This is a genomic window from Streptomyces sp. NRRL WC-3618, from assembly GCF_001280005.1.
In the GTDB taxonomy this organism is placed as follows: Bacteria; Actinomycetota; Actinomycetes; order Streptomycetales; family Streptomycetaceae; genus Streptomyces.
This window is the reverse complement of the sequence record NZ_LGDW01000096.1, coordinates 1-87,646: the sequence shown is the minus strand read 5'-3', so window position 1 is coordinate 87,646 and position 87,646 is coordinate 1. Positions and strand designations below refer to the sequence as shown.

The following is an 87,646-nucleotide window of genomic DNA, read 5'->3' as shown; positions in this document are numbered from 1 at the left end:
CGACGTCGACGATCAGCTTGTCGAAGTCGGTGCGCTGCTCGACACGCGTGGCCTCGACCTTGTACGTGACCTTGAGGACCGGCGAGTAGATCGAGTCGACCGGGATCCGGCCGATCTCCTGGCCGACCTGCTTGTTCTGCACCGCGGAGACATAACCGCGACCGCGCTCGACGGTCAGTTCGATCTCCAGCTTGCCCTTGCCGTTGAGCGTGGCGAGGACGAGGTCGGGGTTGTGCACCTCGACACCGGCCGGGGGCGCGATGTCGGCGGCGGTGACGAGACCCGGACCCTGCTTGCGCAGGTACATGACGACCGGCTCGTCGTGCTCGCTGCTGACGACGAGCTGCTTGATGTTGAGGATGAGGTCGGTGACGTCTTCCTTGACGCCCGGCACGGTGGTGAACTCGTGCAGAACGCCATCGACGCGGATGGACGTGACCGCCGCACCCGGGATCGAGGACAGAAGAGTCCGACGAAGTGAGTTGCCAAGTGTGTAGCCGAAGCCCGGCTCCAGGGGCTCGATGACGAACCGGGAGCGGAACTCGTCGACGACTTCTTCGGTCAGGGACGGACGCTGAGCGATCAGCACGGGGTGTTGCCTCCAGTGTTTTGGCGCCCAATATGTGACGCCGTAGACCCTTAGAAGGGTACGCGCGTTACGAACGATACGGGCGCCACGGGGTCTGAACCGACCCGAGACCTGTTGCGGCCACCTGTTCGGACCGTCGACGGTCTGCCACGACCCGACGAAAACAGTGGGGGAGCGGAGGCGTCGAGCCACGGAAACCGGTGCCGACCGTGGAGGGAAGTCACGTACGCAGGCGGACTGAGGCTGGCACCCCGCGCCTGGAGGCAGGGGGCTACCTGACGTCGACGTAGTCGGTGACCCGGGCGCTCTTCAGATACCGGTCTCCGGTCTGGCGGTCGAAGGCGACGGCCCAGGTGCCGTCCTGTCCGGCGGTCTGCATGCCGACGAGGCGACCGTGTCCGTCCGTGCCGAGGTCCGCGACGAAGTGGTACGCGGTGGAGCCGCGGGGCCGGAAGTAGAGGGCCGGGGAGTCGTGCGCGAGCGGCTTCCAGGTGGTGCCGTCCTTGTACTGCAGGAGGCCGGAGAACGTGATCGGACGCGACCTGCGGACCGGATCGGGGGACACGTGGAACCCGGTGACGCGCGTGGCATAACGGCGGAGATGTTCCGGTTTGGTGGTGCTGGTCGAAAGGTCGGGGTTGCCGTTGAAACGGGCGCGCCAGTAGGCGTTGCTGTCCGGTGTGGTGAAGGTGCGGGCGAACGTTTCCGGCAGGGAGGGCTTGTTGTGGCGGATCGTGACGGGGAGGGTTACCGCGTCCTTCCAGCCGCTCCTGCCGTCCTTGGAGTACTGGAGGGTGACCGTCGGCCTGGTGGGCCAGTGCGCGCGTGCGTCCTCGTAGTAGACGTACCCGTCGACCTTGAGGGACGCGTCGTCGTCGAGGGTCGCGCTCATCTCGATCCAGGTGGTGTAGGCGACGTGCAGGCTGAAGGGCGCGGTGGCGAACCCCTGGAAGGGCATGCCGCTGGCGCCGGCCATGAGCTCGGCGGTCGGCGCGGGGTTGTCCGAGGGGACGTGGAGTGTGTAGGAGCCCCTGCTGTCGGTGGTGGTTTCGGCGACGAGGAAGCCGGCGTGACCGTTCTGGCCGAGACCGAAGAGTGTGATCGGGGTGTGCGGCAGCGGCTGCCGGCCTGAGGCGGTCTGGATCTCCGCGCGGCCGGTGACGGTACCGGTTGTGCCCTGCTTGAGGTTCAGGGCGTGAGGGGCGGCCGAGAAGCGGACCGGCGCCTGCGTGGTGTGCAGGTCCTGCTCGGGTGTCACCACGTCGATCGCACCCGGGTAGGCGGGGGCGGCCAGCGGGGACGCGGTCAGCGTGATGTGCGGCTGGGTGGGGACGAAAGCGGTGCTGAAGCGGCCGTCGGCCGCCGTGGTCGCCGTCAGCCGGCCGAACCCGGCCCTGATGTCGACGGGCATGCCGACGGCGGGAGCGGAAGCCTCGGGATGACGGGGATCCGCGGCGAGAACGGTGCCGTTGACGGAGACCTTCTGGTGCAGGTAGTCCGCCACGCCCGGGGTCGCGGTCAGGTCGGGGATCGTGACGACGGTCCGGTACTCCAACGTGTACGGGGACAGGGCACCGGTCACCGTGGCGCCGGAGGCGTCCCGCAGGTCGACGGTCACCCGGTAGTCGCCGAGATCCGCCAGGTGGACCGGCGCCCGCCAGACGCCGGACCGCGCGTCCTGTCCGGAGTACTGGGTGAAGTCGTCCGTCGACCCGGCTTCCGGATCCCCGGCCGCTGCGTCGAGCGGATAGAAGTGCGCCGTGACGCGAGTGAGGGGACTGTCCGAGTGCGCGCTGACGAAGAGCATCCCCGGCTGGCTGTACCAGCCGTCCGCCCCGGAGAGCACGGGACCGCCCTCGGCGCCGTCCGCCTGGGCCGGGAGGAGGCCCGCGAACAGGGAGGCGGACAGAGCGGTCGCCGTGGCCGCCGCCAGGAAGGTGCTGCGTCTCATGCTGGTCCCTCGGAAAAACGGCCGACTCGGCCTGGAGAGCCGGGACGGCCAGCGGCGATGACGATGTTGGCTTCGGTACAAAAAAACACAGGGAGTGCCAAGACGGATCAGAGATTTGTCATGGAAATGGCAAACCCCTGATCCGTCTTGGGTGGGAATCCGCTGTCCGAGTGCCGGAGCGCGGTGACAGACAGCCGGAGTGCAAGAGACTCTGCTGCGCCACCTCGCGCGGGTCGCTGAACACCCGTCCCATAACCTCGTACCCGGAGACGCCGGACGTCCCGCGGATCCATGGCGAGGAGGCGAGGCGACAGTGCTCGGAAGGGTCACGCGGCTGCTCGCTGGCGCCATGACGGTGGCCTGTCTGGTGCTCGTCGGCCCCAGCGCACCGAGCGACGCCCTCTTCGGCAGGCCACTACCCGCAGGCGCCGCCAGGGACGTCGTACCGAACCGGGTCATGACGTGGAACATCTGCAACCCCTGCGAGGTGAGCGACGTCGACCGGGCGGCGGAGATCGGCGCGCTCGCGCCCCAGGTCATCGGCTTGCAGGAAGCGTGCGTACGGGACGTCGAGAGGATCCGGGGGTATCTGCGAAGGCTCCACGGGCTGGTCTACCACGTCGAGTACGGGACGGTTCTGCGGAACTGGAACCGTTGCGGGGGAGCGCCGTGGAATCCGGGAGGCTTCGGTCAGGCGATCCTCTCGGCCGCGCCGATGACGGACCGCGTCAACGTGGAATACCCCGACGGCGGATCCGAGGACCGTGGGTACCTGGCGGTCACCACCCGGGTGGGCGGCCGGACCGTACGGGTCTTCAACACGCATCTCGCCCAGCACCGTCAGGAAGCGGTCCGGGCGGGCCAGGTGGGCGTCCTCGCCGCCGAAGTCGCCCGGCACGACCGCGCGATCGTGCTCGGCGACTTCAACGCGGTGCCGGACACTCCCGAACTCGCCCCGATGTGGGCGCTCGCCGCCGACACGGATGCCCGGTGCCGTCCTTCGGCCGTCGGCACCTGTGAGCCGACCACCGACTGGCAGAGCAAGTTCGACTACGTCTTCCTGCGGGGCATCGCCCCCCTCCGGCACCGCGTGCGACCCAGCGCGTACTCGGACCACCATGTGCTGTACACCGACCTGAACATTCCCGGGCGGTAGGCCCGGCGCCGACGAACAGCGTCCCCTGCGAGCTGCCGCGCGGCGCGAAGCGCCAGCGTGACGGGGATCACGTCCGGGGGAAAACCTGCGGCCCGGACCGGGCGTCTAGTGGGTGTGAGATCAGTCAAGGCAGCGCCGCACGAGCTGGACGAGGAGCGTCTCGTCCGGCTGGTGGCACGAGGCGACCGTGCCGCGTTCGAGGAGTTGTACCGGCGTACGTCGCCGTGGCTGGCGGTGCGACTGCGCCGCCGGTGTGTGGACGAGCAGATCGTCGCGGAAGTCATGCAGGAGACCTACCTGGCGGTGTGGCGCGCGGCCGGCGCGTTCGCCGGTGCCGGCGTCGGCGGGACGGCCACGGGCTGGCTGTGGACGATCGCGGCGCGCCGCCTGGTCGACGCGTTCCGGCGCAGGGCACACCACGCCGAGCCGCCGCCGGCCGCCGCCGTGCCCGACGCGGCGCCCGCCGCGGAGGAGGAGGCACTCGCGGCGACCGTCGGCGGTGACGTCGGGGACGCGCTGCGCTGCCTCGCGCCGGAGCTACGACAGGTACTGCAGGCCATGGTGCTCGACGGACTGTCCGTCCGGGAGACCGCGGTCCTGCTCGGGCTGCCCGAGGGCACGGTCAAGACCCGTGCCCGCCGGGCCCGGATCGCGATGCGGAGGGCGCTGACATGAGTGGGGAACACGCCTCGATGCGGATCATCGAGGGTTACGCGCGCGGCGGCACGGAGCTCGCCGCCGACGAGGTGTGGGCGGTGGAGGCCCATCTGGAGGTGTGCCGGGTGTGCCGGGACCGGCTGTCCGCCGCCGTCGGTGTCCAGGCGCCCGCCGTGGCGTCGCTGGTCGACACCGTCTGGTCGGCCCTCGAACCCCAGTTGGCGACGGTTCCCACGATGCCGCCCGGTCGGCGCTGGTCGGCGCGGCTGTCGAGGTGGATGACGCCCACGATGGTGCCGTGGCTGGCCATGGTCGCGGTCGTGACGTTGCTGGCCCTGCTGCTCGACCTGGTCGACATCGATTCCGGCGAGCTGTCGTTGGTGCTGCTGCTCGCGCCGGTCCTGCCCGTGCTCGGCGTCGCGGCGTCCTGGTCGCGCGGCCTGGATCCGGCGTACGAACTGACGGCGTCGGTGCCCCGGGCCGGGCTCCAGCTGGTGCTGCGGCGCACCGCGTCCGTACTCGGCGTGGTCGTGCCCGCGCTGCTGGTGGGCGGATGGGCGACCGGCGTGATGGTGGCCCAGTGGCTGCTGCCCTGTCTGGCCTTCACGGCGACGACCCTGGCGCTGGGCGGTGTCGTCGGGGTGACCCGCGCCGCCGTCGTGCTGGCCGGCGTGTGGGCCGCCGTGGTCGTGGCACCGACGCTGGCCACTCACCGTACGACCTTCGCCCTGCAGACGGACGGCCTGCCCGTGTGGGGACTGATCCTCGCGCTCGGCACCGGTGTCGTGATCGCCCGCAGCAGCGCGTACTCCGTCCTGGGAGCCCATCGATGACCAGCGGAAAGAACACCGCGAAGAACCACGAAGAACACCGCGAAGAACACCGCGAAGAACAGCGCGAAGAGCACCGCGAAGACATCGGAAGGGAAGACGACATGACGTCCGCCTTGAGCGCGGCCGACATCGCACCGACGGCCTACGCCTGGGAGATCCAGGCCACCGGGCTGAAGGTCAGGGTCGGCAGGAATCGCATGGCCGTCGACGGGCTCGACCTGTCGCTGGGCACCGGCGTACACGGTCTGCTCGGCCCCAACGGGGCGGGCAAGACCACCCTCATCCGGACGCTGGCCACCGTGCTGCGCCCCACCGAGGGCACCCTGGAGATACTCGGCGAGTCCGTGGGCGGCATGGGCGAGCACCGGTCGGTGCGCCGCCGGATCGGTTACCTGCCGCAGGAGTTCGGGTACTACAAGCGCTTCACCGTGCGCGAGTTCATCGAGTACATGGCATGGCTGAAGGAGGTCCCGAAGGCGGAGATCCCCGGGGCAGTGCAGCGCGCCGTGGAGCGGGTGGGTCTGGCGGACCGCGCCGACGACCGGATGAAGGCCCTGTCGGGCGGCATGGTGCGCAGGGTCGGTATCGCCCAGGCCATCGTCAACGACCCGACGATCCTGCTCCTCGACGAGCCGACGGTCGGGCTGGACCCGGCACAGAGGCTGCGTTTTCGCGAACTGCTCCAGGAGTTGGGCACGGACACCTGCGTGCTCGTCTCGACGCACCTGGTGGAGGACGTCGCCGCCGCCTGCACCGACGTGGTGCTCTTCGCCGAGGGCCGGTTGGTCTTCCAGGGCCCTCCGGACGAGCTGGCCTCGGCGGGCGGCCCCGAACACGTGGGCGACAGCCCGCTGGAGCGCGGCTACTCGGCGCTGCTGCAGGGCCCCGGCCAGGGAAGGGGTTCGTGGTGAACTTCCGTGTCCTACGCATCGAGCTGAGGCGTTCCGTCGCCCCGTGGGCAGGCGTCGTGATCCTGGCGCCGGCGCTGGCGTTCCTGTACTTGCTGGACGGCGAGTGGTGGAGGGGTACCACGGCGTGGACGGCCCAGTGGACGACCCTGGCCCTGTGGACCCGCAGCCTGTTGTTCTACCTGTGGCCGCTCGCCGTGGGGCTCGGGGCGCTGCAGGGTCTGCGGGACCACCGCTCGAAGATGGTCGAGCTGCTGACGAGCACACCGAGGCCCGCCCGGCACCGCGCGGCCACGCTGGCGGGCGCGACGGCGCTCACGCTGGCCTCGGCCTTCGCGCTCCTCGTCCTCTCGGGCGGGGTCCAGGTGTTCGCCCACACCGAGTACACGCACCTCGGGTGGCTGCCGATCTCGCTGGTGGGGGCACTGTCTCTCGTCGCGGGGGCCGTGCTGGGCATGGGGGCCGGGCGGGCCCTGCCGTCCGTGCTCACCCCGCCCGCTCTGACCATGACCGCCTTCGTGTTCACGGCTCTCATGTACATGTCGTTGGGCCGAACACAGACGATCACGGCTTCGGGGATTCCGGTCACGGAGCCGAACCGGATCTCGCTGCTGTCACCGGCGGTGCAGGAGGTGCGCGACACGCTCGTCACCCTCTCCGCCTCGGTGCACGTCGGGCAGACGATCTGGCTGCTCGGCATGGCCGCGACCGGCTTCGCACTGCTGGTCGCCGCGACCCCCCGCACCCGGCTGATCGCCTTGACGCCCGTCCTGGCGGGCGCGGTGATCGCCCTGCTCGTCCTGCCCTCCGACCCGCGCCGGATCTACGTCGTCGACAAGGTCGCCGCCGAACTGGTGTGCGACGGGCCGGTGTGTGTGACGAAGACCCAGCAGGAGCGACTCGCCGACCTCGCGGGTCCCGGCAAGGAGGCGCTGCGCCTGCTGCAGGGTGCCCTGGGCGGTCAGGCGCCGGTCTCGGTCCGGGAGAACACCGCCCTGCTGCCGGAGGGCTCCACGCCGCAGTGGTCCCGTGACACCGTGCTCTTCGACTTCGACGACGACGTCATCGCCGCCGCGAAGGGCAAGGAGCTGGCCTGGGCCCTGATCGCCAAAGGCATGGTGCCGGGGTGCACTCCTGTCGGCTGGAGCGGCCTCGGGGGAGACGAGTTCGCGCAGACAGTCGCGGTGAGCTGGGTCCTCGGGGACTTCAAGCCGCTTCCCAGCACGTTGTCAGGGAAGCTGCGGCGCACGGCCGACGCCGAGACCCGTCCGGTGTGGAAGAAACTCAAGGCGCTGCCGAGGGCCGAACAGTTCTCGCGGATCAACGCGATGCGCGCCGCCGCGCTCTCCTGCAAGGGCGAGCCGTTCGAGGTGCTGTCCGGTGGTACCTCCCGATGAGATGGCTGACGCTGTACGCGCGCTCACGGCAGATACCCGCGTCGCTCGCCGCGGTGCTGATCAGCGCGGTGGCGGTGGCGGCACTCGCCCCGGACGGGGGCGCGGGACCCAGCGATCCAAAGCTGCCCGTGCTTGTTCTCGCCGCCGGGGTGATGGCGGCCTCGATCGGGCTCAGCGGACAGGACCTCGCGCTGGACCGGACGGCCGCCGTCCGCTGGGTGCCCCGCAGAGCGGCCCATGTGCTGCTGGCCGGCGCGGTCGTCGCCGCGGTGCTGCTGACCGTGCAGACCGTGGGCGAGGACATGGCCACCACCGGCTTCGTCGTCCGGGACAGCGCGGGCCTGATGGGGCTGGCCGCTCTGGGCGCGGCGCTCTCGGGCGGTCAGTACGCATGGACGCTGCCGTTCGCCTGGCTGTCGTTCTCGTTCTTCGCCCCGCCCCCGACGAGTACGCCGATGCGGGTGGCGGGCTGGATGCTGCTGCCACCCGGCACGACAGAGGCCACCTGGACGGCTACGGCCCTCGCGGTCGCCGGCACCCTGGCCTACGCCGTCGCGGGACCGAGACGGTGACCGTGGCAGGAGAGCGACGCCATCCCGAGTAAGTCACGTGCCCTGGACGCCGGTTCGGCCCACGCGTTCAGGGCCGGCCCCCGGCACGGTGGAGCGCGGCTGGGCAATGTGGTCGTCGCCGTGTCCTGCGGTCCTACGCCGCCGGGCTGATCGGCGTCTTCGGGTACGGCGCCCACCGGCCCGCCAAGTCCGCGTACGCGGGCCGGCGGAGTCGGTGACGGCCGAACTGATGTCGCACGGGGGGCATATCGGCGTGAGATCGCTCGCCGAGGCGGCCGAGGGGCGTGATCCGTGCGCCTGCGCCCGGATCACGCCTCGTCGCGTCAGCTGTCACGTCGTCACGACTCCACGGCCTCGGCCAACTTCGTGACAGCCGCCAGCTCTGGCAGACCGCGCAGCGAGGCGACGACCTGGGTGCCGGCGAACTCTCGCTGCGCGGCGGTCGCGTCCGGATCGATGGCGTACCCGGCCTGTAGGTAGAGGTAGTTCAGGTCCGTCGCGAACAGCATCGAGAACGACTGCGGGCCTTTGACGGCGGCGCGGCCTCCGGCGCTCCGATAGGACCGGACCAGTCGCCGGGCCGCGTCGGCGTCGACCTGGTTGTGGCCCGCCCATACGTACACGGCACGTGCGAGTTCGCGTTCCGGTGAGACGGGCCCCGCGTTGTCCCAGTCGAGGAGAACCGGACCGTACGGGCCGACCAGAACGTTCTGGGGCCGCAGATCGAGATGCGACGTCACCAGACCGTGCGGGTCGGCCGGAGTCACCCACTGTGCGAGCTCCGCCGCCGAGGTGGCGATGAACCGGCCAAGGGAGTCCGACCACGGGACGTCGGCCCGGCGGATCCTCTGGTGCAGGTCGGTCCAGTCGGCGTGCCGAGGGCACTGCTCGTACCAGGAGTCCGGTGTCTCGAGCGTCCCCTCTCCCGCCTTGTGGAGGAGGGCCATGGTCCGTCCGATCCAGTCCAGGATGTCCGGGTCGGACGCGTCCGCCGGGGTGCCGTCGATCCAGTCGTACAGCTTGACGGAGGACCCGCCGAGGGAGGGCGGAAGGTGTGAGACGTACGCGCCGTGCCGATTGGGGATGAGCCGCGGTGACGCGATTCCCAGACTCTCCGCGGCCTGCCGTAACGCCGCCTCCCTGCCGATCTGTGCCTCGTCGCAGCCGAAGAGGAGTTCCTTGACCGCCCACGAGGACCCGGCTCCGGACAACTTCCAGATCTGGCCCAACGCGCCACGGGCGACGGGAGTTGTCGTCCACGGCCCGGCATCGAGAGCGTACATCTCGACTATGAAGTCGGCCGCGTCGTCCATGTGGGTGCCTTTCCGAATGCCGGGGTTGTGGGGTGATCGACGTCGACGACCAGCGCGTCGAACAGCACGGCGGCGGGCGGCAGTTGGTTTTCGTCCCTCATGTCGGTGTCCCTTCGCCGGCCGACCCGCATCGTCGCATCCGCAGATGTCTGCCACAACGGCCGCCCGGTGCGCGTCCCGGCGGGCCGGGCGGGGGAGAATGAGGGCCGTACCCCACGGTCGGCCATTACGGAGGAGCGGGAAATGCAGGACGCGCGAGCGGGGCAGGTCGCCCGGCCCGAGGACCTCATCGATGTGGCCCGCCTGGTCACGGCGTACTACGCACTGCGCCCCGACCCGGCGGACCCCGGGCAACGGGTGGCATTCGGCACCTCGGGCCACCGGGGCTCGTCCCTCAACGCGGCGTTCAACGACGACCATATCGCGGCCACCAGCCAGGCCATCTGCGAATACCGCACCGCCCAGGGCACCGACGGCCCCCTCTTCCTCGGCGCCGACACCCACGCCCTGTCAGAACCCGCGCGGATCACGGCACTGGAGGTGTTCGCCGCCAACGACGTGGCCGTCCTCATCGACCAGACCGACGGCTACACGCCCACCCCGGCGGTCTCGCACGCCATCCTCACCCACAACCGCGGCCGTACGTCCGGCCTCGCCGACGGCGTGGTGGTCACCCCCTCGCACAACCCGCCCGCCGACGGCGGCTTCAAGTACAACCCGCCGAGCGGCGGCCCCGCCGGCTCCGACGCGACCTGCTGGATCCAGGACCGCGCCAACGAGATCATCACCGGCGGCCTGAAGGACGTACGGCGGATCCCCTACGCCCGTGCCCTGGCCGCGCCCGGCACCGGCCGCCACGACTTCCTCGGCGCCTATGTGGCCGACCTGCCGAGCGTGCTCGACCTGGACGCGATCCGGTCCGCCGGAGTGCGCATCGGCGCCGATCCGCTCGGTGGCGCCTCCGTCGCCTACTGGGGCCGGATCGCCGAACAGCACCGGCTCGACCTCACCGTGGTGAACCCGCTCACCGACCCCACCTGGCGCTTCATGACGCTGGACTGGGACGGCAAGATCCGCATGGACTGCTCCTCGCCGTACGCCATGGCCTCGCTCATCAAGCGGCGCGACCAGTTCGACATCGCCACCGGAAACGACGCCGACGCCGACCGGCACGGCATCGTCACCCCGGACGGCGGCCTGATGAACCCCAACCACTATCTGGCCGTGGCGATCTCGTACCTGTTCTCCCACCGGGAGCAGTGGCCCGCCGGCGCCGGGATCGGCAAGACCCTCGTGTCGTCCAGCATGATCGACCGGGTCGCGGCGGACGTCGGCCGCCAACTCGTCGAAGTCCCCGTCGGATTCAAGTGGTTCGTGGACGGCCTGTCCGACGGAACGCTCGGCTTCGGCGGCGAGGAGTCGGCCGGCGCGTCCTTCCTGCGCCGCGACGGCTCGGTGTGGACCACGGACAAGGACGGCATCATCCTGGCCCTGCTCGCCTCCGAGATCACGGCGGTCACCGACCGGACCCCGTCGCGGCACTACGCCCAGCTCACCGAGCGCTTCGGCGCCCCCGCCTACGCGCGCGTCGACGCCCCGGCCTCCCGCGAGGAGAAGGCGCTGCTCGCCAAGCTCTCGCCGCGCCAGGTCACCGCCGACACCCTCGCCGGTGAGCCGGTCACCGCGGTGCTCACCGAGGCCCCCGGCAACGGCGCCGCCCTCGGCGGCATCAAGGTCGCCACCGCCAACGCCTGGTTCGCGGCGCGTCCTTCGGGCACCGAGGACGTGTACAAGATCTACGCCGAGTCCTTCCTCGGCCCGGACCATCTGAGCCGGATCCAGGAGGAAGCCAAGTCGGTCGTGCTCACGGCACTGGGCAGCTGACGCGAGTGTGCGGGGCCGAAGCGGCCCCGCACCGACGGCCCGCAGCACAGTGACCTCCGTCACACGCCTCCGTGTCACAGGGCGTCGGGCTACCTCGTCTCAGGGGTGTAGCCACTGACGACCACGGAGGAGCACACGATGGACGCGCGACTGAACTACTTCGCCGGCCCGAACCCCAGCAAGGCCCTCAAGCACTTCATGGCGGCGGGCCGGGCGCTCAAGGAATCCCCGCTGCCGGCCACGACGCAGGAGCTGGTGGCGCTGCGCGTGAGCCAGATCAACGGCTGCGCCGCCTGCGTGGACATGCACACCAAGGACGCCGCGGCCGCCGGGGAGGCCCCGCTGCGGATGAACCTCGTGGCGGTGTGGCGGGAGGCCACGGTCTTCACCGAGGCCGAACGCGTCGCGCTCGAACTGGCCGAGCAGGGGACCCGGGTCGCGGACGCGGCCGGCGGAGTCAGCGACGAGGTCTGGGCACGCGCCGTCGAACACTACGACGAGGAGCAGCTCACCGCCCTGGTGTTCCTGGTGTCCTTCATGAACACGGCGAACCGGCTGAACATCATCACCCGCCAGCCGGCCGGCGACTACGAGGCCGGGCAGTTCCACTGAACGGTCACGACCGCCGGGCGGCTGATCACTGAAAAGGCGCCCACGCCGACGCGTACGGCTGGGCGGGAGGAGCGCGAGGGGGAGTCGCTGTGACCAACGTCGACGAGTTCGAGGAGCTGCGGCCGCTGCTGTTCTCGATCGCCTACCGGATCCTGGGCAGCGTGGGCGAGGCCGAGGACGCGGTCCAGGAGACATGGCTGCGCTTCGACGGCTCGGCCACCCGACCGACGTCGGCCAAGGCCTTCCTGTCCGCCACGGTGACGCGGATCGCGATCGACGTACTGCGCTCCGCACGGGTGCGGCGGGAGCAGTACGCGGGACCGTGGCTGCCCGAGCCGCTGCTCGCCGATCCCTATCAGGACCCGGCGCGCGCCGCGGAACTGGCCGACTCGGTGTCGATGGCGGCGCTGCTGCTCCTGGAACGGCTCAGCCCGCTCGAGCGGTCGGTGTTCGTGCTGCGGGAGGTGTTCGGCTTCGGCTTCGACGAGGTCGCCACGGCGGTGGGGCGGTCGGAGCCGGCCTGCCGGCAACTGCTGGTACGGGCACGGCGGCACATGCGGGCCGGACGGCCCCGGTTCGAAGCGGACCGTCAGGAGCGGCGGGAACTGGCGACGCGGTTCTTCGACGCGCTCCGCGACGGCGATGTCGTCGGCCTGCGGGATCTGCTCGCCGCCGACGTGTCGATGGTCGGGGACGGCGGCGGCAAGGCCCCGCAGCTGGCCAGGGCCGTCGTCGGCGCCGAGAACGTGGCCCGGCTGCTCGCCTCTGTCATCCCCTGGCTGGCCCGGGTCGATGTGACCTTCGAGCCGCACGAGATCAACGCCCAGCCGGGAGCGATCTTCCGCGACCGGGACGGCAAGGTGCTCCACATCCTGGCTCTGGACGTGCTCGACGGGCAGATCCGGACCATCCGCTCGGTGATCAACCCCGACAAGCTCGGTCACCTCGGGCCGGTCGCCGACGCCTGGGCCGTCGACCGCGAGGTGAAGCAGGCCCGTCGGCAGCGGAACTGACTCCGCGCCGGCGGGCCCGGCGGTGACCGCCGCGTCGGGTCAGCTGACCAGCAGCCGGTTGAAGAACGAACGGTAGTGGCGCAGCGCCAGCCGCAGCTCCTCGGTGTCCGCCTGTTCGCCCCTGTTCCACTGTCCTTCCAGCTCTTCCTTGTGGTCGGCGAAGGTGGCAGCCAGCTTCTGCATCACGTCGGCGACCAGGGTGTCGGCCGTGTGTACGGCGTCACGCGGGTCGTCCACGAACTCGTTCTGCACCTCCTGCCAGCGTGCGCGGAATTCCTCCTCGTCCTCCGGAGTAAGAAGCAGTGGGACCTCCTCCTCGCCGGAGGCGCCCGCGTCCGTCTCCTGGCGCCGGCTGCCGGCGTCGTCTCCCACGGGCTCGCTCGGCGTGTCCGTGCTCTCGCCGGGGAAGGTCGGCACTTCGGCCGACGTGCTCGCCGTCTCCTCCGTGGTGTGCGTGTCACGAGGATGGGCGAGGTCGTCGGTGGACAGGCCGCTAGCGGCGGCGTTGCCCGGTGTGTCTTCGCGTCGCATGTCTTCTCCGTTCCCTGAGCTGTTCAGGCCGGGGCGTGGCGGGATCCGCCGCCGTCGGAGAGCAGCTCGTCGAACAGGGTCCGGTAGTGCACCATGGCACCCCGCAGTTGTTCGGTGGTCGCCTCGTGACGTGTGCTCAGCACATTCACGTCGTGGGCGGCCTGGTAGTGCTCGAGCGTGCGGCCGTGCTCGACCGACAGGTCCTTGAGCTGTTGCTCGAAGTCCTCCGTCGGGTAACCGCGCTCGTGCAGCAAGGAGGTCACCAGACGGTCCGCGTCGTGCACGGCATCCTCCGGACGGTCCACGAACTCGTCCTGTACGCCGGTCCAGTCCCGGGAGTAGCGATCCCTGGCCCCGCTGTCCAGCGGCTTGATGTCCAGTGAGTCGTGCCGCTTCTCGCGTTCCCGCAGCTCGCGCTCCCCGGCCAAGCGGCTGTCGGCGTCCTCCATCGTGCGCCCGTACTCCGGGCCGAAGCGCTCCTGCAGTTTCTGGCGGCGCATGAGCAGCCAGAACCCCACTGCCGCCAAGACGATCACCACCGCGATGGGAATGATGATCGCTAGAAGTGTCCCTGTCGACATCGGGCAGACCTCCTGACAGATGCCCCGTATGCACCTGTCTTGGCGAGTCACCAGCTGTCCACCGGCTGAAACGGCGATTTCGGTACGAAGTGTGTTCCGCCGTCGGTGGCGGAAGCCTCCCGGGCGCCGGGCACATAAGGGGAACGGGACGGGGCATTCGTGTTCTCCCGACCAGTCACCAGTCACCAGTCAAGGGAGCCGACTCGTGATCATCGCCGCAGTTGTCGGATTGTGTGTGGTCCTGGCCGTGCTGGCCTTCCTCGCCCCGCGTCTGTCCCGCCACCCCCAGCGCGGCGCCCAGCGTTCGCTCGGCGCCGGCTCACGGGCCGGCGGCAAGGCGCCCGGCGTCCTGGGCAAGCTCTTCAGCAAGCCGTTCCGTTCGAGCTCCCGCGCCGTGGGCCGCAGTGGCGCGTCCGGCCGTCGCACCCGTGGCCGCATGCCCTTCTGACGGACCTGAGGCGGAGGAGCGCGTCCGGGCCGGGTCACTCCGGGTGGTGCGTGAGGACGAAGTCCAGCGCGGCGCTCACGTTGACCAGCCCGAACCCGGTGGCCGTGTCGGGACCGACCTTGGCCTTCTTGCCGAACCGCGGGTGACAGGTGCCGTCCGTGATGTCGGTGGCGGTCTTGGCGAGCGCCTCGGTCACCTGGGCGGGAGTAAGCCCCGGCCGGGCTCCGAGGAGCACGGCCACCGCGCCCGCGATCTGCGGTGCCGCCGCCGACGTACCCGAGAACCTCGCCCAGCCGTCCATCGCCTGAGTGGAGTCGCCGGGGTCGCCGCCCGGGTCGTGAGGGTCCGGCTGACTCTCGTCGACGTCGATCGCACAGCCGGGAGGCACCGGCAGCATCAGATACTGGGCCCTGGGCAGCAGGCCGACCAGACCGCACACCGTCGGCACCCGGACGCCGGGGACCCACGGGCTGTCGTATCCGCTCGCGTAGTTCGACGCTCGCAGCCGGTTGTCCTGCGCGGCGAACACTCCGCCCGCGGCGATCACGCCGGGCACCTGCGGTTCGATGGCGAACTGGCCGTTGCCTCCGGAGAAGACGACGACGATGCCCTGCTCCACCGCGTCCAGGATCTCCAGGGCGAAGATCACGTCAGCCTGACTCGGCCGCCCGAGCGGCGGGAACCTTCCGTCTCCGCCCCATGAGTTGGTGAGGATCTGCGGGCGGTCCGTCTTGGCGCGCACGAAACCCGCCGTGGCGGCCGTGAGGTCCCCTGCCCGGTCGCTCGCACGGTACGGGCGAAGCAGCGCGCCCGGAGCCACGGCGAAGATGTTCGCCGACTCGCCGGTGCCGTGGCCGATCGGGTCCTCCGCCGGGCTGGTGCCGGGGACCAGCGCGACGGTCGGGGCGATGTCGTAGCCGTGGGCGGTGAAGTAGGCGTGCTCGGCCTGTCCCGTGTCCACCATGGCGACCTGCACACCATGACCCACGTGCCCCGCCTCGTGCGCACGCGACGCGTTGAGCAGCCTGGCCACGTCGTCCGGAAGGCTGAGATGGAACGCGGCGACCTCCGGCGGCTTGGCGGAGGCCGCCAGGACACGCATCGGCGTGCGCGGACGCTCCAGAGCCACCGCCTCGATGGCGTCCATGCCGGGTGCGGCGCCGACGCCGAGGGCGTCGGGTTGCCGGGCGCCGACGATGTCGAGGTGCGTGACGGAACGTTCCCGGTTCATCGGCCCCAGCTGCTGCACCTCGTAGCTGGCGATCCGGCCGCCGGTGAGCTGTTCGTACGAGGCCGGGGTACCGGCGACGGTGAAGCCCAGCCGGCTCTCGGCGGTCACGCTCAGCCCCGCTGTCCTCGCGTACTCCTTGGCGCGCTCCCGGGCATCGCCCTCGGCGTGGAACGGCCGCGCCGAGTTGAAGGTGGTCGCCTCGGTCATCGGCGTCCCGCCCTGCGACCGTGCGGAGACATAGCCGTATACGGTGTCCGGAATGTTCTGCCCGTACCTGGGTGTGGTGGGGTTCGTCATCTGTCCTCCAGCAGCGGAGGCCCGGACATACGCGGCGCGGCAGCCGGTCACGAACTCCGGCCGCGGGCTCCGGGCATGGGAAGCGGGAGCACGGTGACGGACCTCGCGGTGAACGGTTCTCGAGTCGCCCGACGCCGAACGCCTCGGCGAACTCCTTCTCGGACGCGTCACCTTGCCCTGAAGCCGCTTATTTCTCCTGGTGACTCACTCATCAGCTCTATCGTCGCATTCATTGCACAACACCGCAAAAGACGCTAAAGGGTGGCGGTCTCCACGCATCCCTCTGCTCCAACAGGGCCCGGCATTCCACCGGTTGGGGACGAAGGGGCGAAATCGTGTGGTTACCATGTGCTGCCGATGATCGGAAATCATCGGTGATCCGACGGAAAGTCATGTTCCGGCACGCACTTCTGCTTCTTCTTCGCCTGGAGGGTCGAGTGGTTCACGCTCAGCACGGCAGGGATCCATGGACACACCGGATACGTAGGTTCCTCACCGTGACCGCAGTGGTGCTCGGACTGGTCGGCACCGGTCTGACCACGCACGCCGCGTCGGCCGCCGGTGACACGGCGGTGAACAACAGCATTCGTCGGTTCACCGCCGCGAACGGCACAGGAAAGTCCCCGAGCGCCACCAGGACGCCCAGGATCGTGGGCGGCTCGGAGACCACCATCAGCAAGGCTCCGTACCTGGTCCAGCTCTTCTATCTGGACGGTTCGGACCAGCTGTGGTTCTGCAACGGCGCGCTGATCGCGCCCAACAAGGTACTGACGGCTGCCCAGTGCGTTTACGGCCGCAACTGGACCAACCGGGACAGGGCCGTGATCCTGGGCGGCACGACGTACCGGGGCGATCTCGACGGCAGTACCGAGATCGGGATCAAACGTCAGTGGGTCCAGCCTTCCTACAGACCCTCGGGCGTCACGCACGACATCGCCGTGCTCACCCTCAACGGCACGCTGCCGTTCGCCACCATCAAGACCGCCGCCGCGAGCGACAGCGCGCTGTACGCGGCCGGGACCAACGCCACGGTCCAGGGCTGGGGCGTGACAGGTACCGCCCGTCTCGGGACGGGCGAGTCGGACGTACTGAAGACGGCGACCCTGCCCATGCAGGCGGACGCCACCTGTGACAGCGCGCTGAAGACCGCGCTCGGCGGCCAGGACGCGTTCGTGGAGTCGGCGATGACCTGCGCGGGCGAGCCCGCCACCGACGACGACACCAGCACCACGACACCCTGCGTGAGCGACGCGGGCGCCCCGCTGGTCGTGAACGGCCGCGTCGTGGGCGTCTTCGCCTGGGGCGTGACCAACAGCGACAAGTGGTGCGGGGTGAAGGGCACTTATCCGGTGTTCACCCAGACCAGCGCCTACGCCGCTGTGACACAGGCGCAGAGCTTCGACACGGACGCCTCCGGTGACGGCCGGGCCGACCTGTTCGCCAGGAAGTCGAGCGGCGGTGCCGCGTCCTCGTACAACGGCTCGACGCTGACGACCCACAGTTCGGCCGGGACCGGCTGGGCCGGCTACAACAAGGTGCTGCAGAGCGACCTCAACCGCGACGGTGTCCTCGACTACGTGGTGCGGGCCACGTCAGGGACGGTGTCCTGGCGGCACAAGGTCTCGGGCCAGTGGGTCAACACCCGTATCGCCGGCGGCTGGCAGGCCGTCCGGCAGATCCTGGCGCCCGGTGACGTCAACGCTGACGCCCTGCCCGACCTGCTGACGGTGGACTCGGGCGGCACCCTGTGGCGCTATCCCGGCAACGGAAAGGGCGGCTTCGGCAGCCCGACCAGGCTCGGCACGGGCTGGAACACCTACGCCCAGGTCGTCGCCCACGGCGACTTCACCGGCGACGGGCGGCCCGACCTCGTGGGCCGTACCTCGGCCGGCGCTCTGTACATCCACCCGAGCAGCACGGCGGGTACGTACACCGTCGGCAGCCGCAAACTGGTGAGCACCACGGTGTTCAGGTCGGCCACCGCTCTGGCGGCGGTCGGTGACGTCAACGGTGACGGCCGCGCCGACCTCGTCACACGGACCGGTTCCGGCACCCTGTGGCTCTACAAGGGCAACGGCAACGGCACCTTCGCGACAGCGACGAAGGGCGCCACCGGCCTCAACTCCTTCAACCTCTTCGGCTGAGCCAGGAGCGCCCGCCGCGGACTCCGTCCCGGCGGGCGCTCCCAACGGCGGTGCCCCGGTGCTCAGTTGGTCGCGGCCTGTTCGCGTCGCAGCACCGGCGGAGCCGAGGAGTCAGGGGCATCGCTCGCTTCGCCAGAGCTGAAAGCCGGCTGTGGATCCGCCTGCTGGAGTTCGGCGAGCAACTCGCGCTGGCCGGTGATCAGTTCGGTCAGGATCCGGCGAGCCGCACGCAGCAGCTCGGCCACGTCGCCCCCGGCCAGGGCGTAACTGACAGTGGAGCCCTCCCGGATGGACACCACGATCCCCGAGCGGCGCAGTACGGCGAGTTGCTGGGAGAGGTTGGACGGTTCGATCTCGATCTCGCTCAGCAGGTCCCGCACAGGGACAGGGCCGTTCTGCAGCAGTTCCAGGACCCGGATGCGTACCGGGTGTCCGAGCATGCGGAAGAACTCGGCCTTGGCCTGGTAGAGGGGGACCTGCATGGTGAATCGCTCGCTCCCTGCCGCACTCGACGGGCTGCATCCGGACGGGGTGACCCTGTCTGCGTCACCACGGACGGTCCTGCGGATCGATCCTTGTGCATCCCGCCCCGCACGCCCATGGGATTGAGCTGATCCGGATGTGCCCAGTTGAAGAAATCTTCAAGTCGTGGACGTGCGGAGCCGATGCGTACGCGGCCTGCTACACGTCGAGTTGGTTCTCGATGCTCTTGAGCTGGTGGCGGGCCATCGCGAGGTTCGATTTCCCCCGGTCGAGGACGAGGTAGAGGAACAGACCGTTGCCGCCCCGGCTCTTGAGCGGCCGGAGGATGTGGTACTGGCTGCCGAGTGTGATCAGTACGTCCTCGATCTCGCCCTTGAGCCCGAGGTGTTCCATGGTGCGGGTCTTCGCCCGGATCACGTCCGTGTTGCCCGCCGCCGCAACGTTCAGGTCGAGGTCCTTGCCGCCGCCCAGCGTGCCCAGCGCCATACCGCTGGTGTAGTCGACCAGAGCGGTCCCTAACGAGCCCTCGACCGACGTCATGATCTCCTTGAGGCAAATCTCCACATTGCTCACCGGCATCTCCTCCTAGTCGCTGCGGGGCTCGGGCCGCGCCCTTCCCGCCGATGCACGGACCCTACGTAGGGTCTGCGGCCGGCAGCTCCGTAGTGCCTGTACTGGCCGAGGAAGCCTCAAAAAGGTCGGATGACGGATATCTGTGATCGCTCGTGCTCCGCGAATGACGACCGGTGACTACCCGTCATGCCCCGTCACGTCCCCTGACCCCCGCCGCGACGGCTTCGGGGTGGTCCTCGATGTACGCCCGCACGACCGCCTCGAAGCTGTCGTCGGGACGGAGACCGAGTGCCGTGGCCCGCGCGTTGTCGAAGGCGGCGGGCCACGAGCCGACGACGGCCTCGATCGCGGGGTCGGGCGCGACCGTCACCAGACCAGCCGCTCGACGGGAGCGCCGCACAGGGTCCGCCGCGCGAGCAGGGCGTCGGCGACCAGCTGTCCCAGGAAGCCGAAGCCTCCGGTGATGACGATCCTCATCCGCGTTCCCCTCGGTAGCTCCTGAGCCGACGGCGCCTCTCGTCCGATGGTCGCACCCGCTTCGGGCGGGGGCAGTACGTTGGGCCGGTGACCGTATCCCTGCCGCCCGGTGGCGTCGTGCTCGACGCGGCCGAAGTGGACTCCCGGTGGGCGGACGCGTGGCGGCCGGAACAACTGGCACAACGGCTGGAGGGGGTCGGTGCGCCCTGGTGCGTCGCGGCCGGGTGGGCGCTGGACCTGTTCCGAGGAAGGCAGACACGACCGCACGGGGATGTGGAGATCGCGGTGCCCACGGCGGCATTCCCGCTGATTCGGGCCCGCTTTCCCGAGTACGCTTTCGACGCGGTGGGTGCGGGGCGCCTCTGGGCGGACGCGGGAGCTGAGGCACTGGCGGCCACGCGCCAGACCTGGTCGCGGGATCCGGTGAGTGGTCAGTTCCTGTTCGACGTCTTCCGGGAGCCGCACGAGGGCGGTACGTGGATCTGCCGACGGGACAAGGGACTTCGGCTGCCGTACGACGCGGTGGTCGAGCGGACGGCGGACGGAATCCCCTATCTGGTGCCGGAGTTGGTGCTGCTGTTCAAGGCCAAGGCGCCGCGTCCGAAGGACCAGGCGGACTTCGACGGCGTGCTGCCGCTGCTGGGCCGGGCACGGCGGGAGGCCCTCAGCGGGTGGCTTGAGCGTGTGCACCCCGGACATCCGTGGCTGGCCGAGCTGGCGGGGTAGCCGGCCTGGGGACGCGAACCGCCTCCCAGCCGCACGGAGTCCGGGGCACTCTCACGCGGAAGACGCGTCATTCGGCCCTGATGTTGTCCACGTAGACGACGCCCCTGGTCGCCGCGCCCTCTCCGTGGCCGAGGTACAGATTGAACTCCGTCACCTTGGCGAGATGGGCCGCGTCGAGTACGACTCCGGCGTTCGCGGTGTCCCAGGGGGCGGGCGTGAACTCGCTGAAGGGGACCTTGACTTCCTGCCCGTTCGTGTCGGCCAGCGGTATCTGGTACCAGAAGTAGACACCGCCGGCGACGATCTGGAGGGCCCCGGCGTTCGCGGAGCCGTCGCCCCGCAGCCACAGGGCGAGGGAGGTGAAGGCGGACCAGTCCGCGACGACCGGCTTGCCGATGCTCGTGTACTCGGCGCCGGTGAAGTCGTACGCGTAGGCCAGTCCGTAGGAACCCGAGGACTTGTGGTCGGCCGACAGGGCGGTGGTGTGGGAGTTGACGTGGGTGTACGCCTCGTTCAGGGCGAGGTCGTCCCCGGCGTACCCCTCGAAGTCGTCGACCCAACCGGCAGGCAGGGGTGCGACCTCACCCAGCAGGACGACGGCCGAGTCGGTGAGCGTCCGGCCGTTCACCCGCGCGTTCACGGTGAGGGTCGCCGTGCGGTCGGACGACAGGGCCGGGTCGATCGACCAGTCGCCCGAGTAGAAGCCGTCCGCGCCGAGGCACAGCCGTCTCGCGCGTCCTCCGTTCACGGAGTAGGTGACCCGGCTCGCCCTCGCGCCCGTGACCCGCACCCGGACGGTGGCCTTGGAGGCCGTCACGCGCTGTCGGTCGGTGGGGGTCACGAGGTGCATGAACGGGGCGTTTCCGACAGCGGTGGTGCGAGCGGAGTACACCCCCCGGAGATCGGCGGCGAACACGGTGTAGGGATCCTGGTGGTACTTGACGAAGTCCGGCAGCAGAACGTGCCCCGGGTACGGCACGTAAGCGCGCTTGGTGCCTCCGAAATTGGCCCAGGTGAGCATGTACGTCATCTGCCGGGCCAGCGGGTCCGCCTCGACGGCCCGCGCCAGCTTGGTGAACCACTGCGGATCGCGCACTTCGGTCCCGCTCTCCCCGAACTCGGTGAACGCCGGAACCTTGCCGCGCGCGTTCGCCAGCCGGACCACCATCGCCAGGTCCTTCACCAGACCGTCCAGCCACGGGGTCGGTCCCGCACCCTCGTCGTAGGAGTCGTAGCCGAGGACGTCGACGAAACGGTCACCCGGGTAGGTCCGCAGATAGCCGGTCGGGTCGCCTGCGAACGTCGCGTTGGGGGAGTAGGAGTAGAGCAGGTTGTGGACCCCCCGGGTGTCGCGCAGGTACTCGACGGTGTAGCGGTACAGCTCGATGTACTGGGCCGAGGTGGTGTGGCCGGCGCCCCACCAGAACCATCCTCCGTTGTTCTCGTGGAAGGGGCGGAAGATGACGGGAATCGCGGTGCCGTCCGGCCGCCGCGCGCCCTTGACCGCCTTCGCGACGCGGTCGAGGAAGGCGTTGAAGTCCGCGTGCCGCCCGCCTCCGGGAAGGATCTGACCGACCACGCCGCCCGTGGTGTCGTAGAAGTCCTTTCCGGTGACGAAGTTGGGCATGTGGGCGGTGAGGGTGTTGATCCCGCCGCGCGCGTCCCCCTGCCGGATGCACCGGCTGAGCGCGGCGATGTTCGCGGCCTGGGTGCCGCCCTCGACGCCGGGGCGTTCGGCGCCCTCGAGGATGAGGGTGTCCCAGCCGAACACCGCCGGGTAGTCACCCACCGCCGCTCTGGTGTCGGACGCCTTGCCGTCGGGTGTCGTGAAGGTGAACCCGTAGGTCAGGTCGTGCTGGTGACCGAACAGGATGCCTTTGCCCTGCTGCCGCTTCAGGTACGCGAACAGCGCGCGGGTGGCGGGGGTCGCCTTGTCGTCGACGATCCGGACCGGTGTCGGCGCGCCGTGAGCCGTACGGGACGGCGCTGCGGCGGCCACCGGGACTCCGGCGCCCGCTGCCATGGCGACCGTGGCGCTGGAAAGGATGAACGCGCGACGCTTCATGGGCGAATCGGACATGTGTATCTCCTCGGGTGGGGGGTCGAGAGAGCCCCGGAGCGCTGAACGCGCGGGAATCGGAGGCCGTGACACGGGTCGGCTGCGGGCCAACGGGGGCCGTCCTGGTCAGGGACATCCGCGAACGCACGACACACGTGTGATCCAAGTGCCGCTATTGCACTAGAGATTCAGAAGAAAGGGAAGGGTATTGCTCGGTCCCGGCCAAGTCCCTTCAATAAGAGGGCTATTGGTGATCGAACACCCTGGTTCGTTCATCAATGCGCCTAAAGGCATGACTGGTTGGACTGCCGCCCACACGACAGGCCGCCTGGCCGACAGGCCTCGGCGTGACCGCGCACCGCGCTCTGGGGGCATCGTGCCGGGCGTGCGCGATCATGCTGGGATGGATGCTCGTTTTCTCGGAATCGCCGATTTGACCGAAACCCCGTCCGTGGCGGTCGTGGTCGACGTCATGCGCGCCTTCACCGTGGCTGCCTGGGTCTTCGCCAAGGGAGCGGAAAGAATCGTGCTGGCCGAGTCGCTGGACGAAGCCCTCGCGCTCAAGGCCCTCCACCCTGATTGGGCGGTTCTGAAAGACGGTCCCCCCGCGCCCGGCTTCGACATGGTCAACTCGCCCGGCCTGCTGCGGTCTGTGGACCTGCGCGGGCGAACCGTTGTGCAGAAGACAACGGCGGGGACGGTCGGGGCCCTCGCGGTCAAGGAGGCGTCGTTGGTGCTGTGCGCGGGCTTCGTGGTCGCGGAGGCGACGGCACAACTCCTGCGGGCACGGGGGAGCGACAGAGTGACGTTCGTGGTCACGGGCGAAGACGGGCAGGCCGACGAAGATCTGGCATGCGCTCAGTACATCGCTCGCCGGACGGCCGCTGAGCCTGGCACGGACGCTACCGAGTTCCTCCGCCGCGCCGCCGAGTCACGCGCCGCCGTCGAACTGGCGGAAGGGATGCGCCAGGGGGCGCATCCCGATGACGTCGCCCTCTGCCTGGAGCTCGATCGGTTCCCCTTTGCCATGGTGGCGGCCTTGGAAGGCCCGCTGATGGTCCTGCGTCCACACACCATGGCTTCGCCCGCCGACCGCTGACCGGCCGTCGCCTCCCTGGCCGTCCGTCACACCGTCAGGCGGCGAGTGCGGTGCGGAGGGCGGTGGCCATCAGATCGATGGCTTCCTTCGCGGCCGGCACGGGGCCGGTGTGGGTGAAGTAGTGGTCCACACCCTCGAAGTCGCGGTAGGTGACCGGCACGCCTGCGGCCTCCAGGGCCTTGGCGTAGGCGGCACCTTCGTCGCGCAGGCGGTCGTGCTCCGCCGTGATGACCAGGGCGGGCGGCAGTCCCGCGAGGTCCTCGGCGAGGCCGGGCGAGACGAGAGGGTCGGTGAGCTGGGCGGGGTCCGGCACATAGGCGCCCGCGAAGATCCGCAAGAGCGAAGGCGCCAGCCGCGGCTTGGCGATCAGGGCCTGCTTGGTGGCCGGGTCGGCGAGCTGGTCGAGCCATGCCGAGTCGAGGATCTGGAGCCGAGGTGTGAACGTGCCCCGGTCGCGCGCCGTCCGGCACACCGCGGCGGTCAGGTTGGCCCCGGCGCTGTGTCCGCCCACTGCGAGTCGGGAGCCGTCCCAGCCCTGGGCGGTGCCGTTCTCGACTATCCACGCGGTGACGTCGTAGGCCTGGGTGACCGGAACGGGGAAGGGGCGCTGGGGGGCCACGGCGTAGTCCACGTTGACGACCACACAGCCGGCCGTGTCGGCCACGTACCGGCAGATGTGGTCGTCCTGCTCGGGGCGGGCGATAATGAACCCGCCGCCGTGGAAGTTGACGTACACCGGGGGAGTCGCCGTGACAGTGGCCGGCGGGCGATAGACGGTGCAGGTCACGGTTCCGGCGCCGGTCTCCACCTGAAGGGTCTCGGTGCGCTTCGGGATGTCGGTGAAGCGCAGGTCCTTGGGTACGCGGGTCATCACACGGCCGAGCAGCAGCTGCACGCCTCTGGCCTGGACTCCGGGATTGATCAGCACGGCTCTGCCACCCATCATTGCAATGATAAACAAACAGGAATCCTGATGATGGGGGCTGGATTGCGCAGTACGCAAGAGGGAAGGGCGGGCGGGCTTCGGGGCATGGTGCGGCCTCGGGCCGGTCACTCCGGGTGGGCACCCGCCGGTGAGGCGCGGCGCTGGTGGCGGGCGCGAGCTGCCCCTGGCCGGCCCGCGACGGAGTCCAGCAGTTCCGCCACCGGACGCGGCGCCCGGAGGTCGCCGCCCGGCGGCTCCGTCAGCAACGGAACCGCCCGCCGCGCCCGGCGCGCCCAGTCGTGTCACCGTGGTGAGGACGTCGAAGCTGTCCGGCGACGCGGCCAGCCACGCGTTCGCGTACAGCCTGCGCACCGTGGTTGGCGGTGATGGCCTGCTCGCCACCTCGTTCGGCCTCGGGATGTACCCGAGGGCCATGATCGGCCCCGGGCGTGGTGTCATCGAGGTCGACCAGACAGCCGGGAACGACCGTGCTGATCAACTCCCGCGACGTTGTCGCAGGCAGCGCGGCCCTTCCTTCGACCGGCCCGGCCACTGCCAACGGCCCTTGCCACGCCGCTGTCTGGGTGCCGCACCCGGCCGCGGAGTCCTGGTGAGGACCCGAAAACCCGTTGGCGGGCCATGGCGGCTACTGCTACCTTTCTGGAGGCCGTGCGAGAGAACGAGGAGGTGGTACCCGTGAACGCAGTATCGACATGGGTGCTCCCCTCCGGGGTCACGGCCGGACGATAGGTCGTCCGGGAGCGCCGTTCACGCGCACTCCCGAAAGGCACGACCATGCACTTCACCTCCGAACAGCGCCTCGACGACGGTGTCCTCGAGCGCGAATTCACTCTCGGCGAGATTCCCGGAACCCTGTGGACGCCTGAATCCGCCGCACCCCTCCCGCTGGTCCTGATGGCCCACAACAACGGCCTGCCCAAGGGGGCGGCCCGGCTGGTGGCCCGGGCCCGGCACACTGCGGCGCGCGGCTACGCGGTGGCGACCATCGACGCCGCCGGGTGCGGTGACCGTCCCCGTTCCGCCGACGACGAGCAGGCCCGCGCCGACCTCCGGCGGGCGATGCAGGCCGGTGAGCCGGTCGACGACATCTTCGAGTCCTTCGTCGGCCCGCTGGTCGAAAAAGCGGTCCCGGACTGGCAGACCACTCTGGACGCACTCCTCGAACTGCCCGAGATCGGCGGCCCGGTCGGGTACTCGGGGTGGACCGCCGTGGGCATTCGGCTGGCGGCTCTCGAGCCGCGCATCGCGGCCGCAGGCCTCTTCGCCGGGGGCTACGTGCCGCATGCCCAGCGCGAGGAGGCCCGGCAGATCACCGTTCCGCTGCTGTTCCTGCTGCAGTGGGACGACGAGGGGAACCCCCGGCAGCGGGCCCTGGACCTGTTCGACGCCTTCGGCAGCAAGGAGAAGACGCTGCACGCCAACCTGGGCGGCCACACCGGCACCCCATGGTTCGAGGCGGAGGACGGGCACCGGTTCCTCGGCCGGCACCTGAAGTGAGGCCGGGCCGTCCGGCCGACAGCCGCCGGTAGGCGCTGTCGGCCGGACGGCCGCTCATCGAGGAGGCCGGCCGCCCGCCCTCCTCGATGAGCGGGCGCCGCCATCACCCGAGGCCACCCCGGGTGGCAGGCCGCCCGTACTTTCCGGATCACTGGCCGTCCCGCCCGACGGACCGTCACCGCCGGTACGCGCAGACGGACCGATCTCATCGGTGACGGCACGGCCGATGGCGGTGTGCCGGCCGTGCTGCCGTCAGGGCTTGACCGGCTTCACCATCTTGTCCACCCCGTTCACTCGCACGGCGACCTTCCTCCGGGTCCGTGCCCGGTCGGCCACGATCTTGTAGGACGTGACCCTGCCGTTTCGCCATGCGCAGCTGACCTCGTAGCCGCCTCGGGCGCGGAGGCCGGTGAAGGAGCCCTCGGTCTTCCAGTCGTCCGGGAGGGCGGGCAGGAGGTGGACGGCACCGTCATGGCTCTGCAGGAGCATCTCCGCCACGGCCCCGGGGATGCCGAAGTTGCCGTCCATCTGGAAGGGGGGATGGTTGCAGAACAGGTTGGGCAGCGTGTTGAACGTCAACAGCCCGCGCAACATGATCTGAGCGCGCTGCCCGTCCCCGAGGCGGGCGAAGAGCGCCGCCCGCCAGGGCCACGTCCATGAGCGGCGGCTGTCGCCCGACACCGTCGCGGCCGTGAACGGGACGCCCTCCTTCTCGCCGCATCGGGCCTTGAGCGAGACGAGGGCGGCGGCCGCGAAGTCGCGTGCTCGCGGGGTGATCTGACGGCCCGGGTAGACCGCGAAGAGGTGCGAGGTGTGGCGGTGGATGTCGGTGGGGCTGTCGATGTCCTCCTGCCACTCCTGCAACTGGCCCCACTTGCCGATCCTGTTCGGCGCCAGGCGGGCCTGCATGTCCGCGACCTTGGCTCGGTAGGCGGGGTCCGCTTCGAGTGCCGCTTCGCAGTCGAGGTAGTTCTGGAACAGGTCCCAGATGATCTGCTGGTCGTACATGACGCCGTCCTCGCGCGGCCCGTGCTCGGGCGACCAGCCGTTCGGCGCGACGAGGAGACCGTCCTCGCGCTCCTTGAGGTGGTCCTCCCAGAACTCGCAGATCTCCTTGATCATCGGATGGGCCACGGCGCGGAGGTAGTCCCGGTCCTGAGTGAACGCCCAGTGCTCGTAGAGGTGTTGGGCGTACCAGGCGCTCGCGACGGTGTTCCACTCCCACGCGTTGCCGCCGAAGATGCTCTGACTGGTACGGGCGGTCCAGCCGCGGGTGTCCTTGCCGAAGGCGTTGCGGGTCGCCACGCGGCTGGGCACCGCCACCTGCTCGATGAAGGAGACGAGCGCCTCGTGGCACTCCGTGAGGTTCGTCGTCTCGGCGCCCCAGTAGTTCATCTGGATGTTGATGTTGGTGTGGTAGTCGGAGGCCCACGCGGGCTGGTTGCTGTTGTTCCACAGGCCCTGGAGGTTGGCGGGCAGGCCACCGGGGCGGGACGAACTGAGCAGCAGATAGCGGCCGTAGTCGAACATCGACTGTTCGAGGGTCGGGTCCGACCCACCGGCCGCATAACGCGCCAGCCGGGCGTTGGTGGGCAGCGCGACGACGGCGGCGTCGGTGGTGCCCCAGGCGACCGAGACGCGGTTCATGAGGGCCCGCGTCTCGGCGGTGTGCTCGGCGCGCAGCTTGCCGTAGGGCCGCCGGGCCGCCTTGTCGAGCGCCTTGGCGACGACCGGTCGCGGATCGGGGCCCCGCCACCCGGCGGCGGCGTCGAGCCGGTAGTCGGTGCGGGCGTCCAGGAGCAGGGTCAGGGTCGTGCAGTCGCTGAACCGCAGCGTCGATCCGTCGGCACTGAAGTCGCCGTCGGTCTGCATCACTTGGACGGCGGCCGTGTGCCTGAGACCGTTGCCCATGACACCGCTGAAGGTGATCCGCCGGGTGCCGGCGTCGACGGTCGTCGGGGCCTGTTCCTGTCCGGACGTCAACGCGATCGCCCCGGAGAGGCTCCGGGCGCTCTCCGACGTGTAGCGGAAGACCATGACGTCCGCGGCGCGAGAGGCGAAGGCCTCCCGGAGAACGCGCTGTCCCGGCGCGCCGAAACGGGTGACGTGGACACCGTCGACGAAGTCGAGGGTGCGCCGGTAGTCGACGACCGTGGGCAGTGCGCGCGTGTCGAAGCCCTGGCCCTCCAAGGCGATCCCCGCGATCTGGAAGCCGGTCGAAGAGGCGCCCGGGGTGAGGGTGAGCCGGTAGACGCGGAACGCCGTGCTGTTGACGATCCGGAACGTCCGGCTCTCACCACGGCCGGCGAACGGCGCCCCAGGGCTCTGGGTATCGAGAGTCACCCAGGCGCTTCCGTCCTGCGACGCCTCCAGCGCCCATTGCCGTGGGTCGTCTCGCGGCCGGTCCGGGGCCGCCGTCAGGGTGTACGAGGTGACGGCGACCGCGCGGGAAAGGTCGGCCTGCCAGACGACCGCGGGTTCGGCGCCGACGACCCGCCACACCGTGCCCGGATCGCCGTCCACCGAACGGGAGATGCCCTCGGCCCCGGTCCCGCCCGCGCCCTCGGATCCTGCTGAATGGCCGCTCGGCGACGACAGGTACATCGGACCGGCCACGCCGAGGTCGACGCCGGCCAGGCCGATCTCGCTCACCTGGAAGTGGGTGACGCCCGCCTTGGGAACGAACTCGAACCGGTAGAAGCGGTAGGCGGCGCTCGCGGCGCAGGCGAACTCCTTGGTCTGGAAGCGGCTCTCGAAGGGGGCGTCCAGCGTGCGCCTGTCGAGCGTGGTCCAGGTGGCGCCGTCGGCGGAACCGGAGAACGTCCACTCCTGCGGGTCGCGCTGCGGGACGTCGTCGGCGCTCGTCAGACGGTAGGACCCGACCTCGACGGGGCCGGGCAGCTCGACCTGCCACAACACCTTCGAACCGGGCCCCTCGACACACCACTTGGTACGTGACTCACCGTCGTACGTCTTGTCGACGCCCTCCGACGAGGAGGTCCTGTACGGTCCCCCCGGAGCCGTGACCTCGGCGTGGGACACGGAGGCGAAGGTGACGACGAGGTCGCCGAAGTTCCGGTACGAGCCGAAGCCGTTCATGCCGGTGTCGTAAGCACTGTCCGGCTCGCCCGCGAGCGCGTTGTCGTAGTTGTTGACGCCGCCCCACAGGCTCTGTTCGTTGAACTGGACGCGCTCGACGTAGGGATCGGCGAAGAGCATGGCGCCGAGCCGGCCGTTGCCTATCGGCAGGGCCTGCGACTCCCAGTCCACAGCGGGAACCGAGTACCGCAGCGCCTTGCGGGACAGGGTCGGCCACCGGACGGTCGCCGACGGGTCCGTCCCGGCGGCAACGGCCTGTCCGGCAGTACCGATGCCTGTCAGCTGAGTGGCCATAGGTGCGAAGGCTAAGGCACCGCCGAACTTGAGGATGCTTCGTCGCTGCGGTTGGGATTCATCGGTCACAGTGAGATCTCCCGGCAATTCATCGGCTCTTCCCCAGGGCAAGCGACAGCCGCCTCGGGGACCGGTCGCGGACGTGATCATCGTCGCGGGAGAATAGATCGGATGTCTAGGGGTTCGTCATCGATCCATGGACGGCCGCGGCGCCAGACCGTCCCCGTACTCGCCGGCTTCGTAGCAGCCGCTAGGCCACCGTCTACGATCAGGGAAAGCGCGACGGCGCCGCCCTCGCCGCTGTCGGCGACGTTGACCGAAGGACACGCGGAACATGACCAGGCAACCCGATCGCTGGGCGGAACTGACAGGCGGACAGGCAGGGGAGGGGTACGCCGAGCGTTTCGCGCGGCTCGCCGCGTCGGGCCACGACATCCACGGCGAGTCCAACTTCTGTGCCGCACTGCTGGAGGCCCCCGCGCGGGTACTCGACGCCGGCTGCGGCACCGGCCGCATCGCGATCCGGCTCGCCGAGATGGGCCACTCCTGCACCGGCGTCGACGTCGACCCGTCCATGCTCGCCGTCGCCCGCCGCGAGGCCCCTACGGGGGAATGGCTCCTCTGCGACCTGACCCACCTGGACACCCTCGGTCTGCAACCGGGCTTCGACCTGGCGCTCGCCGCCGGAAACGTCATTCCCCTGCTTGCCCCCGGCACCGAAGCGACCGTCGTGCGACAACTGGCTGCCGCGCTGCGTCCCGGTGGCCTGCTGGTCACCGGCATGGGACTGGACGCGGCGCATCTGCCCCTGCCGGACGCGACAGTAACCCTGCCGGACTTCGATCACTGGTGCACCGAGGCCGGACTGACCCTGCGGAACCGGTACGCCACCTGGGGCGGCGATCCCTACCGACCAGGCGGCGGCTACGCGGTCAGCGTGCACTCACGGTCCACCACCTGAGCCTGTAGAGAACCGGGCACCGTCTTCCCCGGTCCCGGACAGCCCGGCCGGCCTCGCCGAAGCGACCGTGATCGACTGCCGCAGCCCGCAGCCCGCAGCCCGCAGCCCGCAGCCCGCAGCCCGCAGCCCGCAGCCCGCAGCCCGCAGCGACCGCAACGCGGCGCCCGTCAGACGGAGTCGACGTCCGTGGTGGCGAGCCTGGCGTACACGTCGGGCCGACTGCGGCGGATCCGTACGGCAAGTGCCGCGCCGGTCGCGAAGACGACCGGAGTGAGCGCGATCAACGTCCAGTTGACGGCGGGTCCGGCACCGGTGAACAGATCGAGGCGGGAGCAGATCAGGACGGTGATCCCGGCCAGGAGGAGCGCGGCGGTCACTGGTGCGACGGTCGTGCGCAGGCGTCCCGCCGTATGCGCACCGGGGTTGCGGCGGAAGAAGACCGCCACGGAGCAGGCCGCGAGTGTCTGCAGCGTGACGATGCCGATCACGCCGGGGGTGTTCACCCACAGCAGGAACTCGTTGTAGGGGTGCGCGCCGATCGCGGCGAAGACGGCGGTGACGACGGCCGCCAGTACGGTCTGGGCGATCCCGGAGATCCAGGGCGAGCCGTGCCGGGGGTGGATGCGGCCCAGCAGGGCGGGGGCGGCGCCCTCGGCGGACAGCGCGTAGCCGTAGCGGGTGATGGCGTTGTGGAAGGCGAGCAGGGAGGCCAGGAGACTGCTGACGATCAGCACGCGCTGGAGATCGGTGGCCCAGCCGCCCACGTAGCTGGTCATGGCGGTGAAGAACAGCTCGGCGGGATTCCGGGCGGCGGCCGGGACGACGCCGTCGTCACCGAAAGCCTGGACGATGACCCAGACGACGAATGTGTAGAAGAGGCCGAGGAAACCGACGGCCAGATAGGTGGCGCGGGGCACCGTGCGGTCGGGATCGCGGGCCTCCTCGCGGTAGAGGACGGTGGCTTCGAAGCCGATGAAGGCGGCGACGGCGAGGCCGAGCGGTGCGCCCATCTGCAGGGTGAAGACATGGGAGGGGGCGAAGGAGGCAAGGCTCAGCCCGTTCGCGCCGCCCTTGACGAGGATCGCGCCGGCCAGCAGCACCAGGACGGCGGTCTCCGCGATCAGCAGCGCGGCGAGGATCTTGGCGCCCACGTGGATGGACCGGAAACCGAGGAACCACACCACGCCGATCGCGGCGAAGGCGTAGACCGGCCAGGGCAGGTCGACGCCCAGGAGGTCGTTCGCGGTGCCGGCGGCGAAGAAGCCGAAGGCTCCGTAGGTGCCGATCTGCAGGGCGTTGTAGGAGAACACCGCCAGCAGCGCGGCTCCCAGCCCGGCAGGGCGGCCCAGGCCCCGGGAGACGTACGAGTAGAAGGCGCCCGCGTTGCGGATGTACGGCGTCATGGCGGTGAAACCGACCGCGAACAGGCACAGGACGACACCGACCGTCAGATAGGCGACCGGGGCGCCGATGCCGCCGAAGACGATCGCGAGCGGGGCGACGCCGGCCATGACGGTGAGAGGCGCTGCTGCCGCCACGACGAAGAAGACGATGTCGGCGACGCCGAGCGTGGCGCGCTGCAGCCGGCCGGTCGGCCCGGCCCCGGTGACCGGCGGGGACTGCCGGGGAGCGATGGAGGTGTCGGACTCGGTCATGGAGGTCTCCGCGTGCTGCGTGAGGTCGACGGGGGAGAGGGACTGTTTCCTCGTACGCGGGCCCGGCCGTGACGACGCCGAGAGGCTACAGCCCCCCGGCCGGGAGGGGGCCGGGTGTGCCGGAGCCGTGTGTACGCCGGCCGGCGAGCCAGGTGCCCTGGACGGGCAGGTGCGCGAGGTCGCGGGGCGCGGTGCCGACAGGGTCGGCGGCGAGATGCACCAGGTCGGCGCGTGTTCCGGGGCGCAGGACGCCCCATTCCTTCTCCTCGAACGCCTGGTAGGCGCATCCGGCGGAATAGGCGGCCAGTGCGGTCGTGACGTCGATCCGCTCCTGGGGAAGCCAGCCGCCCTCGGGGATGCCCTCGGGCGTCTGGCGGGTCACCGCGGTGGCGATGCCCCGCAGCGGCTCGTAGTCGGTGACCGGCCAGTCGCTGCCGAACGCGACACGGGTGCCGGAGGCGAGCAGGGCGGCGATCTGGTACTGGCGCGCGCCGCGCTCCGGGCCGATCCTCGGCAGGATGAGGTCGGTCATCAGCCGGTCGGGCTGGGCCCACAGCGGTTGGAGATTGGCGATCACCCCGAGTTCGGCGAAGCGGGGCAGGTCGGCGGGGTCGATCAGCTGGGCGTGGGCGATGACCGGGCGGCGGTCGCGGGGGCCGTTGATGCGGGCCGCGGCCTCGATCGCGTCGAGGGAGGCCCGGACGCCGCCGTCGCCGAGCGCGTGGATGTGCGGCTGGAAACCGAGGGCGTCGACCGCGGTGACGGCCTTCGCGAGTTCGGCCGGTGACCAGGTGGCGATGCCGTGGGAGTGCGGGCAGTCGGTGTAGGGCTCCAGGAGGGCGGCCGTACCCGACTCGATGACCCCGTCGGCGAAGAACTTCACGGTGTGCGCGGTGAGCAGCCCCGGGGCGGCGCTCTCCACCCGCTTACGCTCGGCAGCGAGCCGCGGGAGCAGCTCACGCCACTGCTCCGGCCCCAGGAAGTAGCCGAGGTCGGCACGGACCGGCAGCCCCGGGCCACTGGTCGCCGCGGTGATCCAGACGTCAGCGTGATGCGGCTCCACCCAGGCGTCCTGCAACCAGGTGACCCCGGCGGCGGCGAACCGGGCGGCGGTGCGGCGCAGGGCGTCCACCTGCGCTTCGTGGGACGGCTGGGGGACGAGGGCGAGGACGGGCAGCAGGGCGCCGAACTCGCGCAGGGTGCCCAGCGGCTCGGCCGAGCCGTCCCGGCGGACGATCTCGCCGCCCTCCGGGTCGGGCGTGGCGGCGGAGAATCCGGCCCGGCGCAGCGCCTCGCTGTTCACCCACGCGGTGTGGTGGTCCATGGTGCGCAGCACCACGGGCCGGTCGGGGACGGCCGCGTCCAGCCAGTGCGCGTCGAATCGGCCGTCCGGGGCGAGCCAGGCGTCGAAGCCGTCGCCGGTGATCCACTCGGCGTCGGGGTGTTCATCGGCCCACTGCCGTACGGCCTCGACGATCGCCGCCACGGAGGCGCACTCGCGGACGGGTGCTCCGAGCAGGCCCAGCCCACCCATGACGGGGTGCACGTGCCCGTCGCCGAACGCGGGCAGCAGGGCGCCTCCTTGCAGGTCGACCACGGTGGTGCTCGGGCCGCGGGCGGCGAGCGCCTCCGCCCCGAGCGCGCTGATCCTCCCGCCGGTGACGGCGAGGGCGTCGCACACCGGGCCTTCGGCGGCCCCTGTCCTGACGGTCCCTCCGGTGAACACGATGTCGGCCTGCATGACGGCGGTGCCCTTCCGTTGCCCGGATATCGAACTGAAACTGAATCGGTTTCGGTAATGTAGGGGCGACCGTGAACGCCGGGGAAGAGTTTTACTGAAAGTCATTCGGTAAACTTCGTGTGACGCACTGCGGGCGGCCCCGACCCCGCCCCCCGACGAGACGGACTGACGAGGAGCCCACGTGCCAAGGCCGCGCACCCCTCTGCTGGATCGCAGGCGCATCGGCGCGGCGGCCCTGAGGATCGTCGACGAACTGGGCGTCCTCACCATTCCCGCCCTGGCGCGGGAACTCGGCGTCGCCCCCTCCGCGCTCTACCACCACGTGTCCGGCCGCGAGGAGATCATCTCGCTCATGCGGGAGGAACTGGTACTGGAGACAGGCCCTCACCAGGGGGACACGTCACAGCCCTGGGAACAGACTCTGGAGACGTGGGCCCGCTCCTATCGCGCCGCCTTCGCCACCCACCCCGGGGCGGTTCCCCTGCTCGCGACAGCCCCGCTGGCCGAGCCCTTCATGCACGCGCTCTACGAGAAGGTCGCCGAGCTCCTGCTGACCGCGGGCTTCACCACCGGCCAGGTGATGCCCCTGATCAACGCGCTGGAGAGCTTCATCCTCGGCTCGGCCCTCGACCTCGTCGCGCCGCCCGTGATGGTCTCCGACGTGACCCGTGAGACCGCCCCCCACCTCAGCTCCGTACTCGACGACACCCCCACCGACCACCGCCGGGCCGAACTCGCCTTCGACACCGGTCTCCGTGCCCTGCTCACCGGCTTCCGGGCGCTCCTGCCCCGGTGACCGGTTCGCACGGCCCCCGACACCCTTCACCCGAGGAGCCCCCCGCATGACCGCAGCCTTCCATGTCCTGACCACCGGCTACGCCGACGAGCGGGTGGCCGGCACCGTCACCCTGCTCATCGACGGCGAGACGGTCGCGATCGTCGACCCCGGCATGGTCGCGGACCGCCGGCTCATCCTGGACCCCCTCACGCCTCACGGGCTGAGTCCCGAGGACGTCACCGACGTGATCTTCAGTCACCACCACCCGGACCACACGCTGAACGCCGCCCTGTTCCCCGAAGCCCGCTTCCACGACCACATGGCCATCTACCAGGACGACATCTGGGAGGACCGGAGCGCCGACGGATACCGGCTCTCCCCGTCGATCACGCTCATGACGACCCCCGGCCACACGGCGGAGGACGTCAGCACCCTGGTCACGGCCACCGAGGGCCTGGTGGTCCTGACCCACCTGTGGTGGACCGCCGACGGACCGGCCGACGACCCCTTCGCCCCCGACCGCGAGCAACTGCGGGCGGCCAGGGAGAAGGTCCTGGCCCTCGGCCCGGCGCTCATCGTGCCGGGACACGGAGCACCGTTCGTCCCTTCGGCGTCGACGCCCGTCTAGGCCGGCCTCCGCCCAACTCCGTTGCGACTGCGGTGGGTTGGCTCAGCAGCCGACGTACGGTCGTCAGCGGCGGGCCCACCCGGGCCGCCGCCCGGCATCATGGCGAGGCGCGTCCCCTGGTCGGCTCACTCGGTTTCGGGCCGCGCGTCCACGGGAACGGCGGCGGGCCGCCCGCAGCCGCTGCCGACGGTGACGGCCCGCCCGTGCTCGGCCGCGGTGAGCAGGGACTCCATGATCTCCAGTATGTGGTAGGCGAGTTGGCCGTTCGCCCGGTGCGGGGTGCCGGTGGCGAGGGCGCGGGCGAGGTCCGCGATCCCGTAGCCGCGATCGGCCCCCGCGTAGCCACCCCGTACGGGAACGTCCTCCCAGTGCCCGGCCCCGGCCCGGAAGACCCGCACTGGACCGTCGAAGCCGTTGGGATCGGGGACGGACAACGAGCCGCCGGTGCCGTACACCTCGATGCGCGGCAGGACACCCGCCCAGACGTCGAACGACATCACCAGGGTGGACAGCGCCCCGCTCTCGTGTTCCAGGACGCCGGTGACGTGAGTGGCCACCTCCACCGGGAACTCGGTGCCGGCTCGCGGGCCGCTGACGATGGTGCGTACGCGGCGCGCGGTGGACGCCATGCCGACCACCGCGCGCACCGGACCGAGCAGCGTGACCAGGGTGGTGAGGTAGTACGGGCCCATGTCGAACAGTGGGCCGCCGCCCGGCCGGTAGTAGAACTCCGGGGCCGGGTGCCACGACTCGTGGCCGGGTACGACCATGAAGGCGGTGGCGGCGACGGGCGTACCTATCTCGTCGGCGTCCAGGACCGCGCGGGCCGACTGCACGCCGGTGCCGAGGACCGTATCCGGCGCGCAGCCCACGCGCACACCCGCGGCGTCGGCCGCCTCGAGGACGGCCCGCGCCTCCTCGGTGGTGGCGGCCAGCGGCTTCTCTCCGTACACGTGTTTGCCCGCGGTGATCGCGGCATGGGCCACCTCGGCGTGCGCCGCGGGGACGGTCAGGTTGAGGACGAGATCGACGTCCTCGGCCGCGTACAGCTTCTCCGGGGTGGTGACACGGGCGCCGGGGACCGTGGCGGCGACGGCGGCGGCGCGGGTCTCGTCCAGGTCGGCGACCGCGGTGACGGACAGATGCGGCAGAGCGGGCAGGGTACGCAGATACGCCCCGCTGATCTGTCCGGCGCCGACCACCCCGATGCGCAGCGGTGACCGGTCCTTCAGCGCGTCGCCCATGCCATGCCCCTCCTGATCATCGCGTCGACCTCGGGAACCTCCAGGTCGGCGAGGCTGTGTCCGACCGTGGTGACGAACACCCGGCCGACGCCCCAGAGTCGGGTCCAGGTGACCGGCACCGACGTGCCGAGGAGCTCGGGATGGTCGGGGTCGGGGCCGTACTCGGTGACGGCGAGCACCTCGATCGCCGGGTCCACGTGAAGGTAGTACTGCTCGGTGGTCACGGTGAAGGGTCCGATGCCGGACATCACCGGATGGTCGGCCTTCGCCGGTACGGGGTGCACCTGGTAAGTGGTGAACTCCCTTGGGTGGTAGACGAATTGACCGCCAGTCAGCAGCTGGTAGCGGGTCTCGGCGCGGAACGCGTCGATGATGCCGCCGTGCCAGCCGGCCAGACCGGTGCCCGCGAGGACGGCCCGGCACAGGCCCTCCGTCTGCGGGCCGGTGATCTCTCCCATGGTCCAGCACTGCACCACCAGATCGGTGGCGGCGAGCAGTTCCTCGTCGAGGTAGCTGTCGAGGGTGTCGGAGACGGTCACCACGTAGCCGTCCGCCTCGAGTGCGGAGACGTAGCGGTCGGTGGCGGCCACGGGGACGTGTCCGTCCCAGCCGCCACGGACGACCAGTGCGTGCTTGGCTGATGTCATCGGATCCCAACTGGTCACGGTCGGGCGTCGAAGCGCTTCACCTGGATAAGGAAATTAACGATAGATTTCCATGGAAACAAGGGGGCGAACACAGAGAAACTTTCTTTTCCCCAGAATATTGACGCCTACCACGGGTGATGGCAGCGTCGATGCGCTTCACCCCTCCCTCGGACATCTACCCCTCGGACATCTACCCCTCGGTCACCTACCCCTCGGTCACCTACCCATCGCCCGGCTGTGGCCAACTGGCGGCCACCACCATCGGGCCAGTGCCCTCAGGGCGGTTCACCGCCGCCGACCTCACGCACACGCCCGCAGAACGCCCACGACCCGAAAGCATGCCGCCATGCACAGCCAGACCAAGCGACACCTGCCCCCCGACCAGCTGGACGCCCTGCTGCGCGCCGGCACCGGAGTCGGATGCCGGGTGGAGAGCGAACTGTCCGACGGCTGGTTCAGCGCCGTCTACCGCGTCCTGCTCGACGACGGCCGGCCCGCAGTCGTCAAACTCGCCCCGCCGTCCGGGGCCGCTGTCCTGCGCTACGAGCGCGGCATCCTCGGGACGGAGGCCATGGTCTATCGACGCATGGCCGAGCTTCCCGACGGCGCGGTGCCGACTCCGGAACTGCTCTACGCGGGGGAGGAGTTCCTCGTCCTCTCGGTCATCGAGGGCGCCGGGTGGGACAAGGTCGCCGACCGCCTGACCCGCCCGGCTGAGGCGGCGACGCGCCGCGAACTGGGCGCGATCACCGCCCGCCTGCACACCCTGGCACCCGAGGACGGCCAATTCGGCTACCCGGCCGCGCAGTCCGGGCTCCGCACCACCGACTGGCGGACGGCGTTCACCGCGATGGTCGAGGCGCTCCTGGAGGACGCCGAGCGCTGGCGGTCCCCGCTGGATGTGCCGCCCGCCGACATCCGAAGGCTCGTCAGCGAGGGAGGCCACGCCCTCGACGAGGTCACGGAACCCAGGCTGGTCCACTTCGATCTGTGGCCGGGCAACATCTTCATCGACCCCACCGACGACGGGACGCACGCGCGGATCACCGGACTCATCGACCACGAGCGGGCGTTCTGGGGCGATCCGGCCGCCGAACTGATCTCGCTCGCCTTCGGCGGCGACGTCGGCCCGGACAGCGACCTCGTCGCCGGCTACACCGAGGCGGGCGGCAACCTCGACTTCGGCCCGGCCTTCCAGCACCGGCTGGCCCTCTACCAGCTCTACCTGGGCCTGCTGCTGGTCGTCGAGTGCGGTCCCCGCGGCTTCGGCCCCGAACACCTCGCGTTCTGCCGCCGCATGCTCGCCGAGGCCGTCACCCGGCTCCGCACGTGCGGATGACTGCGGCGAAGACCGGGGCCGACGCGGAACTCGTACATCCCTGCCACGCGAGCCTGCTCACCGCACCGTTCGAGGACCCGGCGGGCCGTACGGGGACGCCGCGCCTCCCACTTTCGGATGGTCGGCGCCGCCTGTCGGCGGGGGTGGTCCCGCCGGTCGGCGGAGTGAATGCCGCGAGCAGCCGCGATGTGATGGAGATGCCCGCCGGGACTACGGGGAGCAGGCGCAGAAGGTGAAGCGCGAGGTCAACACCCGTAGTACCAGCATCGAGCATCTGACCGTACACAGGAGAACCCAGTGAGATACCGGAAGACTCTGCCCTGGATTGCCGCCGTGGCCTGCTTCGCGACCGCCTGTGGCAGCGCGTCCGGCAGTGCCCCGGCTGACCCGTCGACCACGTCCTCCGCGGCCGGCTCGTCGTCAGCCTCCGAGGAGCGGAACAAGGCGCTCGTTCTGCGCCTGTACTCGGAGGCGTTCAACAAGGACAAGCCCGATGTGGTGAAGGAGCTCGTCGGCACCGACTTCGTGCAGCACGACAAGTCGGTGCCCGGCGGAGTCGACGGGCAGATCGAGGAGTTCGAGCACGTCAAGGCGGAGATTCCGGGTGCGGTGGCGACCGTCAGGCGCGTGGCCGCCGACCGGGACCTGGTGGCCGTGCACTGGCAGGCGTCGGCCACCCCGGCGAACGAGGCGACCGGCCAGGCGAAGGCCGACCTGTACCGGGTCAGCAACGGCAGGGTCGTCGAGCACTGGGGCATCACGCAGACCGTGCCGGCGAAGACGGCCAGCGGGAACTCGCTGTTCAGCGACGTCTACCGGTACCCGAAGGGGGCGCCGACCCCGTCCGAGGAACAGGAGGAGAAGAACCGGACGTTCGCGGTCGACGCGTATCGCAAGCTCTCCGACGGTGACGCCACGGTGATCGACAAGAGCTGGGATCCCCGGTACTACCAGCACAACCCGATGGTCGCGAACGGGACAGCTCCGCTGAAGCAGTTCCTGCAGCCGGGCGCTCAGGGCGCCCCCTCGCCGAGCAGCACCCCTGACGGAAGCGCCTCATCCACCGAGGGTGGAGGGACCCGGTTCGGCAACACCCTCGCCGACGGGGACCTGGTGTGGGTCTTCAGCTCCGACTACGTCGTCGCGGACATCTTCCGCGTGGTCGACGGAAAGATCATCGAGCACTGGGACATCGCCGCCGACGGACAGTAGCCCGGCCGGACCAGCAACCACGTCCCCGGCGGTCAGGGTGTGCCGTTCCCTCGCTGTACCGGCCGTCGTGTGGAGCGGCGAGGGTGCAGGACCGGCTGCACGAGCCGGTGGCGCTCCATGCCGCCGCGGGCGTTGATGAGAGCGATCAGCAGATCCACCGCTTCGTTGCCCACCTGGTCCGGGCGGAGGCTGAGCGTGGTGACGGGCGGCGCCGTCGTCGCGTAGTCCGAGTCCTCACTGATACACGCCACCAGAAGATCCGTCGGCACCCGAAGCCCGTGCTGCCGGGCGGTGGCGAGGATGTTGTGACCGGAGTCGGAGTAGACGCCGATGACCGCGTCCGGTCGTGGATCGCGGCTGAGCAGTCGGCCGACCGCGTCCCGTTCAGCCGTGAAGTAGTCGGGCAGCGAGGCGTACTCCTCGACGAGGACGGGCAGGTCGCGTTCGGCGCACCAGGTCGCGTAGGCGCGTTCGATCTGGTGCGGGTACTCGATGTCGTGCAGCGGCAGAGAGAGCCCGATCCGCCGGGCGCCGGCTTCGGTGAGATGGCCCAGCAGGAGGCGCAGGCCCGCGTCGTAGTCGGTGTCGACCCACGCGTCGCACCAGTGCGGCTGGGGCGGTCGGCCGTCGCAGACCATGGGGATGCCGCGTTGCCGCAGCAGGGAACGCACCGGGTCGTCGGCGCGCGGATCGACGTGGATGACGCCGTCCATCGGCGTGTTGAGCCACGTCCACGGTGACAGCGAACTCGGCATCACCATGAGCAGGTAACCGCGCTCATGGGCTGCGGCGATGCCGCTGAGCGCCAACTGCGCGTAGTACGGGATCTCGGTGTAGGCGACGGGAAGATCGCCGTACGTCGTCATGGTCAGCCCGAGTACTCCGGTGCCGCCGCGGGCCACCGCACGGGCCGTGCTGGCCGGCGTGTAGCCGAGTTCGCGTGCCGAGGTGAGCACGCGCTGCCTGGTCGTCTCGGACAGCCGCCCGGTGCCGTTGAGCGCGTTCGACACCGTGGCCGTGGAGACGCCGGCCCGCGCGGCCACGGCGTCGAGCGTGGGGCGTTGCCAGACACGCGAACTTCTCATGAATACCCCAACAGTGCCTGTTGCTTCCCAACAGCCCTGTGACGGCTTGTGGTTAAGACCTTAATCGCGGAGCGTACCCGGCATCGGCGGCCCTGGACGGCCGCCGGGTGAGGAGTTATCGGATGTCAGTTGTTCTTCCCGGCACCTCAGAGACACCCGCGGTCGGCCCCCTGCACCGCAGGACGTTCCTGGCCGCGGCCGGCGCGGGCGCCCTCACGGTGGCCGGCGCCGGTACCGCCGCCCAGGCCTCGACCGGGAGCGCGCCGGTGCGGGTGGCCACCGTCGTGCTGAACGGGCGGGTGTTCACCGGTGCCTGGGGCGACACGCCGGCGCAGGCGGTGGCCGTCGGCAGCGACGGAAAGGTTCTCGCGGTCGGTAGGAACACGGACATCTGCCGTCGCATCGGCCCCCGTACCGTCGTCATCGACGCCGACGGCGGAACGGTCATGCCGGGCATCCAGGACGGGCACATGCACCCGCTCGGAGCGGCCGCGCAGTCCCTGAATCCGTCGCTGGGCAACGTGAGCATGACGATTCCGCAGTTCCGCGCGAAACTCCAGGAGTTGCTGGACGCCTCGGCGGCGCAGGAACCGGACGGCTGGCTCCAGGTGGCCGACTGGAACCCCGTCGGACTGCTGCCCGCGGGCACCGTGGGCGACAAGTCGCTCCTCGACTCGCTCAACACCCGGCGCCCGATCCACCTACAGGGCTCCGACTTCCACAACAGCCTCGTCAACAGCAGGGCACTCGCCCTCGCGGGAATCGACCGCAACACGCCCGACCCCGTGGGCGGACAGATCGTCCGGGACGCCAACCGGGAACCGACCGGTCTGCTCAAGGACGACGCACAAGGGCTCGTCTCCGGGGTGATCCCCGCGCCGAGTGCCGAGCTGATTCTCGCCGCCCAGGTCAAGATGGCCGGCATGCTCCTGGCCGCCGGCATCACGTCCTTCCTCGACGCCTCGAGCGCCGAGGAGTCCGTCAAGACCTACGCGGACCTCATGGCCAGGGGGCTGCTGCCGCAGCACGTCACTCCCGCGCTGGTGATCGACGCGGAACTCGCCAAGAAGCCCAAGGAGGCGGCCGAGTACCTGCGCGGCGTACGCGGGCGGTTCGCCGGACCGGCCAGGCTGCGGCTCACCACGGTCAAGGTGTTCCTCGACGGCGTGATGGAGTTCCCGGCGCAGAGCGCCGCCCTGCTGGACCCGTACCTGGACGCCCAGGGCAGGCCGACCGACAACCTTGGTCCCCTGCACGTCAGCGACAGGGACTACCGGGATCTCGTACGCGCCCTGGACGCGGACGGCTGGCAGATGCACGCCCACGCCATCGGTGACCGCGCCGTCCGTACAGCCCTGAACGCCTACGAGGCCGTCGCCCACCACGGTCATGCTTCCCGGCGGCACACCATCACCCACCTCCAGCTGGTGCACCCGGACGACTACCGGCGCTTCGCACGCGCCGGAGTGGTGGCGAGCATGCAGTTGCAGTGGGCGATGCCCTCCTCGTTCACGAACGACGCGCTGCGGCCCTACGTCGGGCCGGAGCGATACGCGCGCCTGTACCCGGCTCACAGCCTGGCCAGGGCGGGGGCCCTGCTGGCCGGCGGCTCGGACTGGCCCGTCGACCCGCTGCTTCCCTTCACCCAGATCGCCACCGCCATCGACCGCAGCAACCCCGCGGAGAACCAGCCGCCCCTCAACACCCGCGAAGCGCTGACCCGGTTCCAGTCGCTGGCCATGCACACGGCCGGCGCGGCGTACCAACTGCACGACGGGAACTCGGGAACCGTTCGGCCGGGCCGACGGGCCGATCTGGTCGTCCTCGACCAGGACATCACCAAGGTGCCCGTGAAGGAGATCCGCGCCACGAAGGTCCAGTACACCCTGGTCTCCGGACGCGTGGTCCACGAGGCGAAGTCGGACACGGGCCGGGCCCGGGCCGAGGCGGCGCGGGGCATGAAGACGCTGGGCGCCGGCCGGGCGTCGGGCGGTTCCTGCTGCCAGGGCCACTGAACCAACCCTCGCGGCGACGCCTTCGGCGCGTCACGAGGGTGATGGAGAGGAAACAAGGGGGCGCCCTGCGACGGTCGCAGGGCACCCCACGAGGCACGCGTGGTCAGCTCGGCCGGCGTGCCGATCTCGGAACAAGAACAGTTGAGGCCAAGTAGGGCCTACTTCTCGCCAAGTTCCGTATTCTTGCCCCGCTCAGGGGCCGTATCGGATCAGGACGCTCGGGGCCTCACGACCTCGCTGCGTCGGGCGCGCATGCGCCACATGAACAAATAAGGGGAAGCGGTGGAGGCGACAACTACACAGGTGCGGCAAGGCACCATACCTCCGGTGGTCGCGGCGCGATGGGCGCTGTGGACGTTTGTCATCGTCAATCTGGTGATCGTCGAGGCCTTGTTCCTCACCGCCGGGACCGGCAAGAACGGGGTGCTCACCGTCGCCAAGTTCTTCGGGCTGCACGCCTCGGTGCTGATGCTGTTCCAACTGCTGCTGGTGGCCCGGCTGCCGTGGCTCGACCGCCGTATCGGCATGGACCGGCTGACGGTGTGGCACCGCTGGGTCGGCTTCACCCTGCTGTGGACCATCCTCACCCACGCCGTGCTGGTGGTGCTGGGCTACGCGCAGCTCTCCAACACGTCGATGACGAAGACGTTCTTCTCGCTCGCCGGCGTACCCGCCTCCCTGCTCGGGATGGGGGCCGCCGCGATCGTCGTCGCGATCGGCGCGGTCTCCGCCCGACAGGTACGGCAGCGGCTGCGGTACGAGACGTGGCACGGCGTACACCTGCTGCTGTACATCGCGTTGGGCCTGGCGTTCGTCCACCAGTTGCAGGAGACCACGACGTTCACCTCCTCCGCCTTCGCGAAGACCTACTGGTGGGCCCTGTGGCTGTTCGCGTTCGGCGCCCTGATCACGGGACGGATCGTGATGCCCCTGCGGCGCAACGCCTATCACCGGTTCGAGGTCGTGAACGTGGTGGCGGAGTCGGACGACGTGGTGTCGGTGTACGTCACCGGCCGTCACCTCGACAAGCTGCCGGCCATGGCGGGCCAGTTCTGCATCTGGCGGTTCCCCGGGCACAACCACTGGTGGCTGGCCAACCCCTTCTCGCTGTCGGCGGCGCCCGACGGCCGCACGCTGCGCCTGACGGCCAAGGCGGCCGGCAGCGCCAGCGCCGGGCTGCGGCATCTCCCGGTCGGTACCCGCGCGTTCGTCGAAGGACCGTACGGGGCGTTCACCTCACTGCACCGCACCCGGCCCGGCACCCTGCTGATCGCCGGAGGTGTGGGGATCACGCCGGTTCGGGCCCTGCTGGAGGAGGAACCGGCCGGTGACGTCGTCGTCCTCTACCGGGTGCGCAGCGAGGCCGACGCCGTGCTGCTCGACGAGGTACGAAATCTGGTCACGGGCCTCGGCGGGCAACTGCACCTGCTCACCGGCCGCACGGGCGAGGGAAGCCCGCCGTTCGAGCCGGAGAACCTCCGCGCCCTGGTTCCCGACATCATGGAACGCGACGTGTACGTCTGCGGCCCGCCCGCGATGACCTCGGCCGTACTCACCTCCCTGCGCGGTCTGCAGGTTCCCCCCTTGCAGGTGCACGCCGAGCGGTTCGGCCTGGCCTGACGGCACTGAGGCTCCGACGGGCGCACCCGTCGGAGCCTCAGAGGCTTGCGGAGTAAATCCGTACGTACCCGGCGCGCAGGGCTCAGATCCAGCTGTCGAGCCACATCCTGGTGTGCCAGTCGGCGTACGGGATCGTCTGCCCGGAGTAGATCGGGAAGAAGTAGATGAAGTTCCAGGCGATGAGCAGGACGAGCACACCGGCAGCCACCGCACCACGCACCCGGCGACCGTGAGCCGCGCCCGGCGGACCCAGCAGAGCCCCCAGCATCATGGTGACGGCCAGGCACAGGTACGGCAGGAAGACGATCGCGTAGAACGAGAAGATCGTGCGGTCCTGGTACAGGAACCACGGCAGATAACCGGCACCCACCGCGCACAGGACGGCGCCCGCACGCCAGTCGCGGCGCAGCGCCCACCGGTACAGCAGATACACGAGCGCGCAGCACGCCGCCCACCACAGCAGCGGTGTGCCCAGGGCGAGGACCGACTGTGAGCAGTCGGTCGTCGAGTGGCAGCCGTCGGTGCCGGGTTCCGGTGACTGGTAGTGGAACAGCACAGGTCGGCCCTGAACCGGCCAACTCCATGGATTCGACTGGTACTTGTGCGGAATGTGCAGACCGATGTTGAACCGGTACACCCCCGACTCGTAATGCCACAGGCTGCGCAACGGTGCCGGAATCCACGACCAGGCGCCGCCCCGGCCGTCCGCCCAGTGGCGTCCGTAGCCGTCGTTCGACAGGAACCAGCCGGTCCATGTCGCCAGATACGTCACGACGGCGACCGGAACGACGGACAGTACCGACCAGCCGAGGTCCTTGCGCAGTACCGCGAGGTAAGGGCGGCGAGCCCCCGCCACCCGGCGCGTGCCGACATCCCACAGCACGGTGAGGACCACGAAGAAGACGAGGAAGTACAGACCGTTCCACTTGGTCGACGCCGCCAGCCCCAGGAAGCCGCCCGCTGCCACTCGCCAGGGCCGCACTCCCGTCCCGGCGTGATCACCGGTGTGCGCGTCCGGGCGTACCCGGCCGTCCTCGTCGGCCGGCAGCGCCGCCGCGAGCCGGGCGCGCGCCTGGTCGCGGTCGACGAGCAGGCTCGCGAACGCCGCCAGTACGAAGAACATGACGACGAGGTCGAGCAGAGCGGTGCGGCTCATCACGTAGTGCAGGCCGTCCACCGCCATCAGCGCCCCGGCGAGGCAGCCCAGCAGCGACGAACGGAACAGACGACGCCCCACCCGGCACAGCATCAGCACCGACAGGGTGCCGAGGACCGCCGTCATGAAGCGCCAGCCGAAAGGCGTGAGACCGAACATCCACTCCCCGACGGCTATCACCCACTTGCCCATGGGCGGATGCGCGACGAAGGCGCCGGTGTCGGAGAGCGAGATCACCTGCGGATCGGCCAGGATCTGCGGGTCGGCGATCGTGCGGTCCGGCCAGGTGCCCTCGTAACCGAGCCGCAGCAACGACCAGCCGTCCTTGGCGTAGTACGTCTCGTCGAACACCACCGCGTGCGGACCGCCCAGACGCCAGAAGCGCGGCAGCCCGGCGAGCAACGCCACCAGGAGCGGCCCGCCCCATCCCGACCAGCGCGCCGCCGACGGGGACAGCCCGAGCGCGTTCCAAAGACGGGACCGGGTTGCGGGAAAGGGCGCGACCAGGCGGTCGTACACGGACGGGTGCGCGTGCCCGACGTACCCGAAACCGCGCAGCCGCCGCTGCCAGGGGATCGGCGGACGATCCACCGCGTTCCCCGCGTCGGGGACGGACGCGGGCGTGTTCTCGAGGATCACGTGCTGGGCTTTCCGTTCGTGGTGGGGCGATACGGCACCGGCGGCAAAGTGGTGGGCGTGAAGTCCGGCTCGGCACCCTCCCCGGCGGTCGACGCCGGGCGCACCACCGGCGGCCCCGTGACCGACTCGGCGGAGGTGACGGGGCGGGGCCGGGGCGCCGTACCACCTTGAGCGACAGAGCTCGCCAGGACCATCAGCCCGACTCCGAGCCCGGCGACGGCCAGCGCGGAACCGGTGGCCAGCCACGCCGTCCGGGACCGCTGCCGGGCACGCACGGCAGTTCGCAGACGGTGTCGGTGCCGGTCTTCGTACGGCGTGTCCTGCCGGCTGTCACGCATCATCCGGGCCAGGTCCTGCTCGAAGTGATCCATCGCTCCTTCTTCACTCCACCGGTTCGACCGCGTCGGACAGAAGCAGCCGCAGACGCGCGACCCCGCGCGCCGTCAGAGAACGGGCGGTGCCCACCGGACACCCCAACACCTCGGCGACCTGCCGCTCGGGCAGATCCTGGTAGTAACGCAGCACGACCGCGGTGCGCTGCCGCGCCGGCAGCAACGCCAACATCGCCTCCAGCCGGGTCCGTTCGTCCACGGCGGCGGTCGCGTCCGCCGCTTCGGGCGGATCGGGCAGCTGCTCCACGGGGTACTCGCCCCACCAGCGACGCCGTGCCGAGCGGGCCGCGGCACGGGCCAGGACCTTGCGCACGTATGCCTCGGGCGCCTGCTCGCCCACCTTCGGCCAGGCGAACCAGAGCTTGACCAGCGCCTCTTGCAGCAGATCCTCGGCTCGGTGCCGGTCACCACCCGTCAGCAGCCGCGCCAGGTGAAGCAACACCGACCACCGGGCCGCCACGAAGCGGTCGAACTCGCCGGCCCGCAACTGCCCCATCGGCATGGCCCCTTGCCCCCCTGCCGGACTCACCGGCCTTTCCCCAGTCCCCCATGACGAGGGGCGGTTGACCCATCGATCGATCGACCACCACGCGCCGCCGCACGACCGCGAACCCCCTGCACCCTTCACTAAGACACTGGCCCGCCCCCCGCTATGCACCCCGGCTGTATGGCATGGATCACATGCCATACAGCCGGAGCTCCCGATCGCACACTCGGCCTCGTACGGGAGTGTCAGGCGGACTGCCCGAACTGGATGCCCGGCCGTTGGTGGCCAGGTACACCATGCCGGGAATGCGGGGGTCCCCGGTGATGGCCTGACCGATCCAACCCCACTAGTGCTGGTGGTCGTTGATGCGTCGCCAGGTCGTCGCGGCGTCGTCGGAGCGGTAGACGCCGGTGACGCCCCGCACCGTGGCGACCTGGTAGACCGAGAGGTAGGAGGCGTCGTTGGCAGCCGCGCCGAACCCGAGCGTGTACGAGGCCTCGCAGCTCGCGACCCTCATGAAGGACCAGCCGCCGTTGGTGGACCGGTACAGCCCGTTGCTCTTGGCGCTGAGCCACAGATCGCCGGAGCGTCCCGGCGCGGCGACCAACTGGAACCCGGGGTCACCGGAGGGGAGTCCGGTGGCCCGGGCTGTGAACGTCAGCCCCTTGTCGGTGCTGGCGAACAGCACTCCCGTGCCGGTGTCGAACGCGTACAGGACCGAGGAGTCGGCCGGGTCCGCCACCGGTGTGGCGCCGATGGGAAAGGAGGAGACCTCGGACCAGGTGGCGCCGTTGTTCCCGGAGCGCTGGGCCGGGTGCTTCGAGCCGTCCCCGCGCACGAAGGACCACACCAGCACGCCACCGTCGGCGGTGGTGGCGATCGGCCCCGCCGCCTCCTTGGCGATGGCGGGCTGGGAGGCGAACAGCGCCCAGGTCTGCCCGCCGTCGTTGGAGTAGGCACCGTTGCTGTTGTCACCGTTACCCGAACGGACCACGTAGGACGGCTTGTTCGCGGCCTGCGCGAGGCCCGCGGCGGTGATGAAGACCGGGTTGGTCGCCAGGCCGCCGGCCGGAGACGCCGTGAGACGGTCGTGGTACAGCGTGCCGATGTCCCGTGAGCCGCTGAGCAGGTGTGCCTGGCCGGTCGGGGGTGAGATCAGGAAGAGCACCGACGTCTCCTCCAGGCCGCGGATCTGCGGGGCCCACTTCTTCAGGTCGCGGGGTGCCGTAGAGGGTGGCGCCGGTGCCGTAGACGATGTGCTGGGAGTCGTACGGGTCGATGGCGACCATCTGGATCCACCAGCCGAACGTCGGCGCGTCCTTGCCCCACTTCAGGAAAGGGAACTCCGACGCGTCGATGGTCGCCGAGTCCTTGAGAGAGGTCCAGGTCCGGCCTCCGTCGGTGGTCCGGAACAGGGTGTCGCCCGACGACCAGCGGTTGTTGGTGGAGACGACGACGGTGCCGGTGCGCTGGGGATCGACGGCGGCCCCGCCGTATCCGAAGCCGTCGGAGCCGCCGGGCTTCACGGGTGACATCGGTCCACGTACCGGTGGTGGTGGCCAGTTTGCGCACGCTGCCGTTGGACTGGCCGTTGGGGCCGGGGCGTTGGCGTACGTCACGTACAGCTCCCTGGCGCCGGCTGTCGTACGCGGCCCGCATCGGCATCTTGGCCTCGGGTCCGGCCGGCTGCCCGGCGACGGGTACCCACGTGGTGCCGTCGGTGGTGCTGTACAAGGTGACAGCGGCCGAGGTGCCGTCGCCGTCACCCCAGCCGGCGTACAGGGTGCGCTCGGCGGCGACGAGAAGGGTGACGCCCTGGCCGGAGGCGCTGGGGGCAGGCGGGAAGCCCGTCGCGGCGCTCCAAGTGGCGCCCCGGTCCGTCGACTTGAGGAGGCCGTCGTGCCGGGTGCCCAGCCACAGGGTGTCACTGTCGCGCGGGTCCACGAGGAGGCGCTCACCCGTGCCCCGGCCGTCCTCGTTGGAGCCGAGCTTCACTTTGAGGTCGGTACGGGTCCAGGTCGCCCCGCGGTCGTCGGAGCGCAGGACCGCGCCGTTGCCCGCCCACGGCTGGGCGTAGGTGCCGAGGGCGAGGTAGAGGCGGTCCGGGCTGGCGGGGTCGATGGCCAGGGACTCGACGCCGAGGAGGTTCTGGTCGTCCTGGCTGAGCCAGTCCAGCAGCGGGATCCAGCGGGCCGCGCCGTCGTCCCAGCGGTAGGCGCCGCCCATGTCGGTACGGGCGTAGGCGAGCCCTCGCACAGCGGGATGGAACACCACTCCGGTGACGAATCCGGTGCCCCGACCATGGTTTCCGCGGCCTGGGCATGGAGGGACGGGAGGCCGACGAGCGCAGCGGTGGCCGCGGTTCCGGCGAGAACGGAACGCCGACTCAGCTCGGACGCATGCATGACAGACCTCAATCTGTGGAGCTGGGGGCGGACGGGCCGTGGCGCGGGGCCTGGTTCGCCCCGAGTCGCCCCTGAGTCGTCCCTGACGCGCCCCGGAACGGCCCCTGACAAGGGGGCCGGGCGGTCGCCAGTGCGCCTAGCGTGGTCGAGGGAGCCCCGACCGGGTCGGCACATTTCTTGTGCGGATCACTCACGCCACGCCATGTCCGGAGGATGATTCATGCTGTTACAAGGCAGGTTCGCGTTACGCCGCGTCGCCGTACGGAGCACGGCCATGGCCGCGGTGACCGCGATCGCCGCCGTCACCGGGTTCGCCGCCGCACCCCTCGCGAACGCGGCGCCGGTGACCGCCGGAGCCCTCCAATGGGCGCCGTGCGACGCCCCGGACACCCCGGGCGCTGAGTGCGCCACCCTCACGGTGCCGATCGACTGGGCCCACCCGGGCGGACCGACGTTCGGTCTGGCCGTGGCCCGCCGTCAGGCCACCGAACCCGGGGCGCGCGTCGGCTCGATGGTGTTCGGCCCTGGAGGTCCCGGCGACTCGGGAGTGGAGCGGGTGGTCGGCGGCATCAGCCGGTTCAGTCCCGAGATTCGCCGCGATTTCGACATCGTCAGCTTCGACCCGCGCGGCGTGGGCCGCAGCAATCCGGTGACCTGTTCCAGTGACCTGCTCGCCCAGCGGCCGTCACCCGAGCTGACGAGCCAGGCGGACTTCGACGCCACCCTGGCCTACAACAAGCGGCTGCGCGCCGACTGCCGGGCACGCACCGGCCCGGTGTTCGACCACCTTGACACCGCCCAGACGGTCAAGGACCTGGATGCCCTGCGGGCCGCCCTCGGCGAGGCCGAACTGACCTTCCACGGCAGCTCGTACGGCACACTGCTCGGCGCGCAGTACGCGGAGACCTATCCGCACCGGGTGCGGGCGATGGTGCTGGAGAGCGTGATGGACCACAGCGTCTCCACCACCCGTGAGTTCCTGCGGTCCACGGCAGCCTCGGCACAGGACTCCTTCGCCGAGTTCGTGAAATGGTGCGCCGACAACTCGGCCTGCGCATTGCACGGCCGTGACGTCCGTACGGTCTGGCAGGGGCTGCTGGCCCGGGCGCACCGCGGCGAGCTGGAGAACCCCGCCAAGCCGCGAACCCCTCTCTCTTCACCGGATCTTGTCAACAGAGTCGCCTTCAGAAAGTTCTACGTCGTCGACTACGCGGGCCTGGCGAAGGACATCGCCGGGATGGCGTCGAGCAGCCCGCTCACCGCCTCGCCCACCTCGGTGTCGCCGCTTCCGTCCACGGCCCCCGTCTTCTGCGCGGACTGGCGTCTGCCGGTGCACGACTACCAGGAATACACCTCACTTGTCCGAATGATGAGCAGGACCGCACCCGACCTGCCCGCACTGCTGCCGCTCCAGATGACAGCGGCGTGTCTGGGCGCGCCGACCACCAACCCACAGCACCACCTGGCGGCCCGCGGCGCGCCGCCGATCCTGGTGTCCAACGCCCTCCACGATCCCGCCACCGGCTACCCCTGGGCGGTCTCGGTGGCCCGGCAACTGGGCCGCAGCGGCGTGCTCCTGACCTACGAGGGCCATGGCCACGGCAGTGTCACCAACGGCCCCTGCATGGAACAGGCCGTCGACGGCTACCTGACCACGCTGACGGTGCCACCACGCGGCACCAGGTGTCCGGCCGTGCCGTCCTGAGGGGGCCGACGGGCGGTTGGTGGTCAGCCTGCCCGACGGGATCAGACGGTGACCACGAGCTTGCCCTGGAGGTGACCGCCCCGTGCAGCCGATGCGCGTCGACGACGCGTTCGAACGGGAAGATCTGGTTGCACATGGACCCGGAGCCTGCCCTGTTCGACGAGTGAGACGAGACCGCGCAGCGCGACCGGATCGGGGTCGACCGCGATGCCGCTGACCGCATACCGGCCGCCTCGCACTTGGCCGCGAGCTTTGAATCCTCCTCGGCGACCGGTGTCACCAGGTGACCGCCTGGGCGGAGCACGTCGAGTGACCGCTCGACGGTGTCGCCGCCGACCGTGTCGAGCACGACGTCGATGTCGCGGACAGCCTTGGTGAGTGAACCCAGGCCAGATTTCGGACAGGAACCAGCAGGTACCCCTGGCGCGGGTGCCTTGGCGCCCATGAGTGGCTTCGGTCCCGGTGCGCCATGGCGAGCTGATCCAGCTGATCGCGGCATCTCCCGCAAGACGCTCACCCAGACACTCCGACGGCTCCAGGCCCACGGACTCATCTGCCTCATCCGCCGCCGGTCGCCCATAGCGGCTGAGGTCCCCCGCCAGGGCACTGAGCGTCCGCTGTATCGACCCGGCCGCGCTCGGTCTGCAAGCTCGCGACGCGTCGGACGACGGCAGGTTTCCCTGGCGGACACGGCATCTCCGTCGGCGGAGGCCGATCGTGGGCGCAGCCGAACCCGCCACTACCAGTCGATGGCCAGAACCACCTGCATACGGTTCTGGCTGACCTGACTCTGCGTAACAGGTAGACCAGGCCCTGCTCGATGACGCCTTCTCTGAACCAACGGCCCTTCGACTGCCCTGATCAGTGCGTATTCGTCGATAGTGGCGACGTTGACTCGGATACCGGCACACGACGGCCGTAGGACGTCATCACCAGATGCTGGACCCCCAACGTGACACCCAGGCCGAGCCACAGAGCGTTGCCGTTGAACGGCTCACCGAACGCGACTTCCGCGACGGCGCCCAGACTCACCTTGCCGGCGACGGTTGCGAGCCACAGCAGGAGGGTCTCCCGGCCCCCCTTGCGGTACAGCCGCCCGTCGGCTTCCCGCCAGAGCGGCATGGTGCGACCACGCAGGACGCCGGCTACGACCGAGACGATCAGCCCGGCGACGAGGAACGCGATACCGGCCGGGGTCGTGCGGCTCGGACCTGGGGGAACACAGCCACGCACGATGAGGAGGGCGGCCCACACGTAGGTCAGCGACCGGAGTGGCCGCGTGGAGAACTGACTCCACACGATCACGGCGGTGACGCCGACGATTAACAGCAGACTGGATGTCACTGATCTACGGGCCTTCCGGTCAGGTAGGTAGCGAGCGTGGATGACGGGGCGACACGGAAGAGGAGCTTCCCCGAATCGCTGATGTGATCATCGTCTCGCATTCCAGACACATCCCGAAACCCAAACAGGCAGACGACGCTCCCGACGCGTAAAGCTGACACGAGGTCATGAACCGAGCGGGCGCAAGGGAGTTGACGGACAGCGTGCTCGCGGAGCAGTCCGCCCGCGATGGTGGAAGGGCTCGACGAACACGCAACGCCGCCGACGCAGGAGCGTCGTTCCGCAGCTCGAGAGGCCCCCTCCCCTCATCCATGTCGCATGCCTGTCGCGTTCCTGCCGGAACCGCTCGTCCGCTGTGCTCGTCTTGTGCGCTGACTGTGTGCGAGCCAGGAATGCGGGGGAACGTCGTGATGCGGAACGTGACGAAGGCCGGTCTCATGGTGATGGCCGTCGTGACCGTGTACGGGGCCTCGGCCTGCGGCGGCGACGCCGAGGCGGTGGCCGGAAACGGCGGGCAACTCCCGGCGCACGGCAAGGAGTCCTCCGTGACGTCCTCCGGGGCGGGGGTGTCGTTCGACAAGGCACCCGTGTCGTCGGGCGTCGTGGGCATGTCGTCCGAGGCGGTGCGAAGCGCGGCGGCTCCCGTCACCCGGCGCGTGCCGTGGAACCTGGACATTCTGGACCAGCGGTCGCGGCCCCTGAACGGAAAGCTCACCACCACCGCCACGGGCAAGGGCGTTCACGTCTATGTGATCGACACGGGGATGGACATCGCCCACACGGAGTTCGGTGGACGCGCCCACCTGGGAGCCGACTTCGTGGGCGGCCGGGACTCCGGCGACTGTTTCAGCGAGGACGGAGTCGGCCACGGCACGTTCGTCGCGGGCGTCATCGGCGGGGCGAAGTACGGGGTGGCGCCCAAGGCACAACTCGTCCGGGTCCAGGGCATCCTGTGCGAGAGCGGGGGCGGCGGCACCCCCGCCGCGGCCGAGGCCGCTCTGGTGAAGTCGGTCAAGTGGGTCACCGCGCACGCGCAGAAGCCCGCGGTGGTGAACATGTCGCTCAACCTCGACCACCGGTCGGCGGCCCTGGAGTCCGCCGTGAAGAAGATGGTCGACGCGGGGATCCCGACGGTGGTGTCCGCTGGCAACTTCCATGACGACGCCTGCAAGCACTCCCCGGCCGGCGTCCCCGGCACGATCGTCGTGGCGGCCTCCACGACGAACGACCGCCCGTGGAGCGACGGCGGCTCCTACGGTTCTGGGTACGGGCGGTGCGTGGACCTGTACGCCCCCGGCCAGAAGGTGACCGCCGCCCTCGCCGGCGGTGGCACGGCCACGGAGGACGGCGGCGCGACGTCCTGGGCCGCACCGCACGCGACCGGCGTGATCGCCCTGTACCTGTCGGCCCACCCCCACGCCACGGCCCCCCAGGTCCACACCTGGCTGGACCACACGGCCACCCGCGGCGCCCTGCACGGCGTACGCTCCGACACCCCCAACCGACTGCTCAACACCGGCGGCCTCTGACCGGGGCCGGTCGCGTCCGTGAGGGGGGCGCCGGAGCGAGCAGACTGCCCGGCGCCTCAGGGCCGCCGACCACCACCGTCAGGCCCAGGCGACGAGGTCCTGCTCGCGGTCCGGTGTCTTGACCTTGGGCTTCTTGTTCGGCAGTGAGAGTCGGAAGACTTTGTGCCAGGCGGAGAGTACTTGTTTGGGCAGCGGGCCGGTGACGTACTCGAGCTCGTATTTCTCGAACAGCGCGCGCACCTTCACCGCGACCTCGGCATAGCGGTTGCTCGGGAGGTCGGGGAAGAGGTGGTGTTCGATCTGGTGTGACAGGTTGCCGGTCATGAAGTGCATGGCTTTGCTGCCGCTGATGTTCGCTGAGCCCATCATCTGGCGCAGGTACCACTGGCCGCGTGTCTCGCCCTTGATCGAGCGGCGTTCGAAGACCTGCACGCCCTCGGGGAAGTGCCCGCACATGATGACCGAGTGGGTCCAGACGTTGCGGACCAGGTTCGCGGTGAAGGTGGCGGCGAGCGTAGTGAGGAACGACGGACCCGAGAGCAGCGGGTGGATGACGTAGTCCTTGAGTACCTGCTTGCGGATCTTGCGGCCCACAGCCCTGACGCGTGCGCGGAACTCGGGGTTGTTGCGGCGGCGCTTGTGGAGGTTCTTGCCGAGTTCCAGGTCGTAGGCAGCGATGCCGTACTCGAAGAAGCAGGCGTTGAGGAAGTTCCACAGCGGCTGGCCGAGGTGGAACGGGTGCCATTTCTGGTCCTCGTCGACGCGCATGATGCCGTAGCCGAGGTCGTTGTCCTTGCCGATGACGTTGGTGTACGTGTGGTGCAGTTCGTTGTGTGAGTGCTTCCACTGTTCGGCCGGTGAGACGTGGTCCCAGTCCCAGGTGGTGGAGTGGATCTTCGGATCCCGCATCCAGTCCCACTGGCCGTGCAGGATGTTGTGGCCGATCTCCATGTTGTCCATGATCTTCGCCACGGACAGACCGGCGGTGCCGATCAGCCAGGCGGGCGGGAAGATCGAGAACAGGAGTACGCCCCTGCTGACCAGTTCGAGCTTGCGCTGCGCGGAGATGACCTTGCGGATGTAGGCGGCGTCTTTCTCGCCGCGGGCGGCGATGACTTCGTCGCGGATGGCGTCCAGCTCGCGGCCGAGTTCCTCGATCTGCTGTGCGCTCAGATGGGCGGTGGGGTCGATGGCGGTCACGATGTTCCTACCGTTCGATGTCGCAGGGGCCCGCCGCAGCGGACACGCAGGTCTGGATGAGGACGCCCGGCTCGGCGGCGGTGATCTCGCCGGTGCGCAGGTCGCGGACGGCGCCCGCCTTGAGCGGTGTGACGCAGCCGAAGCAGATGCCCATGCGGCACCCGGACGGCATGAGTACGCCTGCTTCCTCGCCGACGTCCAGCAACGGCGTGTTGCCGTCCGCGTCGACGGTCGTGCCGGTGGTGCTGAACGTGACCTCGCCGCCGCCGTCGCTGGTGACGGCGATGGCGGGGCGGAAGCGTTCGGTGTGCAGGCGCTGTGGGACGCCGTGCTCGCTCCAGTGCTTTTCGGCGGCGTCGAGCAGGCCCGCGGGCCCGCAGGCCCAGGTCTCGCGTTCGGTCCAGTCGGGCACGAGTTCGTCAAGGCGGGCGATGTCGAGCGTGCCGTCTGTGTCGGTGTGCACCTCGGTGAGCTGCAGTTTCTTGTCCGCGGCCAGGTTGTGCAGATCCTTGCGGAAGATCACGTCGTGCGGCTGCGGCGCGGAGTGGATCATGACGGCGTCGTCGAACGCGGTGTCGCGCAGCATGCCCATCACCGGGGTGATGCCGCTGCCGGCTGTCAGGAAGAGCACCTTGGCGGGCTTGGTCTTGGGCAGTACGAAGTCGCCGGTGGCCTGGTCGAGCTGGATCAGGGTGCCCGGTTTCGCTCTGCGGACCAGGTGGTTGCTGACCTTGCCGTCGGGGATCGCCTTCACGGTGATGGTGACGCGGCCGTCCGGGCGGTCTGCGGGCGAGGTGAGCGAGTAGGCACGCCACAGACGCACCCCGTCGACGTCGATCCCGATCCGCACGTACTGACCGGCTGTGTGGCCTCGCCAGCCCCGTCCGGGCCTGATCACGATGGTGGCGGCGTCACTCGTCTCGGGGTGCACGGCCTCGATGCGCCCGCGCAGGTCGGCGCCCGCGCGCAGGGGGCTCACCAGGTCGAGGTAGTCCGACGGCAGTAGCGGCGTCGTGACCATCTCCAGCAGTTTCCACGCCCTGCTGCGGAGGGCTGCACTCGTCATGACTCCAGCTTGGTGCGCCGCAGGGCGTAAAGTCCTGTCCGCAGGACGTAAATCTGGTCGGCTGGATTGTTCGCAGGGAACAAAAACATGAGTCATGCGATCCGGAGGGCCACGGAACTGGCCCTGGATGAGACGACGGTCACCGCACTTCGGGCCGCGCTGAGGACCACCGCCGACGAGGTCGTCGAGGCGATCATCGACGAGGTCCCTCCCTATGCCAACGCCCTTTCGGGCCGTATGGGTGCCACCATTCGCCGGTCCGTGCGCACTGCTCTGGGGCACTATCTGGACCTCGCGAGCGGGAACGCCACGGGCGGTGACGCGGGTGACGCGGCCTATGAGCTGGGCCGCGGCGAGGTGCGCGACGGCCGTTCGATGGACGCCCTGCTCAGTGCGTACCGGGTCGGTGCCCGGGTGGCCTGGCGAGGCCTGGCCGCAGGCGCTGTGCCCGCGGGGCTGCCCGCCGCGGAGGTCGCCAAGTTCGCGGAGCTGACCTTCGCCTACATCGACGAGCTCTCCGCCGCGAGCGCCGCGGGCCACGCCGACGAACTGGCCGCCCGGGGCCGGGCTCATGAGCGCCACCTGGAACAACTGGTCCGTGACCTCCTCGCGGGGGCGAGTCCGGACGCGCTGCTGGTCTCTGCGCAGCGGGCCGGGTGGCAGCCTCCGGTTTCACTGACCGCGGCGTTGTTGCCCGCCGAGCAGGCCCGGCCTGCCTACCGCACGCTCGATCCGGGCACCCTCGTCCTGGACGATCTGCCGGACGCCACCGGCGTGCTGCTCGTCCCCGATGCCGACCGGTCACATCTTCTGAGGCAGCTGACCGGCCGCGCCGCCGTGGTCGGCCCGGCCCGGCCATGGACGCGTGCGTCCGCCTCGTACGCACGAGCCGTACGCGCGCGCTCCCTGTCCGGCGATATCCGCGACACCGAGGAGCACCTGCCCGAGTTGGTGCTGAGCGCCGACGCGGACGCGTTGGCAGACCTGCGTGCCCGCGCGCTCGCACCGTTGCGGACCTTGCCCGACGCCACCGCGCGGCGGCTGGAGGAGACGTTGCGGGCGTGGCTGCTGCACCAGGGCAGGCGCGAGGAGGTGGCGGCGGAGCTGTTCGTCCATCCTCAGACCGTCCGGTACCGGATGTCGCAGCTGCGGGAGCTGTTTGCGGATCTCGCATCTCCGCACCGGGTCCTTGAACTGACCCTGGCGGTCGGTCTCCGGGCCGGCTGAGGCGTTCGTCGGCCGTCCCACGGCCGCGCAAAGGCCGCGTCCGCGAGCAGGGCGGTCGCACGATCCGGGATCGTGTGGTCCGTCCGCGTCCAGGGGGAGTGGACGTGGCAACAGCGCAGGCACGAGACCGGTGATCACCGGGGTGGGTGTCTACGCCGGCTGGTCACATCGGGGTCCCGTGCCCGTGCCTGCTGCACTGTCCTGGCCAGTCCCTGCCGTTGTGGCGAGACCGGATCTCCTCCACCAGCACGGCACTGGCCGCCTGCGTGCCCACCTCCAGGATCCCCTTGGCCGTCGCGGAGCAGAGCTGCCAGATCACCGGGGGAGAAGGCGGAGGGCACGGAGACGTTGGTGCCTGCCAGCAGCTTTCTGGCTTGCTCCGGGGATCGCCAGCCCGCAGCCTTCCGGGACCAGGACCAGAAGGACCACAACCCGCCCCATCGGCTGGCGCGGGACGCCTACGACAAGGTCACCGCGCTGCCGCTGCTGTGCACGGGGGAGTACCCCACCACCGACGAGCCCCGGCTGGTGGTCTTCGCCTTGGACCGCTTCCTCGGCTTCGAACTGGTCGACGTCGCCAACCAGCAGTTCCAGCTGAGGGCTGTGACCGTGCTCGGCAACAGCGACGACGACCTGCTCGTCGCCGTCCGCCGCGGAAAGTGTGTCGACGTCAGGACCATCTCGACCAGCCTCGGCGCGAGGATCCACGAGTGGACCTGCGGCTCTGCCCGTGCGTTGACCAGTAAGAAGGACCAGGTCTGGCGCCTGCTGGGCAAGGACTGTTCGGGAGCGGATCTCGCCGTTTCCCCGGTCGGCGGGGTGATGGGAGGACCCGCTCGGGTGTGGGACCCGAGAGGGTCGCGACTTCCGGTCGTGGCCCTCTCGGCCTGGGCGTTGCCTTGCCGGTGAGGGCGGGATATGCCAGTTGCCCGGCTCGCGCGCGTCGGGCGAGGCAGGCGTTGCGGGGTTCAACATGCTCACCTGCAAGACCGCCACCATCGACGAGCGCCGGAATCGGCGGCCTTCTGCGAGGCATGCACTCGTAACCGACCCGGATAGGGCCGTCCGTCGACGACGCCCCGCCCTCACTGACGTACTACTACTTGCTGATAGCGAAGTGCATCAGGGCGTGCTCGTCGCCCTGCTTGATCTTGCCCGTCGCGTTGATCACCTCAAGCTTCCAACTGCCCCCGACCCGCATCGCCTTGGCCACGGCGCAACCATTGTCCTTGGTGAGCAGGCTCGGCCAGATGTCGGCGACCTGCTGAGAGCTGCCCCCGGTCGCGTCGTAGACCTTGAAGCTGATGTTGCGCGCCAGTTGGAAGGAACTGCCCTTCTTGTACGCGGCGGCGACGAACACGATCGCCGTGATGTTGGGCGGGATCCGGGCGAACTCGACGGTCACCGTCTCGTCGTCGCCGTCACCGTGGCCGGTCTGGTTGTCGCCGCTGTGGACCAACGCGCCGTTGCCCATGGGGTCCAGGGAGTCGAGACCCGCGAGGCGGACCGGGTCCCCACCCTGCATGGCGACGGCGATCAGGTCGAGGTCGGTGCCCTTCTTCTGGCGAAGCTTGCCCATCAACCCGCCGCTGCTGCCGACAGTGGGATCCCAGGAGACCCCGATGGACAGGCGGGTCACTCCGTCCAGGTCTGCTGGGCCGTCTTCCTTGGTGAGCGTGATCATGTATGGCCCATCCTCATTCTTATAGGGATTACTACACGCAAAGTGTGCCTTGCGCCTTCGTGGTCGCGGGTGACGGGTCCTGGACAGCAAGGCATGCACCGGGCTCGAGCCGTCCGCAGCGGGACCGATCGTGACCGGACCGGACCGGATACGCAAGCGGTTGAGGTCTTCACCCACGCCATCCCCGGCCCATCGCAGTTACGCACGTCAGCAGCCTGGCAACCGTTCAAACAGCGTCGCTTCCCAAGCTGGGAGCGCGAGTTCGAAACGCGCTTCGGAGAGGTCAGTGCGTGGCCGGGACCACGGGGCCGAAGGAGGCCGCAGCGATCTGCTGGATGAACCGTATCTCGGTGCCGTTGAGGTTGGTCGGGTTGACGGAGTAGACGATCTTGCGGGAGAGGTCGCGGGTGGCGAACACACCGCTGGTGTAGCCGGGGCGGGAGCCGGTCTTGCCCCAGACCACGACACCGTTGGATGCCTTCACCTTCATGATGCCCATGGTCATGCAGGCACGGCCGGCGTCGGTCTCGGTGCGGCACTGGCTGCTGTGGAAGCTGGGGACGTCCGGGACGGTGAAGAGCTCGGCCTGCTGGGCCGGCGGGAGGAAACGGCCGTGGAAGAGAGCTGTCATGAAACGGTCGAGGTCGGCGGGAGTGGAGATCATGCCGCCCTCGGCCCATGGCCAGGGGCTCTGCTCCGTGACGTCCACCGGATGCATGGTGCCGTCCGACGACGTGACCGTCAGGTAGCCGTGGGAGTGCGGGCCGGGCAGACGCGGGTCGTCGGCGTCGGGGACCTGGGTGTCATGCAGTCCGAGAGGCCGGGTGATTCGGGATCGCACCTCGTGGGCAAAGGTATGCCCGGTGATCTTCTCGACCAGGAGGCCGGCGACGTAGTAGTTCATCCCGTTGTACTGCTGCGCGGTGCCCGGCGCGAACTGCATCGGCCGGCCCGTCATCAGATCGATCGCCTGCTGAGGTGTGAAGCTTTTGAGACGGTTGGCGGCGAACCATTCGGGGCTGCCGTCGCCGAATTCGGGGCCGTTGGCGCCGCGTGGCAGGCCGCTGGTGTGGTTGAGCAACTGGCCGACCTCGACGGGCGGGAGGCCGACAGGCAGAACCCCCGGCAGATACTGCTGGACCGGCGTGGCCAGGTCGATCCGGTGCTCGGCGGCGAGCTGGAGAACGATGGTGGCGGTGAAGACCTTGGAGATACTGCCGATCCTGATGTGTGCGTCGGGCGGAACGCCCTGGCCCGTTTTCAGGTCGCCCACGCCGGAGGTGCCCGACCAGTGGCCTGCGCCACCCGTGATCCGCAGCAGCGCGCCGGTGACGTCGGCGTCCGGCAGGCCACCGATGGCTGCCTGGAGCTTGGCCGGGTCGAGCCTCGGCAACGGCGCGGTGGCAGGCACCGGAGCCGGGACGTCGGCGGAGGCGGGAGCGGCCATACCCGCGGCCAGGGCAACCAGCACAGCGCCGGACGCCGCCACGGCGGACCAACGGGGGCTGAAGGCAGAGAAGTTCACAGTGAGGCTCTCCAAAGTGGTGACGGTGGGGCCGGCGGTCGAACGGCCCTGCAACGAGTCTCTTCCAGCCCGACAGCCCGGATCATCAGGGAACACCCCTGAGCGAACCCTGACCGCGCCCCTACAGCTGATGGGGGGTCGGGCCATGTTTCGTCATGTCACCCGGCCCGCTATTGCACAGCTGTGACGGCGAGCGCACGGCTCCGTCACCGTCGGCGGGAAGACTTCGTCGTACAGCGAAGGGCAGCAAGCCGAGCGGACCGGTTCAGGTTCCGGGGACGGCGGGCGGTTCCCGCGAAACTCTGGTCGCAGGTCAATCACATCCCTGGGGGGAATCTAGATGTCCGCTCGTGACCGTCGGAGCGCCGCAGCCGTCATCGCCGCAGGTGTTGCCGCACTGCTCACCCTGTCCGGCACGGCCGCCACCGCGATGCCCGCTGCGGCCGCTCCCTCCTCCGGCGGCCATGCCAGGAGCAGCGCCGCGATGGTCGCCGCAGCCGTATCCGCCCACACGCTCACCGTGCCCAGGGGACTCACCACCAGCGACGGCACCCGCCACATTGTGGTCAACGGCAAGTTGGTCGACTTCGGCACCGTCGTCCGTGACCTGGCCTGGAACCCCAGCGGCGGCAAGGCCGCCTTTATCGACGGGCACGGCAACCTCGTCGTCTCCAACCCCGACGGCAGCCACCGCGTCATCGTCGCCGCCAACCCGGGTGGGCAGACGTGGTCCCACCCCACCTGGCAGGTGGCCGCCGCCGACCGGGCCAACCAGATCCCCGCGAAGAACAACCTCATCTTCTCGGCCAAGATCCACGGCAGCACCGTCCTGGAGGGCGTCAAGGCCACCAGCAACCACGGCAGGCCGACCAGGATCAGCCTGAACGGAGAAGGGGACGGCAACATCCCCCAGACCAACAACACCTGGCCGAATGTCGGCGGCAGCTACGGCTCATCCGTCTACGAGAACACCCACACCGGCGAGGTCTACATCCGCGACGACTACCTGCGCCAGCAGGGCGGTGCGCTGACCAAGGGTTCCGAACCCGCTCTCTCCCCCGACAACGAGGAGGTCGTCTTCGTCCGCTCCGTCCACGGGCACGACCACCTCTTCGTCGAGGACTTCGGCGGCTCCACCAACACCGTCAAGGACGTCACCCCTCACGCCACGACCGACTGCACCGAGCCCACCTGGTCACCCAACGGCAAGACCATCGCCTTCCGCGCCCCGACCGGTACGTACACCATCACGAAGAGCGCCCACGGCTTCGGTAGTCCCGTCAAGGTCTCCACGCACACCGGCCTGCCCACCTACCGCGGCTGACCGCCGCCGCCCAACCTGCCCCCGGAGCGGGCGAGTTCGGCCTGCAGTTCCGGCAGGTGCTGGTCGGCCGTGTCGTGCGGCAGATACTCGACCACGTCGAGAAAACGGAACAGGACCTTGGTCTTGGTGACGCCGAACTCGTAGTCGCCGTACCCCACCACGGCACCCATCTGCCCACGAACGGCGCCCCGGACGACATGCGCGGTCATGTCGTCCGGGCTTTCGGCTGTCAGCCCCCGCCGCGCGTTGGGGCGAGCCAGGTACGGGCAGACCATCGAGGCGTAGAGCATGCACGCGCGGTGCCCCGGACCTTCCAGTGTGGCCGCCATGTTGCGGTAGGGACGCCCGGCAGCAAGCGCCTCACGGATCGCGGAACTCTCCGCAGCACCGACCACCCGCCACACAGGCCCCTTGGGCATCAGGGTGTTGCAGACGGAACACAGACGCTGACGCGCGCACTCTGCGCTTCGCCCGTAGTCGGTGAGCGCGAACTGGGGTTCGTCGCCTTGCCACGGGGTGATGGCGGGCACGGGATAGCCACGGCTGTCACGAGGTCTGGCCTCGACGGTCGCCGGCATGGGAACGGAGTCGAATCGCACACCTCATGGTCGACCACCTGACCGCCCACCGCGACGGTTAATCAGGTATTGGCAGCGCGGTGTCCGTGTCCCACCGGAATGGAGAGCCTGGCCGTACCCGACTGTTCTTGAGTGCGCTTGGGAATGGTTGACGAAATCCCGCCTGATCTTCGTGATCAGGCGGGATTTTCGTCGTTTCCGGGGGCTGTTCGATTGTCCCGGTCTTCGGCCAGAACGAGGGCCTCGCCGTCGTCCAACTGCCCGTCGAAGTAGAAGAACAGCAGCGTTCCCGCCTCGGGAAGATCGATGTCCAGCACGGCCGCCGGCAGACGCGAGCAGTCGATCGAGGCGACGAAGGAGAGCGGACCATGCCCCTCCCACACCGGCCACTCCGCGCTGGCAGGCAAGGAGGGAAGACCACCGAGGCGACCCACAGCGTCGTCCGTGTCCGTTGCTACCTCAAGACGTATGCCAGCGCGAAGCAGACCGAGCCACTTCTCAGCATCCTCGGGGGACAGGTCCTGCAAGGCGAGGGATCGAAGGGCTTCTGGGGAACCGTGTGTCATTCGCCCGATCATGCGTCGCCCAGGAAGCCACCGAGCAGGGAACCGAGCGGAATGGTGCACTGGTTGAGCATCATGCTGGTTGCCACCACCCTCCCCAGGAGATGGGGAGGGCAGTACATCTGGCGGAAGCTGCCCAGGATGACGTTGCACGAGACGATGCCGACACCGATCACGAAGGCGCCGGACGCGAAGAACAGCAAGCCCGCCCCGCCAGACGCCAGCGGCATGAGCAGCGCCCACGGTCCGGTGAGCATCTGCATCACCAGCATTCCGCGAGCGGTGCCGAACCGGCGCCCGATGGATTTGGCGAGTGTTGCGCCCGGGATGCCCCCGAGGCTGCCTGCTATCAGAACCGGCCCAACCGTTCCGGGGGTGATTCCGACGGTGCGGACCAGGAAGACGACCTGCACCGCCTTAGCCCATCAGCGGGGACGCGGCCGACAACGGATTCGTCGTCTACCGCGGGCTGTGCGTCGCCGGCCTCGGAGCTCCGAACGGCGACAGCATCTGCCCGGACAGGTTCATCGTCCTCGGACACCACCGGTGGGCCGACATCATCGAGGCCGCCACCGCGTACATGGATCGCGTCCACAACTGGCGGGCCCTGCACCTCTATCCGGGCGACGACCCGACGGAGTTCATCCCCTGCATCCCGCGCGCCGTACTGACGTGGGCAGTGTTCTTACGGCACCCGCACCCTTGTGCGCGCTCGGTCAGTGACCAGGGGGCGTGGGGAGCTGTACCCATGCGCTGCGGTGAGCGGCAAACCCGCAGGCTCGTCGGCCCGGGAAGACATCGCCCGCCATGACGAGCCCGTAGGCGAGCCATGGGACTTTGACGACGACCAAGAAACACGGCGTCGTCTGCTGCGGCTTGCAGCGCTTTTTCTCGACTGACACCACCCTGCCCAGGGTCTCGCCGTGAGTAACCTACTTCCACCCGTCGGCGGAGGCGATTGCCGAGGTCACTAGTCTGCTGGCGCCCAAAGACGCCCGCCGCTGACGCGACGCCCGGGCGTCCTGGTGGTGCTCACGACGTTCCTGGCGACGTCCTGCTGCTCTCATGTGTCCAGCAGCCATGAGGCTCGTTGTTCGTCGACGCCTCCACGCCATCCTGCGAGTGGCAACGTGATGTCCGAGCGTGGCGCGCCGCGTAGCCTGCGGGATGCGGTGTGCCTCTCTGCGGTGGGGATGAATCGGTCCCACATCGGCGGCAGGGCTGGGCTGGGAAGCACCCCGATCTCGGCAAGTCCGATGAGGATGCCGTACCGCTGATACTTGTCAGTACCGGACACGATCTTCGCCCGCGCGACTTCCTTCTCCAACTCGCTCGGTCTCATCCCTGTCGGCGCTGAGCGGATGAGACCGAGCAACGCGCGCATCCGTTCGCGATCGTCCTCTTCCGGCCGAGGCAGCCCTTCTGCTGCGGCGGCTTCCAGGTCCGGCAGATAGTGCTCGCGCGCGACATCCTCGACTCCCTCATCGGACGCCCGCTGCACGCCCAGGCCGTCCCTTCGCGCTGAAGGCGATGAAGCCGGATCAAGATAAGTCGTTGCTGCTCCTCAGCGACACAATCAGGCTTCTTCTGGCAGGACGGGACGCTGAGATGGGGGGCATTCGGACAGTTCCAATACCCGACTCCACCGTTAGGCACCAGCGACTCAGGATTCCGTGCCGAAGTCGAGAGCGAACAAACTCTCGCCCGCGGCGAGCACTACCTCGCCATGGTCGACGCCCACGCACACACCGAGCTGACCGGCCCGGCCGCCGCCGAAGCGGCCCGCCGCCTCGAAGACTTCGGCCACCGGGCCCGCTTCCAGGGAATCGTCGTCACTGATGAACGGCGCCTGAAACGGATCATGGAACGGGAAGACCCTGCCGTCTATCCCGGCACCTACATCACCTGCGTCCATGACCACAGCAAGGCACTCTGCGAACGGGCCCGCAGAGGCCGCTCCGAGGGGCTGCCCGATCACGGCCAATGCCAACCCCTCGCCTGCCGGAACGTCGCTCTGACCAGTAGCAACACTGAAGCCTGGCAGTCAGAACTCGACCGCATCGACCGACGCCTGGCCGCACGGCCGCCGCTGCCGCCCCTCATGCAGCACCGCCTCGCGTCACGACGGGCCGAGATCACAGCGTTCCTCACTCGCAACACCAGCAACCCGGAGACCGCATGACCCGCCGCGCCGACTCCCCCGCCGAATCCCGGGGCCGGGCAGCACTGGACGAACTCCGCCGGGCTTTCTCCGGATGCGGCCGACATGGGGTGGGGAGGCCGCTTGCGGCCTCCCCACCCCATGTCTGGATCAGTCCAGGTCATGTTGATCGTGCGTTCGAAATTGACGTATCCGACGGGCTGGAAGGCGTTCGCCATGGGAATGTTGCCAAGATCTGTGGCCGCCGGATGCGCGGAACGTCCTGCGCGATGAGGATGCGAGTGCCTTCGGCAAGGATCTCGTCGATGTAGCCGTTGGCCCGGTGCGCGGGGAGTACGGCGAGGTAGCCGATGATGGGGTTGTACTCGTTGCGGGCAGGAGTGACGAACCCCACCGGTTCGCCGTCTGGCAGCGTCGCGATCCGCCACCATTCCCGAGGACTCCGATAGTGCGCGAGTTCATCCTCATAGTGCCTGGCCGCCGCCTCGCGGGCGGACATCCGGGTCAGGTCGTCCCTGCTGTGCGCGTCCGGCGTCCCGTCCAGGACCTGAGTCATCAGGGTGAGGATTCATGACGAGGCTCACGAGGCCGACCGCGCCCTCAGAGGCATGCCCGTGGGTCCCGTGCCTGGCAGGTACATCGCCACCCACAGGCCGAGCCGCCTCCGGGCGGTGCGCGGCGAGCCGCCGATCGGAGCGACCGGCCGGGGGCACCGGCCGGTCACGGCCCTCCGGGCAGTCAAGGCGCCGAGCCTCACGTTGCCCCGGGCGTCAGCACCGCTTCCAAATGAGCCGGTAGGAGGCGCCCGGGACGTCCGTCGAACCCATGGTGACCACGCTGGCCCGGTTGCCAGAGCCGGCGCGCACCTGCAGGGATGTGTTGACGTTGAGGTACCGCTGCGAGCCACACGGTGCCCAGACCAGCCGGTTGTCCGGCACGCTGTCGGACACAGCCCAGTCATCCTGGTACGGCCCCGTCAGCGGGTGGGACTGGAAGACGTCGTCCGTCGTCCCCTGGAAGTAGTAGTCGGACTTGATGGTGGCGGTCGCGCGCGCGGGCAGCGAGGCGTAGCCGCGGTAGTCAAGCCCGAAGAGGGCGTAGGTGTAGGACGCCGGGGCTTTGACGTCCAGGACGAGCTGGCAGTTCTTCCGCGCGTCGGCCGGTCCGGCATTGCCACCGGCCTGGGCGGTGTAGGCGTCGTACGTCACTGTGAGCGTGGAGTTGTCGGGGGACACCGTGGCACCAGCCGTGCCCGCCGGGCACCCGGAGCCGTTGATCGTCTTGATCACGACCTCGGCCCCCTCGGCTGGCGCGTCGGCGGCCGCCGACCCGGATTGGGCCGACAGCAGCCCGAGGCATAACGCCGCCAGTGCTCCGCTGGTGGCGAGAAGACGAGACATGACTCTCCAATCGCAGTACGGCTGGTGACGGAGTCCCACAGGCATGACGCGGGGCGGCCGCCCTCACCCGCTTCGGCCGACCGGAGCGGGTTCGGGCATCGGTGCATGCACGGCGGCGGAACTGTCCGTACGGGGTCGGGCGACGGTCGTGCGGTCATCACCGCGGGAAGCGGGCCCCCGGGGTGGGAGCGCGCCCACTATAGGGGGAGCCTGCCACCTGCGAAAGAGACGAGTGCGGCGCAACCTCCGGACCAGCCGCCGGTGGACCCCGTAGCGGCGCGACAGTTCGTGGATCGACAGCTTCTCGGTACCCGAGTCGTGGCGGATCGCTGCGAAGAGCTCAACCTTGGTTCTCGGGCCGTCCATGCGAGCCCCCTGCCTTTCGAAAGCACATCGATGCTCCCACCGCAAGGGCGCTCCTGGGGCCACTTCTGACGAACACTCAAACCACGATCAAGCCCGTGGGGCCAGAGGACTCGTTCCGCTGGAGCCAGAGAAGTCGTTCACAGCCGGCCCTGGGTGTGGAGGGCGCGGATGAGGACGTCGGGGACGCCGCTGAGGCCGAAGCCGCCGACGGCCAGGGAGGCACCGTCGGGGATGTCGGCGACCGCCTCGGCGGCGGTGTCGCGGACTTTGTTCACGTGCAGCCTTTACGGGTGATGGTGGGGCGATGCGCGCTTCGTGAGGCAGGACGGCGCCGGTCAGACCTGGCTGTGGAGAGGGCCCGAGTTGTAGGTGATCGCGTCGGCGAATGCCTGGGGCAGGTCGAAGGGCTGGCCGGTGGTGTCGGCGTAGGCGCGGTGCAGGTTGAGGACGATGCGTTCCGCGTCGGGCAGGTCGGCGAAGAGGCCGAGGCGGCAGGTGCGCGCCGCTTGCAGGGGTGTGAGGCCGTCGCGCAGGCCGGCCTGGGCTGTGATGTGTACGAGTCGGTAGTACGCGCGGTGCTGGTCGAGCACCGCCGACAGGGCGTGTGCGTCGATGACGGGGCCGTGGCCCGGCACCACGTGCTCGGGTGCGAAGGAGGCGATCCAGTCCAGGGAGCGCAGGGCACCGTCCAGGGAGCCCATGAACACCAGCGGGGTGACGCGGTGGAAGAGCAGGTCTCCGGCGAACAGCACGCGTTGTTCGGGGAGCCAGGCGATCAGGTCGCCGCTGGTGTGCGCGGGGTGGCCGGGGTGGTGGAGTTCGATCGGATGGCTGTCGCTGTGCAGGGTGAGGGTGGTGCGGATGGTGAGATCCGGGGCGCGCCGGGTGACCGCGCCCCAGTCGGGCACGGGCTGCCAGATCGGCGGGCAGCCGTCGATGACGGTGTCGGTCAGGATGCCTTCGCGGGTGGTTTCGTGCGCGATGACCACCGTGGTGCGGGGCAGCAGGCTGTTGCCGTGAGTGTGGTCGCCGTGCAGGTGGGTGTTGACCAGGTAGCGGATCGGTGTGCCCGGTGTCGCCCGGTCGACGGCGCCCAGCAGGTCCCGGGTGCGGTTCTCGGTGGCGCAGGTGTCGATGAGGACGGTGTGGTCGTCGGTGACGACGAACCCGGCGTTGTTGATCCACCAGGAGCCGTCGTGCTGTATCCAGGCGTACACGCCGGGGGCCACGGCGTGCACGGTGCCTGCGGTGTCTGGCGCGTCCGGTGCCGGGCTATGGGCCGGGATCATCGGCGGTCTCCGTGGGGTGCGAGGGCGTGCGGGTGCGAGGTGGCCCGCAGATCGCCGATGGGGCGCGCGGCGCGCTCGGTCACGCGGCAGGTCTGGGTGCCCAGGTGCTCGACGCTCAGGGTGACGGTGTCTCCCGGGGCCAGGGGAGGGTGGGCGTCGAGTCCGTGGCGTCCCCACAGTTCGGCCAGGCAGCCGCCGCCGCAGGTCCCGGAGCCGAGGATGTCGCCGGTGCGGACCTCGGTGCCCCGCGAGGCGTAGGCGATCATCTGGGCGTAGCTGAAGGCCATGTTGCTCCACATGTCCTCGCCGACGACTCTGCCGTTGACGGCGGCCGTCATCCGTAGGCCGTAGGCGTTGCCTGCGCGGTAGGGCTCCAGTTCGTCGGGGGTGACGAACAACGGGCCGAGCGTGGTGGCGCTGTCCTTGCCCTTGGCGGGGCCGAGGCGAACCTGCATTTCCGTGAATTGCAGGTCGCGCGCGGACCAGTCGTTCATGAGGACGTATCCGGCGATGTGGGACTCGGCCTCGTCGACGCTCAGGTCCCGACCGCCTCGGCCGATCACGGCGGCGACCTCCAGTTCGAAGTCGAAGCGCGCGCAGCCTGGTGGGATGCGTACGTCGTCCTGCGGGCCCTGGATGGCGTAGGGGTTGGTGAAGTAGAAGGCCGGAGCCTCGTACCACTGCTCGGGCGGGCCGGTCTCTGGTCCGCCCAGTCTGGCCACGCCCGCGATGTGACTCTCGAAGGTCATGAAGTCCCGGACGGTCGGCGGCTGGGGAATCGGTGCGCGCAGCCTGAGCGAGGCGTAGGGGTGCACGGCGTGAGGATCGCGCAGCGCGTTGTCCGCGGCGTCGTGCAGTCGCTGCGGGTCGTCGAGCAGGTCGATGAGACGGATACCGGGTGGGAGCGCGTGGACGAGGTCGTCGGCGTCGAGTACGCCGACGCCGTTGCCATCGCCGTTGCCGTCGTTTTCGGTGTAGGTGACGAAGCGCATAACTACTTTCCAGGCTGCTGGTGTTCCGGAGTCGCCTGGAGCTCCGACGACATACGGGCGATGAGGCCCCACCCCTCCGGAGGGGTGCCGGGCAGGGGGCGCCCGGCGGCGGCGAGCCGGCCGAGGACCGTTTCGGCCGAGGCGTCGGCCCGTGCCGTCAGGGCCGGAAGGTCGGTGCCGGTGAGTCGGCCGTCGCGCTTGGCGAAGCGGCCGGCGACCAGGACGTGGCGGACGTCGGCGGGGGTGGTCTGGAAGACGAGGGTGCCGGCCGGGTCGAGGTGCGGGTGCTGGGACATGCCGGCCCCGCCGGTCACGATGATGTCGGCCTGCTTGCCGGGGGTGAGGCTGCCGATGCGGTGATCGAGTCCGATCGCCTCGGCCGCGTTGACCGTGGTCCAGGCCAGCGCCTCCTGCGCGGTGACGGTCACGCTCGTGGGGTCTCCGCCGGCGAGGTTGAGCGCCTCGGTGTCGGCCCAGCGTTGGAAGGACAGGCCCATGCGGGTCTGGGTGAACAGGTCACCGGTGTTGAGGGAGACGACGTCGCAGGACAGGGTCGGTTTGATGCCGTGCCGGCGGGCGGCGGCAAAGGCGGGGCGGCCCATGCCCATGTTGAGTTCGGTCTCGACCGAGATCGACAGCTTGGCGCCGTGGTCGGCCAGCAGGCGCCACTCCTCGTCGGTGAGGGTGTTGCAGTGCACGTGGACCTGGTCCGGTCCGAGCAGGCCCGCCGCGGCGAATTCGCGCACACCGCTCGGCAGTGACCACACACAACCGGTGTGCGTGACGATCAGCGCGTCCCGTTCGCGGGCGGCGGTGATCTCGGCGCGGGTGGCGTCGAACGGAAGCGTGCCGTACTCGGTGAGCGCCACCCCGAGGGTCACCAGCGAGTCCCGGCTCGGGAAGTGGGTGTCGGCGACGCGCCCGAAGTCCGCCAGGCGCAAGGCGTGGTCGGTGAAGTGCGGCGGCTGGATCGGGTTCGACTCGAAGAAGCCGTAGCCGAACACCGCGCGGATTCCCGCGTCCCGCAGCCCGGTGATCGCGGCATCGGCGTGCTCGGGCGTGTTGTTGCAGTGCGAGAAGTCCAGAATCGTGGTGACGCCGGAGTTCAGGGCGTCCAGGGCGCCGAGGTGATTGCCCAGGTGGACGTCTTCGGCGAGGTAGGCCGGTGAGACGCCGAGCCGGATGCCGAACAGGTAGTCCGCCAGGGTCCAGTCGGCGCACAGGGCGCGCAGCTGCGTCTGCCAGGTGTGCCGGTGGGTGTCGATCATGCCGGGCGCCACGATGTGCCCCGTGACGTCCACCGTCTCCGCCTCCGTCTCGTCGACGGAGAGGTCCGGTGCCACCGCGGCGATCACACCGTCCTCGATCAGCACGTCACCGCGGGGCAGGTTCCCCAGTTGCGGATCCATGGTGAGGACGGTGCCGCCGCGCAGCACAACGCGATGCCGAGTCATGATGACTCCTTCGTCATCCGAGCCACAGAGGCAAGTGCCTCTCGTGGACTCACCTCACCAGAGGAGCACGCCGGGGATCATCAGCCGAAATGGTTGTGAACCGGCCGTGTCCGAGGTGTTGACGGCCCGGCCTCCTCTGGCGTAAACGGAAGCACCGGCAATGCGGGCGGTACGGAGCGGGAGGCACGGAGGCACACGCATGGACATCCGGGCGCTCCGCTACGCGGTGACACTGTCGGAGGAACTGCACTTCGGCAGGGCCGCGCAGCGGCACTACATCAGCCCCCAGCCCTTCGGCCGCCACATCCAGCGGCTGGAACGGGAACTGGGCACCAGGCTTTTCGAACGCACCAGCCGCCGGGTGACCCTCACCCCTGCGGGCGAGCGGCTGATCGCCGAGGCCCGGTCCCTGCTGGACACCGTGGACTCCCTCACCGAACACCACCACCACCGCGCCGCCGACGAAAAGCTCCTCACGCTGGGCGTCCTGGGATTCGGACTCGCCGAACGCTGGCCGGACCTGACCGAGGCCGTGCACAGCCAAGAACCCGCCGTCACCTTCTCCTACGCCGAACTGGACCTGGCCGACCAGTACGAAGCGGTCCGCAGCCACCGCGTCGACGTGGGCATCGTCCAGTACGCCGGCCCCGTCGACGGGCTCGTCTTCGAGCCCGCCCTGACCATGCCCCGGGTCGTGGTCGTCCCCGCCCGTTCCCCTCTCGCCGACGCCAACCGGCTGACCGAGGCCGACGTCAGTGACAGCCCGTGGCTGCCCACCGCCCTCGCGCATCCCGCGCTCGAAGCGTGGTCCGGCCCCGCCGCCGACGGGTCCCACCACCGCGGCGCCCTGCGTCACCCCGCCGCCATACCGGGAGCCGTGGCGACAACCGGCCGTATCGCCTTGCACGCCGAGGCAGCCGGCCGCTTCTACCCACATCCGGACGTCCGGTTCGTTCCGTTCGACGGACTGCCCGTGGAGATCGCGGTCGCCACCCGCACAACCGACGACCGGGACGCCATCGCCGCCGTCCGCCACGCCACGCGCCTTCTCGGCGGAGTCCGGTAAGTCGGCCGGAAGATCCGCGGGATTCTTCAGCCAACGAGTGCTGTAGCCGGTTCCGAGAACGTGGCGCAGGGATCGAACAACGCCCCCTGTCGTGATGCAGGCCGCGACGGATTCCCGTGCTGATACGGGGGCAGAGCCAGTAGATGTCCGGCTCCTCGGCGAATGGCAGCCGAGGCGGTGATCGTTTCGCCGATCAACGGATCCTTGGCAGGGCCTTGTCCGGGTGCGCGGCGTGTACGTCCTTCACGGCGATGCTGGGGTAGATGCCGAAGAGGCGGACGAGGTGGACCGGATCGGCGGTCTGCCGGGCCTCGTCCAGGATGCGGTCGGCCCATACCTGCCGTGGCAGCAGCCCGATCTGGTCGAACACGGCCCGCATCGCGCAATAGCTGATCTGCGGGGAGGCCGGGTGCCGGTAGGTCTGGGAGGTGCTGAGCAGGTGCGGGTTCGTGGCCTGGGGCCAGCGGCGGCGGCGCTCGCGCAGCCGGTCGGCCGCCAGGTCGATGCTCAGGTCGTCGAGGTGGACGAGGCGGATGCCCTCACCCCGGCGCACCGCCAGTGTCCGGCGGGCGAGGTCGGGGTCGGCCAGGTCGAGCCGGACGACCTCCACGGCACGCACGGCGTGGATGGCGACCAGACCGACGATGAGGCGCGCGGCGGGACCATCCAGCCGGTCCAGGGCCCCGGCCAGCCGATCGCTGGACAATGGCCGCGGCAGGTGTACTCCAGCGGGCAGCTGCAGCCCGGCCGTGGGGTTGAGGAAGATCAGTCGCTCCTGCTTCAGGGCCCGGAAAAAGCTGCGCAGCACGCTGAGCAGCCCGCGGGCCACGTTGCCCTGATGGCGGGCGAGTTCGCTCGTGATGTGATCGGCAGTGACCTGCCGCAGGTCCAGCCCGGCCGCCGTCCACAAAGTCAGGGTCGGCCAGGCGATGCGCAGGTAGCGACGGATGCGCCGGAAGCCGGCGGGGGTGTGCCGGTAGCGGCCTTGACCGTGCAGCGCCCGCACCCAGGTGCTCAGCTGGTCGGACATCGGAGCGGGAAGCCGAGCGATCCGCGTGTGCAGGGCCTGCTCGTCGTACCGGTCGCGCCGTTCCTGACTCAAGTCCGGTATGTGCGGGAGTACTTGGTGTTGGACGTCGGTGAGCAGCTGCCCGGGTTCTCGGAGAGTTCGTCCGCCTCCAGCAGCGCGTGCGCGTGGAGGAAGGAGATGACACGGCGCGTGGCGGCGGTGCCGGCCGCAACGGTCCCGGCCAGGGAACGTACGTCGCGCTCGGGGATCGGCACGTGCGGCCCCAGCCGGGCCAGCAGAGTATGCAAGACCACGGCCGCACCGCCCGGCACGTTGCGTTTGTCGGCGAGCCAGGACCGCGGTTAGGCGGCGGTGAAGGTGCCCAGCAGCTCCTGCGCCGGAGCCGGCAGTGGGGACAACGGGGGCAGCGCAAGGACGCGGGCGCGCTGCTTGCGCTGCCAGGTCCGCGGCATCGAGAACAGACAAAGCTGCCCCGGGCCTACCGGCATAGCCACCGTCTGTCCCTCCGGGCAGGGAGTCGTGCCGGGCCGGGCGCGTGAACGAGAGGCTGGGCCGGACCGGTTGTGCACGACGAACCCCAGCTCCCCGGCCCGCCGCTTGAGCTGGTGCGCGAGCGGTCCGGCGAAGGCGAGTTGCGTGAAGGACATCGCCGCCGACTTCGCGCACGTAGGTCAGACAGGCGCGGCAGATGCCCTCCTCCGTGTGCAGCGGCAGATCGTCCCGCCGGTACCTCGGACATCGGTCCGCCCGGTAACGCTCACGATTGTTCCGCCATTCGCGACAGCCACGGCACCGGGTCGCCGTAACGCCCCAGCACGCACAGTCCGCGCAGGAACGCACCGGACAGGCCGCCGGGGGCGGGGCCGTGCGCGGCCTCAACATCCCTGCCCGCGCGAGCAGTTCAGCGGCGGCAGCTTTCAACGGCAACTGCACCTGATCGAGCATCTCCTGCGCGATCAGTTCCTCCCCCTCGGCATCCCGGATTGCCGGCGCACACCTGATCAGCCGCAGCACCATCTTCGGCCACGTCCCGCTCAGCCCCGCGTTCGCCGCCCGCTGCCCGGCGAGCGCCTGCAGGACCTCCTCCTCCGGCCACGTGCGGCCGCTGATCCGCCGGGCATCGCTCCGCTCCAGGCGCCGCCGGACCGGAAACAACGTCAGTTGGCCGCGCATCACCGCGGGACAGATCCTGGGGTCGTCGACCAACTGCCGCGCCTCGCGCGGCCGCAGATAAGGAGTGGCCGCACCTCGGGGATGCGGCAGGTTCCGCGCACCCTGCTGCCCCAGACCCAGCACGTAGATGTGCAGCTGAGTCGGCCCCGGGAAGACTGCCTCGATGCCGGCCCGGATCTCCTCCCGCACCGCGATCACGCACGGACGGCACAGTCCGTCACCGTCCACAGCCCCGACCCGGCAGCACCGCAGACACCGCCCCGTCTCCCGGTTCTCCAGCCAGCCACGACAGCTCCAGCACAGCCCGTCCACAGACGCGACACGCCCCAGTCCAGGCAGAGCCCACACTGCCGCACCCTCACTGCGGCCCCCACCGTCAGTTCGGCGGCCGCAGCCGGCGCGGGCCGTCTCTGCGCGGCACCGGCCGCACCGGTCCCGCCTCGCTGCCGACCGCCCGCTGTTGCCCCTCCTGGCCCCCGACGGCAGCCACCGGCTCGGCCTCCATCAGGTCGGCCACCGTGCATCCCAGCGCCGCGCAGATCTTGTCCAGGTCCTCCAGCCGCACCGTCACCGGAGTGCCGCCCCACAGGGCGGCGACCTTGCTCAGCGACGGCGTGAAGCCCACCTTCACGAACGCCGCCTACAGGTGGACCGGCCGCCAGATGTCGCTCTTGGCGGCTGCCCAGCGCAGATTCCACTTCACCGCAAACTCCCCTTATCCGCGACCAGCCGCTGTCCGGCCCGCGCTGCCGACTGCAGCCAGCGGTCCCCCTGTTCGGGATCGGCCTGGGCCGTTGCCAGGTAATTGACCGTCGTAGTCGTCCAGATATGTCCGAGCATCCGCTGTACCTCCCACAACGTCATGCCGCGCTCGTAGTTGTGGATGGCGCACGCATGCCTCAGCAGATGCGGGAACAACTCCGGTACCGGCCCGGGCAGATACAGCCGCGATGCCGACTGCAGCGCCCGCCGGAACGTCGCCGGGACGATCGCCGGAGCGATCGGAAGGTTCAGCGCCGCCACCGGCTTCGGCAGCCGCTCGGAGGGAAACAGCGGCGCCGCGGGATGCTCCGGATCGTCCTGAAACAGGCCGCGGACCTGTCGGGTAGGCCCCGCCCCTCTCAGGACGAGGCCCCCCTCAGAACCGTGCGTGCGCCTCGTCGACGCACACGGCTCAAGCAGATCCCCAGGGCTTACATGCAGGTATTCCTCTCCGGGTTCGGACCACCATCGCGAGCATGGAGCTGGCGGTGGCATTCTGTGTGGATGAGGACCAAGTTCGAGCGGTCATCCGATCCACCTCGGCTTCGGTACACGACGTGATGCCTGTTGAGGGTTCGGGCTTTCGCGTCGAACCAGCGTGCCCATTCGCGCACGTCATCCGGCTCGTAGCCCGCGCCCGCGATCAAGTCCAAACCGCACAGAGGGCATAGCCCTTTCTGTCGCGCAGCCAGGTAGACATTGGGACCGTCTGCCTGTGGATGCTTGCGCTTCCGCGTGCGGTTGGCCCAGTACTCCGAGAGGCTGGCATCATCCTTCGATGCTGTCCCCTTCACAGGAATGTGCCTCACAATCCTGGTCCACGCGAACTTGTACAGGTACCTACTCGTGTCCTTGTCGCCGAATACCCAGCGGTCGTTCCGCTGAGGATGGAACTTCCCCCAATAGCGGTCCACGATCCATGCCTTGGACTTCTTGGGGTGGCGCCATCGGGCCCACTTCCACGTCAACCGCCATACATGATGGTCGAGTGAGGCGAAGGTCTCCGTGGAGACAACTCCTCTGTAGTAGGTGGCCCATCCCTTGATCAGGGGGTTCAGGCTTCTGACGGCCTGTTCGACAGGAGCCCCCCGAAGGGCCTTGACCCTTGCGTTCATCTCCCGCTTGATCCTACGGATGGAGTCCCGGCTCGGTTTGATGATCAGCTTGCCGTCGTACTTCCGAACGTTGAACCCTAAGAAATCGAAACCGTCTTCGAGCTTGACCACTCGGGTCTTCTGCTCGTTGAAGGTAAGCCCTCTCGGCGACAGCCATCCAGAGAGCACGAGCTTCACATTCTTCGCTTCCTCTTCCGAGTGGCAAAACACTACGAAGTCGTCCGCGTACCGCACCGGGCGAGGGAACTTCTGGAGCGTCACATGATGCATTCCTGTTCGGCGCCCCAAAGCCTCCTCCATGCCGTGCAGCGCGACGTTCAGTAGCAGCGGACTGATCACACCGCCCTGAGGAGTTCCCTCCTCGGTGGGCGCAAACCGTCCCCTGTCCATCACGCCGGCCTTCAACCATCGCTGGATTGCGTCCCTGGCGGGGAAGCAACCCATCGTCCCTAGCAGATGCTCATGGTCGATTCGGTCGAACGCGCTCGCGAGGTCAGCGTCCAGCACCCAGGGTTTCCGCGACTTGCGGGTCGAGACGGTCCGGAAGATCTTCTCGATCGCATCGTGGCATCCACGCTCAGGCCGAAAGCCGTAGCTGGCCCCTTCGAAGTTCGCTTCCCATTCAGGCTCAAGAGCATTCTTCACCCTCGCCTGCTGGGCTCGGTCCCTCAGAACAGGAATACCGAGCGGCCTCATCGCACCATTCGCTTTAGGGATGTATACCCGGCGAACAGGCTTGGATTTAGAGGCCGAGACAGAACCTAACTCCCTCACCATCCGCCCTCGGCGCAGACGGATTGAGAGCCTTCTCGCCATCAATTCCCGCTGTTCGTCGTCCGACACTCTGCATCGTCACCCTTTTCACGCTGACGAGCGTGTTCGAGTGAGATTTGAGCATCAGTCGCTGAAGATTGCGAACTCTCTTGAGGTCGCCATCCTGCGTAGCCTTGAAGATTCTCTTCCGAAGACGCCGTACGTGCCCCTCTGCTTCTGGCCAGTTGACGCTGTGCCAGTACTGCGCATCGGAGACGTCCAGAGCTCCATTCGCTGGCTCACGATCGAGGGAGGCGATTGCCGCATCCCTCGCGCTTGCCGCGTCCAATTTGCACCCCGGTGCTGACATCTCGCTTCGCCTCTTCAAAGATCCACCTGACCCACGTGGGTTCCCTTTCGGGCCCGGCCATCGAGGTCGGTATCTGCCCGGTTATGCGCAGCGGATGAGGCTCCGCGGCCTGCGCTTTCCCGTGAACTTTCGTCCTGGCAGCGTTCGCTTCTTGGGTCATCCTTCCCCGCACAGGAGTTCACCGTCGTTGCCTTCGGCCTACCGGCTGCAAGACCGGACCTGTACGGGATTTCCATGTTCCACTCCACTCAGATGCGCTCAAGGAGGGTGCCTCCTATACTCCGGGGCCAGTGGTAATCGAGCCGCCTGCAAGAAGGGGCAGGTGGCCACCTTGCGCTTTCCAACGCCAGGCCCTTCAGCCGCCGAACAAATGCCATTGCGCGACCTTGGTATGACGAAGCCTCATCGGAGGTTCACTTGCGTTCACCCACTTGAGCTTTCCCGCGCCTGTTGGCGTTCTCCAAACTTCGCCGTGTCTCATGAGACACGGGCTGTGAGGATCTCGGTTCCGAGTCCCGTCGCTTCAGCAGTCTGTGGCTTGCGACCACAGAGGGTGCCGGGCCCTGGCCCGGGGGCCCCAGGGGGCGCTTGCGACGGTCGCCGGGGAGATGAGCCCCAGAGCGCCGTTGTCCTTGCCGTCCCGCATGTGATCCAGCCAGCGTTCGTACCAGGAGAGGAAGTCCTGGGCCGAGGAGACGTTCGGGGGCCGGAAGCCGTCCGCGTTCCCGGTGAGCATGCGGCCGGTGAGGGGGCCGGTCACACCGATGAGGCATAGGTCGGTGCAGCCCATCTCGATAATGTGGAGGAACAGGTCTCCTTGCAGCGCGTCCGGGTGGCTCACGTGATGGAATCCCCGCGGGGTGCCGTCCGGCGGCTGCCGGTCCATGGTGTACAGCCTGCACTCCTCCAGCGGAAGCAGACCGTGGAAGGGGCCGGCACCGCTGCCGCCAAGCTCGACAAGGAACTTTCGGTAGGCCGACGGCAATTCGATGTGGTGTTCGCCCTCGAAGGCGTCCGCCTGCGCAGAACTGATGCGCGGCCCAACGCGAAACGCGTGACGCTCTGCGCCCCCCGAGTGGCTGCGCTGCACCTGGTACGAGACCTTTGCCAGCTTGGAGCGTATGCGTGCTATGCGGGAGTCCATTGGAGGATCTCTTCTCTCGTTCGCCGTCACTGAAGTGGTCCGCCCGAATGAGACATCTCCGGATGTCTGGAGAACCATAGACCTTGATCTCGTACGCCCACGACGGACTCGGCGGCAGCTGCGTCACGGGCCGCGCGAGGGCGACGTCCACGGGCCACTCCACACCGTCAGCCTGCACCTTCGTGACGCCGGCCGCCTGCTGGCGTACTCCCGCACGGCCAGCAGACGGCCCGGCGGCACAGCTGCTGCGGTACACCGGCGAGAGCTCAGGCCGGAGTGGCCTCCTTCTCCCGCGGCTCGGCCTTCACCAGGGCGGCGAGCGGGGAGCGGCGCACCGCGGTGGGTCGGCGCACGTCGGGCACCCGGCCGAGGCGTTCGAGGAGGCGGATGACGGCGGCCGACAGGCAGACCCGGCCGCGGTCCGCACCGTGCCGGGCGCCGGCCGGGTCGGCGTGGTGGAGGGTGTGCCGGCTCTCCCCGACGGAGAGGGGGCCGACGGCCACAGGCTGGTGGCCCGGTCGTGGCGCCGCGTGCGGAACGGGCGCCATCCGGGGCTCCTTGACCGTGGTGAAGGCCGCTGGAAGAAGATGCGGCCGGGGTCACGGCTGCCCGGCGAGGACCGGATCCAGGACGGATCCGAGCACCGTGCGGCTGGGCACCGGTGCGGGAAGGGGCCTCGCTCCGGCCCACCGAAACTCCCCCGCGTCCCGGAACGCGGGGGCCAGCGGCGGGGCTCAGCGCACGGTGACGGCGGCGGTCGTGGCGGAACCGTTGGTCCAGGCGTACCGGTGGGCGGTGACCTTCACGGTGAGTTTGTGGCCCTTGTCGGCCCTCACCGGGACGTACGTGGACTTGGTGGCGCCGGTGATGGCCGTGCCGTCGCGCTTCCAGGCGTACGTGTAGGAGGTGGCGGCCGGGGACCAGGTGCCGTGGGCGGCCGTCAGACGGGTGCCGACCTTGGGTGTGCCGGTCACGACGGGGACCGTGGTGGGCTTCAGAGCGGGGCCCACGGTGACGGTGACGGCCGTGGAGGTGGAGGTGACCGCTCCCGCGCGGTTGGTGACAATGGCCCGGCAGGACACCTTGTGGGTGTAGTCCGTGGACGTGAGGGTGCGGGTCTTGCCGGTGGCGCCGGAGACGGTCTTGCCGTCGCGCAGCCAGGACCATGCGACCGAACTGCCGTAGCCGGTCCAGGCGGCGGCGCAGGTGAGCTTCGAGCCGGTGCGGGCGGTCCCGCTCAGCGTGGCCTTCGAGGTGATCTGCGGCTTGGCCAGCAGGGTCTGCGACTGGGTCCACACCTGGGAGGTGTAAGAGGCGGGTGAGGCGTACACCGCCTTGCGCCACACCACGGTGGCCCGGCCGTCGGGGCCCGCGGCCACCTCGCCGGACAGCGCGGCCGTGTTGGGGACGGCGGGGACGGGGACACTGCTGAGCGCGGTCGCCGTCCTCCAGGTGCCGTCGGCCCGGACCGCCCACTGAAGGTAGTGGTCGTCGCCGTTGTCGATGCTGGGCGTCTGCGGCCACACGGCCTGCACGGTGCCGTCGGCGCCGATGGAGGCGGACACCTCCGCGTTGACGTATCCCGTGGACAGCGTCTTCGGCGCCGACCAGGCGCCGGTGCCCGCGCTCCGGGTGACGGCCCGGACGACGTACTCACCAGCGGTGCTGCTCCAGCCGGCCCACACATAGGTGACGTCGCCGTCGGGAGCGGCCAGGGGCTCGCTGGTGTCGCTGGATCCGAACGCGGCCGTCACGGTCTGCGCGGCCCCCCAGGCCCCGGACGGGGCGGTCCGGGTCGCGGACTTCAGGTCGCCGCCGCCGTCGTTGCCGTCAATGTTCGTGCGCCACAGGACGGTGGTGGCGTCCTTGGCGTCCATCGTCACCTGCACGTGGCCGGACGTGTCGTCGGTGCCGGGCAGGACGGCGGCGCTGCTCCAACCGCCGCCCGCCGAGGCCCGGGTGGCGGTGGTGACGGCGTGGTCCCCGGTAAAGAAGCCGTACGCGTCCCAGGCCGCGCTGGCCGCACCGTCGGGAGCCACCGTCACCGAGAGGTCGTAGATGTAGCCGCTGGAGTTGGACCCGAGGGGCTCGGGCGCGGACCAGCTCAGGGCGCCGGGGGCGCGGGTCGCGGTCATCACCTGGTACTGGAGCGAGCCGTCGCCCTGCGTCCATACCGCGGTGAGGGTGCCGTCGGCCGCGGCGGCCAGACGGGCCGGGGACAGGTACGAGCCGTCGTACGCCGTGAGCGGTGCCGGGGCGGACCAACTGCCCTGGGCGGGGTCCCAGGTCGCGGCGAGGTCGGCGAGGGCGCCGCTGTCGCCGTCCAGCCAGGTCACCACGGCGTGTCCGTCGGCCGTCACGGCCAGGTCGGCCTCGGCGTTCTTGCCGCGGCCGGTGGCCAGCGTGTGGGGCGCCCCCCAGGTGTTGCCGCCGGCCGGCTTGACGGCCGCCTGGACGTCCCAGGTGGTGGCGCCGGCCGCCTTGTCGAGCCACAGGGCGAACACGGTGCCGTCCCCGGCCGCCTTGACGTCGAACAGGCTCTGCTGGCCCTCGGCGCCGGTCAGGGTGGCGGCGGCGGTCCAGGGACCGGCCGACGCGGAGTATCCGGCGGCGGTCGCGGGAAGGGCGGAGCCCAGTGTCAGCGCGGTCAGTGCGGCGGTGAGTGCCACCGCCGCGGCTCTCGGTCTCCGTGTCGTCAGTACCACGACGGCTCCTGTCTCCGGCGGGCGTGCGGGCGCGCCCAGCAGTGCTGGCGAAAAGCATGAAGTGGGGGGAGAAAGAACCGTGAGTGGGCTTGAGTTGAGGCTCGGGTCGAGACCTGAGGGGGGAGCCGCGCCGCCGCACACATCACGACGGCGTCGATCTGGCGCCGTCGTGATCATGATACAGGCCAGGGGCACCCCCGGCCCGGGCCGGGTCGTCCGGAGGAGGTCAACATTCCGTATCCCCCCCCGCAAACCGGCGAGAGCCGCCGCGGGCGCCCGGCCCCGGCGGTCGCCCCGCCGCTACTTCAGGCCGATCTCCGCGCAGTCCGCCGCGTACTTCGGGGTGTGGATCTCCTTGACGGTGTAGACGCCGTCCTGGAGGACTTCGTGAAGCGTCTTGAGGCCTCCCCTGCCGAGCGGCCGCAGCTCCTGGCCGGCCGGCTCCGACACTGACCGCCACCCAGAGCCCCTCGCCGAGGAGGGGGGATCCACTGGCGAGCCCCTGGGTAGCGGTCCGGAACTCGGCTGCGTCTTGATGCTCTGGCAGGGCCGCGCCAACGGCCCTGCCGGGTGGTGTGCGTCCGGACCGTCGAGTTCCGTTCGCAGGGGCACGGCATTGTTCGCGGCTGTGTTCCCATCCCGATTATGCGCCTGTCTTCGTTTCTTCAGGGGGCGCGATTCTTCGCGTTGACCGTCGGGCGGCGGGACTGGGCACCCGTGTGTGCTGACCTGCAAGGAAGGTCTGCATTGTGACTTTTTCAGTTCCGCACGGACGTCCCGAGGCTTTTTTCAGCGGGAAACGCATATCAGATCATAAGGAGCAATGCCCCCATACTCGCGGACTGGTTGGCGGCTCGGAGACAGGGCAAGGTGAAGGCCTGCCCGTCGCCCCAGGCACATGGCGGCGAACCATCCCGCAGCGCCAACTGCGGGCAGTGCAGGCAGAGATGCGTGCGCAAGCACGTTCGGACCGTCGACCCTCTCCGCATACAGGAGGCACTCATGGTGCATTCGCAGGAGTCCCATCGCCCCGACTGGTGGCCCTCGTTGTTCCCTGTCCGCATCGTCGTGGTGATCGTGGTGGCCGTGGTCACCGTTCTGCTGACCCGTAACGGCTACGACCCGAACACCGCCCTGGTCCTCATCGTGCTGGTGACCACCACCGCATTGGACCTGGCCCAGCGCGTCACTGTCCTGCCGACAAAGCCCGCGCACGGCCAGTAGGAGGGCCCCAGCATGTCCCAAGGGCAGCGCGGACGTCCGCAGCGTGAGCTCGACACGTCCGTTCCGGCCCTGGCGGAGCTCGCGCAGCAACTGCGCGAGCTCCGCCGCCGTGCCGGACTCACACTCAACGACCTCTCCGCTACCGTCAACTGGAGCCCCGCCTCCCTCAGTACCGCCACCACGGGCAGGGATCTGCCGCGCTGGGAACTAGTGCAGGCCTGGGTCCTCGCATGTGAACCGGATGCCAACCTCACGCTGTGGCGCAGCCGTTACGACAAGGCCGCCCTCGCGACTCAGGTGGCGCACGATGCCGGGGGCGGCGGGGACAGGTCCGTCATCGGACAGGTAGACGAGATCCCCACCGCACCCTCCGCGGCCAGCGAACGAAGCGCTTTTGTGCCGCCGCGAGGGCCGAGCATCGGGCTCGAGTCGTCGGCACCGCCCGACACTGTCCCGGCACCGCCGCATCCTGGCAGCGGAACCCTGCCGGGCTCGATGGCCTCGGACCAGTCACCAGGACCGGATTGGCACGCTGCGTTGGAACAGGCCGCATGGCGGTCCCTGACCCCTCAGTCACGTGTACGGGGGCTCGTGGCGCATCCGGCGCCGGCCCCCGTGCGCTTCGCCACCGTTCCGGCCGACTTCATGGACCAGGAGGAAGCAGCCTCGGACCTCCGCGGGCAGTACAGGGACATCGCCGAGATCTTCGCTCTGGTCCCGGCAGGGCGCCTGCTCATTCTCGGTGAGCCATCGAGCGGCAAGACCCAGATGGCGCGCCATCTGGGCGAACAGCTGCTCGCATCGAGCAAGGGCCCGTCGAATGGCTCCCTGCCCGTCAGGTTCTCCCTCAGTACCTGGCAGCCGGAGCGGCGGCAGAGCTTGCAGCAGTGGATGGCTGCCGAGCTGAACGCCCTGGCCGACCAAGCCCACGGCAGAAAGCGGAAGGAGGCCCTCTTCCACGGTGAACTCGTCAACGTCCTGCTCGGCAAGCGCCAACTCCTGCCCATCCTCGACGACTTCGACCGGCTTTCCCCCATCGAGCGCGGCCATGCACTGGACGACCTCAACCACCTCCCCGTTACTGCCCAATTCGTGGTGGTCAGCGGCTACAGCGAGTTCACATCCGCCGTAGAGCAGACTGACACGGTCATCACCGCCAGCGCCGGCATCCGGCTTCAGCCCCTGAGCCTCGACGACCTGGACGGCTGGCTGCAACGCAGCTCCCGCTCCGAGTCCTGCGCCCGTTCCAAGGCCCAGGACTGGACTGCCGTGATCACAGCACTGCGCGCCCAACCTGACGCACGAGCCACGCGAGTCCTGTCCTCGCCCCTGCTCGCGGGGGCGGCCCGGAGGCTGTATACCGACGGGCGGGCGGACCCGCGCGAACTGATCGCCGACGGCGTTAGCGTAGAGACCCTGGAACACCGGCTGGCCGGCTACCTCGTTGAGCAGGCTGCGACGGGACGGGAACCGCTCAGCCCACCGGACTCCCCCCAGCGTGAGCGGCAGCGCCGGGCCCGCGTGTCAGCCCTGCACCTGGCACTGGAACGTATCGCCATGTATGAGCTCACCAGAGGCAGAGGAGTCCGCTCTCTCTCTGACCTGTACCGCTCGCGCCCCCGCGGCATTCTGTCCTCCATCGTGCAAGGCGCCGTCCTCGCGCTGTGCGCCTACGCGTACTTGGCAGCTCTCACGCTAGAGCCCGACTACACCACGTACTCATACGAGAGCACTCCTGCAGTGAGCGGTACGACGAAATTCACCTGCTCGCTCCTGACGGGCCTGCTGAGCTACGCCTACCTGCGCAAGGAATCAATCCGGGGCGTGATCCCGGCAGATCTACGGGAACTGACACTCGTCGTGCGAGCCTTCCTGGCAGCGATCCCCGGAATCGTCTGCCTGGGCCTCAACCTGACCGCGATCAACGAAGGCCCTTACGACGTCCTCGACGGCTATCTGTTGACTCTCCTCTTCAGCGGCCTGGTGGCCATGAGCCCACTGCTCGCCCTTTGGAAGACCTTGACGCCGGACCGCGCACTCACAGACGGCCTCCTGCTCTTCCTGACGGTGGCCGTAGCGTTGTTGGCCATGGCCGTTTCACCTCCTATCGTGATCATCGGGATCCGCTTCGTATTCCTGACGACCACGACCGGCCAGTGGCTTTCTGCCGCGATCTCGCGCCCTGCGCTCCTGCGCGACCTCAGCCCCGTGCAGCTGCCCGCCGCTCTCACCGGTGCCGCCGAAGTGGGTCTGCTGGAACGCACCTCCCAGAGCTACACCCTGAGCCATGCAGTGATCGCCCGGTACTACCGCAGCGTTCCCCGGCAGTACCGACCGAGCCCAACACCCCGCACCGGCACAAGCCACCCCTGGCGCCGAAGCGAATAGCGGTGATCCGCCGTGGACGGCCATCGACGACGCGGGCGGCGAGTTCCAGGACGCGTGGATCGCCGGTCAGCAGCTTGAAAAGGCTCGGTCCTCGCCCGCAGTGGTGCGCGCCTCCAGTGCGGCCTGCTTCGCGGCCGCGCTGCTCCGCCTCGGATGCACCTCCACGGTTCGCCCGTAATGCGCCCGTTGGCGTAGGTCTGCCCGAACTTGGCGCACCAGCGGCGGATCGTCTCGTAGGAGACGACGATCCAGCGCTCGAGCATCAGCTCTTCGACCTCGCGGAATGACAGCGGGAAGCGGTGGTACAGCCACACGCAGTGGGAGATGACCTCGACCGGGTACCGATGCCCCTTGTACGACAGCGACACTGCCCCCACAGACAGCCCCCTCCAGCACGATCAACCAGAAGATCATCCCACCGGCCAGCCAACGTGACAGTGCCGGCGCGCCTTCAGCCTCCGTTGCGACTGGTGCGGTTCTTTCGTCGGCGTGCGGATTCGAGTTCTCTTTGCAGTTTACTCAACAGAGTCGGGTCAAGATCGAAGTCGTAGGATTCGAGCCCAAGCACATCAAGATCGCGGCGGAGGAAGGTGCCCAGGAGGTTGCGCCAGGCATAGAGGTCCTTGGGCTCAGGTCCTCCTGTCGCCGCCCAATTGCGACAGCATTCACGAAGGCCGAGCAGAGCACCTCGTGTGGTGGCGTCGGCGCAGAGGCCACCCGCAGAGTAGAGCCAGTCGTTGAGCTGCCGGGCCACCTCGTCGGCGACTTGGGGAGTGACCGCGTCCGGGCTAGCGTTCGACAGCGGCGCGAGGGCTCTGTGCGCCTCGGGGTAGGTCGCCATTCGCGATTTGTGGAGTTCGAGTGACCATGCGACCTTGAGATCGGTCAGCCACCTTCGGTGTTCTCTGCGGATCTGTGTCAGGGTCAGGAGCGCGCTTCCGCCTCCAACGAGCAGGGCTACGAGACCTGATACCAGTGCCGTCCTGATTTGCTCCATGCGATTCACCTCGTGCGGGCTTGCGTAGTGAGGCTGTCGGAAACTGGCTTTTGCCTATTCCTCGTTCAGCGTCGCCTCCAGGTCGGCGAGATCTCGCTTGATTTGCTCAAGCTGCTCAGACCTGATCATCGGACCGAACTGCCCGGCTAAGATGTCCAACTCGACCTTGCGTGACCTGGCCAGCAATCAGGGTGTCTGCATTTTCTCGGGTGCGTGGTCCAGGGAGTGTAGGAGCTCTCCAAAGGAGATCTTCTCTTCGTCGTACGCGAACGTTATGGCGCCGGCGAGCGCCGCCCATCTCTCGGTGCTGTGCCCGCAGCGGTCGAGAAGGATCTTCAGGGCGATCTCAGGTTCGTGGCGGGAGAGGAGCTCCTCGGCGGGGATCTGGAGCAGGTGCTCCAGGGTGTGGTGGCGCGAGGTGACGACGGCCCGGTAGAGCTCGGAGCGGGAGAAGTACTCATCGGCGGCGGCGGGGGAGTCGAGCCAGGACTGCAGGACGGACGCCGGGTCGGGGTGCTGGTCGAGTTCGTCGTCGCTGAGTAGCCGCAGCACACCGTCGTCTTCGTCCTCGGCGGCCGGGACGGCGGCCGCCGCGTTCAGGAACCAGTCGGGGCCTTCGGCGTTCTCGGCGATCCAGGCCAGCTCGGCAGGGTGCAGCACGTGGAGGGTCTCGGTGACGGCTGCGTGCGGGGTGTGCGGGTTGGCGGCGAGGACGGCCAGGGCTTGGACCGGGCGGTGCTCGGAGTGGCGTTCCAGGAGCCGGGCGGGGCGGTCGTGGTCGGGGTCGGTGTTGTCGATGATGCGGATCAGGGTCCGGCTCGGCGTGGGAGAGACGACGGCCGGCGGATCCAGGGCAGTGAGCTGAGCGCAGGCACCTGCGAGATGGTCAGGGTTGGCGCTGAGGAGGGCCAGGTCATCGGCGAGCCTCAGGACGCGGCCATCAGAACCGTAGTCGTCGGCTTGACTGTCGGGCGCGCTGAGCAGCCGGCCGCGAGTCACGAGAGCGTCGGTGGCCGCGTGCAGCTGCTCGGTGGCGAGGTCGGCCAGGCGCGGGTTGTTGCGGACGCGGTGGGCGATGTGGTGCAGGGTGCTGCGTGCCGTCACCTGCGGGTTGGGCAGCTCGGTCAGCTCGGGAAAGCACAGGGCCGGGAGGCAGGCCCGCAGCAGGACCTCGCTGAGGGCGGGGTCCGGGTCTGCGGCGGGAGGTTCTTCGGCGGGCGGGTACGAGCCGGCGGCATAGAGCCGGGCGTCTTGCTCAGCGCGGATCTCGGCCTGGTCCAGCAGCAGGTGCTGGACGGCCGCCCCGAAGGTGGGATGTGCGGCGAGCTCCGCCCACCGTTCGGGACACCTGGCCGGCATCGCGCAGGCACTGTTGTCGCCCAGTTCCAGCGACCAGTCCTTCGAGAACGCCGATACGGCCTCCCAGCCCTCTTCGGGCTCTGGGCGGAGCAGGTACGCGGCGAGCGGAGTGAGGCAGGCTTCCAGGACGGCGTCGAACAGTGCCTGCGGCAGGGGCGGGGCCGGCGCGGTCCCATCCGTGCGGGTGTAGCGGTCGAGATCCCAGTCCCGGACGACCCGCTCCACCTCGTGACCGGGCAGGCGGGGCAGGAGAGCGATCGCCGCTTCGACCTGGTCGGGGTGTCGTGCGAGACCGGTGACCAGTCCGGCCCAGACGCGGCGGGTGCGCAGGACGGCGGGCAGGTCGGCGGTGGTCACCGTGCCGTCGGCCGCCAGGGCGGCCAGCATCTTCTCGTCGGTCTGCACCAGGAGCCGGTTCCGCAGCCGCTTGGCAGAGGTCCGGGCCAGCAGCGTGGGCAGGGCAGCTTTGAGTGTTTCCTCCCGCCACCGGTCGGCCTGAAGGTCGATGCCGTGAAGGCTGATCGCCGGGGTGCACAGGGCCTCAACCATCGTCTTGAGGGCTTCCTGGGGGAGGTCCTCGCTCAGCGCAAGATCCCGCCACAGCGGGTACGTACGGGCATTGACCATCCTCGGATCTCTTCCCATGCCTGACCCGCGTCACCGTCCGGTCGCCATCCGTAGAAGCGACCGTACGGCGTACCCGGGCCCGAGCGGGGCGCGATCCGTGAAGTCGACTCTTTGCGCGGCTTTCAGGTTCGCGGGGACTCTCACGGCGATCT

General features: G+C 69.5%; 78 protein-coding genes and 5 pseudogenes. 31 read left to right on the top strand and 52 right to left on the bottom strand.

The features are described 5' to 3' along the window. Together rpoA and ADL01_RS12480 are read right to left on the bottom strand one after the other, a co-directional pair. Positions 1-589: DNA-directed RNA polymerase subunit alpha (rpoA, locus tag ADL01_RS12485; RefSeq protein WP_063783511.1), on the bottom strand; the 589-nt coding region annotated here is incomplete at its 3' end. A gap of 271 nt (positions 590-860) precedes the next feature. Then, on the bottom strand, positions 861-2,540 hold the full coding sequence (locus ADL01_RS12480) for a hypothetical protein (RefSeq protein WP_053742016.1): 1,680 nt from the start codon (positions 2,538-2,540) through the stop codon (positions 861-863). A 349-nt stretch (positions 2,541-2,889) separates the two neighbouring features. On the opposite strand from ADL01_RS12480, the gene ADL01_RS12475 reads away from it, so the two are divergent. The 6 genes from ADL01_RS12475 (at position 2,890) to ADL01_RS12450 (ending at position 8,063) form a co-directional block, all read left to right on the top strand. Further along, positions 2,890-3,696: an endonuclease/exonuclease/phosphatase family protein gene (locus ADL01_RS12475; protein WP_053742025.1), complete on the top strand. Its 807-nt coding sequence runs from the start codon at positions 2,890-2,892 to the stop codon at positions 3,694-3,696. Positions 3,697-3,810: 114 nt separating this feature from the next. Continuing rightward, on the top strand, positions 3,811-4,371 hold the full coding sequence (locus ADL01_RS12470; RefSeq protein WP_053742015.1) for an RNA polymerase sigma factor: 561 nt from the start codon (positions 3,811-3,813) through the stop codon (positions 4,369-4,371). Next, a complete protein-coding gene (locus ADL01_RS12465; protein ID WP_053742014.1) occupies positions 4,368-5,186 on the top strand; it encodes a zf-HC2 domain-containing protein in 819 nt (272 codons plus the stop codon). Before ADL01_RS12470 ends, ADL01_RS12465 begins: the two co-directional genes overlap by 4 nt. A gap of 101 nt (positions 5,187-5,287) precedes the next feature. Then, positions 5,288-6,097, top strand: a complete 810-nt coding sequence (locus ADL01_RS12460) for an ABC transporter ATP-binding protein (protein WP_053742024.1) — start codon at positions 5,288-5,290, stop codon at positions 6,095-6,097. After that, a complete protein-coding gene (locus ADL01_RS12455) occupies positions 6,094-7,491 on the top strand; it encodes a hypothetical protein (protein WP_053742023.1) in 1,398 nt (465 codons plus the stop codon). The genes ADL01_RS12460 and ADL01_RS12455 overlap by 4 nt, the downstream gene beginning before the upstream one ends. Next, on the top strand, positions 7,488-8,063 hold the full coding sequence (locus ADL01_RS12450) for a hypothetical protein (RefSeq protein ID WP_053742013.1): 576 nt from the start codon (positions 7,488-7,490) through the stop codon (positions 8,061-8,063). The genes ADL01_RS12455 and ADL01_RS12450 overlap by 4 nt, the downstream gene beginning before the upstream one ends. Before the next feature lie 338 nt (positions 8,064-8,401). On the opposite strand, the gene ADL01_RS12445 is transcribed toward ADL01_RS12450, so the two are convergent. Both ADL01_RS12445 and ADL01_RS47235 read right to left on the bottom strand, forming a co-directional pair. Beyond that, entirely contained in the window at positions 8,402-9,376 is a 975-nt protein-coding gene (locus ADL01_RS12445) for a phosphotransferase enzyme family protein (protein ID WP_053742012.1), read from the bottom strand. Continuing rightward, positions 9,352-9,477, bottom strand: a complete 126-nt coding sequence (locus ADL01_RS47235; RefSeq protein ID WP_267889917.1) for a hypothetical protein — start codon at positions 9,475-9,477, stop codon at positions 9,352-9,354. Before ADL01_RS47235 ends, ADL01_RS12445 begins: the two co-directional genes overlap by 25 nt. Positions 9,478-9,619: 142 nt before the next feature. Between ADL01_RS47235 and pgm the strand changes: the two genes are divergently transcribed. The 3 genes from pgm to ADL01_RS12430 all read left to right on the top strand — a co-directional run bounded on the left by pgm (position 9,620) and on the right by ADL01_RS12430 (position 12,885). Continuing rightward, a complete protein-coding gene (gene pgm, locus ADL01_RS12440) occupies positions 9,620-11,260 on the top strand; it encodes a phosphoglucomutase (alpha-D-glucose-1,6-bisphosphate-dependent) (RefSeq protein ID WP_053742011.1) in 1,641 nt (546 codons plus the stop codon). A 138-nt stretch (positions 11,261-11,398) separates the two neighbouring features. After that, positions 11,399-11,872, top strand: a complete 474-nt coding sequence (locus ADL01_RS12435; RefSeq protein ID WP_053742010.1) for a carboxymuconolactone decarboxylase family protein — start codon at positions 11,399-11,401, stop codon at positions 11,870-11,872. 89 nt (positions 11,873-11,961) lie between these two features. Then, positions 11,962-12,885: an RNA polymerase sigma-70 factor gene (locus ADL01_RS12430; protein ID WP_053742009.1), complete on the top strand. Its 924-nt coding sequence runs from the start codon at positions 11,962-11,964 to the stop codon at positions 12,883-12,885. A gap of 39 nt (positions 12,886-12,924) precedes the next feature. Here ADL01_RS12430 and ADL01_RS12425 read toward each other — a convergent pair whose 3' ends face one another. Together ADL01_RS12425 and ADL01_RS12420 are read right to left on the bottom strand one after the other, a co-directional pair. Beyond that, the gene (locus ADL01_RS12425) at positions 12,925-13,416 is read right to left on the bottom strand and encodes a hypothetical protein (RefSeq protein ID WP_053742008.1); all 492 of its coding nucleotides are present in this window, start codon (positions 13,414-13,416) and stop codon (positions 12,925-12,927) included. A gap of 23 nt (positions 13,417-13,439) precedes the next feature. After that, entirely contained in the window at positions 13,440-13,997 is a 558-nt protein-coding gene (locus ADL01_RS12420; protein ID WP_053742007.1) for a hypothetical protein, read from the bottom strand. A gap of 205 nt (positions 13,998-14,202) precedes the next feature. Here ADL01_RS12420 and ADL01_RS12415 point away from each other — a divergent pair, with 205 nt between their 5' ends. Continuing rightward, positions 14,203-14,445, top strand: coding sequence for a DUF6411 family protein (locus ADL01_RS12415; protein WP_053742006.1), 243 nt, complete (start codon positions 14,203-14,205; stop codon positions 14,443-14,445). Between the two features lie 34 nt (positions 14,446-14,479). Here the strand turns inward: ADL01_RS12415 and ADL01_RS12410 are convergent, their stop codons facing one another. Further along, positions 14,480-15,973 (bottom strand): S8 family serine peptidase, encoded by a 1,494-nt coding sequence (locus tag ADL01_RS12410; protein ID WP_053742005.1) that lies wholly within the window; start codon positions 15,971-15,973, stop codon positions 14,480-14,482. Positions 15,974-16,470: 497 nt separating this feature from the next. Here ADL01_RS12410 and ADL01_RS12405 point away from each other — a divergent pair, with 497 nt between their 5' ends. Next, entirely contained in the window at positions 16,471-18,117 is a 1,647-nt protein-coding gene (locus ADL01_RS12405; protein ID WP_053742004.1) for a trypsin-like serine protease, read from the top strand. 62 nt (positions 18,118-18,179) lie between these two features. On the opposite strand, the gene ADL01_RS12400 is transcribed toward ADL01_RS12405, so the two are convergent. The 3 genes from ADL01_RS12400 to ADL01_RS12390 form a co-directional block, all read right to left on the bottom strand. Then, positions 18,180-18,599 carry an ArsR/SmtB family transcription factor gene (locus ADL01_RS12400; RefSeq protein WP_053742003.1) on the bottom strand — a complete coding sequence of 140 codons (420 nt, stop codon included), beginning with the start codon at positions 18,597-18,599 and terminating at the stop codon, positions 18,180-18,182. 199 nt (positions 18,600-18,798) lie between these two features. After that, positions 18,799-19,179, bottom strand: a complete 381-nt coding sequence (locus ADL01_RS12395) for a hypothetical protein (RefSeq protein WP_373431279.1) — start codon at positions 19,177-19,179, stop codon at positions 18,799-18,801. A 178-nt stretch (positions 19,180-19,357) separates the two neighbouring features. Further along, the gene (locus ADL01_RS12390) at positions 19,358-19,543 is read right to left on the bottom strand and encodes a hypothetical protein (RefSeq protein ID WP_053742002.1); all 186 of its coding nucleotides are present in this window, start codon (positions 19,541-19,543) and stop codon (positions 19,358-19,360) included. Positions 19,544-19,737: 194 nt separating this feature from the next. Here ADL01_RS12390 and ADL01_RS12385 point away from each other — a divergent pair, with 194 nt between their 5' ends. Further along, positions 19,738-20,376, top strand: a complete 639-nt coding sequence (locus ADL01_RS12385) for a nucleotidyltransferase domain-containing protein (protein ID WP_053742001.1) — start codon at positions 19,738-19,740, stop codon at positions 20,374-20,376. A 67-nt stretch (positions 20,377-20,443) separates the two neighbouring features. Here ADL01_RS12385 and ADL01_RS12380 read toward each other — a convergent pair whose 3' ends face one another. Continuing rightward, complete coding sequence (locus tag ADL01_RS12380) at positions 20,444-22,456, bottom strand: glycosyl hydrolase (protein WP_053742000.1); 2,013 nt, start codon at positions 22,454-22,456, stop codon at positions 20,444-20,446. A gap of 382 nt (positions 22,457-22,838) precedes the next feature. On the opposite strand from ADL01_RS12380, the gene ADL01_RS12375 reads away from it, so the two are divergent. Further along, entirely contained in the window at positions 22,839-23,534 is a 696-nt protein-coding gene (locus tag ADL01_RS12375; protein ID WP_053741999.1) for a 2-phosphosulfolactate phosphatase, read from the top strand. A gap of 34 nt (positions 23,535-23,568) precedes the next feature. Here the strand turns inward: ADL01_RS12375 and ADL01_RS12370 are convergent, their stop codons facing one another. After that, positions 23,569-24,480 (bottom strand): alpha/beta hydrolase, encoded by a 912-nt coding sequence (locus ADL01_RS12370; protein WP_053741998.1) that lies wholly within the window; start codon positions 24,478-24,480, stop codon positions 23,569-23,571. 774 nt (positions 24,481-25,254) lie between these two features. Between ADL01_RS12370 and ADL01_RS12365 the strand changes: the two genes are divergently transcribed. Next, positions 25,255-25,977: a dienelactone hydrolase family protein gene (locus ADL01_RS12365; RefSeq protein ID WP_053741997.1), complete on the top strand. Its 723-nt coding sequence runs from the start codon at positions 25,255-25,257 to the stop codon at positions 25,975-25,977. A gap of 252 nt (positions 25,978-26,229) precedes the next feature. Here the strand turns inward: ADL01_RS12365 and ADL01_RS12360 are convergent, their stop codons facing one another. Beyond that, positions 26,230-29,370 (bottom strand): glycosyl hydrolase family 95 catalytic domain-containing protein, encoded by a 3,141-nt coding sequence (locus tag ADL01_RS12360; protein ID WP_234354610.1) that lies wholly within the window; start codon positions 29,368-29,370, stop codon positions 26,230-26,232. A 334-nt stretch (positions 29,371-29,704) separates the two neighbouring features. Between ADL01_RS12360 and ADL01_RS12355 the strand changes: the two genes are divergently transcribed. Beyond that, positions 29,705-30,331 (top strand): class I SAM-dependent methyltransferase, encoded by a 627-nt coding sequence (locus tag ADL01_RS12355; protein WP_053741995.1) that lies wholly within the window; start codon positions 29,705-29,707, stop codon positions 30,329-30,331. A 167-nt stretch (positions 30,332-30,498) separates the two neighbouring features. On the opposite strand, the gene ADL01_RS12350 is transcribed toward ADL01_RS12355, so the two are convergent. Then, the gene (locus tag ADL01_RS12350; RefSeq protein WP_078960476.1) at positions 30,499-31,986 is read right to left on the bottom strand and encodes an APC family permease; all 1,488 of its coding nucleotides are present in this window, start codon (positions 31,984-31,986) and stop codon (positions 30,499-30,501) included. 85 nt (positions 31,987-32,071) lie between these two features. Beyond that, a complete protein-coding gene (locus tag ADL01_RS12345) occupies positions 32,072-33,727 on the bottom strand; it encodes an amidohydrolase (RefSeq protein ID WP_053741994.1) in 1,656 nt (551 codons plus the stop codon). 181 nt (positions 33,728-33,908) lie between these two features. On the opposite strand from ADL01_RS12345, the gene ADL01_RS12340 reads away from it, so the two are divergent. Further along, positions 33,909-34,523 (top strand): TetR/AcrR family transcriptional regulator C-terminal domain-containing protein, encoded by a 615-nt coding sequence (locus tag ADL01_RS12340; RefSeq protein WP_053741993.1) that lies wholly within the window; start codon positions 33,909-33,911, stop codon positions 34,521-34,523. A gap of 46 nt (positions 34,524-34,569) precedes the next feature. Then, entirely contained in the window at positions 34,570-35,133 is a 564-nt protein-coding gene (locus ADL01_RS12335) for an MBL fold metallo-hydrolase (RefSeq protein ID WP_053741992.1), read from the top strand. 125 nt (positions 35,134-35,258) lie between these two features. On the opposite strand, the gene ADL01_RS12330 is transcribed toward ADL01_RS12335, so the two are convergent. Together ADL01_RS12330 and ADL01_RS12325 are read right to left on the bottom strand one after the other, a co-directional pair. Then, positions 35,259-36,377, bottom strand: a complete 1,119-nt coding sequence (locus ADL01_RS12330; RefSeq protein ID WP_053741991.1) for a Gfo/Idh/MocA family protein — start codon at positions 36,375-36,377, stop codon at positions 35,259-35,261. Next, positions 36,362-37,024, bottom strand: a complete 663-nt coding sequence (locus tag ADL01_RS12325; RefSeq protein WP_053741990.1) for a ThuA domain-containing protein — start codon at positions 37,022-37,024, stop codon at positions 36,362-36,364. The genes ADL01_RS12330 and ADL01_RS12325 overlap by 16 nt, the downstream gene beginning before the upstream one ends. Before the next feature lie 346 nt (positions 37,025-37,370). Here ADL01_RS12325 and ADL01_RS12320 point away from each other — a divergent pair, with 346 nt between their 5' ends. Together ADL01_RS12320 and ADL01_RS12315 are read left to right on the top strand one after the other, a co-directional pair. Further along, a complete protein-coding gene (locus ADL01_RS12320) occupies positions 37,371-38,363 on the top strand; it encodes a phosphotransferase family protein (protein WP_053741989.1) in 993 nt (330 codons plus the stop codon). A 297-nt stretch (positions 38,364-38,660) separates the two neighbouring features. Beyond that, positions 38,661-39,575 (top strand): ester cyclase, encoded by a 915-nt coding sequence (locus ADL01_RS12315; RefSeq protein ID WP_053741988.1) that lies wholly within the window; start codon positions 38,661-38,663, stop codon positions 39,573-39,575. A gap of 32 nt (positions 39,576-39,607) precedes the next feature. Here ADL01_RS12315 and ADL01_RS12310 read toward each other — a convergent pair whose 3' ends face one another. After that, complete coding sequence (locus ADL01_RS12310) at positions 39,608-40,660, bottom strand: LacI family DNA-binding transcriptional regulator (protein ID WP_053741987.1); 1,053 nt, start codon at positions 40,658-40,660, stop codon at positions 39,608-39,610. A 122-nt stretch (positions 40,661-40,782) separates the two neighbouring features. Between ADL01_RS12310 and ADL01_RS12305 the strand changes: the two genes are divergently transcribed. Next, positions 40,783-42,675 (top strand): amidohydrolase, encoded by a 1,893-nt coding sequence (locus ADL01_RS12305; RefSeq protein ID WP_053741986.1) that lies wholly within the window; start codon positions 40,783-40,785, stop codon positions 42,673-42,675. A 327-nt stretch (positions 42,676-43,002) separates the two neighbouring features. Then, on the top strand, positions 43,003-44,295 hold the full coding sequence (locus tag ADL01_RS12300) for a ferric reductase-like transmembrane domain-containing protein (RefSeq protein WP_234354609.1): 1,293 nt from the start codon (positions 43,003-43,005) through the stop codon (positions 44,293-44,295). Positions 44,296-44,377: 82 nt separating this feature from the next. On the opposite strand, the gene ADL01_RS12295 is transcribed toward ADL01_RS12300, so the two are convergent. The 4 genes and pseudogenes from ADL01_RS12295 to ADL01_RS12280 form a co-directional block, all read right to left on the bottom strand. After that, a complete protein-coding gene (locus ADL01_RS12295; RefSeq protein WP_420719712.1) occupies positions 44,378-46,090 on the bottom strand; it encodes a dolichyl-phosphate-mannose--protein mannosyltransferase in 1,713 nt (570 codons plus the stop codon). After that, positions 46,087-46,461: a hypothetical protein gene (locus ADL01_RS12290; RefSeq protein WP_053741984.1), complete on the bottom strand. Its 375-nt coding sequence runs from the start codon at positions 46,459-46,461 to the stop codon at positions 46,087-46,089. The genes ADL01_RS12295 and ADL01_RS12290 overlap by 4 nt, the downstream gene beginning before the upstream one ends. A 10-nt stretch (positions 46,462-46,471) precedes the next feature. Further along, positions 46,472-46,978 carry a SigE family RNA polymerase sigma factor gene (locus ADL01_RS12285; RefSeq protein WP_053742019.1) on the bottom strand — a complete coding sequence of 169 codons (507 nt, stop codon included), beginning with the start codon at positions 46,976-46,978 and terminating at the stop codon, positions 46,472-46,474. A gap of 181 nt (positions 46,979-47,159) precedes the next feature. Beyond that, positions 47,160-49,374, bottom strand: a pseudogene (locus ADL01_RS12280) (1,4-beta-glucanase). 274 nt (positions 49,375-49,648) lie between these two features. On the opposite strand from ADL01_RS12280, the gene ADL01_RS12275 reads away from it, so the two are divergent. Continuing rightward, complete coding sequence (locus ADL01_RS12275; protein ID WP_420719711.1) at positions 49,649-51,079, top strand: alpha/beta hydrolase; 1,431 nt, start codon at positions 49,649-49,651, stop codon at positions 51,077-51,079. Here the strand turns inward: ADL01_RS12275 and ADL01_RS43630 are convergent. Beyond that, the gene (locus tag ADL01_RS43630; protein WP_234354605.1) at positions 50,982-51,524 is read right to left on the bottom strand and encodes a zinc-binding dehydrogenase; all 543 of its coding nucleotides are present in this window, start codon (positions 51,522-51,524) and stop codon (positions 50,982-50,984) included. The two genes, ADL01_RS12275 and ADL01_RS43630, sit on opposite strands and share 98 nt — an antisense overlap. Positions 51,525-51,538: 14 nt before the next feature. On the opposite strand from ADL01_RS43630, the pseudogene ADL01_RS47745 reads away from it, so the two are divergent. Beyond that, positions 51,539-51,675, top strand: a pseudogene (locus ADL01_RS47745) (winged helix-turn-helix transcriptional regulator); the annotation flags it as partial. A gap of 265 nt (positions 51,676-51,940) precedes the next feature. On the opposite strand, the gene ADL01_RS12270 reads toward ADL01_RS47745, so the two are convergent. Further along, positions 51,941-52,423, bottom strand: a complete 483-nt coding sequence (locus ADL01_RS12270; protein ID WP_053741982.1) for a hypothetical protein — start codon at positions 52,421-52,423, stop codon at positions 51,941-51,943. A gap of 410 nt (positions 52,424-52,833) precedes the next feature. Between ADL01_RS12270 and ADL01_RS12265 the strand changes: the two genes are divergently transcribed. Next, entirely contained in the window at positions 52,834-53,952 is a 1,119-nt protein-coding gene (locus ADL01_RS12265) for a S8 family peptidase (RefSeq protein ID WP_053741981.1), read from the top strand. A gap of 78 nt (positions 53,953-54,030) precedes the next feature. On the opposite strand, the gene ADL01_RS12260 is transcribed toward ADL01_RS12265, so the two are convergent. Then, positions 54,031-55,152, bottom strand: coding sequence for a fatty acid desaturase family protein (locus ADL01_RS12260; protein WP_053741980.1), 1,122 nt, complete (start codon positions 55,150-55,152; stop codon positions 54,031-54,033). 7 nt (positions 55,153-55,159) lie between these two features. Continuing rightward, positions 55,160-56,218 (bottom strand): ferredoxin reductase, encoded by a 1,059-nt coding sequence (locus ADL01_RS12255; protein ID WP_053741979.1) that lies wholly within the window; start codon positions 56,216-56,218, stop codon positions 55,160-55,162. Positions 56,219-56,305: 87 nt separating this feature from the next. Between ADL01_RS12255 and ADL01_RS12250 the strand changes: the two genes are divergently transcribed. Beyond that, positions 56,306-57,445: a PucR family transcriptional regulator gene (locus tag ADL01_RS12250; RefSeq protein WP_053741978.1), complete on the top strand. Its 1,140-nt coding sequence runs from the start codon at positions 56,306-56,308 to the stop codon at positions 57,443-57,445. A 351-nt stretch (positions 57,446-57,796) separates the two neighbouring features. Then, positions 57,797-58,354, top strand: a complete 558-nt coding sequence (locus ADL01_RS12245) for an RICIN domain-containing protein (protein WP_053741977.1) — start codon at positions 57,797-57,799, stop codon at positions 58,352-58,354. Between the two features lie 190 nt (positions 58,355-58,544). On the opposite strand, the gene ADL01_RS12240 is transcribed toward ADL01_RS12245, so the two are convergent. After that, positions 58,545-59,129: a TerD family protein gene (locus tag ADL01_RS12240; protein ID WP_053741976.1), complete on the bottom strand. Its 585-nt coding sequence runs from the start codon at positions 59,127-59,129 to the stop codon at positions 58,545-58,547. Positions 59,130-59,412: 283 nt separating this feature from the next. After that, the gene (locus ADL01_RS12235; RefSeq protein WP_053742018.1) at positions 59,413-60,654 is read right to left on the bottom strand and encodes a serine hydrolase domain-containing protein; all 1,242 of its coding nucleotides are present in this window, start codon (positions 60,652-60,654) and stop codon (positions 59,413-59,415) included. A gap of 340 nt (positions 60,655-60,994) precedes the next feature. Between ADL01_RS12235 and ADL01_RS12230 the strand changes: the two genes are divergently transcribed. Then, a complete protein-coding gene (locus ADL01_RS12230; RefSeq protein ID WP_053741975.1) occupies positions 60,995-61,978 on the top strand; it encodes a TolB family protein in 984 nt (327 codons plus the stop codon). On the opposite strand, the gene ADL01_RS12225 is transcribed toward ADL01_RS12230, so the two are convergent. The 4 genes from ADL01_RS12225 to ADL01_RS12210 all read right to left on the bottom strand — a co-directional run bounded on the left by ADL01_RS12225 (position 61,966) and on the right by ADL01_RS12210 (position 64,620). Then, entirely contained in the window at positions 61,966-62,556 is a 591-nt protein-coding gene (locus ADL01_RS12225) for a hypothetical protein (protein ID WP_053741974.1), read from the bottom strand. The genes ADL01_RS12230 and ADL01_RS12225 overlap by 13 nt on opposite strands. 176 nt (positions 62,557-62,732) lie before the next feature. Then, positions 62,733-63,122, bottom strand: a complete 390-nt coding sequence (locus ADL01_RS47230) for a DUF1963 domain-containing protein (protein WP_267889916.1) — start codon at positions 63,120-63,122, stop codon at positions 62,733-62,735. A gap of 8 nt (positions 63,123-63,130) precedes the next feature. Beyond that, the gene (locus tag ADL01_RS12215) at positions 63,131-63,532 is read right to left on the bottom strand and encodes a hypothetical protein (RefSeq protein WP_063783510.1); all 402 of its coding nucleotides are present in this window, start codon (positions 63,530-63,532) and stop codon (positions 63,131-63,133) included. Positions 63,533-64,182: 650 nt separating this feature from the next. Next, a complete protein-coding gene (locus tag ADL01_RS12210; protein WP_053741973.1) occupies positions 64,183-64,620 on the bottom strand; it encodes a hypothetical protein in 438 nt (145 codons plus the stop codon). Positions 64,621-64,845: 225 nt separating this feature from the next. Between ADL01_RS12210 and ADL01_RS45320 the strand changes: the two genes are divergently transcribed. Continuing rightward, positions 64,846-65,301, top strand: coding sequence for a hypothetical protein (locus ADL01_RS45320; protein WP_199834811.1), 456 nt, complete (start codon positions 64,846-64,848; stop codon positions 65,299-65,301). Between the two features lie 134 nt (positions 65,302-65,435). Here the strand turns inward: ADL01_RS45320 and ADL01_RS46070 are convergent. The 6 genes and pseudogenes from ADL01_RS46070 to ADL01_RS12180 all read right to left on the bottom strand — a co-directional run. Then, positions 65,436-65,848, bottom strand: a pseudogene (locus tag ADL01_RS46070) (GNAT family N-acetyltransferase); the annotation flags it as partial. Between the two features lie 202 nt (positions 65,849-66,050). Then, on the bottom strand, positions 66,051-66,680 hold the full coding sequence (locus ADL01_RS12195) for a DUF4360 domain-containing protein (protein WP_053741972.1): 630 nt from the start codon (positions 66,678-66,680) through the stop codon (positions 66,051-66,053). A 512-nt stretch (positions 66,681-67,192) separates the two neighbouring features. Next, positions 67,193-67,321 (bottom strand): annotated as a pseudogene (locus ADL01_RS41795) (CoA-transferase); the annotation flags it as partial. A 60-nt stretch (positions 67,322-67,381) separates the two neighbouring features. Continuing rightward, entirely contained in the window at positions 67,382-68,335 is a 954-nt protein-coding gene (locus tag ADL01_RS12190) for an MBL fold metallo-hydrolase (protein ID WP_078960475.1), read from the bottom strand. Further along, positions 68,332-69,327, bottom strand: a complete 996-nt coding sequence (locus ADL01_RS12185; RefSeq protein WP_053741971.1) for a fumarylacetoacetate hydrolase family protein — start codon at positions 69,325-69,327, stop codon at positions 68,332-68,334. The genes ADL01_RS12190 and ADL01_RS12185 overlap by 4 nt, the downstream gene beginning before the upstream one ends. A gap of 2 nt (positions 69,328-69,329) precedes the next feature. Further along, complete coding sequence (locus ADL01_RS12180; RefSeq protein WP_078960474.1) at positions 69,330-70,781, bottom strand: amidohydrolase family protein; 1,452 nt, start codon at positions 70,779-70,781, stop codon at positions 69,330-69,332. Between the two features lie 199 nt (positions 70,782-70,980). On the opposite strand from ADL01_RS12180, the gene ADL01_RS12175 reads away from it, so the two are divergent. Further along, positions 70,981-71,847, top strand: coding sequence for a LysR family transcriptional regulator (locus tag ADL01_RS12175; protein ID WP_053741969.1), 867 nt, complete (start codon positions 70,981-70,983; stop codon positions 71,845-71,847). 193 nt (positions 71,848-72,040) lie between these two features. Here the strand turns inward: ADL01_RS12175 and ADL01_RS12170 are convergent, their stop codons facing one another. From ADL01_RS12170 to ADL01_RS44650, 11 genes are all read right to left on the bottom strand, one after another. Continuing rightward, positions 72,041-72,949: a hypothetical protein gene (locus ADL01_RS12170; RefSeq protein WP_053741968.1), complete on the bottom strand. Its 909-nt coding sequence runs from the start codon at positions 72,947-72,949 to the stop codon at positions 72,041-72,043. Then, on the bottom strand, positions 72,946-73,170 hold the full coding sequence (locus ADL01_RS12165) for a hypothetical protein (protein WP_053741967.1): 225 nt from the start codon (positions 73,168-73,170) through the stop codon (positions 72,946-72,948). Before ADL01_RS12165 ends, ADL01_RS12170 begins: the two co-directional genes overlap by 4 nt. Positions 73,171-73,218: 48 nt before the next feature. Continuing rightward, positions 73,219-73,524 (bottom strand): hypothetical protein, encoded by a 306-nt coding sequence (locus tag ADL01_RS12160; protein WP_053741966.1) that lies wholly within the window; start codon positions 73,522-73,524, stop codon positions 73,219-73,221. Positions 73,525-74,426: 902 nt separating this feature from the next. Further along, positions 74,427-74,681 carry a helix-turn-helix domain-containing protein gene (locus ADL01_RS12155; protein WP_234354603.1) on the bottom strand — a complete coding sequence of 85 codons (255 nt, stop codon included), beginning with the start codon at positions 74,679-74,681 and terminating at the stop codon, positions 74,427-74,429. A 68-nt stretch (positions 74,682-74,749) separates the two neighbouring features. Then, positions 74,750-75,073: a tyrosine-type recombinase/integrase gene (locus ADL01_RS46065; protein ID WP_053741965.1), complete on the bottom strand. Its 324-nt coding sequence runs from the start codon at positions 75,071-75,073 to the stop codon at positions 74,750-74,752. 170 nt (positions 75,074-75,243) lie between these two features. Then, the gene (gene ltrA / locus ADL01_RS12145) at positions 75,244-76,770 is read right to left on the bottom strand and encodes a group II intron reverse transcriptase/maturase (RefSeq protein WP_234354602.1); all 1,527 of its coding nucleotides are present in this window, start codon (positions 76,768-76,770) and stop codon (positions 75,244-75,246) included. Continuing rightward, positions 76,670-77,050, bottom strand: a complete 381-nt coding sequence (locus ADL01_RS46060; RefSeq protein ID WP_234354601.1) for a reverse transcriptase N-terminal domain-containing protein — start codon at positions 77,048-77,050, stop codon at positions 76,670-76,672. Before ADL01_RS46060 ends, ltrA begins: the two co-directional genes overlap by 101 nt. Positions 77,051-77,573: 523 nt before the next feature. After that, positions 77,574-78,194, bottom strand: a complete 621-nt coding sequence (locus ADL01_RS12140; RefSeq protein WP_053741964.1) for an SMI1/KNR4 family protein — start codon at positions 78,192-78,194, stop codon at positions 77,574-77,576. A gap of 266 nt (positions 78,195-78,460) precedes the next feature. Continuing rightward, positions 78,461-78,742 (bottom strand): hypothetical protein, encoded by a 282-nt coding sequence (locus ADL01_RS12135; RefSeq protein WP_053741963.1) that lies wholly within the window; start codon positions 78,740-78,742, stop codon positions 78,461-78,463. Between the two features lie 186 nt (positions 78,743-78,928). Further along, entirely contained in the window at positions 78,929-80,863 is a 1,935-nt protein-coding gene (locus tag ADL01_RS12130; RefSeq protein WP_053741962.1) for a hypothetical protein, read from the bottom strand. A 336-nt stretch (positions 80,864-81,199) separates the two neighbouring features. Next, positions 81,200-81,349 carry a hypothetical protein gene (locus tag ADL01_RS44650; RefSeq protein ID WP_159049511.1) on the bottom strand — a complete coding sequence of 50 codons (150 nt, stop codon included), beginning with the start codon at positions 81,347-81,349 and terminating at the stop codon, positions 81,200-81,202. A 552-nt stretch (positions 81,350-81,901) separates the two neighbouring features. Between ADL01_RS44650 and ADL01_RS12125 the strand changes: the two genes are divergently transcribed. Further along, positions 81,902-82,123: a hypothetical protein gene (locus ADL01_RS12125; protein WP_053741961.1), complete on the top strand. Its 222-nt coding sequence runs from the start codon at positions 81,902-81,904 to the stop codon at positions 82,121-82,123. 12 nt (positions 82,124-82,135) lie between these two features. Beyond that, complete coding sequence (locus tag ADL01_RS12120; protein WP_053741960.1) at positions 82,136-84,511, top strand: XRE family transcriptional regulator; 2,376 nt, start codon at positions 82,136-82,138, stop codon at positions 84,509-84,511. Positions 84,512-84,669: 158 nt separating this feature from the next. Here ADL01_RS12120 and ADL01_RS46055 read toward each other — a convergent pair. From ADL01_RS46055 to ADL01_RS12115, 3 genes and pseudogenes are all read right to left on the bottom strand, one after another. Next, a pseudogene (locus tag ADL01_RS46055) lies at positions 84,670-84,888 on the bottom strand (IS6 family transposase); the annotation flags it as partial. Positions 84,889-84,962: 74 nt separating this feature from the next. Next, positions 84,963-85,508 carry a hypothetical protein gene (locus ADL01_RS44645; RefSeq protein ID WP_159049510.1) on the bottom strand — a complete coding sequence of 182 codons (546 nt, stop codon included), beginning with the start codon at positions 85,506-85,508 and terminating at the stop codon, positions 84,963-84,965. Positions 85,509-85,694: 186 nt separating this feature from the next. Then, positions 85,695-87,494 carry a hypothetical protein gene (locus ADL01_RS12115; RefSeq protein WP_053741959.1) on the bottom strand — a complete coding sequence of 600 codons (1,800 nt, stop codon included), beginning with the start codon at positions 87,492-87,494 and terminating at the stop codon, positions 85,695-85,697. Positions 87,495-87,646 lie beyond the last annotated feature (152 nt).

Excerpts from the sequence above, each read along its gene's own strand:
- ADL01_RS12480 (WP_053742016.1), bottom strand. The coding sequence starts at position 2,540 with ATGAGACGCAGCACCTTCCTGGCGGCGGCCACGGCGACCGCTCTGTCC.
- ADL01_RS12475 (WP_053742025.1), top strand. The coding sequence starts at position 2,890 with ATGACGGTGGCCTGTCTGGTGCTCGTCGGCCCCAGCGCACCGAGCGAC.
- ADL01_RS12465 (WP_053742014.1), top strand. The coding sequence starts at position 4,368 with ATGAGTGGGGAACACGCCTCGATGCGGATCATCGAGGGTTACGCGCGC.
- ADL01_RS12460 (WP_053742024.1), top strand. The coding sequence starts at position 5,288 with ATGACGTCCGCCTTGAGCGCGGCCGACATCGCACCGACGGCCTACGCC.
- ADL01_RS12450 (WP_053742013.1), top strand. The coding sequence starts at position 7,488 with ATGAGATGGCTGACGCTGTACGCGCGCTCACGGCAGATACCCGCGTCG.
- ADL01_RS12445 (WP_053742012.1), bottom strand. The coding sequence starts at position 9,376 with ATGGACGACGCGGCCGACTTCATAGTCGAGATGTACGCTCTCGATGCC.
- ADL01_RS47235 (WP_267889917.1), bottom strand. The coding sequence starts at position 9,477 with ATGAGGGACGAAAACCAACTGCCGCCCGCCGCCGTGCTGTTCGACGCG.
- pgm (WP_053742011.1), top strand. The coding sequence starts at position 9,620 with ATGCAGGACGCGCGAGCGGGGCAGGTCGCCCGGCCCGAGGACCTCATC.
- ADL01_RS12435 (WP_053742010.1), top strand. The coding sequence starts at position 11,399 with ATGGACGCGCGACTGAACTACTTCGCCGGCCCGAACCCCAGCAAGGCC.
- ADL01_RS12425 (WP_053742008.1), bottom strand. The coding sequence starts at position 13,416 with ATGCGACGCGAAGACACACCGGGCAACGCCGCCGCTAGCGGCCTGTCC.
- ADL01_RS12420 (WP_053742007.1), bottom strand. The coding sequence starts at position 13,997 with ATGTCGACAGGGACACTTCTAGCGATCATCATTCCCATCGCGGTGGTG.
- ADL01_RS12410 (WP_053742005.1), bottom strand. The coding sequence starts at position 15,973 with ATGACGAACCCCACCACACCCAGGTACGGGCAGAACATTCCGGACACC.
- ADL01_RS12400 (WP_053742003.1), bottom strand. The coding sequence starts at position 18,599 with ATGCAGGTCCCCCTCTACCAGGCCAAGGCCGAGTTCTTCCGCATGCTC.
- ADL01_RS12395 (WP_373431279.1), bottom strand. The coding sequence starts at position 19,179 with ATGCCGGTGAGCAATGTGGAGATTTGCCTCAAGGAGATCATGACGTCG.
- ADL01_RS12380 (WP_053742000.1), bottom strand. The coding sequence starts at position 22,456 with ATGTCCGATTCGCCCATGAAGCGTCGCGCGTTCATCCTTTCCAGCGCC.
- ADL01_RS12375 (WP_053741999.1), top strand. The coding sequence starts at position 22,839 with ATGGATGCTCGTTTTCTCGGAATCGCCGATTTGACCGAAACCCCGTCC.
- ADL01_RS12370 (WP_053741998.1), bottom strand. The coding sequence starts at position 24,480 with ATGATGGGTGGCAGAGCCGTGCTGATCAATCCCGGAGTCCAGGCCAGA.
- ADL01_RS12365 (WP_053741997.1), top strand. The coding sequence starts at position 25,255 with ATGCACTTCACCTCCGAACAGCGCCTCGACGACGGTGTCCTCGAGCGC.
- ADL01_RS12360 (WP_234354610.1), bottom strand. The coding sequence starts at position 29,370 with ATGGCCACTCAGCTGACAGGCATCGGTACTGCCGGACAGGCCGTTGCC.
- ADL01_RS12355 (WP_053741995.1), top strand. The coding sequence starts at position 29,705 with ATGACCAGGCAACCCGATCGCTGGGCGGAACTGACAGGCGGACAGGCA.
- ADL01_RS12350 (WP_078960476.1), bottom strand. The coding sequence starts at position 31,986 with ATGACCGAGTCCGACACCTCCATCGCTCCCCGGCAGTCCCCGCCGGTC.
- ADL01_RS12345 (WP_053741994.1), bottom strand. The coding sequence starts at position 33,727 with ATGCAGGCCGACATCGTGTTCACCGGAGGGACCGTCAGGACAGGGGCC.
- ADL01_RS12335 (WP_053741992.1), top strand. The coding sequence starts at position 34,570 with ATGACCGCAGCCTTCCATGTCCTGACCACCGGCTACGCCGACGAGCGG.
- ADL01_RS12330 (WP_053741991.1), bottom strand. The coding sequence starts at position 36,377 with ATGGGCGACGCGCTGAAGGACCGGTCACCGCTGCGCATCGGGGTGGTC.
- ADL01_RS12325 (WP_053741990.1), bottom strand. The coding sequence starts at position 37,024 with ATGACATCAGCCAAGCACGCACTGGTCGTCCGTGGCGGCTGGGACGGA.
- ADL01_RS12320 (WP_053741989.1), top strand. The coding sequence starts at position 37,371 with ATGCACAGCCAGACCAAGCGACACCTGCCCCCCGACCAGCTGGACGCC.
- ADL01_RS12310 (WP_053741987.1), bottom strand. The coding sequence starts at position 40,660 with ATGAGAAGTTCGCGTGTCTGGCAACGCCCCACGCTCGACGCCGTGGCC.
- ADL01_RS12305 (WP_053741986.1), top strand. The coding sequence starts at position 40,783 with ATGTCAGTTGTTCTTCCCGGCACCTCAGAGACACCCGCGGTCGGCCCC.
- ADL01_RS12290 (WP_053741984.1), bottom strand. The coding sequence starts at position 46,461 with ATGGATCACTTCGAGCAGGACCTGGCCCGGATGATGCGTGACAGCCGG.
- ADL01_RS12285 (WP_053742019.1), bottom strand. The coding sequence starts at position 46,978 with ATGGGGCAGTTGCGGGCCGGCGAGTTCGACCGCTTCGTGGCGGCCCGG.
- ADL01_RS12275 (WP_420719711.1), top strand. The coding sequence starts at position 49,649 with ATGGCCGCGGTGACCGCGATCGCCGCCGTCACCGGGTTCGCCGCCGCA.
- ADL01_RS43630 (WP_234354605.1), bottom strand. The coding sequence starts at position 51,524 with ATGGGCGCCAAGGCACCCGCGCCAGGGGTACCTGCTGGTTCCTGTCCG.
- ADL01_RS12265 (WP_053741981.1), top strand. The coding sequence starts at position 52,834 with ATGCGGAACGTGACGAAGGCCGGTCTCATGGTGATGGCCGTCGTGACC.
- ADL01_RS12255 (WP_053741979.1), bottom strand. The coding sequence starts at position 56,218 with ATGACGAGTGCAGCCCTCCGCAGCAGGGCGTGGAAACTGCTGGAGATG.
- ADL01_RS12250 (WP_053741978.1), top strand. The coding sequence starts at position 56,306 with ATGAGTCATGCGATCCGGAGGGCCACGGAACTGGCCCTGGATGAGACG.
- ADL01_RS12240 (WP_053741976.1), bottom strand. The coding sequence starts at position 59,129 with ATGATCACGCTCACCAAGGAAGACGGCCCAGCAGACCTGGACGGAGTG.
- ADL01_RS12230 (WP_053741975.1), top strand. The coding sequence starts at position 60,995 with ATGTCCGCTCGTGACCGTCGGAGCGCCGCAGCCGTCATCGCCGCAGGT.
- ADL01_RS12225 (WP_053741974.1), bottom strand. The coding sequence starts at position 62,556 with ATGCCGGCGACCGTCGAGGCCAGACCTCGTGACAGCCGTGGCTATCCC.
- ADL01_RS47230 (WP_267889916.1), bottom strand. The coding sequence starts at position 63,122 with ATGACACACGGTTCCCCAGAAGCCCTTCGATCCCTCGCCTTGCAGGAC.
- ADL01_RS45320 (WP_199834811.1), top strand. The coding sequence starts at position 64,846 with ATGGTCGACGCCCACGCACACACCGAGCTGACCGGCCCGGCCGCCGCC.
- ADL01_RS12195 (WP_053741972.1), bottom strand. The coding sequence starts at position 66,680 with ATGTCTCGTCTTCTCGCCACCAGCGGAGCACTGGCGGCGTTATGCCTC.
- ADL01_RS12190 (WP_078960475.1), bottom strand. The coding sequence starts at position 68,335 with ATGATCCCGGCCCATAGCCCGGCACCGGACGCGCCAGACACCGCAGGC.
- ADL01_RS12185 (WP_053741971.1), bottom strand. The coding sequence starts at position 69,327 with ATGCGCTTCGTCACCTACACCGAAAACGACGGCAACGGCGATGGCAAC.
- ADL01_RS12180 (WP_078960474.1), bottom strand. The coding sequence starts at position 70,781 with ATGACTCGGCATCGCGTTGTGCTGCGCGGCGGCACCGTCCTCACCATG.
- ADL01_RS12175 (WP_053741969.1), top strand. The coding sequence starts at position 70,981 with ATGGACATCCGGGCGCTCCGCTACGCGGTGACACTGTCGGAGGAACTG.
- ADL01_RS12160 (WP_053741966.1), bottom strand. The coding sequence starts at position 73,524 with ATGTCCTTCACGCAACTCGCCTTCGCCGGACCGCTCGCGCACCAGCTC.
- ADL01_RS46060 (WP_234354601.1), bottom strand. The coding sequence starts at position 77,050 with ATGTCAGCACCGGGGTGCAAATTGGACGCGGCAAGCGCGAGGGATGCG.
- ADL01_RS12140 (WP_053741964.1), bottom strand. The coding sequence starts at position 78,194 with ATGGACTCCCGCATAGCACGCATACGCTCCAAGCTGGCAAAGGTCTCG.
- ADL01_RS12135 (WP_053741963.1), bottom strand. The coding sequence starts at position 78,742 with ATGGCGCCCGTTCCGCACGCGGCGCCACGACCGGGCCACCAGCCTGTG.
- ADL01_RS12125 (WP_053741961.1), top strand. The coding sequence starts at position 81,902 with ATGGTGCATTCGCAGGAGTCCCATCGCCCCGACTGGTGGCCCTCGTTG.
- ADL01_RS12120 (WP_053741960.1), top strand. The coding sequence starts at position 82,136 with ATGTCCCAAGGGCAGCGCGGACGTCCGCAGCGTGAGCTCGACACGTCC.
- ADL01_RS44645 (WP_159049510.1), bottom strand. The coding sequence starts at position 85,508 with ATGGAGCAAATCAGGACGGCACTGGTATCAGGTCTCGTAGCCCTGCTC.
- ADL01_RS12115 (WP_053741959.1), bottom strand. The coding sequence starts at position 87,494 with ATGGTCAATGCCCGTACGTACCCGCTGTGGCGGGATCTTGCGCTGAGC.